This is a genomic window from Paenibacillus sp. Lou8.1, from assembly GCF_024213565.1.
Taxonomy (GTDB): Bacteria; Bacillota; Bacilli; order Paenibacillales; family Paenibacillaceae; genus Paenibacillus; species Paenibacillus polymyxa_B.
The window spans coordinates 57,672-173,014 of record NZ_JANAVN010000007.1 but is presented as its reverse complement, the minus strand read 5'-3'; the positions used below and the strand labels follow the sequence as shown (position 1 = coordinate 173,014).

The following is a 115,343-nucleotide window of genomic DNA, read 5'->3' as shown; positions in this document are numbered from 1 at the left end:
TCAGTGTTCTGCTGAAAATGACAGCACTTGGTGTGGGAGGTATGGTTGCTTCCGTATTGGGACTCGTGGTCTGGCAAGGATTCAGTATTTTTGTCGGCAGTATTCAAGCGTTCGTCTTCACCATTCTGACGTTTGTATACATTTCGCAGTCCATTGACACGCATGAAGAAGAGCATTAGACAAGCTTGTTTTCCGGTTTTTAGTTAAGTTCAGGAGTACGCTTCGCTCTTAACTGCAAATACATGTACAATACAAATACACATCACTAAGGAGGATTTTTAAAATGGGAGTTTGGGCATATATCGCAGCTGCAATCGCAGTAGGTTTGGGCGCTTTGGGCGCAGGTATTGGTAACGGTCTGATCGTAAGTAAAACAGTTGAAGGTATCGCTCGTCAGCCTGAAGCAAAAGCAACGTTGCAAACGGTAATGTTTATCGGTGTAGGTCTGGTCGAAGCCCTGCCAATCATCGGGGTCGTTCTGGCATTCATTTTCTACGCAGGTGCTTAATTGAATGGAAGCAAGGTTTGGCGGGGAAGGCACAGCCATCCGCGCCTTCTTTGTTCGTTTGAACATGAAAGATCCAGAACCGACGTTCACCGGAAAGGAGTGACTTCAATTGAGTTTTAATTGGACAAGTATCGTTTTCACTATCATTGCATTTTTGATCTTGTACTGGTTACTGACGCGTTATGCATTCGGCCCTCTCTTTTCCGTTATGGAGAAGCGCCGTCAGCTTGTATTGCAGCAAATGAATGAAGCGGCACAGACGCGTGAACAGGCTGCTGCTTATGTTGAGGAGCAAAAGCAGGCTCTCCAGCAGGCACGTAAGGAAGCGTACGACATTATTGAGCAGTCAAAACAAACAGGTAACAAGCAAGCGGAGCAAATTATTGTTCAGGCTAAAGACGAAGCTGTCCGCCTGAAAGACGAAGCTGTTCGTGAAATCACAAGCGAGCGTAATAAGGCGGTTGCCGAACTGCGCAGCGAAGTGGGTAAAGCTTCGGTACAAATTGCTTCCAAACTGATTCAAAAGGAAATCAAGGAAGACCAAGTCCAAGGAGAGCTTGTCGACCAATACCTTAAAGAGGTAGGAGGCAAAGCATGAGCCGGGATACGGTAGTTGCCAAACGGTATGCGAAAGCTTTGTTTGAAGTGGCAGAGCAAGAACAGACCATTATGGAAACCGAGCAGGAGCTACGTGCTTTTGTAGAGGCTGTATCGGGGGATGCTGAAATCCGTAAATTCATTAATTCTCCTAACATTACGGAAACGGTCAAGCTTCAAGTTCTAGCTAACAGTTTTGAAGGCAAGTTGTCTGCCTCGCTAATTAACACGATCAAGCTGTTGATTCAGCGTAGTAGAGCAGATTTGTTCGAATCTCTCCTTGCCGGATACCTCGATATTCAGGAATATAAGCTGGGACTTGCTCATGCAAAGGTTTATTCGACTTATGCTTTAAGTGATCAGGAAAAAACAGCGGTAGCCGAGCAATTCGGAGCCCGTGAACATAAAACAATCCGTGTGGAAAATATAGTGGACCCGAGTCTGCTGGGCGGATTGAAAGTGGTTATCGGCGATACACTGTACGACGGCAGTCTGGCCGGCAAGCTGGATCGTCTCGAGAAATCCTTTAACAGACGAGTATAGAAGATAGGGGTGAACACACTTGAGTATCAAACCTGAGGAAATCAGTTCATTGATTAAAAGTCAGATTGAACAATATAAAAATGATATCGAGGTCGTTGAAGTCGGCACTGTTGTTGAAGTCGGCGACGGTATTGCCCGCGTCTACGGACTGGAAAAAGTTATGGCCGGTGAATTGGTTGAATTCGACACTGGCGTATTGGGCTTGGCGCTCAACGTGGAAGAAAGTAATGTCGGTGTTGTTATTTTGGGTCAATTCTCCGACATTCGTGAAGGCGGTCAAGTAAAACGTACAGGTCAGATCATGCAGGTCCCTGTAGGGGAAGCACTGATCGGACGTGTAGTTAACCCACTGGGACAACCGGTAGACGGTAAAGGACCGATTGCTACAACAGAATTCCGTCCGGTTGAAAGTCAGGCTCCAGGTGTTATGGCCCGTAAATCGGTACATGAGCCTATGCAGACGGGGATTAAAGCTATTGATGCGATGGTTCCGATTGGTCGTGGTCAACGTGAGTTGATCATCGGTGACCGTCAAACAGGTAAAACTTCTATCGCAATCGATGCAATTTTGAACCAAAAAGGCAATGGCATGAAATGTATTTATGTCGCTATTGGTCAAAAACAATCCACGGTAGCTCAAGTTGTTGAAACATTGCGTCGTCACGGTGCGTTGGAATACACGATTGTCGTTACGGCATCTGCTTCCGAACCATCACCGTTGCTGTACATTGCTCCTTACTCTGGCTGCGCCATGGGTGAGTATTTCATGTACAAAGGCGAGCATGTCCTTGTTGTTTATGATGACTTGACTAAACAAGCGTCTGCTTACCGGGAACTGTCCCTGTTGCTGCGTCGTCCACCGGGTCGTGAAGCTTATCCGGGTGACGTTTTCTATCTTCACTCTCGCTTGCTGGAACGTGCAGCGAAGCTGAATGATGAGTTGGGCGGCGGATCACTTACCGCATTGCCGTTCATCGAGACACAGGCTTCCGACGTTTCTGCATATATCCCAACTAACGTTATTTCCATCACGGATGGACAGATCTTCCTGGAAGCTGACTTGTTCTATGCAGGGCAACGTCCAGCGATCAACGTAGGTATTTCCGTATCTCGTGTAGGTGGTTCTGCTCAGATTAAAGCAATGAAAAAGGTAGCAGGTTCCCTGCGTCTGGATCTTGCTCAATATCGTGAGCTTCAAGCGTTCTCCCAATTCGGGTCCGACTTGGATAAATCCACAAAAGCCCGTCTGGATCGCGGCGCACGCATGATGGAAATTCTGAAACAGGGTGTTAACCAACCGCTTGCTGTAGAGCAACAAGTAGTGAGCTTGTATACTGCTGTAAAAGGCTTCCTTGATGATATCCCTGTAGCGGATGTAAAACGTTTTGAAAAAGACTTCCTGTCTTTCATGGTGTCTGACCATCAGGACGTGCTTCAATCTATCCGCGACACGAAAGACTTGGTGGCTGATAACGAAGCGGCTTTGAAGGCGGCTATCGAGAAATTCAAAAAATCATTCGCCACGTCGGTTTAATACATTGGAATTTGCCTGTTTATGATGAAAGATGTCCTAAGGAAGCGTGCCCTCCGGGTTTTGGCTTCCTTGGCATGTTTTACCTTCAATAACAGGCCCTTTAACATATGTCCGACTGGATTTGAATCTTACGAAGTGCTTGGATTTGGCCCAAGCTAAGGGATTGCTTACGAAGTTAGCTTTGGCTTTGCCGAAGCTTGAAGGTGGTGAAATCATGGCAAAAGGTATGCGCGAGATTAAACGTCAGATTAAAAGTGTGCAGAGTACGAAACAGATCACGAAAGCGATGGAAATGGTCGCTGCATCCAAGCTGAGAAAAGCTCAGGAGAAAGCGGAGTCGGCTCGTCCTTACTCGGAAAAGCTTAAGGAAGTTGTGAGTAGCATTGCTTCTGGAGCGAATAACATCAAGCATCCAATGCTGGAAACGCGTCCGGTTAAAAAGACTGCTTATCTCATCATTACATCAGATCGTGGTCTGGCTGGTGGTTATAACGCCAATATTTTGCGACAGGTTACGCAGACGATTGCTGAACGTCACCATTCACAGGATGAATTTGTGATTTTCATCATTGGGCGAAAAGGGCGGGATTATTTCAGACGTCGTGAATTCCCTATCGCTGAATCGGTAACAGATCTGTCAGATACACCTGCTTTTGCAGATATCAAAACAATTGCAAGCAAGGCTGTACAAGGCTTTGAACTTAAAGAATTTGATGAGCTTTATCTATGCTATAACCGCTTTGTCAACGCATTGACTCAAATTCCAACAGTTGACCGTCTGTTACCAATGGCAACACCGGATTCAGCTACAGCTTCATCCTCAATTAACTATGAGTATGAGCCTTCACCAGAAGGAGTGCTGGAAGTATTGCTGCCGCGTTACGCGGAAACGCTCATTTACGGCGCTTTGCTGGATGGTAAAGCTAGTGAACTGGGAGCGAAGATGACGGCGATGGGATCTGCTACGAAGAATGCTTCCAAGTTAATTGGTGAGCTTTCCTTGACCTATAACCGTGCTCGTCAAGCGGCTATTACCCAGGAAATTACGGAGATCGTTGCAGGGGCAAGCGCTCAGTCTTAATCAGGCTTGTTGCGACTGTTTTATAGCATGTCTACACTATTATGATAAATTGCGGGCGCAAAACAAATCAGAGTGGTTTGGATTTGCGGCTGTGCAAGCTTGTAGGAGGGAAACCAAAAGATGAACAAAGGACGCGTAGTGAGCATCATGGGTCCGGTTGTTGACGTTGAGTTCGAACGTGGACAGCTTCCGGAAATCCTGAATGCCATTCATATTGGGACTGTGCTGGAGAGCGGAGTCAAAATTGACCTGACGCTCGAAGCTTCAAAACATCTAGGTGACAACCGTGTGCGTTGTATTGCCATGTCTTCCACAGATGGTCTGGTTCGTGGAGCTGAAGCCATAGATCTGGGAGCGCCTATTTCAGTACCTGTCGGCGAAGCTACTCTTGGACGCGTATTTAACGTACTTGGAACGCCAATTGATAATGGTGCTGATATGAGTGAAACGGCTAGAAATCCGATTCACCGTCAAGCTCCTTCTTTCGATGAGCTGACAACTCAAGCAGAGATGCTCGAAACAGGTATTAAAGTTATCGACTTGCTAGCTCCTTATGCCAAAGGTGGTAAAGTCGGATTGTTTGGTGGTGCTGGTGTAGGTAAAACCGTAACCATTCAAGAATTGATTAACAATATCGCTCAGGAGCATGGTGGTATTTCTGTATTTGCGGGTGTAGGTGAACGCACACGTGAAGGAAATGACTTGTATCATGAAATGAGAGATTCCGGCGTTATCAACAAAACAGCGATGGTGTTCGGACAAATGAACGAGCCTCCGGGTGCACGTTTGCGTGTAGCTCTCACAGGTCTGACGATGGCGGAATACTTCCGTGACCAAGAAGGCCGTGACGTGTTGCTCTTTATTGATAACATTTTCCGCTTTACTCAAGCGGGTTCTGAGGTTTCAGCCCTGTTGGGACGTATGCCTTCAGCAGTAGGTTACCAGCCTACGCTGGCTACTGAGATGGGTCAATTGCAAGAACGGATTACTTCTACTAAAAAAGGTTCTGTTACTTCCATTCAGGCGATCTATGTGCCTGCGGATGACTACACTGACCCGGCTCCTGCTACGACGTTTGCCCATTTGGATGCTACAACGAATCTGGAACGTAAAATTTCCGAAATGGGTATTTATCCGGCGGTTGATCCACTCGCATCAAGCTCCCGTATTTTGGCTCCAGACGTTGTGGGTGAAGAGCATTACAATGTAGCGCAAGGGGTAAAACAAATTTTGGCCCGCTACAATGAGCTTCAGGATATCATTGCGATCCTGGGTATGGACGAGCTGAGTGAAGAAGATAAAATGTTGGTAGCACGTGCACGTAAAATCCAGCGTTTCCTTTCTCAACCTTTCCACGTTGCCGAAGCATTTAACGGCTTCCCAGGTAAATATGTGCCAGTTAAAGAAACTGTACGAAGCTTCAAAGAAATTTTGGAAGGCAAGTATGACCATCTTCCAGAAGCGGCTTTCCTTTTTGTAGGAGCCATCGAAGAAGCAGTTGAAAAAGCTAAAACGTTGTAAACAACAGGCAAAGAATAGCCGAGCCTTACGAAGTGAGCTGTCTGCGGACAGCTTCCAGGAGGGATTCAAGTGAGCACGTATTTACTAGAGATTGTGACGCCGGAGCGCCTGGTCTATACAGAACAGGTAAACAGCATCAGTGTTCGCGGCTCGGAAGGCGATCTTGGGATTTTACCCGGACACCTTCCCTTGGTCACTCCCTTGAAGATTGCACCGATACGCATTAAAATCGGTGGTCAAACCGAAGTGATCGCGGTCAATGGGGGCTTTCTTGAAGTCCGCAAGGATAAAGTGGTCATTTTGGCTGAGAGTGCGGAACGTTCCGAAGAAATTGATGTGGAGCGTGCCCGTGCGGCAAGGGAGCGGGCAGAACTGCGGCTCCAGAGCAAACAGGAACAGATAGATCACCATCGGGCGGAAGTAGCTCTGCAACGGGCGCTTAACCGTTTAAATGCTACAAGCATCAGAACCAATAAGAATTAATATTGGATTTTAAGTGGAATTTTAAAAGGGTTCGGCATAGTATACGGATGGAACGACAAGGAGACCACTTCATAACTTCTGCCAAAGAATGTCCGGTAGAAGGTGAGGGAGAACCTTGCTTCCTTCGATCACTGTGATCGGGCCCTTTTTTAGCTGTTATTACCAAATGTACAGTCCTATTTCTTGCCCGGTTGCTAGGTATTTAGTACCTTTTAAATTCACGAAACAGAAGTGATTAATCACATTTTGTCGAAATAAATGTCCTAAAAGCAGAAATAGCACTGGCATATTAGGCGTTCGCCGAGTATTATAAAGAAGTCTGTGACGCAGATGGGAGGAATTATGGTTGAACGGGAAACAGCAATTGGCTGAACAGCTAAGTCAATCGGCGAGTATGACCGCGCTGATCTCCATGATCGTGTCGCTTATCTGTATAGCGTTAGCTTGGTGGGCTTTACAGAGCTTAAAGCTGGATTTGTTAATTCGGCAACCCAAAGGACCGCAGGGCAGATTGCTGCACTTGTTTCTTGCTATAATCTTGGGACAGTTGGTTTCTGGGTTCCTGTTGAGCTACATCTCTTGGAGCCAGATGCTCTAGAATTTGTTTTAACATGAAGTAGGCGGGTTATATGACCTTATGACTGTGTCTCTGCGGGAATTGTCGAATAACATCGCGTCATATTGTTAACAATGGTAAACAAAAGAACCATACATGTATAGCTGGCTGAATCAGTTAGAGTACAATGGTCATCAAGTACAAAAAACGCTTGTATACTTGTTTTAATCAGTGGTATGATGGCAGTTAGGGTATTAGTTAAACCTTGTTTTTTATGTAATGAAAAAGCAAGGCATGAAAATAGCGGAATATGTTCTTTTTTTCCAGAATGGAAAAGGGAAATGACGCGCGGAGGGAACCATAGATGAGCAAATTTATCGTCCGCGGTGGCAACAGATTGACCGGGAGTGTCAAAGTCAGCGGAGCCAAAAACTCAGTTCTGCCGATCATCGCCGCTTCTCTGCTAGGAGAAGAAGGAGAAAGTGTTATTATTGATGCACCTCCTCTAGACGATGTGATGACCATTAACAAAGTGCTGGAGTCCTTAGGAGCAGGCGTTACATACCAAGATGAGGTCATTCGTGTTGACGCGCGGAAGATAATTTCCTGTGAAGCCCCTTACGAGTGGGTTAGGAAAATGCGCGCATCATTCTTGGTTATGGGACCGCTGCTTACACGTTTGGGACGTACAAGAATCTCGCTTCCAGGGGGATGTGCAATCGGAACGCGACCAATTGATCAGCATTTAAAGGGGTTTGAGGCATTGGGCGCGGAGATTAGCCTGGGCCAAGGTTTTATTGAAGCTAAAAGTAACGGGCGTCTGCGTGGAGCTAAAGTTTATTTGGATGTAGCCAGCGTAGGAGCAACCGAGAATATTATGATGGCCGCTACTCTTGCTGAGGGCGTAACTACCATCGAGAATGCTGCTAAGGAACCTGAGATTGTTGATCTCGCAAATTTCCTGAATGGAATGGGTGCCAAAGTACGCGGTGCGGGCACGGGCGTTATTCGTATTGAAGGCGTCGAGAAGCTGCATGGTGTAAAACATACCGTCATTCCCGACCGGGTAGAAGCAGGTACTTATATGGTTGCTGCTGCGATCACAGGCGGGAACGTATATGTAGAAGGCGCAATATCCGATCATTTGGGACCGGTTATTTCCAAGATGGAAGAAATGGGTGTAACCATTCAACCTGATGAGAACGGAATTCGTGTCATTGCAGATAAGCCGTTAAAGGCTGTTGATGTTAAAACATTGCCTTATCCTGGTTTTCCTACCGATATGCAGTCTCAGATGATGGCACTTCAACTTGCCGCTGAAGGAACGAGCATTATTACGGAAACCGTGTTTGAAAATCGTTTCATGCATGTGGATGAATTTCATCTCATGAATGCCGAAATTAAGGTCGAAGGTCGTTCCGCCATTGTAACTGGTAATGCTAAGCTGACAGGTGCGAAAGTAACCTCTACAGATTTGCGTGCAGGTGCTGCGTTAATTCTGACCGGACTCATTGCGGAAGGTACAACGGAGGTATCCGGCGTACATCACATCGATCGCGGTTACGTTCATTTGGCTGAGAAGCTGACTGGATTGGGAGCGGACATTTACAGAGTGACCGTGGAAGAGTCCAAACTGGATCATTCACCCAGTACAGAGCGCGTAATGCCGGAAGAGACGTCGGGGAATCTGTTTAAGAAAATCCAGCCTTCCCTCGCCTAAGCCTTAACGTATGTAGCTTCATGTTGCATAAGTATATTCTTGAACAATAAGGAACCAAGTCCGAGAGGGCTTGGTTTTTTGTTGTTTACAGTCAGTCTTTTTCGTTCTTTCAGTTCTCTTAAAATGGTTCTATCAAAGTGGACGACTTCATATGATTGAAAATATCTGCTGGAGTATATCTGTACTTCCAGCCGGACACTTAGCCCTTTGATGGAGGTTTCAGCCTATGAAAGATTCACAGGTTCGCATCCGTATACCCATTCATCATCCTAAGGAACATTGCCAGACTTCACTTGCGGAGGAACGCTCTGGCTCTATAGCTACTTCGTTACAGAAAAATAAGCTTATGCAACAGCAGCCGGACACAAGAGGTACATTGCCGACTGGCGTCAAGCTCAATCGGCGTACAACAGCCGTGCCTTCCGCTGTGAACTCCGTTGATACGGCTCTGCCTATCGCTGGAGCAACGGCCCATGACACACGCGCTGCAACCCCGCTGCAAGTGACGCTGCCGCACCTGCGTCCATCCGCCGGGCGTACCCCGCGCTGGGGCAGCAGACGCCCATGGCTGCCATTCGCTGCCATGGCAGGGGTGCTGGTGCTTGCCATGGCTGTGCCCGCGCTAATGGCGTGGCCTCGCCAGACGGCGCAGCTGTTGCCGCCGAGCAGTCGCACGGCAGCGCCAGCCGCGCCTAGCGTGACGGCAAAGGGCGAGACGCCCGTCACGCGCTTGCCGGGCGTTCCGCCGATACCGGCGGTGCCGGCTGCTCCAGCGCGCAGCGTGCTGGTGGCGGCAGAGCCGGACGTGCGCGTGTACGTCACGTCTACCGGTCGCACGGAGACGTTACCGCTGGAGCAATACATTGTCGGCGTAGTAGCCGCCGAAATGCCGTCCAGCTTCGAGGGCGAGGCACTAAAAGCACAGGCTATTGCCGCGCGTACCTTCATTGCCCGACGTTTGCTTGCTGATGACACTAGCGGTGCGCCGGCGGGAGCAGATGTGACGGATACTGTTAAACATCAGGCTTATATCTCCAAAGCCAAACTTACTAGAGAATGGGGGCGTTCTGGTAAATCCGCAGAGCTGGCTAAAATTCAGCAGGCCGTACGCGACACCAAGGATACCATCATGGTATATGAGGGTAAGCCCATTACCGCTTCTTTTTTTTCTACTAGCAACGGCTATACCGAAAATTCAGAGGATGTATGGGCGAAGCCAGTACCCTATTTACGAAGTGTGTCAAGTCCATGGGACAAGCAGTTGGCCCCGCGTTATACAGATACCGTCACACTGAGCCGTCAGAGTGTGTTCGATAGATTGGGATTGAGTCGTACTGCAATTGCCGCCTCTACTGGAGGAGGAAGTATGCCAGAGATTCGTATACTCTCCAAGACGGAAGGACATCGCATCAAGAAGATTGAGGTTGGTGGCTCAATCTTTACAGGGCCGGAAATCCGTAACAAACTGGGGTTACGTTCGGCTGAGTTTACGTGGAAGGCTGAAGGGGATCGGATTGCTATAACAACCTATGGTTATGGTCACGGTGTTGGTATGAGTCAGTGGGGAGCCAATGGAATGGCCAAGGAAGGTCATACTGCCACTCAAATTCTCCTTCACTATTATACTGGCATTTCTTTTGCGCAAGCCTCTCGTATTCTAAGTTAGTAAATATTTCGAAACTTTGAAGTATAAAAGAGTTGCACCCGGTAACACTGGTTACTGAGGTGATGAGCAAATGAATGAACAAAATAAAAACCAGAACCAAAACCATGAAGAAACACCCAAAACCTTTCAGGGTGGAAGAGCTTCACGGCCGTCTTCGTGGAAAAAGCTGTTGTCCAAAAGGTGGGCATACCCGGCAGCCTACATTGCCGCAGCAGCCATTATACTAACCTTAGTGTGGGTCTATCAGGATGCCAGCCAGAAGTCTTTCAAACCTGACCCAGCTAGTCCATCGGTACAAAGCACAAGTGCAGTGAATACCGATGTTAACGGACAACAGCCAGAAAGCGTGGAAGTAGTTGCCCAGTCGGAAAATATCGCATGGCCAGTGGCAGAAGCTGGCGCAGTACAGGTCGTAAAGCCGTTCTTTGATGAGAACGCAACAGCTGATGAGCAGGCGGCAGCTATGGTAGAGTACGATAAAACATTTACCGCTAACACTGGAATTGATCTTTCCCGGGCCGACGATCAGGCGTTTGAAGTGAGAGCCGCCCTGAGTGGCAAAGTATCTCGTGTAGAACAACATCCGCTGGTAGGTAATGTCGTAGAAATCACGCATGATAATAATCTCAAAACGGTGTACCAAAGCTTGAGTGATCTGAAAGTAAAAGAAGGCGATCAAGTGAAACAAAACGATGTGATTGCTTTAGCGGGTCGTAACGAGCTTGAGAAGGATTTGAAAACACATCTGCATTTTGAAGTGTATCAGGATGACAAGCCGGTGAATCCAGCAGGTCTGCTTCCTAAAAAATAAATTTGGTCATGGCTTTGCATGCAAAGCGGGGAATCCATATTCCCTGCTTTTTTCTTTTGTAGTTTTTGTGCATAAGGTAAACATAAGCTGCTTTTGCCAAATAAATAGGCCTTCCGAAGCATGTCTTCCCGCCAAACCGCGAATATATAGGCACGCTCCTCATATAATGTACCAAACTATCCACAGTAGGGAGGCGGGAGCGTGCACGATTACATCAAGGAACGGACCATCAAAATCGGTCGCTGTATCGTGGAAACAAGGAATACGGTCCGTACGATTGCCAAGGAATTTGGTGTCTCCAAGAGCACGGTGCATAAAGATCTGACCGAACGGCTGCCTGAAATCAACCCGGATCTTGCCGATCAGGTGAAGCACATTCTCGAATACCATAAATCCATCCGCCATCTGAGGGGAGGAGAAGCGACGAAAATTAAGTACAAAAAAACGAGTGGCAAACGAAGGGAGATCCTCGTTTCCGGTAAGTCCTAAAAATATATACTGAATTGGCTGGCAAAGCCATTGAATCAACCCCCTGAAGTATGATATGTTAAAAGATGGTACAAGACGAAAAATGACATGTAACCGTAGGTTTATACATATATTTGCCGCTTCTTGTCGAATCTTAGCTTTTAAAATATCACTTTGGGGGCCTTTTTAATATGTTCAGTAATGATATCGGTATCGACCTCGGTACGGCCAACGTGCTTATCCACGTCAAAGGGAAGGGGGTTGTTCTTGACGAACCTTCCGTTGTCGCGATAGAAAGCGATACAAAAAGAGTTCTGGCTGTCGGAGAGGAAGCGCGCCGTATGGTGGGACGTACTCCTGGTAATATCATAGCCATCCGTCCATTACGTGATGGTGTCATCGCCGATTTTGAAGTAACAGAAGCGATGTTAAAATATTTTATCAATCGGGTAGGGGGAAAAAGCTGGTACAGCCACCCTCGTATTCTAATTTGTGCGCCGACGAACATTACCTCAGTGGAGCAAAAAGCGATTCGTGAAGCGGCGGAGCGTAGCGGGGCCAAGGAAGTATTTTTGGAGGAAGAACCAAAAGCGGCTGCCATCGGGGCAGGAATGGATATTTTTGAGCCTAGCGGCAACATGGTAGTGGATATTGGTGGCGGAACGACTGACGTTGCAGTCCTCTCTATGGGGGATGTCGTAACAGCTTCTTCCATTAAAATGGCAGGGGACAAATTTGATACAGCCATCATGAAATATGTAAAAACGAAGTACAAGCTTTTGATCGGGGAACGTACGGCTGAGGATATCAAGATTGCTATCGGAACCGTGCATCCGAGCGGACGGCGTGCAGAAATGGACATCCGTGGACGGGATATGGTATCCGGATTGCCCAAAACGTTAAGTATTTCTGCGGATGAAGTGCAGGATGCGCTTAGAGATCCTGTGTCGGCGATTGTTGCTGCGGCCAAGTTTGTATTGGAGCAGACCCCACCGGAACTGTCAGCTGATATTATTGACCGTGGTGTTATTTTGACTGGTGGCGGTGCCTTGCTTAGTGGATTGGACGAGCTGCTTGCTGAAGAGCTGCGTGTTCCGGTACTGGTTGCCGAAGATCCGATGCATTGTGTCGTTAAAGGTACAGGAATTATGCTGGATAATTTAGATCATGTGGTTAAGAAAAAGTTCTAATCTGCCGATAGTGACTATAAGAGACTCGTGTGCGGTCAGACAGGTTGCCTAGCATTTGGGCTTTCGTGCCTCCGCGCGAGCATATGATTTTAGCAGAGTATAGGATTGGGGTGCACGATACATGTTGAGAGGTTTATATACTGCGGCCGCCGGATTGATGACACAACAACGACGCCATGACACCGTGACGCAAAATATTGCTAATATGAATACGACGGGATACAAACAGGAGAACAGTGTTCAGCGTTCTTTCCCCGAAATGCTTATTTCCATGACGGGTGGTAACCCTGATAACCCGGACCGTACGGTCGGCAAGCTCAATACTGGCGTTTTTGCTGAGGAAAGCCTCTCCCCTTACATTCAGGGAGCATTAAAGGACAGTGGACAAGCGACGGATTTCGCGATACAGTCCAATATTAATGTGAACGACCCAGCTACTGGTCAACCTATGGCTTTTGATCAGTCAGGGAAATTCATCAATGCTAACGGTGAAGTCACCTACCGTCCAGAAGCGTTTTTTACGGTGCGGGACAGTAATGGTAACGTTCGTTATACACGTGATGGACATTTTCAAGTAAATGGAGCAGGAGCATTGCTTTCATCGACTGGCTCAGCGGTGCTGGATACGAATGGAAAGCCAATTCAATTGACGGGGGCTGTCTCAGCGCTTAAAGTAAATGAGCGGGGCGAATTGGTAGATAGCCAGTCCAACCAGACGTTAGGGACGACGCTCGGTATTAGTGTCATTGATCGTCCGTACCAGCTCGTTCGTGAGGGCAATGGAAATTTCCGCCTGAATGATACGGACGGTGCTACAGCTAGAATGATGACCGCTAATGACGCTGTATCCGTTCGTCAAGGTTATCTGGAGGTATCTAATGTAGATGCTTCACAGTCGATGGTGGATATGATGGCTGCGTTAAGAGCGTATGAGGCGAATCAGAAGGTAATTCAATTTTATGATAAAAGCTTGGACAAGGCCGTTAATGAAGTAGGCCGTGTATAACAGGGGGTAAGTGATGAACAACTCCATGATTGGCGCAATGGTATCTATGGCCAGTGTGCAGCAGCGTTTGGATTTAATTGCCGATAATATTGCTAATATCAATACAGTTGGTTATAAGAGTAAACAGGGTTCCTTTGAAGATGTATTGGCCAATGTGCAGCAACAGCCTTCAACGTATCTCCAAAATGGACGAGCCATGCCGCTCGGCTATAATTTGGGCTATGGAGTTAAAACGGCCGCAATCATGAAAAATATGGAACAAGGTCCGCTCAAGGAGACGGGACTTCCTACCGATCTGGCGATTCAAGGTAATGCCATGTTTGAAGTCCAGGGAAATGGGCAAAAAGCTTGGACCCGTGACGGTAGCTTTCATTTTGTTCCTGATCCGAATGATAGTGCGACGATGATGTTGACCACTGCCGAAGGTTACTCCGTGCTAGATAACAATGATGTTCCTGTGACTGCTCCAGCGGGTTCCAAGGTGGCTATTAACTCGGATGGCGAATTGCTGATTCGTGCTAATGGAATTGGGGACCCGACAGTTGGTCAGAGAATCAAGCTAATGGATGTACAGCGTCCAGAAGGACTGGAACAGCGGGATGATAACCTGTTCGTGTTGTTGAATGGTGTAACAGAGGCAAATGTATTCGGAGCTGCAGGTGTGGCAGGTGCTGTTCCAGCGGACGTATCTGTGCGTTCCGGTTATCTTGAGGAATCTAATGTGGATTTAGCGGGCGAAATGACGGATATGATGCAAGTTCAGCGGATGTATCAAATGGCGGCACGGGCACTAACTTCTAGCGATACGATGATGAACCTGGCCAATAATCTGAGGGCATAAGGATTTGGTGATGAAAGAAGAACAATCTGATTCCCGTCCGGTGCCTGAAAAGACGAAGTCCCGCTGGCGTACTGCTCGTTATTTCATAGTTCCGTTGCTGCTCCTGTTATCGCTGTTAGGCGGCTTAATTGCAGGATATGTAATTGTAGGTAAGCAAGGGCTGTCAGGCGTGTTCGAGTGGAAAACCTGGCAGCATGTCATTGATCTTATATTTGCGCCTTAGTTTACTTTAAAAGAGTGGGGTGGCGGGAAAAGACCGCTCCGCGTGCAGATTGTTCTTCCGATTGCTGTTATCCCCAGATTCCTTTTGGTTTTAAAACATTGGAGGTTTGAATCCGGGGATAAAGGCAAACGCTGCGCTTCTTCAGAACAATTCTGCCCGCTCCGCTGCTACCCGCCATCAGGGTCACTTTTATTAAAATAAACCACCCGCAATTTGTGTGGATAGTATATAACAAAACCCTGTGCCAGTGGCGCAGGGTTTTGTTATGCTTTTAAGGGAGGGGCCTCCAGCGTAGCACGCATGGATTGTGGCCAATGAAGGCCATCGCAGAGGCCTTCGGTTTTGTTTCACCCTTCACGACAAGCGAGCATTATTGAAGCGAGCTTTCTTTTTGAGCCAAAAGTAACTCGGCGGAGGGGTTTATTTGAATCTGGAGAAGCGATAGCGTTCGCCTTTGCCCCTAAATTTTAACCTTGCAGGTTTTATAAAATGAAAAAATTTAGGGGCAACAGCGATCGGAAGATCAAATAAATCACGTAGCCCTTCCCCCCTTGGCTCAATTGAATCTCCGCTTCACCCCATAATAGGAGCACCCAATATGGTACTTCCGCGTAATTTTCTTTTTGCATCTGATAACTGTATAATGATGGGGAAGTTTATAACACTGCGGGGTAAAACCAAGCACGGGCAAAAGGGCTTCTTCGCGCCTCAGGTTGCATAACCGGCGGAAAAAGCCCCTTATCTCAACCTCCACTTCTGCAGTAGGTGAAGGATATCTAACATTGTTGCCGTTATGAGCTGTTTTTATGCAGCGTAAGCGGGGTAATATTATGCTTGCAGTAACTCATGACTGATATAGAGTCAAACCTGCAAGCGGGAGGAGTTATTAAGGTAAATGGACAAATTGCAATTGGATGTTAATCAAATTCAGGAGATTATCCCACATCGAGCGCCATTTTTATTGGTGGATCGTATTATTGAGCTGGAGGAAGGGAAAAGAGCAGTAGGCATTAAAAATGTAACGATGAATGAGCCTCATTTCATTGGACATTTTCCGGGGTATCCTGTTATGCCTGGTGTGTTGATCACCGAAGCACTGGCTCAAGTTGGGGCTGTTGCATTACTGCATCTAGAGAGCAATCGTGGCAAAATCGGGTTCTTGGCAGGGTTGGATGGTTTCCGTTTCCGTGGGCAGGTGGTTCCTGGGGATACGCTGACGCTTGAAGTGGAAATCACTCGTTCCAAAGGCGCATTTGGCAAAGGGAAAGCTACGGCTAAAGTAGGCGATACGGTAGTAGCTGAGGGCGAAATTATGTTTGCTTTATCTGACCCTCCCCAATAAATAAAGCTCTGCCGACATAAGCACGACGTCTGAACCGAGTGCATGTGTACATAGAAATCCTGTTTTGACAACCCAAAAATGGAGAGGGGAAATTCCGTATGACGCAGTTGAGTAAAAAAGCACTAGAAGGCATTGAGAGCTGGCTGCAAGACCCTTATATTGATGAAGAGACCAAACAGGAGTTGCGCGCATTGGAAGGCAACGAGCAGGAACTGGAGGATCGCTTTTACAAAGAGCTGGAATTTGGTACAGGCGGTCTGCGTGGAGTGATCGGGGCAGGAAGTAACCGGATGAACCGTTACGTCATTGGACGTGCGACTCAAGGGCTGGCTCGCTATATTTTAGAACAGCATGCTGGTAAAGAAGGCAAGCCTTCGGTTGTCATTGCACATGATTCGCGTCATTTTTCACCAGAATTTGCTCTGGATGCAGCTTTGGTGCTGGCGGGCAATGGTATCGTAGCTAAGTTGTTCCCTTCCTTGCGTCCAACGCCACAGCTTTCGTTTAGTGTACGTCATTTGGGAGCCAGTGGAGGGATTGTTGTGACAGCGAGTCACAATCCTCCTGAGTATAATGGATACAAGGTATACAACGATGAAGGGGGTCAGCTTGTTCCAGATCAGGCTGAACAGGTAATTGGTTATATCCGCGAGGTTCCTTCGTTTGCCGACATTCGCAGTCTGACACGTGAGGAAGCAGAGGCACAGGGATTGTTGGTTTGGCTTGGAGAAGAGGAAGATGAAGCGTTTGTAGATACGGTAGCCAGTGTGAGTGTGAACCGTGAGCTGATTGCAGCCGGACCAGGCAAAAACTTCAAAGTTGTGTTTACACCTCTCCATGGAACTGGAAATGTACCGGTTCGCCGTGTGCTGGAGAAAATCGGTTTTGAACAGGTGCATATTGTGCCTGAGCAAGAGTTGCCAGATGCTGAATTTTCGACTGTCAAGTCGCCAAACCCAGAAGAACGTGATGCGTTTAAGCTGGCGATTGCGCTGGGTGAGAACATTGGTGCAGATCTGTTGATCGGAACAGACCCTGATGCTGACCGTATGGGTGCAGTTGTGAAAAACCGTGATGGCGAATATGTGGTATTGTCCGGTAATCAGTCTGGCGCGATCATGGTTTACTACTTGTTGAATCAACTGAAAGAAACAGGCAAGCTTCCGAATAATGGGGCTGTTATCAAAACCATCGTAACCAGCGAAATGGGTGCAGTCATTGCCGAACATTTTGGAGCAACCGTGTTTAACACGCTAACTGGCTTCAAGTATATTGGCGAGAAAATGAACCAATTTGACCAAACTGGCGAGTACGCCTACCTGTTTGGCTATGAAGAGAGCTATGGTTATTTGGCAGGGAATTATGCTCGCGATAAGGATGCTGTCTTGGCGGCTATGCTGATCGCTGAAGCTGCTGCTTATTACAGCACACAAGGTAAGACGCTTTATGATGTTTTGCAAGAGCTGTACGAGCAGTTTGGCTACTTCCTTGAGAAGCTGGAGTCTCGTACCCTTAAGGGTAAGGATGGAGTGGCACAAATTCAGGGCAAAATGACCGATTGGCGTAGCAACGCGCCTCAAGAGATTGCAGGCGTGAAGGTAGACAAGGTACTGGACTACTCACAAGGTCTGGACGGACTTCCACAGGAAAATGTACTCAAATTCTTACTGGAGGACGGTTCGTGGTTTTGCCTGCGCCCTTCGGGCACAGAGCCGAAAATCAAAGTATACTTTGCGGTACGCGGTTCCTCGCTGGCAGACGCGGAGCAAAGAATCAGCCATCTGGTCGATGCTGTTATGGCTCGCGTAGACGCTTGAGAAAAATCCCTTTATAATAGAATAGGTTAAGGTAATTGGATAAGATATAGTAATCGGTGACCTCTCACGGCAAAGGGCAGTACGCCGTGGAGGTCATTTCTGTATTGCAGAATAACCTGGAAGAGGCTTTGGGAAAATAGGCTTATTCCGGCAACGGAGGATTTTGCAAAATTCAATGAGTGACCTACCAAAAGGCTGAGTATGGCGAGGTGGGCAGCATTGAATTTTGCAAAATCCCGAATATTAAGGAGGTTCTTTGGTGTATCAGAAATGGCAGTATTGGAATACGGCTTCTCGAAAATGGTTATGGGTTTTGGTGGCTGTCGGCTTGCTGGCTTCCATTCCAGTCATCGCCGATCGTGTGAAGACAGAATCCTCGAGTAAAAAAGTAGAGATTGTATTCGATTATCGGGATTTGACAGAGGCAGCCTCGTATCAGGCTCACCCGCAGGACTATCTGAATGAGCAACTTGACCGCTTACAGCAAGCGGGTGTGAACAGCATGGCGATGTATGAAAGTACGTTGGATGATTTCCGTAAAGCGGGTCGCGTCGTAACCTATACGACTCAGAACGTTGCCGATATGGAAAAACGGCTTTCACCTGCAAATGAGAATTTTACGTATATTGTTTTCGCTGATAAAGAAAATGCCGAGGCATTAAAGCCGTTAATTTTACGTACGTTTACAAGCCTGGACATCAATGTAAAACCTTGGACTTATCAGGGACAGGAAGGGTTAGTTGTGGAAACATCTCCAGAGGATGCGTATCTCAAGCCCATGCAGCCTGACCCGATTGCGATGAAGCAGCTTCGGAGCAAAGGATTTTTTATTGTTCCACGGATGAGCGACAGTCTTCCTTACAACCAGGAGTTGACGGAAGAGATGCTTGCTTCCTTTCAGCAAAATGGTGTAAAACGCATTTTGTTTGAAGGTGATTCAGTCAAAGGCTTCACCGATAACGAGAAAGAGCATAGCTTAGCGGCATTTGCTAAATTGCTGAACAAATACGATATTGGCCTAGCTGCTATCGAAAACTTAAAAAAACCGCAAGCAGGCTTCAATAAGCTCGCTTACGATATCCACTATAACGTTGTGCGTTTATACTCATTGAGCGATAAAGATTCAACGCTCGATGTTGAAACGTTGGCCGATCGTTTTGCATTGGCCACCAAGGACCGTAATATTCGCATGTTGTATCTGAATACCGCGCCTAGCCGTAGTATTGCTGAAGCCAAGGTGAAGGATTCGGTAGATAACCTAATCCACAGCTTGGACAAGCCGGGTAACGCTGTACAACGGATGGAGAAAAAGGGGTTTGAACTCGGACAGGCTGAACCGTTCCAAGTCGTGGATTCGTCCATTCAGCGCTATCTGAAAATGATTGTCTTACTAGGTGCACTGGCATTCTTCTCCATTATGATGTCCTATTTCGTCCCGGCATTGACTTTGCTGGCATTTGCACTTGGCTTGGTAGGTTCAGCAGGACTTTATGTTTTGAACTCTAGCTTGATGGAGCAAGGCCTGGCCCTACTCGCAGCGATTAGCGGACCTACGGTTGCAATGATCATCGCTGTGCGTACGATTAGAATTAAACGTGAACAGGGTGCTGAACTTTCTGTAGGTCAGCGTTTGATTCAAACGTTTATACTGTACGTGCAGACGGCGATTTTGTCGCTGGCTGCGGTGCCTTTCGTTATTGCGCTGTTGAACAGTATTGCCTACAGCCTTGTGCTGAATCAATTTAGAGGTGTAAGCTTGCTTCACATTCTGCCGATCTTCTTGGCAGCGATATATATTTTCTTTTATCGTGGCGTTTCTATACGGGAGGAAATTTCCAAGCTGCTACGTACGCCGATTACTGTATTGTGGGTTATCGCACTGGCTGTTATCGCAGCCGCAGGTTATTACTATTTGACTCGTACCGGAAATGCGGGTACGGTGTCGAACACGGAGTTGGTCTTCCGGAACTTCCTTGAAAATGCGTTTGGTGTACGTCCGCGCAATAAGGAATTTTTGATGGCTCACCCACTGTTTATTGCAGGGGCATTCCTGGCTTTGAAATATCGCAAAGCAATCTATTTGCTGATTATAGCTGCTATTGGTCAAGCCTCTATGGTGGATACCTTTGCTCACATTCACTCTCCAGCGGCATTGTCGCTTAGTCGCGGGCTGTTAGGATTGGGCTTGGGCCTGGTGCTGGGAATCATCGCAATTGTCGTGTGGCAAGTGCTGGAAGGGTGTTGGAAGAAATGGTCACCACAGCTCAAACGATAATCATCTCGGGTTATTACGGCTTTAACAATAGTGGAGATGAGGCGGTGCTTAAGTCGATTTTGACAGCTTTAGAGGAGGAGAGTCGTCAGGCGGGGATTACAATCAAGCCTGTTGTTCTGTCTTCTGACCCCGCTTGGACACAGAAAATGTACGGAGTAGAAGCTGTACCACGGATGAGTCTGGGGGAAGTTCGTAGAGCGATTAAAAACAGCGATGGGCTAATAAGTGGCGGCGGGAGTTTGCTCCAGGATGCAACAAGCCCTAAAAGTATTCCGTATTATCTGGCGATTCTGAAACTGGCCCAATGGGCTGGAAAACCGACGTTTGTATATGCTCAGGGCATTGGTCCGGTACAACGGAAGATATTTTATCCTATGATCCGTTCTGTGTTTCAGCGCTGTGAATATGTTTCTGTAAGAGATGAGCAGTCTGCCGCACTACTGGGTACTATGAAACTAAAGAACCCGGTTGTCGAAGTTGTTCCTGATCCGGTAATGGGGCTTCCATTGCCCTCGGGTTCCGAGCTGCATAAAGCACCAACTGAAACGGATAAGGATAAACTTCCGATCGTTGGTGTATCTGTACGTTACTGGGATAAGGAGCGTCGCGATTTAACGGCTATTGCGGACGGCTTGAAAAAATTAGCTGCTGAGCGCCGTGTACACTTACGCTTTTTACCTTTCCATCTGCCTGATGACGAGCAGGCTTCAAGGATGGTAATGGATTTGTTGGGGGATATTAGGGGGACAGGAAGCCTTGTCAGCATGTGCGATCAAGTCACCGATCCTCAACAGATGCTTTTGGAAGTCAGTCGTTGCAGTTTGATGATCGGGATGCGATTACACAGCTTGATCTATGCAGCATCCCACCAGGTGCCTCCGTTGGGGATATCCTACGATCCCAAAATTGATCATTTCCTCAGCCGTGTCGGTAGCCAGCCTGTAGGCACTACAGAGGCACTGGATGGACAAAAGCTGGCTAATGAGTCTATGCGGTTGCTGGATCAGCGAAGTCAATGGATCGAGAGCCAGGGAGCGGCCATTGCTTTGTTAAAAAGTGAGGCTCGCTTACCGGCACAGCATATCGTTAATTACTTGTGTCGCAAAGGATGATGGATACAGTGACAGTTGATAAGGTTACGAATGTGCCTACCGTCCCGATTTTCGGTGTTCCGGTATCAAGGCTTAATATGAAAGATACATTAAATGTATTAATTCAAGCAGTGGAGTCTCGCCGGCCCCATCAAGTGATCACTGCCAATCCGATTATGGTAATGGCTGCATTGGAAGATCCAGTGTACATGGACGTGATGAAACAGGCAGAGTTGATTGTTCCAGATGGGACTGGCGTGGTCTGGGCTGCAAACTATGTAGGACATCCTGTACCTGAGCGGGTAGCGGGCTTTGACTTGTTACATGAATTACTTGCAGCTGGAGAAAACTATCATTGGAAGGTTTATTTACTGGGATCAACATCTGAGGTGATTCAAGCGACCGCAAAGCGGGTACATGAGCTTTATCCCCGGATTACGGTTTGTGGCAAGCGTGATGGCTTTTTTGGACCTAAAGAGGATGAAGCGGTGATTGCAGCCATTCGTGAAGCAAATCCCGATTTGTTGTTTGTAGCACGTGGAGCGGACACACAGGAACCCTGGATTGGTAAATATAAGGAACAACTGGGTGTACCGGTGATGATGGGGGTTGGCGGTAGCTTCGATGTTATATCAGGCAGAACCAAACGCGCACCTAAATTGTTCCAAAAGCTACGGGCTGAATGGTTATATAGACTCCTCAAAGAGCCAAGCCGATACAAAAGAATGCTTGCGCTGCCGAAATTCGCCGCGAAAGTGATGCGCGAAAAAGAAAACGTCACAAAAGTGTGATAAATAGCTTGAATCTGCCTTCAAAACCCGCTAATTTGCCAGAATATGAAGCTTGGTATTTATTTTTGATCAGAGTATAATTCAATGCGGTTACATCTGAAAAGGGATTGCTTTAAAATTGGGGGTCGAATGATCAAATGTTATTGATCTATATTATTGGGTTCATCATGGCACTGGGACTTGCGCTGTTACTGACACCGCTCGTCAAGAAATTCGCTGTGAAGGTTGGAGCCGTCGATGTACCGAATGCCCGAAAAGTACATACCCGAATTATGCCGCGTCTTGGCGGACTGGGGATTTTCTTGGCATTTCTGTTGTCCTTATTGGCGGTGTTACCTTTTGTGCCTGACGGAATGCTGTCCTCTCGGGATATTAACTTTATCGCAGCCTTTCTGATTGGCGGTACGCTGATTACACTGATTGGTGCTCTCGATGATCGTTTTGATCTCAATGCAAAATTGAAATTTTTGGCTCAAATTGCCGTTGCGTGTATGGTCGTGTTTGCTTTTGATATTCGTGTAGATTTTGTAAATGTACCTTTTCAGGATGCATACTCATCTTTGGAAAGCTGGATTTCCATTCCGCTTACGATTTTCTGGATCGTAGGTGTGACGAATGCCATTAATTTGATTGACGGTCTGGATGGACTGGCTGCAGGTGTCTCAGGAATTGCGATTGGGACTATCTTTGTGATGTCGGTACTGATGGGCAATTACATGGTAGCTATGCTTTGTCTTGTGCTGCTGGGCAGTATTATCGGATTCTTATTTTTTAACTTTCATCCTGCGAAAATATTCATGGGTGATACAGGGTCATTATTTTTAGGTTTCTGTCTGGCCATGCTATCCATGCTTGGTTTTAAGCAAATTGCTATCGTATCTTTTATTACGCCATTGATTATTATCGGTGTACCTTTGTCAGATACATTCTTTGCTATCATTCGTCGAAAGTTGCAGAAAAAACCGATTTTCTCTCCGGATAAAGGTCATTTGCATCACTGCTTACGCGAACTAGGTTTCAGTCACAGACAGACGGTGTTGATTATCTACGGTATTGCTGCGTTTTTCGGTGTATTGGCCGTGATTCAATCGTCTGCTGCGCTTAATGAAGCGAACTGGGTCACCTTTGTCGTGATTTGTATTATGATGTTCTTCCTACAGATTGGTGCAGAGGTTATTGGTCTTGTTGGCAAAACCAAACGCCCAGTTATTAACACACTGATTCGGTTGCTGGCTAAGCCAGATTCCCAAACGCGTTCGAAATTATAATTTTAATTTAAAAGTAAGCCTTCAAGCTTGGCGGTATACCGCGGGTTTGAAGGCTTTTTTGATGTTTTCTGTAAAAAAACTCCCTCCTTTTTTGAGAATTTACTAATTTTTTGTATGTTTACTACCGATAAAAAAAGTATTGAATGATTACGTACCCCAAGGTGCGACAGAATCAAAGGAGGACAATGATTTGAAACGATTGCTATCCATGTTGCTGACGGTTGGTCTCATCATTGGCTTGGTGCCGGCGGCCCTGGTAGGTACGGCTCATGCTGCGACGGGAACTTATTTTATTTTTCCAAGTGAAAAATATGATGTGGATTCGGCTAGAATGGTAAACACTGACCGAGTTACAGTTAACGGTACGATTAACGGAGTGAACGGAAGTACTATATCTTATAGTGTATTCCAACTCTCTAAAAATGGAACAAACCTTAACGTGGTTAACAAGAACGAGAGTCAAAAAGGCGGAATTACAGTCAGTGGCTCTACGCTTAAAGTTACAGACATTAAACTGTTTCCTGGTTTGAACCGGATTACATTTCAAAGTAGCCAAAATTCGGCTGATATGAAGGACTCCATTTACATTGAGTATCAGGATGGGCCTAAGCTTTATGATCTATCTGCTACGTTGAATGGTGAAACCGAGCAGTTGCTTGAGAATCAGACAGCGGTGCTGACAGACGCACGCAATAGCGGTACGGATGATGTGAAAGTAGTCATTCAAGGTACGGCTCCTAATGCTGACAGTGTAACGCTCACGTCTGCAAAAAGCAGTAATACGTATACAGTTAACTCTTACACTGGCTATAAACTAACGGGTAGTGTTGTACTGAGTCCGGGTAAAAATATAGTGACCATTAAAGTGAATAACGGAACTCAGGCTCTTACAGTTACACGTGAAATTACGATTTATACGGGTAAACCGGAATTTTCTGATTTGACCCTGAATAAGGATGGGAATGTTTCTGCTGATTTGACCACTTCGCCTGACTTTACCGTATCGTCTACAAGTGGTGTGGTTTTAAAAGGTAATGTTTTGGTGCCAGGCGGTGCAACTGATCCAGGAGTGGCCACAATCAATGCACGTTTTACCGATGTGAGTAACAATGGTAGTGCTGTGGGTAGTGCGACTGGGGTTGATGCCACAATTGATACTGCAAATGTAGTTACATCAAATGGTTATAAAGTATATCCATTTCAGGTGACTGTACCTTCGGAAGCTGTACTTGATCACTTGACCAGAGCATCCCTGGGCATAACTTATACGGATAGCAGTACACCACCGGCTCCATCGGCTGTCCAATTTACATTGCGCAGCAGCACTCAGCCGTATATTGATGATGTTAACTATCTTCCTGATTTTAATACTCAATTGTTGAACAGAACTAAAGGAAGTGGGTCTGATCAGGCAGCTGCCCTAGATGAAGCTATGAAATTAACAGGTAGCTCTATGAAGAACAAGACTACAGATGCTGCATCTGTACCTGTAGGTATGGAGTTTATCGTTGTTAATGGTGCACCTACTTCGATTAGTGAGCTTTCCGGAGTAACGGTTCATACTGTAGGGTCGCAAGATGTAATTCGGACAATCAATGGTAAGTCAACACAAGTGAAGAAAATCGTTGCTTATGTAGACACTTTGCCTAAAGAAGGACAAAACGTACTGAATTTTTACCTGAATGGCGACTCGACCAAATTAATTAAAGCAACGGTGAATCTGTTACAGGGTCCGTTCATGAAATACGATACGATTTATGATGGGCAACAAATTCCGTTGAATACATCCAGCTCAAACTTGAATACCTATAAATTGACTCAACTGGGCAACTTTAAAGGTAAATTGCTTGATGTGAGCAATGCAGCAGATATTCATTACACTGGAAGTAACCGAAATGTATTCCTGTATATTAATAATGTATTGGTTGATTTGGATGGTTCAGGAGCGGACTTCAAGCTTGCTGCTTCCTCGGACACAGCCGCAGCCAATGCCTTGGCGAACGGGAATAATGAAATCAAGTTTGTATACAAGCCAGGTATTGAGTACAGCAATACGGTAAAAGTAAACTTTACACAGACGAATATTCCAGTGATCCCTGTTCCCAACACACAAGGAATCATCCCTTTTACACCAGTTAGCGGCTTGAGCAATACGCCGAAATATAGCGAAATTGCTCCGAAATCAAAAGATGCTAATTTCACCAAAGTGGATGACACCAACTACAATACATCTCTGAAAAATATCAATGTATTTGGTACTTTCAGTATTGCTGATTTGGGTAAAGCAGATCAGGTAAATGGTTCGTTAAGTGATATTGCTAATAAAGATCAATATATTTTGGAGATTAAGGGATCGGATGATAGTGAAGTCAACTGGACGTTGAGTAACGAGTTTTTCTCAGCAGAAGATGCTAAGACAACATACAATTCCGGTTCTACTACAGATAAATTTACTAATAAAGATTTAAAAGACCTGCTTGTGTACTACCATCCGGACAAAAAGTATTTCAGCTTTGTGTTGAAAAACCAAACTATTTCGCAAGATGGAACACCAGTAGCTTATAACATTACCTTGTACAATAGCGGCAAGGGCGGACCATTTGCTACTTTCCGACTGCAAGTATCCGGTCAGTCCACATCTTTTGATATTTTGCGTCCACTCCCTGAAAAGAGAATCGTGAATCAAAACTTTGTGCAAGTTGTTGTAAATGCAGGTAATGCAGATAGTGTTACGGTAGGTAAAGAAACAGCAGTTCAAGAGGGTTTCGACTCTGATTATGATGGCACCATTGATTATCCATCAACTTACAAAGCCATCGTTACAGGTCTAAAAGCCAACAAAGATAATAAAATTGATGTAGTGGTTACTGTAGGCAAAGAAAAACTGAAACAGACCATTACTGTTAAATATGTGCCTACTAATATCCCTGGCGAGCAGTACATGGAAGCAATGAAAACATCGCACAAAGTGTTCGATGGTAATCTTACACTTGCTTTTGCAAAGGGAACGAGTCTGATTCGTCGGGACTACGATCAACCGCAACAGTTCAAAAACCAGGTTTTCTCTGGTCACAATTTGTACTTTGCAATAGCAAATAGCGAAGATGGTGTGGTTGACCGTCATGAATTTGAAACTGAAAAAGCATTGTCCGATATGCAGAGCTTGATTGCAGATGGAAGTAGATACTTCAACAGAGATTTTCCGGCCCGCTTTAATATGTCGAGTCCGGTATTCTGGATTGATCCAGGTACAGCAGATGACATTAAAACGGATGATTACGATCCGGTAACTTATGGTGCTGATCCTTATCAATTGGCTAACAAGTCGCAAAATGACAGTAGCAAGATCAAAAACTTCTACTGGCGCGACCCATCTAACGAGTTAGTACCATCCAAGCGTGCTACATTGACGCTGACGTATGATAGCAGTATTGCTCAGGATGCAGGGAAACAAATGACAGTGTTCTATTTCGATTCTGATCTTAAAGATTGGCAGAACATTGGTGGTGTGGTGGATCCGAAAAAACATACCATTAAGGTACCGTTTGATCGTTTTGGCTACTATGTAGTTGCTAAGGTTGGAGAAACGTATAGTGATGTCATTAAGCACAAATACGCTAGAGATTACATTGAGGCTATCTTGGCCAAAGGTGTCATGAACCCAATGGATCCAATTAATAGCTTTGGACCTGACAGCTACATTAAAAGAGGCGAATTCACGTCTATGATTGTCAAAGGTCTGCAAATTCCGCTTAATTTCAGTGGAGCGAAGCATTTCGACGACGTGTCTATTCCAAATACGATATCAGCAGATGCTCTATACGATTATCGTTATATTGAAACAGCTGCGCGTGCCGGTATTGTCAAAGGTTCACAACCAAGAATCTTTATGCCGGAAGATGTAATCACGCGTCAAGATGCAGCAGTCATTATTGCCAAGGCATTGAATTTGAAGCTGGAAACAGATCATGACAAGATCATGAAGAACCTGTCTAAGACCTTTAAAGATGCGGACAAGATTGATTACTATGCGCAAGCATCTATATTGGCTATCGCCAAGAAAGGCTTTATCACAGGGTCACCTGTGGATGCAAGTGATCTGAAAAAAGGATATATGTTTAATCCTACTTCCTTGACCTTGCGCGGAGATGCAGCGATTATTGTAGCTAAAGTTATGGCTGATAAAAAACTGCTTCCTAAAATCTAATCAACAAAACACCTGAATTTATTAAACATCCCTCCATGCGAAATGGTAATTCCCTTTCATATACATGAGAGGGATGTTTTTTATAAATCAGCTATTTGACTGGGATTAAGGGCCTATGCCATAATATCAATGAGATGAAAACATTGGCTAAGCATTACAACGTTTTTTATTTTCGATTCACATTAAACGTATGTAATTAACTGTTTTTTTTAAGTGTTTATCTCAAAATGTGTTTATTATTTTTTTATATGTTTTTTTTGCACATTTATCTGAAACTTTACGCCTATTTCATCGTAGTAGAGGATGTGTGTGCTTAAATATTACATAGAGAAGTGAGTGGGGAGTGATGAGATGTCTCAGTTTTCAATACGCCGTCCTGTAACAGTATTTATGTTAATTGTTGCTTTGTTAATCGGGGGCGGTATTTTTGCGTTAAGGCTTCCTGTCGAGTATATGCCGGATATGAAGCTGCCTTACGCTGCAGTGGTGACTAGTATTCCAAATGCAACGCCTACTGAGGTTGAGGAATTGGTTACTAAACCTATTGAAAAGAGTCTGGCTTCTATTGAGAACGTGGATACAATCACGTCCGAGTCTTCAGAAGGATCATCTATGGTCATGATTCAATTTAACTGGGGAGTAGATATGAACCAGGCCACCCTCGACATGAGGGATAAAGTTGATACAATTAGAGGTTCTCTTCCAGATTCAGCAAATTCGCCGCGTGTCCTTAAAGTGGATCTCAATGCAACACCAGTTATTACCCTCGCTTTTACAGGAGACCAGGATATTAACAAGTTGAAGCCTATTGCTGAAGATATTATCGAGCCACGGCTTGAAAGAATTGCGGGAGTAGCCGGAGCCAACATGTCAGGCGGTCAAGAACGGCTCGTTAAGATCACAGTAGATCAGGCTAAGCTTCAAAGCTATGGCATTACGCTGGATCAAATCCGACAAGCGCTATCGGCTAATAATGTTGCTGGCTCTGCTGGTTCTGTATATCGTGGTAATACACAAATCCAACTTCGCGTTCAAGGTGAATATAAGGCTGTTTCAGAAATGGGCGAAACACCAATCCCTGCAGGCAAGGGAAGTGTGAAATTAAAAGATATCGCAACGGTTGAAGACTCCGTGGAGGAAGTCACCACCATTTCTACCTTTAATGGAAAGCCGAGTATTAATATATCTGTAACGAAAGCTACGGGAGGAAATACTCTTTCAATCGCCAATTCTGTGAAGGAAAGTTTAGAGTCGATACGGAAGGATCTGCCCCCGGGAACTCAACTGGAGATGGTAACTGATGCTTCCAAACCCATTAGCGATTCCGTACACTCACTAATAGAGCATGCTATATTGGGGCTTATTATTGCAGCCATTGTGTTGCTGTTATTTTTGAATAGTATACGTTCTACTATTATCGCTGCGATCGTTATCCCAATTTCTTTCGTAGCAACGTTTATGATGATGTATTTTACCGGACAAACCATTAATATTATTTCACTGAGTGGTTTGCTTCTGGGGTTAGGATCCTTTGTCGACTTTGCCGTTGTTATTATTGAGAACATTTTTAGACAGCGACATGAAGGGAAAAGTATGCTACAAGGGGCTATTGATGGTTCCAAGCAAGTGGGCAATGCGGTTATGGCATCTGCACTTGCACAGATTGTAGTATTTTTACCAGTTGTTTTTGTTGACGGAATTGCAGGAGTTATGTTTAAACCGTTGGCATTAACAGTTATCTTTTCTCATATAGCAGCCTTGCTGGTATCCCTTATGATTGTGCCAATGCTCGGCTCACGTTGGATGCCTACAGTACCGGATGAATCCATATATTCTTCAGGTACTTATAAAGGTATTAACCCTATTGTGTGGTTTAATATCGGATTTGAAAAATTTAAGGGTGGCTATCGACGTGTACTGAAGTGGGGCATTAATCATAGAAAATCTGTTTTAATCATTACGTTATTAATGTTTGTGGCAGCTGGTGCTCTGATTCCTATGGTTAAGGCTGAATTTATTCCAGAATCTGACACTGGGGAATTCTCAGTTACAGTGAAACTTCCTAACGGAACAATTCTGGAGGAAACTGAAAGAGTTGTTCAAGGTATAGAAAAAGAAATTCTGAAAGTACCTGATCTGGACAAAATGACAGTGACTGTTGGTTCTGGTGGTCTTTCTGGGTATTCAGGGGCGGCTCCATCCAATTCAGCAGAACTAAGTGTAACGCTGAAGGATGGGCATCAGCCAACAGATACTGTAGTTGAGGGCCTTCGCAAAAAATTCGATAGCATTCCGGATGCAGAGATTACATTGGCGTCTGCAACGGGTCTTTCGAGTGGAAAGGCTGTTAACATTAATCTGAAAGGCGACGATATGGACGTCCTGCGAGAGCTCTCGGACAATCTCGTTGCTGGTGTAAAGAACATACCGGGAACGGTCAATGTAAAAAGTTCTTTGAATGCGGTTCGAGAAGAATATGAGATTACCGTTAATCGAGAACTTGCTAGTCAATATGGTTTATCTGCAACCCAAGTTCTATCTGCTGTGAACACTTCCTTTAATGGATCTGTTGCAACAAGCTATCGCACAGGCGATGATCAAATCGACGTTAAAATATCTTTGCCAGAGCAGGATCGCCATGACTGGTCCTATTTGAATGCATTACGTATCACCACTTCACAAGGGATTGATGTACCTTTATCTTCAGTAGCAAGTATTGATAAACGTGCTGTACCGGATAGTGTCACTCGTGAAGATCAGACGCGTCAAGTACAGATTACTGCTGACATTGATGGATCAGGGGACATTCTAACCGTCAATCAAAAAATAGAAGCTCTTCTTAAAAATACCCACTTCCCAGAAGGCTATAGTGCAGATACGGGTGGCGGGGCAAATGAGCAAATGTTGGAGTCTTTTATGAACTTGGCGATAGCTATTCTGCTATCTGTAGTTCTGATTTATATGGTTATGGCAGGACAGTTTGAATCGTTGCTTACCCCGTTTGTTATTATGTTTTCGATTCCACCTACGTTAATTGGTGTTCTTATCGGTTTAGTGGTAACGGGAGCGAGCCTAAGTGTTTCAGCTTTTACCGGTTACATCATGCTCGTTGGTTTGGTCGTCAACAATGCTATTGTTATGATTGATTTCATTATTCAGCTTCGAAAAGAAGGTGAAGATCGAGATGAAGCTATTATTCATGGAGCGTCTGAGCGGTTGCGTCCGATTTTGATGACCACGCTGGCTACTGTACTAGCTTTGCTCCCAATGGCATTCGCTACAGGAGAGGGTAACGAAACACAAGCGCCGATGGCTGTTGTTGTTGTATTCGGGTTATCCTTCGCAGCTGTTATTACATTGATTCTTATTCCGGTAGTCTACGTCATCATGGATAATATGATACAAAAACGTAAGAATCGGAAATTAAAAAGACAAGCGAAGAGAGAATTAAAAAAAGAAGCGAAACTACAAAAAAGTGTTCATATATAAGGTGAGGTGGAGAAACATAATGAATAAAAAAAGTGCTCTGATTGCTACAACTTTGCTTTTATCAGTTGCATTAGCGGGTTGCGGTGGGGGCGAGGCCCCTGCTGCACCAGCTTCAGTGCAGAAGGCAATCCCAGTTCAAGTGGCAAAAGTGACTAAAGGTAGCATTAAGGATTCAACAGGGATTATTGGAAGCTTTACTCCCAAAGAGACAGCTCAGGTATCTCCAAAAATTAGTGGTAAGATTCAAAATATTAACCTTACAGTGGGGCAAAAGGTAAGCAAAGGCGACACATTGTTTACTATAGACCAAAAGGATATCCAGGACTCGATTAAGCAATCTCAGGAATCGTACCAGGTTGCCCTGGCCAATTTAAAGCAGGCAGAGTCAGGTGCAGCGCAATCGGTGCAGCAGGCAGAATCCAGCGTGGATCAAGCCAAAAGTGCGCTTGTCCAGCAAGACAACACCATCACTCAAGCTCAGACCAGTCTGATAGATGCTCAGAGTTCCGTGCGTGATGCCCAAAATACGCTCAATCGCAACCAACAGCTGTTTAGTGCGGGTGCTCTTTCTCAATCCGAGTTAGAGCAGTCTCAAATAGCGCATAGAAGGGCTTTAACTGCGGTGGAGAATGCACAGATCACACTTCATAATGCACAAACGTCTAAGGAAAGTGCGCAAACAACATATAATAATGCTCAAAAATCATTACGTCTTGCCCAACAGAAAACGGGCATTGACGTAGCTCGTGCTTCTGTCAATCAGGCTAAGTCCAGTTTAGACACAGCTCGTAGTCAATTAGTGGATGCTGTAGTCAAAGCTCCAATTTCCGGCACGATATCGGTAGTAACAGGAACCCAGGGGCAAATGGTTAGTGCACAATCTGCGGTTGCTACAATAGCGAATACCAATCCTATTATTGCTAAAGTTAACGTTTCTGAATCTGAGCTTCTTAAGTTGCAGGTGGGTTCATCTGTGACTGTAGGTGTGGACTCCTTAGACAAGCGAATTGAGGCCAGAGTATCGGCCGTCAATCCGGTAATGGATAATGATCTCAAGGCATATCCTGTCGAGATTTCGGTTCCTAATGGTTCAGGTGAATTAAAATCAGGGATGGTTGTAACTGTATACATGAAATCAGAAGCTCCTAAAAATATTTTGGTATCGCAGGATGCCATTACGGAGCAGGCAGGGAAGAAGTATGCTTATGTAGTGGAGGGAACTGTTGCTAAGCGGGTAGAAGTGCAAACAGGCCAGGAAAGTGCCAAACAGGTTGAGGTAACCAAGGGGCTTGCTGAAGGACAAAATGTTGTCGTTAAGGGCGTTAGTCTGCTTACGGATGGCGCGAAGATTAATGTAGTGAAGTAATTTGTCTCGGTTATATATACCGTAAATCACTGTTTCTCCGTCATTCCTACTACTTAAAGTGTATTAGAGTATTAGATTTCAAGAGAATCTATAGACTTTATGTGCTTTATATATTCTATGGATAATTCTTAACGAATATACTCCATTAAAGACCGACTTAAATGTACGAAAATAATCCTTGTACATTTAAGGTGGAGAAGGTAAAAGTTGTAGGATGACGGAGGAACAGGTTCAATAGTATAATTATGACTGTGGAAAGCGGAATACATAATCAAAAAAATAAAAAAAATTTTTTTGAAACGGACGCAACTTTTTGAACCCATGCTACGTCTAATTGGGTGAGTATGAAACAAAGGGGTACAAAAGCGTAAAGACAAAATTCGCTAAAAAAAATCTTTACTGCATTGTTATCACATTGTATAATACTGGAGTACGTCATAAATGGACGCTTTCTTTCAACTAGATTCCAAGCTTCTGTGATATTGTCACAGATATCATTTTATAAGGGTTCTCATAAAGCTCGGAAAGGAGGTGTAACGACTGATGAGTGACAAGATCCGACAAAAAGACAAAAATAATATTTCTGGTTATATTCAAGGAGGAGAAAAAAAGGTTATGACAAAGTTTAATAAAAAAATGATTAACGTGCTGGCAACAGCAACATTGGTTGCTGGTGTAGCAGCTCCAATCGCAGCATTGACTGCACCAACTGCAATCCATGCATCTTCCAGCTATACTTCCAGTAATACACCTAGTATTGGTTCAGGCCAAACTACAAATTCTACTCTGGGTAGAGTTAAAGTTGACGTGAGCCAAGCTTCCGTTGGTAAAGGTGATTCTTTCACTGTTTCATTGCCTAAAGGCTTTGAATTCGGTAAAGATCCTGGAATTGTTACTTCTGCTTCTGATGCTACTTATGGCTTGGGTGTTTACATTGATCCAGGTGATAACGACGAAAATGCTGCTGCTCGTGCTGAAACTGGATATGTACCTGGTGAAGGTGTGTCTGTAGAAAAGCTGACTAATAACTCTGCAAGAGTGACCTTCAACTTCACTAACTCTAAAGATAGCGTTAATCTGTACATGAACTTTGGTAAAATCAATGTAAACGGACCTAGCAATGGACCTGTGAAAGTTACTATTTCTGCACCTTCTGCAAGTGGTTTTACTAGCGGTGAAGCAACAATTGCAAACGTAGTATCTTCCGGTCAGATAGCTTTGTCGGCACTTGATACTGTTTCTAGCGAAGAAAACTTTACTGCAACATTGAAAGTTAAAGAACAAACAGCTGGTTCTTTGGGTAATAACAACATTAAGTTGAAATTGCCTAGTGGTTTCAAATGGGATTCCGCTCCTAAAAGCCCAGCCACTATTTTGTTTACTTCTAAGACAGACAAAGCAATTAAGCCATCAGATGTGAATTATTCTGTTGATGGCGATACACTTACTTTATCTTTGAAAACAGTAAGTGATGCCGAAACTTCTTTCCAATTGCCTGTAGGATTCTATGTTGACGATGAAAACAGTGCAAAAGAAGGCGACGTTACTGTTAGCATCTCTGGTAACGCAACGACTGACGTTAGCTCCCTTGTAGTTGGTAGCTATGGTCAAATCGGTGGTGGCGTTTCCGTTGCTACTCCATCAACAATTCTTGCTGGTCACGACGAGCAAAAAGTTGGCGATATCGTAATTAAAGAAACTGTTGCTGGTTCTTTCGTAAAAGGACGTACTGTAACTTTGCGTCTGCCTGAAGGTGCTCGTTGGCAGTCAACTTTTGAAAGTAATAACCCAGGAAGCAACTTCTCCGGTTCTATGGAGAACACTAATGGTTTGGGTGGAGCAGAGGTTTCCTATACTGACTCTGACAAACGTACTTTGAAATTGACTTTCAACAACGCTAACAGCACAACTGATGCTGGTAGTTTGAAATTGAAAAACGTTGAAGTTGCTACGCAACCAGGTTTCTCCGGCGATCTGAACGTTGATGTTGCTGGTAGCCAAGGTCTGAGCGGTACTGTTAAGGTTGCTACTGTGAAACAAGCAGTTACTCTGGCTGCTGCTTCCAAACCAACCCTGACAATCGGTCTGGGCGATCAACAAGTTGGCGATATCACAATCACTGAAGCTGCTAAAGAAGCTTTCGTTAAGAAAGACGGTAGCCGTGAAGTAATCTTGGAATTGCCAACAGGCGTACGTTTTGCTTCTACTCCAGAAGTAAAAGTTACAGCTGGTGACGTTAAAGTGAAGAGCGTATCTACTGATACTTACGGAGAAAGCAACAAAGGCCGTCTGAGCTTCTACATCGACAGCGAATCTGCTACTCCAAGTACAATCACAATCTCGGCTCCTAAGCTGACTGTTGACCGTACTGTAGCTCAAGGCGACATCGTTGCTAAGCTGAAAGGTAGCGCAGTTTCTTACACTGCATACAAAGGCGCAACTGACAACACTCAAAACTGGAAAGACAACAACACTGCAGCTGCTGAAGTAGCAATCGCAACTGTTGGAACTCCAGCTCCAGGTGCTACTAAAACTAAAGCTGTCTTCACACTGGGAAGCACTTCCTACACTGTGAACGGCGAAAGTAAAACTTCTGATGTAGCTGCTTATGCTGAAAACGGACGCACTTACTTGCCAGTACGTTATGCAGCTGAAGCTTTGGGTGTATCCCCACAAAACATCCTGTTTGACAAAGCAACTTCCACAGTTACCCTGATTAAAGGTGACCGCGTTGCTCAAATCAAACTGAACACAAACCTGTTGACTATTAACGGTTCTGTGGTTCGTATGGACGTTAAAGCTGTAACTAACAAAAACCGTACTGTACTGCCTATCTTCTGGGTGAGCAGAGCGCTGGATGCATCCATCAACTATGATGCAACTGCTAAAACAGTAACTGTTGAAAACAACAACTAATTTAAGAGCAACTCTTTTGAGTTAACTGAATTAGATTAGAAGAGGGTTCCTTTTGGAGCCCTTTTCTTTTATTAGTCTTATTGACAAAGGAGAGAAATTATGAAACGTTTTGGAGTGGCAGTACTGTCCACATTGGTTCTTTCTTCTGCGTTCGCCAGTCTTGCAGGAGCTCAAGCAGGTGATATAAAGGTTATTATTAACGGTGTAACACAGCAATATACCCAGTCCCCAGTTGTTAGTCAAAATACAACCTTGGTGCCTCTCCGTGGTGTTTTTGAAAGCTTGGGTGCGAAAGTCGATTGGGACAGCAAAGCTAAAAAAGTAACTGCTTCTAAAAATGAAGATACATTGGCTTTGAATGTTGGTTCCAAGCTTGCTTATAAAAATAGTAATCCTGTACAACTCGATGCAGCAACTCAAATTCAAAAGGGTCAAGTACTCGTTCCTTTACGTTTTGTGAGCCAATCATTAGGCGCCAAAGTAAATTGGGATCAGGCTACACGAACAGTGACCATTTCCAATCAAGCTAATGGTAGTACTACTGACGACCAAACCAATAGTTTGTCTAGTAAGCCTCTAGCAACTCCTGTGACCCGAGTTACTTATGATACCTACTATAATGATTCTTTGACCTATAATGATGCCGTTAAATTGGCTGTAGCTGATAGTACTTCAGTAAAAACAGCGGCAACGAATATCGATCAGGCTGGAAAAATCATGAAAGAAGCAGGCAAGAATATTGACTTTGTTCCAGCAGAAGCAGGTGATGAAGGTCAAGATAAGGCTTTTAAAGGTTATGCTCAAACGAACCTTAATTATGAGGCTGCTAAAAAGAACTTGGATATGACCAAAGAAGGCATTGAGTACAATGTGAAGGATCTTTACAATAAGCTTCTTCAAAAGCAGAATGCCGTTAAACTGGCTGCATTGAATATTGAAGATGCTGAGCGCAAGCTGAAAGTTGCACAAATTAAAAGAGATAACCAAATGTCAAGTGATTATGAGGTTACGCAGGCAACTAATCAGTTGACTCAAAATCAAGCTGCTTTAGAGAAGGCAAAAAAAGATCTAGATAGTGCATATGTATCTTTGAACCAAGTGATTGGCTACAAACCGGAGCAACGTTATGAATTAAAGGATAAACCTGTATATTCGGAGTTTAAAGATAATGTGGAAACTAAAGTAAGCCAAGTACTTACCAGCAGCACGGCTATTTGGCTGAGTGAGCAAAAAGTGGATTTGGCTGAATTAAGCTTGAAGCTCTACAATTTTAGTACGCCAGGTAATACACCTTACGAAGCCGAACAGCTTAATGTTGAGAAAGCTCAGTATGCAACAGAGGGTACAAAGAGACAACTCGAAGAAGCAGTAAGAACAATCTATAACAACATCAAAGCATTGGAAAGCCAATATTCACAGATTCAAGCTGGCTTGGTGAGTGCTAGAAGTGCGGCAGATATGGCTAAGAAGCAATTTGATGTTGGGTTGGCTACAGAGCTTCAGGTTTATGAAGCTAATTTGAAAGTCACTACTGCTGAGCAACAGGCCGAAGATATAGTTTCAAATATTGATACTTTGAAGTTGGCTTTTGATAAGCCTTGGGCTATGCAGGGTTCTTCTGGAGCTAGCGCACAATAATTAAAACTTAACTATACTTGCTATAACCTGCTGTAGGAGGACTTCATGAAATCACGCTATAAAGTATCGTTGGCTGCTGTTTTACTTGGAGGAGGAATTGTTACTGGTTCCTTAATGAACAATTCAGTTAATGGTGCCTCCAGTTCTGGACAACCTGGCACAGCTGATGATCCAGTCGTAACCAAAAGCTATGTTGATCAAAAAATTGCTCAGGCCATCAAAGGTGGGGGAACTGCAAGCAGTACTAGTAGTAAAGCAACTAGCTCGACTACTCCAGCAACAAACGCTACTTCTAACCCATCGGCGTCAGGAACTTCTGGTGCAGGAAAAACTTCCACACCAGAGCAGACAGAGGCTTTAAAGGTAGTTGATGTAAAGCCTGGTCAAAAACTGATTGCCAAAGCAGGCTCGGAACTTATTTTACGTAATGGTTATGCTGTTGTGTATAGTATGGATGCCAGTGGTGCTATTGATATTACTTCTGGAACGGAAATTGTCCATAATCAGACTGTCGAAAAAAATCATTTATTATCCTTTCCTAGAGAAGGAAGAGGTATTCAAGTAAAAGAAGGTCAGAAGTTTGGTCTGGTCGTTATGGTACGAGGCGGTTACACTGTTCAGTAAACTGTTTTTGTATATAAGCTGCTTCCGGTGGCCCTTTTTCTTAAATACTGCTTGGGATAGCAAATTGTTCTTGGCTAAATTGAACCTAATCGCTGCACACTAACTCCATGAAAGACAATATGTTTAGTGGAGGGTGTATACGATGGCGTCAAGAGGTCAAAGACGATTAATTCCCGAAAGCCGTGCCAGGTTAGATGATTTGAAGTATGAGATCGCTGCTGAGTTTGGGCTACCAGTTTATAATCCTCAATATACTCATATACATCCCAATGCTGACAGTGAATTTGCTGCAGAATTGGGGGAGTTTGCGGGAGGCCAAAATGTAGCATGGCGTGATTTGACTTCAAGACAGAACGGTTCAGTTGGTGGTGAAATTACTAAGCGACTGATACAATCTGCTGAACGTAGCTTATCTGAATTTGGTACATTGTAAATAGCAATAATTTCTACAGTTTTTGATCATATAGTAGCGTATAAACTGGGGTTATTTACATGTGAATCGAAAATGATTTGCATGTAAACTTACCTCAATTTCGAAGGTTGTAATTAGGCTGCATGAATTGACACCTTGTTTTAAATAGGATATCATGGCATTTGAGGCTTGTACGCAACCTTTTCCTACCGGAAAAGGTTCATTTTTTATTAATAAGGTAACAAGATATCTCCCGCCATTTGTTGGCTTGAAGGTATCTGAATAATGCCATTGCCATGTCAGGATTTTTTAATAAATCCTCATGTATTTTAATTGTGGGAGGTTGAAATTCATGTCTGTAAAAGGCCGCCATTTGTTCACGTCCGAGTCTGTAACAGAAGGCCATCCGGATAAAATCTGTGATCAGATATCCGATGCTGTATTGGACGCCTTTCTGGCTAATGACCCTAATGCACGGGTAGCATGTGAAGTATCGGTAGCTACTGGTCTCGTTCTCGTCATTGGTGAAATCAGCTCTAAATCGGAATACGTGGATATTCCATCCATTGTACGTAATACGATTAAGGAAATTGGCTATACACGTGCGAAATACGGTTTCGATTATAATACTTGCGCTGTATTGACTTCTTTGAATGAACAGTCGCCGGACATTGCTCAAGGGGTTAATGCTGCCTTGGAAAGCCGTGATCCTGCTGAAGTAGATAAAGAAACGGAAAACATTGGGGCTGGGGATCAAGGTTTGATGTTTGGTTTTGCTACGAACGAGACACCTGAGTTGATGCCTTTGCCTATCGCTATGTCTCACCGTATTGCACGACGCTTGTCTGAAGTGCGTAAGGATGGAACACTGAATTACCTTCGTCCAGACGGTAAAACTCAAGTAACGGTAGAGTATGAAAATGGTAAACCTGTTCGTATTGATGCTATTGTGGTTTCTACGCAGCATGCGGAAGATACTACTTTGGAGCAAATTCAAGCAGACATCAAAGAAAAAGTTATTTTGCCAGTTGTTCCTGCCGAATTACTGGATGAGCAAACCAAATATTACATTAATCCGACAGGACGCTTTGTTATCGGTGGTCCTCAAGGAGATGCAGGTCTGACAGGCCGTAAAATTATTGTGGATACGTATGGTGGTTATGCGCGTCACGGCGGGGGAGCATTCTCCGGTAAAGATCCGACCAAGGTGGACCGTTCCGCTGCTTACGCTGCTCGTTATGTAGCGAAAAACCTCGTGGCAGCTGGATTGGCAGACAAAGTGGAAATTCAGCTTGCTTATGCCATTGGTGTAGCTACGCCTGTTTCGATTAACGTCGATACATACGGTACGGGTAAAGTAAGCGATGAGAAGCTAGTTGAATTGATCCGAAATAACTTTGATCTGCGCCCAACAGGCATCATTCGCATGTTGGATCTGCGTCGTCCAATTTATAAGCAAACTGCTGCCTACGGTCACTTTGGCCGTACAGATTTGGATGTACCATGGGAGAGCGTAGATAAAGCAGAAATTCTAAAAGAACAAGCGGGGCTGTAATTCCTCGTATATTATCAAAATAAAAGCAATAACCCAAAAAGACTGTTTCATGCTTTGCATGAACAGTCTTTTTTTGATGTGTTTCGCTGTTAAGTTGAATTTGCACCTAAGTACCGAATACTGAGTGACTACTCGGATATCGGAGCATGGTCCAATAAATTTTTAAGTAAACGACAAACCTTTTGCAGTTCCTTGTACTGCTCCAAATACGCAAAAAGGGCTTTGAGGAGGCCTTTTTGCGGGTTCGATTTCAGAGCCTCTTCCTTTAAATGAGTGTAGATTTGCTGACACTCCTGTTTCTCCTCTGAACTCCACGAAGACAGCAGTATACTGTCTTCCAAGGAGTGGAGAAGGCTGTTAATTTGACGGCCTTGGTCAAAGGGATTACTTAGAGCACTTTCAGGTAACCAGCCTTGCTTGCTCCAGAATAAATGTGGAGCTGAATCAGCATTGTTCAGGCTGGTTGCCAAGGAACTGGATAAGAAGATAATAAACTGTGTTAGATGTTCAATCGTTTCATCATCCATCCGATCGGCAAAGAAGCGAATATATTCAAACACAATGCTTTTAAGTACAAAGGTCATATCCCATGCATGATCTTCAATGCTCGGTCCAAAAATATCAATCAGGCAGTCGCGAACCCATCTGTACAATTTGTATTCATGATTCTCGAATGCGTAATTGAGTTGTTCATTCTGAAAAATAAGCATGGAAGGCTCAGGAAGATCCATCATGAGATACACTTTGTTTTCAACGAGATTTTTCAAGTAAAGTACAATAAAACCGTGCAGTTTATCGTGCTTAGAAAGATTAGGTTTGCTGTAGAGAGCCCGGATGTCTTGTTCAATGTTATTTTCCAGAATGATACACATTTCTAGAGGGAGTTCTTCTTTTCCTTGAAAATATTTATAGAAGGATGCTTTCGCCATCCCACTTTCTTTGGCTATTTCTTCAACAGATGTTGAATAATAGCCTTTTCTGGAGAACAGCCGAATGGCCGCCTGTAAAATATCATTTTTTTTACTTTCCATACATACTTCCCCCTAGGGACCGGCCAACTCGACAGCATCGAATTCACTTCATACATCACAAAGGTTGGTCACGTGTGATAACTGTGTGCTGCTGTTTTTTGAGTTGACGGCGCATCTTGTACTTGGCCATGATCATATACAAGGACGGCACGACAAACAAGGTTAACAAGGTCGAGAATAACAAACCGAAAATGACGGTAAACGCCAGTGGCTTAAAGAGCAGGCTTCCCAATAGTGCTAATGGAATCATACCTACAATAGCTGCCAAAGATGTCAATAAAATCGGTCTGAAGCGAGCAGCAGCCGCCTGTATTACGGCTTCCTTTAATTCCATTCCTTCATGTCGTGCATCCTCGATAAATTCAATTAACACAATCCCATTCCGCACAACAATGCCCGCGAGTGCAATAATTCCCATGATGCTCATAAAACCAATAGGCATACCGGTCAAGAAAATACCAATAATCCCGCCGGCTGCTGCCAGGTACACGGTCGTCATAATAATAATAGGAATGGAGAGAGAATAAAATTGCATAGTAATCAAGAGTAAAATGAGCAAGACTACAACGATCGCCAGCTGTCCTAAGTCCTTGAATATGGTCGATTGGTCAGAGGTTTCCCCACCAACCTCCCATTTGTAGCCTTCTGGGAACTTCATTTGTGCCAGCTTACTTTCAACATCAATCATCGCTTCGCTTGCAGTTCGTCCGTTCAAATCGGCTTCCACCGTAATCGTCCGCTCCATATTGTAATGCTTGATTTGCTGAATAGCAAATGACGGCTTAATCTGGACAAGCTGGTTTAATGGAATTTGCTTACCAGCTGCATTAACTACACTTAATTGTTGGAAAAGCTTACTTGGCTCCTCGTCGCTGTGATTCAAATACATTTTAATATCTACCAGACTGTTTCCAGTATCAAATTGGCTGACTTGGGCTCCTTCTTTTAATAGAAGCAGGGTGCGAGTCAAATCTGTGTAGCTTACCAGGTACTGATCCATCGCTTGTTTGTTGACCTCAAGCTCCAATGCATATCGTTCAATTCCTATATCATCCACGATGCCTGTTGTGCCTTCTACTGTCGCGATCTGCTCCTTTGCCTTCTGGGCAAGGGTTTGCAGTTCATTCAGATCCTGACCTGAGATACGAATAGAAACGGGCTTACCCACTGGAATCCCGAGACGAGGAACATACATCGTAACTGTAACTCCAGGGTAGGATTTCTTAACATGTTGTTCCCAAGCATCAACTGTCGTATTGAGATCGAATACGTTTTCTTTGCCGACGACAGCAATCTGCCCCACCGTTTCGTTATAACTAATATTTCCACCCGAACTATTAATGTCACTAAAAAGTTGTGGGGCAGTCCCTCCAGCGCTGTAGACGACCTTGGAAGTTTCAGGTTGCTTTTTCACCCAGCCTGCAAGGTCTTTAACGACCTGGTCGGTTTCCGCAATTGAAGTGCCTACAGGCATTTTTACATTTAGTGCAACATGAGGATCTTCCGACTCAGGAAAAAGTTCAACTGAGGTAAAGGGAACTAATCCATAGGCGGCTGTTCCAAGCATGAGTCCGACCATGGCTGTCAACAAGGGACGCTGAATGACCTTAGGCATCAGTTTTTGTGAATAGAGCTTGTTTAAAGAATGAATCTGCTGGCCGAGCAAGCCTGCTGGTTTAGACTTACCCTGAGGGTGACGAGCCTGTCTGCGCTTCTCATACCATTCTCGAAAAATAGGGATGATGGTGAGCGACATGATCATAGAGGCAAGCATGGTCAGGGAGACAATAGCAGGAATAGGTTTAATAAAGGCACCTACATTTCCAGGAAGAAACAACAATGGCGCGAAAGCTGAGATGGTAGCCAGAGTTGCAACCAAAATAGAAAGCATGACCTCTTTGGTACCTTTTACAGCTGCGACTGAGGGTGATTCTCCTAATTCCGTAAGTCTACGCTCAATATTATCATTTACAACTACGGCATCATCCACGAGTATGCCGAGTACGATGATCAGACCGACAACGGAAATCTGATTTAGAGTGATGCCGAACATAGGCAAAAAGATAATGGCAATCGAAACCGAAATAGGAATGGCCAGTGCAACAAATGCAGAGGTGAGCAAATTCAGCCCCAACATACAAACGAGAATAACGGCCGCAATCGCAAGAATCGTTTCACGCTTTAAGTCGTCAAAGATATGGCTTACCTGATCCTTTTGTGCAAAAAGAGTTTGAAAGTGAACACCTGCGGGAAGTGTTTTCTCCAGTTCTTTGAGCTTGGTATTGACCTTTTCGCTCATAGAAGGGATGTCTGTGCCTGTTTCTGCTCCAATACTTAGCGTAATGGCCGGTTTACCCTCTACATAGGCAAAGTATTCTGTATTAGGATGTGCCAGCTCCGTTGTGCCGACATCTCTCAAATATACAGGATTACCTTCTTTGGTGCGTGTCAAAAGGACCTGATTCAATTCATCAGCTTTTTCGGTTTCGCGAACAATAAGTTGATAGGTACGTCCGTTGTATTCAATATTACCAGTAGGAACCCGATCAATTTGAGACTGGATCGCTTGAGCTACTTGTTCCCATGACAGCTGGTATTGCTGAAGCTTCTGGTTGTCAATATGAACACGTACTTCTTGATCAGGGAGACCATTGAATTTGACGCTAGATACGCCAGAAATGGTGTTGAGCTGATCTTTCCAAGTTGTTGTTAAATCATTTAGTTTATACAGTGGTGCGGAAGAGTCAGCTGTTAGGGCATAGGAGCCGATAAAAGAGCTGGTTAGCTTGTCATTTACAACAGGCACTTCAGCACCTTGAGGAAGATCAGCTTGTGCATCCTGCACTTTTTTACGCATATTATCCCAAACCGTTTGAGGATCAACTCCGTTTTTGGATTCGATTAAAATAGAGGAGAATCCGTTACCAGAAGTCGAACTAATCGTTTTAACACCTTCAACTTCCTTAATGCGTTTCTCCAGCTCTTTAGTTACGGTTTGTTCTACTTTTTGTGGTGAAGCACCAGGGTAGACTGTTGTTACCATAGCATTTTGTATGGTGACATCCGGCATTTCCTGCTGTGGTAACTGGAAAAAGCCGAAGATTCCGACCAAAATCAGCATGACAAAAAACAGCAATGTAATTTTTCGTTTTTTTACGATGTACTCAATCATGGGCGTCCGCCTTCCTCCGACTGAATCGCATTTCCATCAAACAGGTTTTCTGCCCCTTTAACGATAATACGTTCGCCTTCACGAAGTCCCGATACGATTTGCAACTGATTATCTACAACCTGATTACCAAGCTCCACAGGGGTTTTAACAGCTTTTCCTTGAATGTCTTTGAAAATAAAAGGCTTGCTTCCCGTGTTAATGACTGCTTCGGCAGGAACGAGAATCCCATTTTTGTCGGTCACCTGTTGAGCAGCTTTAATGACCTGACCTGGTAACCAGTCTCGCTGTGGATTGTTTATAACAATCTCTACGTTAACCCTTCCCGTGTCGGTGCTGGTCGAAGGATAGACGTTAGACACCGTACCTTGACGAGTCTCTTCATAGAGCGCCACTTCTACTTGTTGACCCTTTTTCCAATCCTTAATTTCACTATCTGGTACAGGAAGCAGTACTTTGAGGCGGTCGATGGAGCCTATGCGATAGACGGCTTGCCCTGACGCGACCAAATCACCTGTATTCACGATTTTGTCTAAGATTACACCGTTCACAGGAGAGATTAGACGTGTACGTGAAAGTGCAAGTTCTGCCTGCCCCTTGGCAACAAGGGCTTTTTCGTAGTTGGCATGGGCTTGTTTTTGGGAAGCTGCAGCCTGTTCACTGGCCGCAAGGGCTTTGCTTTTACCTGCAAGCGCATCTTGAAAGGAAGCTTGGGCGGATTGATGATCTTCGGCTGTGGCTCCTTCCAGCAAAAGGGACAGGGATTCCTTGGCTTGTTCTAGGTCTTTCAGGGCTGCGGTAGCATTCAGGCGAGCATTTTCATTATCTGATGCGGTAGCAGCGCCTGCCTCAAATAGCTTCTGTGTACGCTCGCTATCCGTCTTGGCCTTGTTATAAGCGCTTTGTGCCTTATCTACAGTAGCTTGCGCTTGTTGTTTCTCTTGAGCACGTGCGCCTTTATTGACCTTGTTAACATTCGCGCGAGCTCCTGTAATGCCGGCATCGGCGGATTGAATCGCGGAGGTAGCAGCCTGTAAATTAGCCTGTGCGTTATCAATACCAGCCTGTGCCTCCAAGATGGAGGCTGTCGCCTGTGCCACTTGAAGCTTGTAGTCAGCGTCATCCAGACTAGCAATAACGGCGCCTTTCTGTACAGCAGTACCGACAGTGAGATATGCACTGGCTACAGTGCCCCCATTTTGGAAAGCCAGTGTGTTCTCCTCATAAGCCTGAAGAGTGCCTGACAAGTTATAGGCCGTATGAAGTGGCGTGGATTTGACGATTGCGGTGCGCACAACGGTTGGCTGTGCAGATGAACCTAGAGCGGCATCTTTTTTTTCTGTAGAACATCCGGTCATTGCGATGCTCAGGGATAAAGTGAATATGATGATGGCCCGTTGTTTATTCATGATTATCAATCCTTCCGATAGGGTCATAATTGGAGTTGTAAACTAATCAGTATTATTTGAACTAATAAGTTCAAATGTATTATAGTGCGCCGATATTGCATTCGTCAATTCATCGTTTTAGATTTTATGAATTAGTTGACGGGATTTTCGTAACTTTTGCCTATATAATAAGTCTATTAACATAAGAGGATTTTTTTGTTTATTGATAGAGTACACGTGCGGAATAAAACCGTTTGAATACACTGGAGATGGGAGCTATTATCCAAATGTTTTTAAGTAATAAGAAACAGAGTGAAGTGAAAGTAAATGGCAGAGGAATTGCTAAAAGATGGGCTGTGTTAACACTGGCAGGGGTATTATGGGTCGGTCCGGTTGCTGGAACTGGGGCTCTAATCCCCTTGAATGGTTGGATGTCTGCTCCAATCGCAAGTGCAGCCTCTGGTTCAACTGTAAAATTGGGCGAAGAGATCATTACTTCGGGTGCAACATTATTGAAATATCGTTTTAAAGGGTCCAAAGGAACAGCGCTGGCTGATATCATTCGAGTGGACTTACAAAATCCGTACGTCAAGCTGGATGTCATGACGGGGAAGAATGGACAGTTTACGACCCGTCAGAGTACAGGTGGCATGGCAAAAGAGACCGGGGCGGTTGCTGGTGTAAACGGAGATTATTTTAATACCTCCAGCGAGGGAGCGCCGATCGGTGGACAAGTATCCAAGGGTGTGTTGATGTCTACTCCGTCTGATTTAACGGGTATGTATGCCTTTGCTGTAACCAAGGATGGTTCTCCCATGGTGGAGCAGTTTACTTTTGAAGGTACAGTAAAAGCTGGAGATGGGTCGTCCTTCTCTTTGGCGGGGATGAACAAGGCTTCGTATTCGCCTGAGACGAGTGGGGGCGGCTATAGCCACTCTAATGCTATGTATATTTATACATCTGCTTGGAAAGCGATTGAGCGGCCCAAAAACAGTTCGACAACGCCCACCGAGATATTGGTACAAAATGGTGTGGTTACACAAGTCTCCGACAATGCTACATTGAATATGACCGTTCCGCAGGATGGCTATATTTTACGTACTCATGGTAAAGCTGCTGATTATGCCAAAGCGCATCTGACCGTGGGACAGACGGTAGAAACAAGTTATCACCTTCGTGTTAAATCGACAGGGAGCGAAGTAGATCCTTCTAACCTTCAAATGATGATTGGTGGACATACCATATTAGTAAATGACGGTCAGAAAACCTCTTTTTCTCGGAGCACAACAAGCATAGGCGGGACGCGTGCGCGTACAGCTCTGGGATATTCTCGTGACAAGCGTTACGCTTATGTCATTGCTGTTGAGAAGAATGGGAACAGCGTCGGTGTATCCCTGAGCGAGTTGCAAACGCTGATGAAAGATATTGGCGTCTGGAAGGGTATGAACCTTGACGGGGGCGGCTCTACCACCATGGTGACTCGTGATTTGGGAGATACGACAGCGGGGCTTACGTTCAATACAGAGTATGGCACAGAGCAACGTAGTATTGTAAATGGAGTGGGGGTATATACCAATGCTCCTAAAGGAACGCTCAAAGGCTTCACCATCAAGGGCAATAAAACGTTGCTGATTGGTCAGACCGGAAGCTATTCCTTCAAAGGTTATGACAATTACTACAATCCATTCGATACCTCGAAAGTACAAGTGACGTGGAAATCCAGCAATCCGGCTGTTGTGTCAGTGAGCGGCGGCGCTGTGAAGGGAGCCAAACCGGGAACTGCTACTTTAACGGCATCCAGTGGCTCAGCCAGCGCTACAACCAAGGTCACGGTGCTTGGAGCAGATGAAATTTCATCACTTACCGCTGGTACTGGAAGTGGCTCGCTTACCGCTGGAGCTAAAATCGCTGTACCGGTAACGGCAAAGACAAAAGATGGACAGAGTGTCAGCATTACCTCAGATGCGCTCAAATGGGATTTCATCGGCTTTAAGGGAAGTGTCAAGGACAATCAGCTTACGGTAAATACAGTGGATGCAGGTGTGAAAACGGGCTATGCCATCGGTCGCTATGATGGTTTCAGCGCTGTCGTCTTCCTATCTGCTGGCGGAGCAAGTACAAACAACTGGGAGAACTTCGAAAATGTTTCGTATCCGGTTGATTTTACTTCGAATGTGGAAGGTGTTACCGGCACAGCGGCTGTTGTACAAGGAGATGGCGACCATGCCAATTCCAAAGTACTGGAGCTGAACTACGATATGACGAACGGCAGTGGTAAAATGTATGCTTACGCTCAATTGAACGGCATATCCGGGAAAACGCTTGAACAGGCGGCTACTTCCATCTCGATTGATGTCAGAGGGGATAAGAGTCTGAACTGGCTGCGTGCGGAGCTAGAGGATGCCCAAGGCAAAACAGCATATATTGATCTCGCTAAAGTGATCGACTGGAACGGTTGGAAAACCATTAACGCAGATATGAGCGGTTTGAATATTTCGTATCCGGCGAAGCTGAAGCGTCTTTATGTGGTCAATGTGGCGGAGGGTCAGGACGAGCGTGCTAAAACAGGTAATATTGCTTTTGATAATATTTCTTTTAATACACCGGGAACGGTCGGTACAGAAGGACTCAAAAAAGGAACAGCTCAAATGACGATTGGACAAAAATCAATGACGGTGAACGGAACGCCGACCACGATTGATGCCACACCGATGACTCGCGATGGTTCAACGTATGTTCCGATCAAGTATGTACTGGACGCATTTGGCGGACAAGCCAAATGGAATGCGGGCGATCAGCGGATCACCATTATGCGCGGCGGTGTGCTGATGGATTTGACCGTAGGGAAAAAAGAAGTTGTTCTGAACGGGAAGCGTCAAAGCACTGATGTTGCACCCATTGTGCTAGGAGGTAGGACTTTAGTCCCATTAAGACTCGTGTCTGAGCAGTTAGGAATGACTGTAAAATGGGAACAAGAAACGAAGACCATCACCCTCCAGTCATGATATGGTATGATATATACTTGAAATGCTAGGATTGGAGTAGAACATTTGTGGACTTTCAAGCCGATATCATAGACCGAGTCATTAAAAATGCCATCCAGGTGATGGAGAACAGCAAATATCAGATGTTCGAAATATTGGACACGGCCCGGACCGAGCTGGTCACGTTAAATCAGGAGCTCCAGAGCGTCTTGAAGGAAACAGCAGAAACGATCGAAAAGGTGGACCAGCTGGAAATGAACTATCGGCGGTCCCGCATTCGGTTGACTGAGGTCAGCCGCGACTTCGTTCGCTATTCGGAAGAGGATATCAAGCAGGCTTATGAGAAGGCAACACAGCTTCAACTCGATGTGATGATTTTCCGCGAGAAGGAAATGTATCTCAAAGCCAGAAGAGATGATCTTCAAAAGCGGGCCAAAAGTGTCGAGGCTTCTGTCGAGCGCGCCGAAACCATCGGTTCGCAGATGGGGGTCGTGCTGGAATATTTGTCGGGTGAATTGGGGCAAGTGACGCGGATCATCGAATCGGCCAAAAACCGGCAGTTTATTGGTCTGAAAATTATTTTGGCTCAGGAAGAGGAGCGCAAACGTATATCCCGTGAAATTCACGATGGACCTGCGCAGCTCCTTGCGCATCTAGTGCTTAGGACGGAAATTGTGGAAAGAATGATCGCCAAGCAGGAATTTAAGATGGTTCAGGACGAAATAGTAGACTTGAAGAAACAGGTTCGCTCCAGTCTTGAGGAAATGCGAAAGGTCATTTTCAATTTGCGTCCTATGGCCCTGGATGACCTGGGACTTATTCCGACGCTCCGGAAATATGTGCAGGATTTTGAAGAAAAAACGAAAATTAGATCGCTTTTTGAAACAAGGGGCAAGGAACACCGTCTCTCTTCCGCGATGGAAGCAGCCATTTACCGTCTGATCCAGGAAGCTTTGACCAACGCTGCCAAGCATGCTTATCCTACCTATGTGCTTGTTGAGATTACCTATCAGGCGCAGCTTGTAAAAATCGTGGTGCAGGATAATGGTTTGGGCTTTAAGCCAGAGCTTTTTCAGCAAAAAAGCAAAGATCATGGGCATTTTGGTCTGATTGGTATGCGGGAAAGGGTTGAACTGCTCGAGGGGAGAATGGAGATCGAATCAGCTGAGAATCAAGGCACCAAGATAGTGATTCATATCCCAACCAACGTGGAAAAGGGAAAGGAGTAACAACATGGAAAATCAGGAAATTAGCAATGCACCCATTAAAGTTCTCTTAGCGGACGATCATCAGTTGTTCCGTGAAGGACTTAAACGTATTTTGAATATGGAGGACGACATTGAGGTCATCGGAGAATGTGGCGATGGTATTCAAGTGTTGGAATTCTGTAACGTAGAGAAACCAGATATTGTTCTGATGGACATTAATATGCCAATTGAAAATGGTGTAGAGGCAACCGAAAAACTGCGTGAGATGTTCCCGGATGTTAAAGTTATCATATTATCCATTCATGATGATGAAAGCTATGTATTCGAGACGTTGCGCAAGGGAGCCAATGGTTATCTGTTAAAAGATATGGAGGCTGAGTCCCTCATTAATGCAATTCGTTCGGTTCATGAAGGATATGCGTTTATCCATCCGAAGGTAACGGGTAAGCTCATTCAGCAGCTTCGCCGGATGACCTACCTGAATGAAACAGGGGCTATGGCTGAAGGTCATACGAAGGAAGCCGGCGTGAAGTTTGTCGCAGGTGAAAATAATCCATTGACCCGTCGTGAAGCTGAAGTGCTGCGTCTGATGGCTGAGGGTAAGAGCAACAAGATGATCGGTGAATATTTATTCATTAGTGAGAAAACGGTCAAAAACCATGTCAGCAGCATTCTGCAAAAAATGGAAGTTGATGACCGTACACAAGCAGTTATTAACTCAATTAAATATGGATGGGTTACGCTGTAAAGTGTAGTCTTTCCATGCATTAGACGATGCAGATGCTAATAGATATGAATGCTGTACCGCCCTTCTTTGGGAGCGATATGTCCGCTCATACGGAAACCCAGTACATAACCGTGACACCTCTTCCTGTTATACGGCATATATTGTCGCTATAGGAGGAGGTGGAACCCTCGTGACGGCTCACTTGGTTTGGATATTGCTTATATACGGTGTGGGAGCCGCAGTCGTTCATCTTATGTATATACGACAGGCGGTTCAGGCTTATCACAATGGTGAAGATTCACGCACAATATCTCCAGGTCATCGCGCGACTCGCTATATTGTGATTACGTCCAATGACGGAGATCGTGTGGAATGGGTGATGCGTTCGCTGAACATACTTGCCTGGCTACACCGGAGGCCGCTACATGTGACGGTACTGGATGATGAATCTATGGACGATACGCTACCGATTCTGACACGGCTACTACGCTATAGTCATATGGATGTTTCAGTCATTTCAAGTCGTTTTTCACCGGGGAACCCGGTCTTACCGAAGTCAGGCGGTGAAAAGCAGGTTGTTATTGATCTTAGAACGGTCAAGTCGTTGGCGGACGCCCCATTTGTTCCTTAGCAATAGGGGATTGTGGACATCGTGGTTAAAATCGGATATAAATGTTTTAAAACAGTTGTATAGGCAAGACGACAGGGATTTCGTTGAGATCTACTTGATGTGAAGCACACTTCAGGCTACTAGCCATAGGAGTGTGCTTTTTTGCTGTTCTCTGGGGTAACAAGAACCGCAAAAATCATGAATGGGAGGAGCAGGGGAAGGTGAAGATCGCAGTATATGTAGTGAGGTATAAAGGGAATTGGACTCTCCGATTATCTGTGGATATTCGAGTAGATATGACATGGTGGATGAATCAAGATGAGGGACAGGAGAATGTTGTCGAAAGATGGGTGGTATTAGGAGATGAGCTTCCCTTGTCCTGGGGGACAAAGTTGTGCGAAACATTTAAGGAATTGGCAGATATGGAGCGATGGGGAAAAGGGCAGTGGTGGGCCTATATTCTCGCACAGCTAAAAAGTGAGCTGGCTCTTGAGCCTTTTGATGGAGAAAGAATTTTATCTGGAGGAGTAGAAAATATATGCATTTGGGATCATGTACAAGGGTGGACTTCCTGCACAAAAGGTGGGGATGAGGGACGGGAAACAGACGGAGTTTTACGTTCTATTCAAAAAAGGAGTCTCATCACGGGAATTGATGGATTGGATAGGGAGTGTTTAACACGACAAGCGAATGAACTGGCTAATTTGTTGTCAGGACGCCAGTTACTCGTTCCGGAAGTCGAAGCGCTGCTGGCAGAGGCAGCGCCAGGTTTGGAGCATGCTTGGCGATCCGCTGCACAACTTGCATATCTGCAAGGCCGACTCAGCTTTGCTGCTGGCCTCGCTCCAGCACCACGTACGCGCTGGTCTGCCGCGCGTACGCATGAACTTCGCTGCAATCGTTGTGGCAGCGGGGGAGTGGGGGTAGTGCACCGCACGAGCTGCGCATCGTGCGGACGTAAGGCGTGCGCTTACTGCGAGACATGTCTCGCACTGGGGCGCAGCCGTGAATGCTCGCTGCTGTTGCGCGGTGCAGCGAAACCCGCCCTGCCGTGCACAGCAGGCAGGGCCCTGGAGACGGAACTCGACCGCTGGGGGCTGAGCCCTGCACAACGTGCCGCCGCCGAAGCTGCGCTGCGCTTTTTGGCCGCACCGCACGGCGAAGTGCGGGGACGTTTTCGCCCGGAAGGCCGTGGGCTCCGGGCGTTGTTCCGGCGCGATAAGGTTGCGCGCCGGGGATCAGATGCTGCCGCTTCGCATGGCAGCACCCTTGCCCGCAGCAGGCAACCTTCGCCAAAACCTGGCGAAGGTGCGAGGCATAACGCTGATCGGCAGGTGCCTGATACCACGGTAGAACGTTTTCTGCTCTGGGCTGTAACAGGCGCAGGCAAGACGGAAATGATGTTTCCGCTATTGCAATATGTGTTGGACCACGGAGGAACGGCACTTGTGGCAACACCACGCCGTGATGTGGTACTGGAGTTAGCGCCTCGATTGGCCATTGCTTTTCCCGATGTGAGCATGGTGACGCTCTACGGGGGAAGCGCAGAACGGTGGCAAAGGGGACAGCTTACACTAGCAACGACACATCAGCTATTGCGTTATCGTCAAGCCTTTGATTTGGTTGTGATTGATGAGATAGACGCGTTCCCTTATCACAATGATCCTATGCTTGCCTTTGCTGCACGAGCAGTATGTAAGCCGAAGGGAAAGTTTATCTATTTATCTGCTACACCACCGCAATCCTTGCAGAAAGAGGCTGCACGCGGTCTACTGCCACACGCCAAGGTTCCCGTTCGTTTTCATCGTTACCCTCTACCTGTCCCATTTCGTCTGGGGACTGCTTCAGTGCAACATTGGCTGCAAAAAGGTCGGCTTCCCCTATCCTTTATTCAACGCCTACGCGTATCCATACAACGTGGGGCACAGGTTTTCCTGTTTGTGACACGAATCTCACATATTCAGGGACTTGTGAAGCTGCTGATTAAACAATTACCTGATGTACCTATTGCAGGCACCTCCTCACAGGATGAAGAAAGAACCGCTAAAGTGCGCTTATTTCGAGCTACTGAAATACGTGTTCTGGTTACAACGACTATTTTGGAGCGAGGGGTAACTGTTCCACGGAGTGATGTGTACGTATTAGACGCGGACAGCAGTCTTTTTGATGAAGCCTCTCTTGTCCAAATGGCGGGTCGTGCAGGAAGGTCCAAGGATGACCCATGTGGAGGTGTTATTTTTACATCCCCCCAATGGACTCGAGGTCAAAAGAGAGCAATTAGACAGATTAAACGTATGAATGCACTGGCTCGGAAAAGAGGATACCTGAAGGAGGCGAAGCACTAAATGCATTAAATAAAAAAAGTTTTTTTGGAAATGTGAAACCTGAAACAATGTCGGTACGTAAACTACCAAGAAAGGTGCATTCTGGTATGAGGATGATTCCAACAACCCGTCTATTTTTGAATTGGCTATTCCATCGCCAGTCCCAAACATGTATGGCTTGCGGCACTCTCACAGGGCGTTTTTCCGAATTCCCCGGAATTTGTACTTCTTGTTCGCTTCAAATTCCTTGGGTTTACGATATTCGTTGTGTTTATTGTGGACGTCCGACGTCATGCCCGGATTGCGTAAGGCATGACCGATTAGTACGTTACTATGTGTGCAATCGGAGTGCAACCAGCTATACACCGATGATGAGAGAATGGATTGGGCAGTTCAAATATCGTGGAAATGAAAAGTATGGTTCCTTGCTGGGCGAGATCATGAATCGAGCCTATCAGGCGATGAGGTATGAGTTTGCAGGCAATAAACATTCTCGTTTCAAGCAATCTTTGTGGAGTGTGGATGTAGTGACCTGTGTCCCGGTAAGTGAGAAGAGGCTGACAGAGCGAGGCTTCAATCAGGCTCAGATCTTGGCAGAAGAGATTGCTAGGCGGAATAAGCTCCCCTTCCTATCTTTACTTGCTCGTCCACAAGATACAGGCAAACAAAGCTTTAAATCCAAAAAGGAACGCATGAACACCATGAATAATGCGTTTTCTATCCACCCCAATATGACAAATTTGCTGAAGTCTTTTATTTTAAAAGCTGAATCTCAATGTGTTACGAGGAATAAGCTTTCCGTTACCGTTTTGCTTGTAGATGATATTTATACAACGGGAAGCACCTTGCAGGCGTGTGCACGTGTTTTGAGAGAAAAGGCATTAGAGCAAGGAATACATTTGACTATTTTTTGCCTGACCTTAGCAAGATCATAAGTCTAAATATCTAGTATTTTCCATGAAATTTTGCTTGAAACTATGAAAAAGAGGTTATAACTCTCTTGAAAGAAGGATTAAATGATGGAGTAAAAGCCTTTTAAGCCGTACAATCAGCAGGATTTGACAACGAGCTAGAGAGAGGTATATAATAAAAAATATAGAGACAAACAAAAAGTAAGGAAGTGAGGGATGAAAACAGAATATTTCAATTTAGAGGTTGATTTTTTTGGAAAAGAGGAGTACAATTTCTATCTGTTGATAGCTAACATGATTGGTAATAAGTGATTAGCTAATGACTAAAGAGCGGACATTGGGAGTGTCTCGCTCAGTAGTAAAGCAGTTAATTAAAATTTAAAGTTAAAAAGAGGAGAGAAAAAATCATGAAAAACGCAATGAAAAAAGTAGCAGTATCTAGCATGCTGGCAGTTAGTTTAGGTGCAGTATCTTTGTTGAGTCCACTTGCAACAGGTCAAGTAATGGCAAAATCGAACTCTGACCAAAATAAGGATCGTTATGAGGAGCAACTGATCATTCAACAACAAGAAGCAGCACAAAAAGCATTTGAAGAAAAAGTTTTTGGAACTGTAACTCCTAAAGATGCAGCAACTACAACACCAGCTCAACCAACTACTGAGAACAACAACCAAACAACAACTACAAAACCAGCAACAACTACAACTGAAACACCAGCAACAACTGTAAAAACTATCACTGTAAATGTTCAAGAGGGCGACACATTGGCTTCTATTGCTGAAAAATACGGTGTAACTGTTGAAGAACTGGTTAAAATCAACAACCTGGTTAAAGTAGGCCAAGAACTGCAAGTACCGCAGGCAAACACAAATAAATAAATATCATTATAAATGTATAATGAAGTGTGTTTTTTAAACCAAGCGTTTGACTATAGTATACGGGAAGGCCTCTATTAAAACAATGCTTTTTTGAATAATTATTTGTGAAATAGCTTGTTTTTTTGGGCTGCAAATTTTTACTGATGCATCTAGCTTGGTTTCAGATAGGTTATAAGTTGAGATGATGTTAGGTCCATGAGATTTATGAATACCCACACTCCATGTGCGGAGCATTCGTATGGGCGCCGTTCCCCCGGATTTACAGGATTTCCTTGATGTCATTCGGGGCACAGGTGAACATGAATTCTTCTGAGGATTGTTTCGCCCGGTTTTTCCCTCATCTTGATAATTTCTACATTTACTCATATTCATATATAGCTATTTTAATTGTATAATGAAGCGCTATTCCCGAAAATAACTGGAATGGCGCTTATTTTATTTTCTATCTAAAGTACGGTGTAATGTTTGACGATAAATAGATACATGCACTAGGCTGAGCTATTAGCCTTCATGGGCTTTCTTTATTTTTATGTCATTGCATATTGCTGCATATAAATATAGATAAACTATTACTAATGGATCATTCTCTCTTATACTTTTAAATATGATAACTTATAAGATGTGCAATTGTGTAAAACCTGAAAATCTTTTTTTTGAAATATTTGCTAGACGAGGCTCTTCATTATAAGTTAATGTAAGGATAAAAGTAATTAAAGATCGGAAATTGGAAAGGGGCGCTACAGAGGATGAATTTGGATAACTGTCCTCGCTGTGGAAAGCTGTTTATTAAGAACGTCAGGGGAATCTGTCAGAACTGTATTAAAGAAATTGAAATTGAATACGAACGCTGTGTCAAACATATACGTGAAAATAAGGGCATTCATATGCATGAGCTTTCAGAGGCTACTGAGGTATCTGTAAAGCAAATCACGACATTTATACGTGAGGGACGTATTTCCATTGCTAATGCGCCCAATATGACGTATCCTTGCGAGGTATGCGGGATACCGATTCGTGAAGGGCATATGTGCGATTCTTGTCGAACACGTCTGACTAAAGACCTGCATCAGGCTGTACGCGAAAGTAGTAATCAGGATCAAAGTAATAATATGGGCTCAGGTACCTACAGCGCGATTGATAAACTTCGTGGAAAGTAGTACAGGGGAATTAAAAACGCATTCAGCTATTCAAAAAGTTTCAAATACCGCCGATAATCTTTATAGAGCTTATCGGTTTTTTTATTTTTAGAAACCATGCACAAAATAAAGAAGTGAGGCATAATACGAACCATGTTCGACGCTATGTCGTCTGATACATTCTGACCATATCAAATAACTAAGGAAGGTGGAAGTTATGAAAATTAACGAGACCAACCGCATCGGAGCTATTAATCCATATCAGCGAAATATTGAAACAGGACGTCAAGAGGAGCTTAAGAAGTCCCGCCGCAAGGATGAGGTTTCGATTTCTCCGGAAGCAATGGAAATGCTGAACCGCAGCAGTGATGCAGACCGTGTTAAGAAAATTCAGGAGCTTAAGCAGCAAGTAGCTTCTGGAACCTATCGTGTGGATGCCGATAAAATTGCAGAGAAGCTGTTACCTTACTTCAAGCAGTCTTCTGAAAGCTAGGTGAAGGAATATGCCTTTAGAGCGATTGATTGATGTGCTGGAGCAGCTTAGAGAGGCTCACGAGCAGTTGATTGCATTAGGAAATCAAAAAAAAGAAGCACTGATATCAAATAAGGTAGATCAGCTCATTCTAGTCATGAACCAGGAATCGAAGATGTCCAGACACATTGAACAGTTGGATGAGCGACGCCTGCAGGCAGCATATGAATTTTTGCAGGAACGTGGTATTAAGTCTAAGTTGAATCTCAATATTACGGAGTTGTCTCGTCTTGTGTTTGATGTAGAAGACAAACAGCGCCTCCTTCAAATTCAGAAAAATCTAGCGGATACGCTTGTAGAATTGAAAAAATTAAATGAGTTGAATCAACAGCTTATACAACAGGCGCTTTCCTATATTGATTTTTCTATTGAGAGTATGTCATATTATGCGGAATCTGAAGCGGTTTATCAGCGTCCAGCTGACAAAGGCACCTCTACTGTACGAGCGGGACTATTTGATACACGCGCCTAATTGAAGGAGGAAAATATGGTCTCAACATTTCATGGTATAGAAACAGCGAAAAGAAGCTTAAACACACAAACGGCAGCACTTAATACAACCGGACACAATATCTCAAATGCCAACACAGCTGGTTACTCCAGACAAGTGGTTAGTATGAAGGCCTCGGATTCTATGGAAGCCTACGGTTTGAATCGTTCCGTTGTACGAGGTCAAATGGGCACAGGAGTTGAATTCACTGCTATTGAGCGCGTCCGTCAGACGTTTCTGGACGATCAGTATCGTAACGAAAACTCCTCTTTAGGTGGATGGAGTATCCGCTACGATACTTTGAATAAGCTCGAAACGATTATGAATGAGCCTTCTGACACAGGTATGCGCAAAGTAATGGATAATTTCTGGAATGCTTGGTCGGATCTAAGTCAAGATCCTCAGGACGTAACTAACCGTAAAATTGTAAAAGAGACTACGTTGGCTCTGACGGATGCGTTGAATCAGACAAGCAAGCAGCTTGACGCGCTAGATTCCGATTTAACCAATAATATTACTTTGAAGACAACAGAGATGAATTCCCTATTACAATCTGTAGCTGATTTAAACGGGAACATTACCAAGTTGGAATCATTGGGAGATAATCCAAATGATTTGAGAGATCAGCGAGATTATGCGATCGATAAATTGTCTAAACTGGCTAATGTGCAGGTTACTCAACTGGATGACGGATACCAGGTAACAGTAGCGGGACAAATAGCCGTAACTGGTAGTGCGGTTACACCATTAACCGCAGATGGTCTTCAGGCTGCTTTCACAGGTGGCACCTTGACTGGCGGTGAAGTTTACGGAATGGTATTATCACGTGACAGATATGTTACGGATTATAAAAATCAGATAAACCAATTAGCGAACACATTGGCCAACGGAAATATTGAAGTTACCCTTCCTAAAGGAACTGTGCTTCCTGAAGGAACGGTATTGAATACGGGGCCGAACAATACAGCGGTTACTTACTCTAATGCTAATAATAACCGGACTTTAACAAGCGATTTGAAAGTTACTGTCCAGGGTATCAATGGACTTCACCAGTTGGGTTATACAATTAGTGGGACAACTCCTACAAAAGGGGACGCTTTTTTCACCTCTAAAGATGGAGCAGCGATCACAGCAGGTAATATTACCCTAAATCCCGACATACAAAGTGATCCTAATAAAATTGCGACCTCATTACGGGTAGATGGAACAGGAACGACAGATGAGAAAGTAGTGCTCGGTAATAATGCGTTAGCTATGGCTATGGCTAACTTAAAAAATGTGAAATTCGATTTTGGGACTGCTCTATCAACTCCGACGTCGGTGGATGATTATTTTAGCTCTATTGTTGGACAACTTGGAGTACAGACTCAGGAGGCGGAACGTCAGTCACAGAACGCACAACTTTTGACAGAACAAGTGGATTTAAGTAGACAGTCTGTCAGCGGGGTGTCCCTGGATGAAGAGATGTCCAGCATGATCAAGTTTCAGCATGCTTATAGTGCAGCTTCTCGTTTTATGACGACATTCGATCAATTGCTAGACAAGCTGATTAATAGTACAGGCCGTGTAGGGCTCTAATTTAGATTAGTAGGAGGTAGTGTATGGCGATTCGAGTAACCTCGGGGATGATGAGTATGCAGACGCTCAGTAACCTGAATCGTAATTATAACAATATGAGTAAAATGGAAAATCAGATTACAACTGGTCGCAAACTCAATAAACCCTCAGATGATCCAGTGGGTGTGACTTATGCCCTTCGCTACAGAGCTGAGTTGGCTTCTAATGAGCAGTATTCCAGTAATGCTGATGCGGCCGTAAGCTGGTTAGATTTCACAGATTCTACTATGCAGCAGGCTGGAGATGTCATGAAGCGGTTAAAAGAGCTGACGGTTCAAGCTTCAAGTGAAACTGTCCCCCAATCCGGATTGGATGCAATTAAGTTGGAAGTGGATCAGCTTAAGGAACAAATGACCAATATCGGAAATAGCCAAATTCGTGGTAAATATATCTTTAACGGTCAAAAATATGACCAGGCCCCTTACGAACTGTCCGGCACGGTTACTAGTTATGATCAAATTGATGTGGATCAAGGAGCTGTGAATTATGCAATTGGAGATCAATCTACATTTCGGGTGAATACTTCTGGAAGTGAGTTTTTTGGAGCGTCAACGGATACGGATAACGTTTTTAAAATTATGGATAACTTGAGTGCGGCCTTGGCTAGTGGTAGTTATAGTGCTATTGCAGCTCAGTCCACAAATGTTGAATCTCGTTTCATAAAAATGCAGGCTAGTCAGTCTGAAGTTGGGGCGCGCACAAACCGTGTAGAACTGGTTCAATCCCGTCTTGACGACCGGAATCTAAATTTGACGACCCTGCAATCCAAAACTGAGGATGCTGATATTGCAAGCTTGATGATTCAGGCTACCTCTGCCCAAACTATTTATGAGGCAGCCTTGAAATCATCTGCCCAGATCATGCAACCTTCTTTAATGGATTTTATGCGTTAATCTTTAGAATCTTTGATATTTGTATTGTAGAGCTATGGATGGAAATCCGTAGCTCTTTTGTTGATTTTTAAGGAGGATAAAAAATGACCCCGAAATCTGAATTAGATAAAAAAAGATGGCTTAATGAAGAATTAGTTTTTGCTTTTCCTAAGGGACTACCTGGTTTTGAGCATTTACGCGAATATAAGCTACAAGAGCATAATGAGTTATTCAGTATTTTGAGCGCTGTAGAAGAGGAGACGGTCACCTTTATTACGGTCAATCCATTTGATTTTGTACCTGATTATGAGTTTGAACTATCCAGTGATGCGCTTGCAGATATCGGTATAATAGATCGAGAGCAGATTGCAGTTCGCTGTATTGTGACTTGGCATAGTAATAAGGAGAAGATAACAGTCAATTTACTAGCACCTTTAATTTTCAATGTGGAGAAGTCTATTGGCAAACAGATTGTTTTACAAAATACCGATTATACTACAAGAAGTGCATTGTGGCAGAAGTTAAGACATAAAGAGCAGGGTGGTGAATCCTGATGCTTGTTTTATCTCGAAAAAAAGGTGAGTCTGTTGTTATCCATAATGATATTGTAATAACCGTGCTTTCCGTTGAAGGAGATAATGTAAAGATAGGTATATCAGCACCCAAAGATATAGATATTTATCGCAAAGAGATTTTTGATGCAATCCAGCATAACAATCAAAACGCAGTTATGGACCTTGAAGCTCTTAAGAATGCCATGTTGGAAATGGGGGAGGGGAGTAATACTTAGTAAAGAAATGAACATGGACAGCTGAATTGGATTATTACTAAAGAAAATTTTTAGAATGCTATAAACAATTCTGTGGGAAAGGTCGATATAAAATATAGAACGGTAATTCTTCAGGGCGGCCGACCTGTGAAGACGTTCATACCACAAGGATGTGGGCATTAAACCATTTCAGGGAGGAAATTTACAATGATTATCAACCACAATATTCCGGCATTGAATACACACCGTAACATGGGTCTGAACACAAATGCAGCAAGTAAAAACATGGAGAAACTGTCTTCCGGTCTGCGTATCAACCGTGCTGCCGATGACGCTGCTGGCTTGTCCATCTCCGAATCCATGCGCGGTCAAATTCGTGGTCTGGAGCAAGCTCAACGTAATGCTCAAGATGGTATCTCTTTTGTGCAAACAGCTGAGGGTGCAATGAATGAAGTATCTTCCATGCTGACTCGTATGAAAGAACTGAACGTTCAAAAAGCGAGCGGAACTTACAGTACTAACGATAAAGATAATATTGGTCAAGAGTTGGATCAACTGGGTGCCCAAATTGACGAAATTATGACTAAAACTACCTTCAATGGTATCACTATTACTGCTGGAGCAAGCATTACTGTTAATGATAAAGCTTCAAGTACTATTGCTATTGCTTCTATTACAACTACATCGTTCACTAGTTTGAGTTCTGCAACAACACTCGCTAGTGTAGAAGATTCAATTAAAGCCGTTTCGACAGAACGCGCTAAGTTGGGGGCTGTCCAAAACCGTCTGGAGTACACTTCCAACAACATTGGCACTACAGTAGAGAACCTGACTGCTGCTGAATCCCGTATCCGTGATACAGATATGGCCAAAGAAATGGTTGCTTTGTCCAAAAACAACATCTTGCTGCAAGCTTCCCAATCGATGCTGGCACAAGCAAACTCCGCTCCACAAGGTATTTTGTCTGTACTTCGTTAATCTATACTTTTTCCTTAGAAGAGACCTTGATTTTCAAGGTCTCTTTTTTGTTATTCACTTCATAATTAGCGCTTATTTTCCGATATAAAGAGTATTAAAACTAAAAACGTTCTTGATGATGCTTCAACACGATAAGGAGGGTAAGTTGTGGATAATAGTATTTCTGGTCTTGGCCCAATACCAGGACAGGCGAAATCTATCTCGCCCAAGGGTATCGCAGATGAACCATCAATTATAGCTATAAATCAGCAATATGTTAACCAATCAGTCGAAAAGTTGTCTGGTGAAGAAGAAAATGTACTTCAGCAATTAGAAAAGGCGATTAGAGCTGTACAGGGGCCTGAAAAAAAGTTTGAAATTTCTATTCACAAGGAGACCCACGCAATTATGATTAAGGTCTTTGATAAACAGACGGGTGATTTAATTCGGGAAGTGCCTCGCGAAAAACTTCTTGATGTAGCGGCGAATTTTATGGAGATGAATGGGCTTATTATTGATGAAAAGGCTTAATATTCAGGAGGATTAGTTATGACAATGAGAATTAGCGGTTTGGCATCAGGTATGGATATTGATTCAATGGTCAAAAAGTTTATGACTACAGAGAGTATTCCATTGAACAAACTCAATCAGCAAAAACAACTGACCGAGTGGAAACGTGACGGATATCGTCAAGTAAGTACAAAATTAGTTACTTTTAATGAAAAATTAACAAATTTCAGTTTGAGTAGCGCTATCGATTCGAAAAAGGCAACCGTTACAGGAGCTTCTAATGTGCTCACTGCAACAGCAACAGGAGCATCTGTGAATTCTGTATTAAATATTAAAGTCACTAATTTGGCATCTGCTTCTAATGTTGTATCTTCTGGAGGGACGGTAGCAGCCACTTCTGGTACAACAAAGCTATCAGATATTTATACAGGTACTGAAACTAGTATAAATGTGGGAGCAGATACTATAAATTTTACTGCGGACGATACAATTGACTCACTGATTTCAAAAATTAACGGAAGTACAAAAGCGGGGGTGACCGCTGTATATGATGCCTCATCTGGCAAGATTTCGTTGACTAACAAGGAGACAGGAAATAAAGATATTACATTAAGTGGAGAACTTCTTGAACAAAGCTTCGGACTTAAAACAGCTAATGTAGTAAAAGGAGTAAATGCGATTGTTGAAATTAATGGTCTGACAACAGAGCAGACATCCAATCGTTTCACAGTTAATGGTGTGGAAATCAGTTTGAATGGAACTACTCCGACAGGACAGTCAACACAAATTGAAGTTTCACAGGATGTTGACGCATTGGTAAACACAATAAAATCATTTGTTGAGGCGTATAATGATACACTTTCAACATTAAACCAAAAAACAAGTGAAGAACGTTATCGTAAATATTTACCGTTGACTAGTGATCAGAGAAAGGACATGAAGGAAGATGAGATTACACTCTGGGAAAGTAAAGCTAAGAGTGGTATGCTCAAAAATGATTCCATCGTAGATAAAACGCTTAGTGATATGAGGTCAGCGATTATTACAGACGTAGTTCTACCGAATGGTGAAAAAATAAATTTGACTCAGATCGGAATTACAACTGGTAGCTATAGTGAAAAAGGAAAACTGTACGTAGATGAGAAGAAGTTGCGTGCGGTTTTGGAAACCACTCCTGAAAAGGTAACTGCTTTATTCGGGCAGACGGATAATTCCTCTTCAACGAACTATACAAGTTCGGATGGTATATTCAGCCGACTGAAGAAGACCAACCAAGGAGCTCTGCAAAGTCTGGCGGATAAGGCTGGAACGTCGAAAGTCAGTTCTGATTTAACGGCAGCTTTCCAGCCGAAGAGTCAAATAGGAGACCAGTTATCAGATTATGATAAGCGGATCGATGCTCTACAAGACAGGCTTACAATGATAGAAACCCGTTATTATCAACAATTCACTGCTATGGAAACGGCTATGAATAAATACAATAGCACGTCCTCCAGTCTTTCAAGTATGTTTAGTTAATACCAATCTTTTTAAAGGAGAGATCCAGGATTGATTAATTCACCCTACCAAAAGTATCAACAAGCCCAATTGCAAACAGCTTCACCAGGACAATTGTTGCTAATGCTGTATGATGGAGCGATCCGTTTTATACGGGCGGGAATTAAGGGCATAGAGGAAACAAATCATGAAAAAGCCAATATGAACTTGTGTAAAGCACAGGCCGTTATCAATGAACTTATTGCCGCTCTAAATCATGACTTTCCGATTTCCTCTACCCTTTATCAAGTGTATGAATACATGCTTTATCAACTCATCAATGCCAACTTGAAAAAGAATGTAGTACCTGCGGAAGAAGTCATTTCTCATTTAACAGAATTAAGAGGCGCTTGGGATATAGCTATAAAATCACTAAATCATAATGTAGAGTCGATTGAATGATTGCTGTTCAGGAATATGTAACCCAACTGGAAAGTGTCACAATAGAGCTTATAGAGCGAATTCATCAAGTTAGTTACACAGAATTAAGCCAGTATTCAGATCAAAGAGAAAAAATTTCCCGTAAAATCATTTCTAATCAACAAAGCCTTACTGAAGCAGACAAAAAACGAATTCAGCAACTTACTCGTTTCGATGAAGTTATTCTTTCCAAGATGGAGAGTTTTAAAACGGAAGCTAGTGAGTGGCTTGCAAAAAAAGGAACTATTCAAGGTCAACAGGCAGCATACAATGCTAAATATACACCTGATAGTTTGTTTTTTGACAAAAGGAATTAATTAATAATGGGAAAAGAATAGGGTTGATAAAAAGATGAAGCAGCTTAGTGTGTGTATGATTGTAAAGGATGAGGAAGCCTTGCTTCCTCGATGCCTTGACAGTGTGCGAAATATTGCTGATGAGATCATTATTGTGGATACAGGCTCGTCGGATCGGACCAAAGAGATAGCTCAAGAATACACAGATCTCATTTTCGATTATGAATGGTGTAATGATTTTGCAGCCGCGCGTAATGAATCCATTCGTTTTGCTACTGGCAAGTGGATTTTAGTGTTAGATGCAGATGAATATCTATCTGCTGATGATGAAACCAAGTGGTTGAATTTTATAGCCCAACAAACTTCTAAGCCTGGTGTAGGGTATACGCTTACTGTAGTAAATTACTCAGGCTCGTCGGAAAGAATGGATCAAATATCGACGGCTCCCGTTACTCGTTTGTTCCCTAATTTCATGGGGATACAGTTTTACCGCCCCATTCATGAACAATTGTGTGTAGGTGAGCAGAATGGAAGAGTATACACACAAATGACAGATCTTTGTATATACCATACAGGTTATCAGGAGGAGACTATAGTAAAGAAAAATAAGCACAACCGTAATATGGAAATATTTGAGAAAATGCAACATCAAAAAGACATGAGTGCTTATGACTGGTTTACTTTGGGGAATCAATACAGGTTTACAAATGATATTGTTAATGCAATGGAGGCCTATGAAAAGTCTTTTGAAGGGGCAGATGAAACAAGTGCTTGGTATCCATATTGCTTAATTGCGCTTATCTCCCTATATATCGAAAATGACAAACTAAAAGACTCTTGGTTTTTGACGGAAGAAAAATTATCTAATTTCAGATCTTATCCAGAGTACTTTACTATAAAAGGAGCACATTACGAATCCTTTGGTTTTTATGAAAAAGCAATTGAGTGTTATAAAAAGGCTATTGAAAAAGCTGATCGCAAGGCTCGGTCTGCGGCAACTGCCTGGCTTGTAAATCCTGCTTACGGGTATGATGTTCCAGTAAATCAATTAATAAAATTAAGTTTTCGGTTATGTCGTAATGAAGAGGCTGTATATTGGCTTGGAAAAAAGCTCCTCAGGGATAAAAAGAACGTGAGTGTATTATTTAGCTTACTTGAATGGTTAAGCCTAAACGACAATGAACAATCCATAAAAAAGTTTTTAGATGCGAATTATAACACTCAGGAAATGTCACATTGTCTTATTCTTTTCAAAGTATTCCTTGCTTTAGGAAATAATCGTATGGTGAACTATTATTTTGACCTACTCAGTGACGAAGTAACATTAACAGATCGAGATCAGCTTAGGTATGCTCTGATAAATAAGAATAAAGAATTGTGGGCGGAATCTGTTCGGAATTTATCTTCAGATATAAAAAAAGATTTATTTTTACAACGTCAGTTAATAATTGGTTGTATGATTTTTAAACCAAAAGACAAGTTGGAGTTTTTCAAATCATCTGATTACAGTAGTGACAACACGTTGTTAAATGTATTGTACAACTTCGTGGAGAAAAAAGAAATAGTAAGTGATGATGTTGTTGAAAACTATTCGACTGAGTTGTTTTTATTAGCTAAAGACTTATTTTTGCTTGGCTATTATGAGGAATTTGATAATTTAGTAAAATATACTGATCATCCTAAGCTGATTAATGTCATAGGAAACTATTTCTTTAGCGTAAACCAAATGCAAGACGCAATGAATTACTATTCTTTGTTATTGTCACGTCAACAACTAGATGATAGAAGTTATGAAAATCTTGCTTTTTATCATGAGGCACAAGGTTATAGGGAAGATGCCTTAGAATTTTTTGCTGAGAGTTTAAAGCTATCACCAGAAAAAAAACATTTGTATTATCCAATTATTCGTATATCAGAACCAGAGGGGAGAAAGTCTTACTTTAATGAATTAGTTGATAATTACCCTTACGTCTCTGGTATATCCTTCCTTATGGAGATGTGCAATAACTAAAAAATAGTATTGGAGTAAACTATGAAAACCAGCATAATCATTTTAACATATAACAAGCTAGAGTACACAAAACGATGTATTGAAAGTATACGGCAATACACCCATGAAAATGCATATGAAATCATTGTAGTTGATAATGCTTCTCAGGATGATACGGCCGAATGGTTAGCACAGCAAACAGATCTTGTAACGATCTTAAATAAGGAAAACTGTGGGTTTCCGGAAGGATGCAATCAAGGAATGGAGGTCGCTACGGGTACTGAAATCCTTCTTCTCAATAACGATACAATAGTGACTCAGAATTGGCTCTCAAATCTTCTAAAAGCATTATATAGCTCGGATGAGATTGGAGCAGTTGGATGTGTTACAAACAATTCTTCCTATTTTCAAGAAATTGATGTTCCATATAACAATATCGATGACATGCATTTGTTTGCCAAAGATTATAATATCTCCAATCCGTTATCTTGGGAAGAGCGCTTGAAATTAGTTGGTTTTTGTATGCTTATCAAAAAAAGTGTCGTTGAGAAAATAGGTTTGCTTGATGAAAGGTTCTCACCAGGGAATTATGAAGATGACGATTATTCCATTCGCATGCGAAAAAATAATTATAAGTTATTACTATGCAAGGATACATTTATTCATCATTATGGCAGTACTTCATTTAAAGAGAACGAAGCTTATTTTAATGAACTTTTGAAAAATAATGCTAAGAAATTCGAAGAAAAATGGGGATTTGATCCTATTTATTCGCAACATAAGAGAGATATCCTTATTAATCTTATCGATGCCGATGCGTCTTCTCAAATAACTGTACTTGAGGTTGGATGTGCCTGTGGAGGAACTCTGCTCGGAATCAAGAATAAATTTAAAAATAGTGTGCTCTATGGTATAGAGCTTAACGAAAATTCAGCTAGTATAGCTTCTCTAGTTGCTGATGTCATTCCACACAATGTAGAGAACGGAGATCTGCCATACCCACAAAGAAGTTTTGATTACATCATTTTTGGGGATGTGCTGGAACATCTATATGACCCTTGGAAGACACTTGAAAATATGCATCGATTGTTGAAGCCTGGTGGAAAAATATTGGCAAGCATACCCAATATAATGCATTATAGTGTTATAAATGAATTGTTGGATGGAAAATGGAAGTATGCTGATGCTGGGATTTTGGATCGTACACATGTGAGATTTTTTACATTAGCATCTATACAAGAAATGTTTATCGATAGCGGGTTTGTTAATCTGGATTTCTTAGGAGTCACGTTGCCAAGAGATAGTACTACAGTGAAAGGGATCGAAAGATTATCTAAAGTTGCCCCAAATGAAATCTTAAATCAATTTGAAGTTTACCAATATATTATTTCTGCTTGTAACAATCAGCTTCTAGGTATTATGAATGATATCAAGAATGGTCATATTAATAAGCAAGAGATATTTGAAGTTACATCTTCCCAGACTAATGATGAAATATTAAGAAATGTTAAATTCCTATCTAGTGTAGAGGATAAAGTAGAGGTTCTGAATACGATCGGAGTCATTCACTTTGAGCAGGGAGAAATTGCAAAAGTCCTTCCTTTATTTGATGAAGCACTTTCGCTTGATGAGACTCATTTAGAGGTTATATATAACATTGCTTACTTCCTTCATCATATAGGAGAAGAAGAATTATCTGAAGAGTACATGCTCAAGCTTAAAAGCCTTGATTTTACGTGGTATCAGAAACTCATGGAAGTACTAGTTTGAGCTAAATCTGACATAAGGACAATTTTATGAAACCTACAGTCTCTTTGGTTATGATTGTGAAAAATGAGGAAGCAGTACTCAAACGCTGTTTGGATAGCGCAGTAGAAAATGTTGATGAAATAGTAATTGTAGATACTGGCTCAACGGATCGTACCAAACTAATTGCAGCTGATTATACAGCGAAAATATTCGATTACCAATGGAATCATAATTTTGCGGATGCTCGTAATTTTGCATTGGAACAGTCTACAACAGACTGGTGTATGGTTTTGGATGCAGATGAGTTCATCATCAATAAATGTAAGGATATTATTAACGCTTTTATAGCGAATGGCCCCCAAATAGGAAGGGTTAAACATACAAGCAAGTTTACTTCTAAAGACGGGCTGAATTATGAACATTGTTTTATTTCTAGAATATTCCCATCATATTGTCGATATGTTGGGAATGTTCACGAACAGATCCAGTCCGATTTGCCCAGAGTAAAATTAAATGTAGAGATTATGCATGATGGATATATGGAAACTCAGAAACATGATAGAAATATTCCATTACTGCAAAAAGCAATTGAAGAGCATCCTGATATTTCTTATTACTATTATCAAATTGCTAAAGAATATCGTGGGTTGGGGGACTCTAAGAAAGAATTCAATAATCTTAAGAATGCATATAAGTTAATGGATCATAAAGAGACTATTTCGACCAGTATTATAGTCAACTATATGTATGCTATTATCTCTTCCGGGAACCTTAAGGAAGGTCTAGCAGTTTTTAATCATGAGGAAAAATTTATGGGGCATTCTTCCGATTTCTATTTTGTCTCTGCCCTATTTTTTTTGGAATTAATGATTAGCGATCCCCAAAAATACCAAAGTATTCTGCCTAATATTGAACAATTATATAAAAAAGCACTAGAAATAGGTGATACGGGCGAAGAAGGAAATGTAAGAGGGACTGGAAGTTTCGCAGCTCATCATAATTTAGGGGTTCTTTATGAATCAACAGGTAATATTCAGAGAGCTATTGAGCATTACAAAGCAGCGGTTGTATACAACTATCAACCTTCTTTAATCAGATTACATGAATTATGCTGAGTATAAGACTCTTTTGAAAAAGGTGTTTCCATAAAAGCGATTTCTGCGCGAATAATTAGATATAGATTCAAACCAGAGGAAATTGAGCAGTTAGTAAAAATGGCGTGGTGGGATTGGCCCATTTATAAAAAGCTAACTGGAATCTGTTGCTCAATAATGATATTTCTGAATTTATAGAAAGACATACAACTTAGATGGATATGAATAGTGAAGCGAAATTACTAATTCAGAATAATATATCTGTTGTTAAGTGGGAATTGTAAAGCAGCACATGCAATCGCTAAAACAGGAAGCCCAAAATTGGCTTGTCCAAAGAAATAAAGCCAAATCGCAACGTAATGCTTATGAAACTAACTATACGCCTGATAGTTTTCTGATGGATCGTAGGAAATAATTTTAAAAAGCTCTCGTCCAACACGTTTTATTGTGTGGATGAGAGCTTTTTTTACATTTGTAAAGCCACTAATTGAGTTTAAATGAAAAAAAGACCTATACAAAAAAATCTATCAATTTATTGTTTCAGGCACTAAAATATAGTTTAAAACATGATTAGTAAGTCTACTTTAGTTCAAGTTCTAATAGTTCAAGGAACAAAGTTGTTGACTATTTACCCATTGTATTATATATGGAATAACTATACATGAAAACATTATCAATTCCAATTGACAATGGATAACTTTGGGTGGTATAGTCGGAAATGTGGGCGAGAGCTTCACTTCATTTGATGACGAAGGGAATGTTAGTGCATGCAAGGTAAAGTAAAATGGTTTAACGCAGAAAAAGGTTATGGTTTCATTGAAACATCTGACGGCGGCGACGTATTTGTACATTTTTCCGCAATTCAAACAGAAGGCTTCAAAACACTTGAAGAAGGACAAGACGTGGAGTTCGACATTGTCGAAGGCGCACGTGGACCACAAGCCGCTAACGTAACCAAATTATAATCATCCCCGGCATAGCCGACCTACATAATTGGTAAGATGGTTAGCAATGGATAACGCGCTAGCAACTGCCCTGGAATATATTCCAGGGCTTTTTTATGTTTTCTAATTACATAAAAAGCCCCTTACCCAGTGGTAAGGAGCTTAACACAATAGAACATTTACTCTAGAGAACCGTCAAAGTCAGCCATCTCCACAAAAATGGTATTGGAGGAGGCAGATTGTTTCTCTACGCTTCCGTCTGGATAACGGAATTGATAGCGCAGGATAACCTGGGCGATCAGATACGCGCGGAGCGCAGATTCGATGTCGAAAGAGAATACGATGACTGCTTTGTGGTTTGGATCAAGCCGACCTAACGGAATACCTTGGAGCAGGTTAGGATGCGGAAGTGGCACAGAATTCACGGTGACCGTTCGTAGCAAAATGAAATCTTCGGCTGCAAATGGTGCAGTGAGCAAGAGCTCTTCCAGTGGGGTATTTCCGATGTTTTCCACATGGACGGTAAAGGACAGGGTATCTTCTTGGCCGACACGCAAAGCGCTGGAGCTAAGCGTAAGTTTAGGGATGGCTGCAATAACGGTCACGCCGACGGTGTTGGTCTGGGAGGTTTCCTGAATGGTCTCTCCTCCACTACGACGTGAGGTATATTCGATGGTGGCCTGGTTGCTGAATGTTCCATCTGCAGGTGCTTCACGGATTTGTGCCTGTAATGTAAGGGTGAGCGTCTCCCCTGGTGCAATATCCGGGAGCGTGATACCTGCAGCGAGATTAGCGCCTGGCTGTGCTTTTTCTTGAATAGTCAGGCTGTTGGGTACATAAATGAGTCCATGCGGCAACGGGTCTGTGAACAGCGGATACTGCGCTGTGATCCCCCCTTTGTTAGTAATCTGTATGGTGAAGGTGAGTGTGTCGCCTACAGAGGCATCCGTGGTACTCACCTTTTTAACTAATTCGAGCAGTGGGAATACAACTGGGATCGTAACGGTATTGGTATTCAATGTCCCCGATACGACTCTTCCTCCAGGTAACGTAAACGAGTAGGCAAAGGCAGCTTGATTTACGATGTAGCCGGATGGAGGCGTCTCTAATACGGTCACTTGATAAGTCAGTGTCAATGACTGTCCGGGTTCCACAGACCCAAGGCTAACACCGACAGCAGAATCGACTCCCGACAGTGACTGACCGTTCAACTGTATGCTGTCAGGAATCAATAGAGTTACGGCAGGAATGAAATGTTGCAGTGTAACTTCGGATGTTACGTTGCCAAAGTTGTTGAGCAGTACCGTATAAGTAAGGCTTTCTCCTGCGATGGCCTCCGTATTTTCCGTAGAGATACTTGCGGCAAGCTGTGGATCAAAAACAGTTATAGTCACGGTGTTGCTGGTAACCTCGCTCGCACCATCACTGCCAGCATATTGAAGCCGTACGCTATTGTTTAGACGTCCTCCGAGAAGCAGAGACTGAACGTTCACGCTGTAGGATACATCCATTGTCTGTCCCGCCTGTAAGCTGCCGATAAATAATGGTTCACCCGGCTTGCTAGCAGCAGGTGGAGAACCGTTAATTCTCAAGCTATCCGGGTTTATGCTGGTTCCACTCGGTACGTAATCGGCTAATACTACATCGGTAATGACCGAGCCTCCATCGTTAACAAGAGTCAGCTGATAAGGTACAGCATCCCCTAATGCGACAGTAGACACTGTTGTGCGTAGCACGGCTGACAAGGCTCCTTTAGCAGTGGGGGCTACTTTAACCGAGACAGAAGGTGAAGCAGTTACCAGATTCGTGCTTCGTCCGTCCGGCAGCTGGTAGGAGTAAGCCAGCGAAGCTTGATTCACCAGTGTGCCAGACTCGGAGGCACGAATGACAAGCGCGGAGAAGACGGTAGTCGTTTTTTCTCCTGGTGCGATGGTACCTAGGGCAATGCCTTGCCCTGGACTGACTCCATATTGAGGGATTCCATTAACCGAAACAGAGCCAGGAACAAAAGAAAGCTCCGATGGCAATGAGTCCGTTAACAAGCCAAACGCACCGATATTTCCCGTATTTTCTGTGACGATAGAATAGGTGATGCTTTGGCCTGGCTGTACGCTCTCCGTGCTGGCTGTTTTCGTCAGTTTCACCACAGGCTGAAGTAAGGCAATGGTGACAGCATTGGACAAAACGGCACTCGCTTCTTCACCATTTGAGAGTAACAAGCGTGCCTGATTCGTACGTGGTCCTGGCTGTTCTGTCGCTGTGATACGGACATCAAAGGATATGACAGTCTTGGTATTCGCTTCTAACGGTGGCAAAGGTATGCCAGTGCCGGGATCGCTTTCTGCCACCGCAGATCCATTAATCTGAACTGAACCTGTAATAAACTCGATGTCCTCTGGCAAAGTGTCCAGCAAACGGGCATCTTGCACGGTATTCGTATCCTCGTTGAGGATCACGAGTTCATACGTCAAGGTATCGCCAGTAGTGGCGAAAGGTGAGCTTACGCTTTTACTTAATGTGATGTTTAGCGGTGACACGGCTACCTCAACAATGTTGGATAAATGGAAACCGCCTGCTTCTCGCCCATCTGGTGCATTAAAGCGATAGTCTACCTCAGCCTGATCGACTAGTAGTACGGTTGCAGGGATGGAGGATACCAGCACTTGGAAAGTGACGGTTGCCGATTGTCCTGGTGGTATGGCTGGAGTCGGGATGCCAGAAACCGGGCTTGCACCGGGAGCTGCAATGCCGTTAATCGAGACTGTGTTGGGAAGGAATACAGAGCCGTCTGGAATATTGTCACTTACAGTAGTCGAGGCTGCAATGTTACCCGTGTTGGATACGACAATCGTGTAAGTGATGATGTCTCCGACTGTGGCATTATTGGTATTGCTTGTTTTGACTGCTGTCAGGATCGGCTGGAAGACCGAAATGGTTATCACATTAGATGTTGAGCTGCCAGTAAATACTCCGCTGGTAAAGCTAACGGATGCCTGATTAGTTAATTGTGCCGGTGTTGGCAAGAAGTCGACTCGAACCTGGAACGTAACGGTAGTAACAGCTCCTGGAGCGAGCGTACCGATGGCAATGCCAAAGCCAGGGTTTCCATCAGGGAAGGAAGTTCCGTTTATGGTAACACTGCCATTCACAAAGGAGCTTCCCGCCGCAATCATATCTGAAACCACTATATTACTGGCTGTACTGATCCCATTGTTGGAGACAGCCAGTGTGTAGGTAATGATATCGCCAATAATGGCGTCGGTAGCTGTCGTTCCTTTGACGATGCTAACGTCTGGTGAGGATACAGAGATACTAACTGAATTGGATACCGCAGATCCAGATACAGTTCTGCCATCTGGTGGTTGGAAAGTGAATGAGCCTGATGCCTGATCGACCAGTACCTGTGGATTAGGCAGAGTATTGATAACGGTTTGGAACGTTACGGATACCGTTCCGCCTGGCAACACGGATCCAACTGGAACGCCAGTTTCGATGGACAATCCAGGTTGTGGACTGCCAGCAATGCTGACACTGTTGGCAAGGAAAGTCGATCCGGCCGGGATGTTATCGCTGATGGTAAGCGCTGCTGCAATATTGCCGCTATTCACGGCCGTAATCGTGTAGGTCAGTGTATCGCCGACGGAGGCGTTAAGAGTGCTGGATGCCTTAGTAATTGCAATTAACGGTTGGAACACAGGTACGATGAATGGATCGGAAAAGGCAGTGCCAGTGAACGTTCCGCTAGTAAATGTGACGGCTGCAATATCTGTGAGCAGTGGTGGCTGCGGCAAAGACTGGACAGTCGTTTGGAAACTGACGACGAATGTATTTCCAGGTGCGACGTTTCCAATGGCAATTCCAGCAACCGGAGAGGCATTAGGGAAGGCTACTCCGTCGATTAGGACACTGCCCGGAACGAAGGAGGTACCTGCAGGAATTGTATCGGTTACAACAGTATCTGTGACTGAATCCACACCGCTATTCGTGATGCTCAGTGTATATCTGATCGTATCTCCGACTACAGCGGCTGCCAGACTGGATGTTTTCGTCACCTGAATATTAGGTGCAGACACAGCAACATTGACTGTATTGGATGTGACGGAATCACTCAGCACCCTACCATCTGGCGGTGAGTACGTAAAGTTTGCTTGCCCTTGGTCGGTCAATACAGGCGGAGTTGGCAGAGACGAGATGATAGTTTGGAAGCTCACTGTAATACTGCCTGAAGGGGCCAGTGATCCGAGCGTTATGCCTGTAACTGGCGAAGCTCCTGGTACAAGGATGCCGTTAACGACTACGCTGTTAGGCAGTAGTTCAGAACCTGCGGGAATGTTATCCGACAGCACAGGTATAACGGCAATATTTCCGGTATTGGTGAGCGTCAGGGTATAGACCAATGTTGACCCGATCTGTGTATTAACGGTATTCACGGTTTTGGTCAGGCCGATGATCGGCTGATAAACGGGCAAGGTGACCGGATCGGATTGCGAAGACGAGGTCAACGCGCCTGAAGTAAAGCTGACGGTCGCTTGATTGGTTATTTGCGGCGGCTGCGGCAGATTAACGACGGAGACCTGGAATGTAACTGCTGCCGAACCCCCTACTGCAATGGTGCCTACAGGGATACCGGAGCTTGGCGACGCAGCAGGCACCGAAGTTCCATTCACGGTTACGCTACCCGGAACAAAGCTGGTACCGGGTGGCAGTGGATCAGATACAACGGCATTGGCGACTTGACTGATTCCGTTATTCGTAGCAATCACAGTATACGTAATGGTATCTCCGACTACGGCATCTGTAGCGGAGGCTGTTTTGATAACGTCCACATCTGGCGAAGAGACCGAGACGGTCACAGACGGAGATACTGCACTTCCAGTCAGGACACGACCATCTGGAGGTTGATAGCTGTAAGCTGCGGTCGCCTGATTGACCAATGTACCTGATGCGGGCAGTGAGGTAATGACTGCCTGAAAGGTCAGAGTGACAGTCGTAGCTGCACCTATGATACCTAATGGAATCCCAACACTTGGATCTGAACCAGGTGCGGCGGTACCATTGATCACTACACTATTAGGTATAAAAGCAGCCCCTGCCGGAATGGGATCACTAAGCACGGTATCTGCGCCGATGTTTCCAGAGTTCGTAACGGAGAATGTATAGGTTACAGTATCACCAACCGTAGCTCTTCCCGTTCCCGCGCTTTTAGTTACAGTGACGATCGGTTGATACACAGGGATGGTAACGGGATTGGATACCGAAAATCCGTTAAATACACCTGAAGTAAAGCTGACGGTCGCTTCATTGGTAATGGACGCTGGCGAAGGCAGTGATTGTACGTTAAGCAAAAAGCGAATGGTGGCTCCGCCCCCAGCTCCAAGCGTTCCGACAGGAATGCCGTTTTGCGGATTGGCTGTAACAACAGGTGTACCATTGATTGTAACGCTGCCCGGGACAAAGGCAGTTCCAAAAGGAATAGTATCCGTGACGATTACGTTAGTAACAGGATCGAGTCCATTATTAAACGCAGTTATGACATAGGGGATAGAATCACCCACGACAGCGACAGCCACATCAGCTGCCTTCGTGGCGGTAACATTCGGTGATGAGATCGGAATGGATACAGGTAGGGCTGCACCATTTCCGGTCAGCATTCGTCCATCTGGTAACTGGAACGTGTAGTTCACAGTGGCCTGGTTGGTTAGTATGGAGCCAGGTGGTACTGATATGACCACGGCGCTAAACGAGACGGTTACCGTCGCACCTGGGGCAACTGAACCGATATTAATGCCTGTAATCGGGTCTGCTCCGGGAATGGGCGAACCGTTGACCAGTACGCTATTTTGATTCAGACTAAGCGAGCTGGATAACAGATCAAGCACGACCGTTTCTGCGGGCGCGTTGCCGGTATTGGTTACAGGGATGAAAAAGCCAAGTGTATTCCCTACGGTTGCACGATCTGCACTGAGGGTATTGGTCACATTCAAGATTGGCTGAAATACAGGCAGACTGACCTGATTCGAGGCGGATTGACCTGCGAAAGCCCCGGAATTAAAAGAGACCGTTGCCTGATCCGTTGACAAACCTGACGCTGGCAAGGATGTTACCGTGGTCTGGAAGGTGACCGTTACTGAGCCGGCAGCAGGGACAGTGCCTACGGATACGCCTGTGGCGATGTTGGCTCCCGGTATAGTGACACCATTGACTTGTACGGAGTTAGGTATAAAAGTAGTGCCATCAGCAATCGGGTCGATAAAGACAGTTCCCGTCACGGGTGTAATGCCGCTATTTACTGCATTAATGGTATACGTAATGGTATCGCCGAAGGCAACAGAAGTCTGATTGACCGTTTTGGTCACGGTGACATTCGGATTGGATACGGGAATGAACACCGGATTCGATTGTGCGCTCCCATTTAATGTGCGGCCGTCAGGTGGCTGGAAGGTGAATGTGGCCGAACCTTGATTTAATAGACCCAAACCAGTAGGGACAGCGTTAATGACCACTTGAAAGGTAAGGGCGACAGAAGCCCCTGCTGCAATGTTTCCGACCACTACCCCTGATTGAGGATTGGCTCCAGCAACAGGCAGACCGTTCACGGTGACGCTATTCGGTATAAAGGAGGAGCCTGATGGAATGGCATCGGTGAAGGTGGCGGTCGCTGCTAGATTACCTGTATTTTGGGCGGTGAGTGTATAGACTACGGTGTCGCCTACCGTTGCTTGACTCGTATTTGCGATTTTAACAAGACTGATAATAGGCTGGTAAACAGGGACGACAACTGTGTTAGAGAGTGATGTGAAGTTCAGTGTACCGCTGGTAAAAGAAACTGTAGCCTGATCACTCAGCTGAGGGGGGGCAGGCAGGCTGTTGACAGACACGGAAAAGGTGACGGTTGTTGACGCTCCAGCAGCGATGGAACCGATTGGTATCCCCGTTAAGGGGCTGGCTGACGGCAATGTCGTTCCATTTACAATAACCGAGCCAGGAACAAAAGTGGAGCCCGACGAGATCGTATCGTTTACCCGAACATCCGTCACGGTTTGGACTCCGCTATTGGTAGCTGTAATGGTATAAGTTATTGTATCACCGGGAACTGCGTCAGCTACCGAAGCACTTTTGCTTACCTGCACATTGGGTGATGATACAGGAATTGTGACAATATTGGACGAAACATTGCCGTTAACAATCCGGCCATCAGGCGGTTGAAAGGAAAAGCTGATATTCGCCTGGTCGGTGAGTTGGGGAGGTAAAGGCACGGAAGTAATCACCACCTGAAAAGTTGTTTGAGTCACGGCTCCAGGTGCAATGGAGCCAATAGACAGACCTGTTTCGGGACTGGCACCGGGAATAGGAACACCGTTGACAACCACACTGTTCGGTACCAGTGCTGAGCCTGCGGGAATATTGTCTGTCAATGTGGCAGCAGCTGCAATATTACCGCTGTTGGTTACTGCCACAGAGTACGTTACGATGTTCCCGACTGTGGCTGATATAGGCTCGGCGGTTTTGCTTACGCTTAATACCGGAGCGTTCAAAGCCACTGTCACCGGGTTAGATACGGATACGCCTGAAAAAGCACCGCTGGTGTAGCTGACACGCGATTGATTGGTGAGCTGCGGCGGACTTGGCAATGGAGAGGATACCATTGCTCTGAAAGTGATCGTAGCTCCCCCTCCAGCGGCAATGCTCCCAATTACGATACCTAAAGACGGATCTCCACTGGCTATTGTGGAGCCATTCAGCGTTACGCTACCCGCAGTGAATTGAGAGCCGGCCGGTATAGGATCGGAAACGACCACATTGCTCACGGTCTGGATTCCGTTGTTGAGTACGGTCAGGGTGTATAACACCGAATCACCCGGAATGGCGGTGGAACGGTCTGTAGTCTTCGAAATGGACACATTCGGCGCTGACAGAGGAATGGATAATACGTTGGACGATGTGCTATCTGTTCGCACTCGCCCATCGGGCAACGTAAAGGAAATGGCGGCGGTGGCCTGGTCTGTCAGTTGGGATGGTGTTGGAAGAGAAGCCACTACAGTTTGGAATGTCAATGTGATAGGGCTTTGCGGCGACACGGTTCCGATGAAAATACCTGCTGCTGGACTGGCTCCGGGCTGACTAACACCATTGATTACCACGCTGTTCTCCATAAATGTGGACCCGGCAGGAATAGCATCTGTCAGCGTTACAGAAGCGTTATAGTTGCCGCTGTTCGTGACCAACAATGTGTACAGAATCGTGTCGCCTATCGTAGCTGCTGTTGTATTTGCAGATTTGGCCACACTGATGCGAGGCTGATAAACCGGCACAGAGACGGTATTTGTCTGGGATGTTCCGGTAAAAGCACCGCTGGTGAAGCTGACACTGGCTGTGTTTTGCAGCGGCTGTACGGACGGAACGGCATTGACCAGCACAGCATAGGACACCTGTACGGATGCGCCTGCGCCAATGGTGCCGACTGGAATGCCACTTCTTGGGTCGGCTGTGCTCACAGGTGAACCACCGACGGTTACGCTCCCGGGTACAAATGACACGCTGCCGGGGAGTGGATCGGTGATCACGGTGTTTGTGATGGGGTCAATTCCGTTATTTACGGCGTTCACGCTGTAGGTCAGCGTTTCGCCAACACTAACGGATGTGAATCCCGCAGACTTGGTTACTGCTACGTTGGGAAGCGAAATCGATACGGAAACAATATTGGAAAGAAGCGAGCCCGAGAGGGTTCTTCCGTCTTGCAACTGATATGAATATTGGAGCAGGCCCTGATCGTTTAACCCACCCCCGGGTGGTAGGGAATCCACTGTCGTCCGGAATGAGACTGTAATTTGTGCACCAGGGCTTACGGTGCCCACTGAAATTCCCGTATTAGGATTGGCGCCTGGCACTGAGGACCCGCCGACAATGACGCTTCCGGGAATAAAGGTGGAGCCTGTCGGTACAGTTTCCGTCAAGGTTGTGTTTAATACGGCTGTTCCGGTATTAGCGATGAGAAATGAATAAGTAATCGTCCCGCCAACGCTGGCACGGTTGGAGCTTGCGCTTTTAGTAATCGTCGGCGCTGCAATAACGACTGGTATGGTTACAAGATTGGATAAAGATGATCCGGTAAAGGCCCCGGAAGTGAAGCTGACAGTTGCACGATTGTTGATCTGTGCAGGAGAAGGCAGAGAATTAATAGCTGCCCGAAATACAACCGTAACCGATGCGCCTGGAGCTAAAGTGCCGATCGGAATGCCGTTCACAGGTGTAGCAGTCGCAGAAACAGTTCCGTTCACGGTGACGCTACCAGGTACAAAGGCAACTCCGCTTGGCAGCGGATCGGTAACGACTACATTGGTCACATTGGCGATTCCGTTGTTTGTGGCGGTTATGGTAAATTGAACAGTCTCTCCGACTGCGGCTGCTGCCAGGGAAGAGGCTTTTGTCACGGTCACATTTGGTGAGGATACGGGAATGGTGAGCGTGTTGGACGTCCCGCTTCCGTTCAATACACGTCCGTCAGGCGGTGTAAAGGTATACGTGTAAGCCGCCTGATCGGTCAGCTTACCAGAGGCGGGGACCACGTTGACGAGGGTCTGGAAGGTCACGGGTATAGTAGCACCTGTATTAATCGTTCCTACTGAAAAACCAGTAGCGGGATTGGCAGCAGGCACGGAAGAGCCACCAATGGTCACACTGCCCGGTATGAAGGATGATCCGGCGGGAATGCTCTCCGAAAAGCTGAGATTTGCAGCAATGCTGCCTGTGTTGTATACCTGAAACGTGTACGTAATCGTATCTCCAACTGTAGCAGCCGTTGTATTGGCACTTTTAACCATACTGATGACGGGCTGGTAAATCGGTGTACTGGCAGTGTTGGACGGAACGTTGCCAGATATGACAGGCCCTCCAGGCACGGTTTGAAAGGAAAAGGATGCCGATGCCTGATTGCCCAGTTGGGTGTTTGCTGGCAATGAAGTGACGATTGCACGGAATGTAATGGTTACCGTGGAAGCAGGAGCTACACTGCCCACTGTGATACCTGTAGCGGGATTGGCTGTTGGCTGCGCTGTGCCCGCGACAACAACACTGCCGGGTACGAAGGTAGCCCCGGCTGGTATGGTATCGGTAAGCACTGTGTTGGAAGCACTGACGAGCCCCGTATTCGAAATGTTAACCGTATAGGTAACTGTATCGCCAATAACCAAGCCTGTAGAGCTGGCAGTTTTGGTCAGGGTCACCAGCGGAGCATTGATATCAATTTGAATGGCATTGGCATTTACAGTGTAAATGTCGCCATTTGTTGTCAGCTGGAGGACGCCTGTGGTTTGGCTGTTGAGCAGCGTGGAGGAAATATCGACATTGGTAATGTCCCAGCCTTGCCTTCCGCCCGTCACCTGCGTTCCAGGTGCCCCATTCACGGCATTAGTTGTACCGAAGGTCCCGGTCATGACCAATGTACCGTCGTCTCCGTTTATTTGAGAAGCGAAAAAATTAGTTGAAAAATTATTAGGCCCAGACAACGCAGTCAAACTGGATGTGGTAGGTCCAAACAACGCACGGTCACCAGTGATGTCCACGTCACCCTCTTGGGCGCTAATCAGCGCCCTACCGCGCAAAGTCCCCTGTACGGGCGTGGCAAAGCCACTCACCACCACATTAACCGAGCCTGTAGCGGTACTGACCCCTTCACCACCAACGCGTAGCGACAGGTTACGGAAGGGCAGAGATGGGTTATTGTACACCACAGCCAGCGTCCAGCCGGCATGGTTGGTGTTGGTGGAATCGGGAACCGTGATGGTGCCCGTCACATTTCCGACCGTGTATGCCCCTGCACCGCCTTGAATGACCAGATTTGTGACATTCGCTGTTCTCACATAGGTACTGAGACTGGTGACGTTGACTGATGTTGCAGATTCAGGACTGACCGTAGTAGATAAAGCAGGTGTCTGAAATGTGACCGGGTTGTTGGTGCTGGACAATACATTGGTACTGCCGTTGGCATAACTTCCTCCCCAAATAAGCTCAGCGTACAGCACCGTACTGCCCGCAGGGAGCACAAGGAATGCTGTCGATGAGTTACTGGTAAAGGCAGAAGTCGTGCCAAATGGATACGTGCCGAAGCGAGAGGCTGTATTGGTTGTGATGAACGCGCCAATGCTGGTCGTTGTTCCCGGCACTCCTACCGAATTAGAGCGTGCCAGCCCAAGTGTATTCCCTATAAAGGTGACAGCCCCCGTCTGGTTCGTTACGTAACGCTGAATAAAAGCCATGGATTAGCTTCCTACTTTCCATCTCTTCCAAATCCGTTATCTTGGGATCTCCGTATAGGAAGAGCCAGCTAGGCTGGGTGTAATAATCCTTTCGTATAAATTGTCTGGGTTGTAACCAGGCCTTGCATACCGCACAAGTCCATGTACCTGTTCAGCGGGAAAGGGACACCCCCTTTTTCGATAAAAATCGCTTAGCATGAAGCCCAAAATAGTTGTTTGTCAGGACGTCAGCGGAGCAATATTCGTATATGCACTCATTATTCACATATGTATGCAAGTCGATTTTAAACATACCTGTTTTCAAAGAATGACGTTATCGGGAGCGTTTTAGCGAAAAAAGAAGAATTTTGTAAAATAGCTTCGGAATGTTGGTCTCTTTTTTTACTTGGCGTTAACATATGTGCTATACTGAAGGGGCAAAGGAGGCGTGCCCTATGAACTTAACAGTACGAGGTCAACAGATCGAGGTTACCGACGCTTTGAAGGACTACGTTGATAAGAAATTCAGCAGACTTGAAAAGTATTTCGATGCACCCCCGACGTCTGATGGAAGTGTAACGTTAAGCACAACCAGAGATTTGCACACTGTAGAAGTAACCATTCCTTTGCCGGGGCTTGTACTCCGTGCCGAAGACGAGAGCGATGACATGTATGCATCCATTGATGCCGTGGTAGACAAGCTTGAGCGGCAAATTCGCAAGCACAAAACCAAGCTAAACCGAAAATTCCGTCAGGAAGGTAGTTTGAAAACCCTTTTTGCGGAAGATCCGGCAGGTGGCGTGGCTGTTGCTGAAGATGAGGATGTAGAACTGGATGAGCTGGAAGTCGTCCGCACCAAGCGTTTCTTATTGAAACCTATGGATGTGGAAGAAGCTATTCTTCAAATGAACATGGTTGGACATAATTTCTTTGTATTTTCCAATATTGACAACGAAGAAGTTAACGTAGTTTACAAGCGCAATGATGGTAAATACGGTCTGATCGAACGGGAATAGCCTGTGAAGTAGGGACTTTTCACATTTTAAAATGAATAGAACGATTTCGATTGAAGCATGCTTCATGGATATTAGGAAAATGAAAACAACACGAGCCTTATCCTTGCGAACCTGGCGGGATAAGGCTCTTTTATATGTTTTTTTGTAAATGTAAGGAAAATTCAACTTGGATAAGTGTAACCAAGTTGTGTATTTCGTGCGTCAATTGTTTTGGTATCTTTAACCGGATGCAAATCTGGAGGCTGCTTGTGTTGCGGCATGTCCTACAAACTGTTACAATTTATGCAAAGAACATCGCACGATGGGCTGGTACAGCCGGGCCTGTCAAACATATCGGGAATCAATTTCATCATGGACCCTTTCTTATTGTGAAATTGATTCTATTAATTGTTTTGCGTGAAAGGGGTAAACCATGCTAGGAATTGTTAAGAAAATCTTCGGAGATACCAATGAACGTGATGTCAAGCGTTTAATGAAGACGGTTGAACTGATCAATAAGATAGAGCCGGATTTCGAAAAGCTCTCGGATGAGGAGTTGCAAGCGAAGACGGAGGAATTTAAAGCTCGGGTCGAACAAGGGACTACGGCTGAAGAAATTTTGCCGGAAGCTTTTGCAACTGTTCGTGAAGCGTCCAAACGGGTGCTGGGTAAACGTCATTATGACGTACAGTTGCTCGGCGGTATTGCGCTGCATGAAGGTAAAATTGCCGAAATGAAAACCGGTGAAGGTAAAACACTGGTAGGAACACTGCCGGTTTATTTGAATGCTCTGTTGGGCAAAGGCGTGCACGTGGTTACGGTCAATGACTATTTGGCGCAACGTGACAGCGGAGAAATGGGACAGATTTATAACTTCCTGGGAATGTCCGTAGGCCTGAATTTGGCCAATATGGATCATGCCGCCAAGCAGGAAGCGTATGCTTGTGATATCACGTACGGTACAAACAACGAGTTCGGGTTCGATTATCTACGCGATAATATGGTGCTTTACAAAGAGCAGATGGTTCAACGTCCGTTGTACTTCTGTATCATTGATGAGGTCGATTCCATTCTCGTCGATGAAGCTCGTACACCATTGATTATTTCAGGACAAGCTCAGAAATCGACAGAGCTGTATTTCGCGGCCGACCGGTTTGTGAAGAGCCTGAATGTTGAAGAAGATTACACGCTGGATATTAAGGTGAAGTCGGTTGCTTTGACCGAAAACGGCGTATCCAAAGCTGAAAATTTCTTTGGTCTCGAAAACTTGTACGATCAGGAAAGTGTTACAATCAATCATCACATTGTACAGGCATTGAAGGCTAATGCTATTATGCGTTTGGATGTGGATTATGTCGTAGCTGACGGTGAAGTTCTGATTGTCGATGAGTTTACAGGTCGTCTGATGGCTGGCCGCCGTTATAGTGATGGTTTGCATCAAGCCATTGAAGCGAAGGAAAACATCATTGTACAAAATGAAAGTATGACGCTGGCGACGATTACATTCCAAAACTATTTCCGTATGTACCGCAAATTGGCAGGGATGACGGGTACAGCGAAAACAGAAGAAGAAGAATTCAAAAAAATATATGGTCTGGAAGTACTCCAAATTCCAACGAATCGGCCTAACCAGCGTGTAGATATGCCTGACGTTGTATACAAGAGCGTAAAAGGCAAATTCCATGCAGTGGTAGATGAAATCCTGGAGCGCAATAAAAAGAACCAACCGATATTGGTAGGTACGGTTTCTATTGAAAACTCGGAGCTTCTTTCTGAAATGCTGAAACGCAAAGGCGTTCGTCACAAAGTGCTTAACGCCAAGTATCATGCTGAGGAAGCTGAGATTATTTCCCGTGCAGGTGAAGCTGGCGCAGTTACCATCGCTACCAACATGGCTGGACGCGGTACTGACATCGTACTGGGCGAAGGCGTATCAGAACTGGGTGGTTTGCACATCATCGGTACAGAACGTCATGAATCCCGTCGTATTGATAATCAGCTTCGCGGACGTGCAGGACGTCAGGGTGATCCGGGTTCCACACAGTTTTACTTATCGCTGGGCGATGAGTTAATGAAGCGTTTTGGTGCGGACAACGTACTGAATATGATGGAGCGTTTGGGCTTCGAGGAAGACCAACCTATCGAGAGCCGTATGATTACACGTGCTATCGAATCAGCTCAAAAACGTGTCGAAGGCAACAACTTTGATCAACGTAAAGTCGTTCTCCAGTATGATGATGTAATGAACCAGCAGCGTGCTATTATTTACAAGCAACGCCGTGAGGTGCTGGAATCAGAGAACATCAAGGAAATTGTGTTTGACATGATCAAGCCTGTCATTGAGCGCGTCGTGGAAGCTCATTGCGGCGATGACATTCCTGAAAACTGGGAACTTGAAGAAGTAGCAGAGTATGTAAACAACAACCTGCTTGAGGAAAATACACTTACGCGTGACGACCTGTGGGGGAAAGAAAAAGAGGAGATCGTGGATATGATCTTCGAAAAAGTGACCAACAGATACCACAGCCGTGAAGAAATGATTGGCGAAGATATGGTACGCGAGTTCGAGAAAGTTATCGTACTGCGTGCAGTCGATAGCAAATGGATGGACCATATTGATGCTATGGATCAATTGCGTCAAGGTATTCACTTGCGTGCTTACGGCGGTACCGATCCGCTGCGCGAATATCAATTTGAAGGCTTCGAAATGTTCCATGCTATGATTGCTAGCATCCAAGAGGAAGTAGCGACATACATCATGAAAGCACAAATTGAATCCAATCAAGAGCGTCAAGCTGTCATCGACGAAGACAAAATCTCGACGAGTGGTGAACCCGCGGCTCCTAAAAAGAAATCCGCTCCTTCGCGTCCGCGTAGAAAATAACGGATTGAAATTAAGGGAGAGATCTTGAGATACACTATTCCCTGCAGTGCATATAATGGCAGGCGGCAGTTCAACCACTGACCGTCGGCCATTTTGTGCCATACAGGGGTGAGATTGATGTGTTCAACTTATAGCTCTCTGTTGGAGGATCAGTTTGAATATTGGTGAATGGCTAGATTGCTCTCAATTCTTTTAAAACAATTATGACAAGCAAGCAGGTATCTGCTTGTTTGTCAGTTAATTGAGCAGTTAATCTGGCTCACATAACCAGAGCCAGTTATTTAAAAAGCAGTTTGACTTTACGGTGTTTACGGCGGTCGGTAGCGAAGCGGAGGATTTGAATCTGGAGAAGCGTCAGCGATCGTAAGATCAAATCATTCGCGTAGCGTCTCCTCACCCAGCCGTAACTCACAACGCTCCACTCCCCCTAACCATATATTAAAAGGAGAATGACATCATGATTGATCCAAGTGTAAAGCATGATTTGCGAGAAATAGGCAAGAAACTAACAAACCTTAGGGGGTCTCTTTGACTTAGATCTCAAACAGGAAATGATCGCAAACTTTGAAGTAAAGATGGCTGCACCTGACTTTTGGGATGATAATGATAAGGCTCAAGGTGTAATTGCAGAAATGAATGCTGTTAAGTCATCAGTAGACAGCTATGAACAGCTTCGTCAGGAATATGAAGACGCTGGTATGATGGCTGAGTTGGCTGATGAGGAAGGCGATGAAACACTGGCTGGAGAGATCGAGAACAGTGTCACTTCTCTGCTGAGCAAGCTTCAGGAGTTTGAATTGCAATTGCTTTTGAATCAGCCGTATGACAAACTTAATGCCATTCTAGAGTTGCATCCGGGAGCAGGCGGAACTGAGTCCCAAGACTGGGGGCAAATGTTGCTACGGATGTATACACGCTGGGCTGAAAAACGGGGCTTTAAGGTAGAGACCCTGGATTATCTAGCGGGTGATGAAGCAGGGATTAAGAGTGTAACACTATTGATTAAAGGCTATAATGCCTACGGCTATCTGAAAGCGGAGAAAGGCGTGCATCGGCTGGTTCGTATCTCTCCATTTGATTCCTCCGGCCGTCGGCATACATCGTTCGTATCCTGTGATGTGGTGCCGGAAATTGCGGATGATGTGGACATTGAAATCCGCACGGAAGATCTTAAAATTGATACGTACCGGGCCAGTGGTGCGGGCGGTCAGCATATTAATACGACCGATTCAGCCGTTCGGATTACGCATTTACCTTCCGGTATTGTCGTGACCTGTCAGAATGAACGTTCCCAGATCAAGAACCGAGAGCGTGCCATGACGATGCTCCGTTCCAAGCTCTACGAGCGTAAGATCGAAGAGCAACGTCAGCAATTGGACGAAATCCGCGGAGAACAGTCCGATATTGCATGGGGAAGCCAAATTCGCTCCTACGTGTTCCATCCATACAGCATGGTTAAGGATCACCGTACTAGCGTGGAGACTGGCAACGTAGGAGCTGTCATGGATGGCGATCTCGATCCATTCATCGATGGTTACCTGCGCAGCCAAATTAAGCTGGACGCAGAATAATAGCCTGTACGTTTTCCTACAGTCCGCAGACCATGTGCCTGCGGACTGTAGGAATTTTTGTGTAACGGTATTTTTTAACTAAAGGAGAACACGAATGATGTTTCAATTGAATCCTCCCGCTGCCCGCCGAAGACGACGCAAGCCTCTGATTGCCGCCAGCGGACCCGCACGCAACGTGACCGATATTTTACTGATTATACTCGGCTCTTTCATTACAGCGCTGACCTTTAACATGTTCTTGCTCCCAAACCGGATTGCATCCGGGGGTGTATCGGGCTTGTCAATCTTGGGCGAGGACCTGTTTGGCCTGGAACCAGCCTATACGCAGTGGGGAATGAATATTCCGTTATTTATAGCAGGGGTCCTGCTGTTAGGGAAAAAATACGGTTTACGTTCTCTGCTGGGAAGTATTATGCTCCCGCTGTTCGTTTATGTGACGAAGGACTGGGCAGTACCGACAACAAATCCGTTGCTGGCTTCGCTATATGGTGGAATCGGAGTAGGATTGGGTTTAGGTACCGTGTTTCGGGGCAGGGGCTCGACGGGTGGACTGGCTATTTTGGCGCAGATTATTCAAAAGTATACGGGTTTTAGTCTTTCTCTCTGTGTCATGTTGATGGATGGCACGGTGATTACACTGGCTGGTTTCACCCTCTCGCCGGAACGGGCGCTGTATGCATTGATCGGCTTGTTTGTAACGGGCAAGGTCATTGATGCCGTGGAAATGGGACTGAGCTACTCCAAAGTGGCTTACATCATATCCAATCAGAAAGAAACGATCACGCAGGCTATTTTGCAGGATTTGGACCGGGGATTGACAGAGCTGGCGGGACGGGGCGGCTACACGAACGAAGAACGTCCTGTGCTTATGGTTGTAGTCGGACAAAACGAGGTAACTCGCCTTAAAACGCTCGTCCGCTTGGTAGACCCAGAAGCCTTTGTGATTATTAGTAATACTCGTGAGGTATTGGGTGAAGGGTTTAAGAAGGAAAGCTGAAACCAAGAGGGCCTTCTGGAGGCATGCTCTTAACTGAATCCATGCAGGAGAGCCCACTACATTAGTGGGCTCTTCTCTCTTCAGAATGGCTTTACTAGATTCTTTTTACTAATCGTTCAAGCCAATTTGCCGTTTGTCCTTGATTGAAATACGAGGTTGGCGTCCCTTTTACGCCTGTTTTCACCATGAATAGACCGCCTGCTAAGGGTTGATCGGCACTATTATCATCTTGAGCAGTCGTAATATATAACTCATCCAGATGTTCACCGCCAAAAGCGCACGAAGTCACACAATTGACGGGGAGTGACACCTCAGCAATCACTTCTCCATGAGCAGGATGGATACGGGAGACCCGTTTACCGCCCCATCTCGCGATCCACAACATGCCCTCTGCATCGATTGTCATGCCATCTGGATACCCTTCACTTTCATCCAATCTAGCCACCAGTTGCTTATTCCTAATCGTGCCTTGTGCCACATCGTAATCGAAGGAGACGACCTCCAATGTTGGAGTATCAATGTAATACATTGTACGATGATCTGCGCTCCAGGCTAATCCATTAGATATGGAGGCTTTATCAATCAGTAAGGAGACATGACCTTTTGTGCTCAAGCTATACAGTGCCCCTTGCGCGTGTTCGTCATTTAGGCTCATTGTTCCTGCTAAAAAACGCCCTGCAGGATCGCATTTTCCATCATTAAAACGATTACCTGGTCTACCTTCCTCTGGATCATGAATCAATACTTTGGCCCCTGTCTCAATATCCAAACAATATAGACCGCTAATCAGCGCTACGATCACTTTATTTTTGAGATAAGGTACAACTGCACCAATATGTTCACCAACATCTATTGTACGATCTGTGCACGTAGAAGGATCATAGATATGCAATTGAAAGCCTTCAATATCGACCCAAAATAAACGCTGAAACCGCTGATCCCAGCTGGGACCCTCGCCTAACTTTGCTTTTGCATCTATAACGATATTTGCTGTATATGTTTCGATGTGTAGCACTCCTAACGTTTTGGTTTATTTTCGACCCAATTATCCGCTTCAGCGGCTCCTCTGCGCAGATTCACTAGATGCAGCCCATGTGATTTGCTCTTGTGTGTAGTGCTGCGTGTACTCCCTTCATGTTCAACAAGCTCATATAGTGCAGCAAATGACCAATCGGGATGAATACCAATATGTGAAATAATTTAAAGGGAATATCCCCCTTTTCTTTATGCAAAACGGCAGACTGTATTCAAGAGGCCCTCTGTCTATTTTTTATTTCCTTTATTATAGCCTGTACTGCCTGCCCGTCAAAAGAATAGGTAAGAGCGCATATTTTAAATTTGGAGGAATAACATGACATGAGGTGTTGTATTTATATGAATAGAGTCGTATAATAATACATATTTCATAGGAACGGAATGGAGGAAGGTCTGTGAGCAGCAAGTTAAAAGTGGCAATTGTCGGTTCCACCGGGTATGGCGGTGTGGAGCTGATTCGTTTTCTGGTTCATCATCCGCAAGTAGAGATTGTATCTGTTATTTCTTCATCCAGCGCGGGTGTCCCAATCAGTGACGGGTTTCCACATCTGACGGACATTGTGGTGCAGGATTTGGACGGTGTCGAAGTCCACGAAATTGCTGCCAAGGCCGATCTGGTTTTCACTGCTACGCCATCGGGCGTTAGTACTAAGTTAGTGCCGCAGCTTCTTAATGCCGGACTGAAGGTCATTGACCTTTCCGGGGACTTCAGGCTTCGAAGCGGGGAAACGTATGAAGCATGGTATAAAAAGCCTGCGGCTTCACCCGAGTATCTCAAGCAAGCAGTATACGGACTCAGTGAGGTGTATACAGAAAAGCTGGCGGGCGTTTCTTTTATTTCTAATCCAGGCTGTTATCCGACCGCAACATTGCTGGGCATTATTCCTGCGCTGAAAGCGGATTGGATTGACCATCGGTCGCTGATTGTAGATGCCAAATCCGGGGTATCCGGCTCAGGTAGGGGCACAAGCCTCGTTTCGCATTATGCGGAAATGAACGAGAATTTTAAGGCTTATAAGGTGAATAAGCACCAGCACATCCCTGAGATCGAACAGGTACTGGGTGATATTAAGGGCGAGGACGTTACGATTACGTTTACGACACAGCTTGTTCCCATGACCCGAGGAATTATGAGTACAATTTATGTCACGCTGAAGGGTGACCATACAAATCAGGATCTTATCGGGTTATACCGGGATTATTATAAAGGGCATCCTTTTGTCCGTGTACGTGGCGAAGGTATATGGCCAGCAACGAAGGAAGTATTGGGTTCGAATTACTGCGACATCGGTTTTGCAGCAGATGCTCGAACCGGGCGCCTTACGATTATTTCCGTCATTGATAATGTTGTGAAGGGTGCCGCCGGACAGGCGATTCAGAATTTAAATTTGATGATGGGATGGGAGGAGAACCTCGGGCTGGGCTTCATACCGGTATATCCGTAAGTAGCAAGTAACCGCAACATGGATACGGAAACGTCAGCGAGCGGAATTTCGAATACAGGCAGCTGTCATTCATCGAATATGTTGCGAACGAGGGCACATAATTATGGGCAAAGTAGAGTTTACAGTAGTAAACGGAGGCAACATCGTAACTCCGCGTGGCTTTACAGCCGGGGGATTACACTGCGGACTGAAAAATTCGAACCGCAACGATATGGGCGCGATTCGTTGCGAGGTAGAAGCGACAGCTGCTGCGGTGTACACCACCAATGTGTTTCAGGCTGCACCGCTGAAGGTGACCCGCGAGAGCTTGGCAGATGGCCGATTGCAGGCAGTAGTGGTGAACAGCGGGAACGCCAACGCCTGCACGGGACAACAAGGAGAGCAGGATGCCTACGCTATGCGTTCGGCTGCGGCTCATGAACTGGGTGTTGCTGAGAGCAATGTAGCCGTCGCCTCGACGGGCGTGATCGGCGAGCATTTGAAAATGGATTGTGTACTTGGCGGTATATCCTCCTTACCTGACCGTATGAACGGGGCAAACGATGGAGCAGAGCAATTTACGCAAGCCATTCTGACAACGGATTTAGTTAAAAAGGAAGCGTGTGTGGCGGTTGAAGTGGACGGTGTGACCGTACACATCGCTGGGGCGGCCAAGGGCTCGGGCATGATACATCCGAATATGGCAACAATGCTCGCTTTTATGACCTGTGATGCAGCGATCGGACAGACGGCGCTTCATCAACTATTAAAGCAGGCAACGGATACCAGCTTTAATATGATTACGGTGGATGGGGATACGAGCACGAACGATATGCTAATCGCCATGGCGAGCGGACTGGCTGGCAATCGTGAGCTGAACGTTGGGCATCCCGATTGGGACGCTTTTGCCGAGGCGTTCACCTATATCTGCCGAGAGCTGGCGAAGGCAATTGCTCGCGATGGAGAGGGTGCTACGAGGCTAGTAGAGGTGTCTGTAAGCGGAGCGGTAAGCGATGCGTCCGCTCAAGCGATAGCTAAGACGGTGGTTGGGTCCAGTCTGGTCAAGTCAGCCGTCTTCGGAGCAGATGCGAATTGGGGACGGATTATTGCGGCCGTAGGGCGTGCTGGAGAGCCCGTTAATCCAGATACGGTAGATATTCGCTTGGGTGATATTGTTGTGCTAAGCCAATCGAGTCCGGTCGCTTTTGACGAAGAAGAGGCGCTAGCCTATTTGAGGGGAGATACGGTGCAAATTATTGTTGATTTGCATCACGGGAACGGAACGGCTACAGCATGGGGCTGTGACTTAACCTATGATTATGTGCGGATAAACGCTGCTTATCGGACATAGAGACCAGAATAAAATACGGATTGAATAAGGATTGTAGATAATAGAAGCAACGAGCGGATAGAAGTCCAGTATCATTTGAAAATTGCACGGATATGCAGAGAAGAAAAGGAGAGATGATATGCAATCGGCAGTGGAACACGCGGATCAAGCGAATCATGCGGGAGTGGCACGTCGTAATTTTGTGATGAAATGCGGAGGAAGTACGCTGGCTGCGTTACCTGATTCCTTTTTTGAAGATTTGGCGCGTTTGCAGTCGGAAGGTCTTCAACCTGTCATTGTACATGGCGGTGGCCCTGCGATTTCCGACAACTTGGCGAAGCTGGGGATCGAAACAGAGTTTATTCATGGATTACGCAAAACGACCGAACCTGTGCTGGATGTCGTGGAAATGGTACTGGCAGGCAGCATTAACAAGCAGATTGTACGTAGAATAGGGATGCATGGGGGCCGAGCGTTGGGGTTGTCGGGCAGTGATGGCTATTTAATCGAAGCCAAGCCTGTGTCGAACGCCGCTGAGGTCGGTTGGGTCGGAGAGGTAACATCCGTTCAAGCCTCGATTATTACAGGTGTACTGGATATGGACTATATGCCTGTTATTGCACCCATCGGGATTGATCGATCTGGTCAGCGTTACAACATTAATGCGGATACAGCGGCGGGTGCGGTAGCCTCTCATCTGGGGGTCAGTCGGATGATCGTCGTTACAGATGTACCAGGCATATTGAAGAAGTATGGCGGAGAAAAGAAAGTGCTGGACTCTATCACCGTACAGGAGATTGAGGATATGATCAGCACAGGTGAAATATATGGTGGTATGATCCCGAAAGTGAGAGCGGCTATTGCCTGTATCCACGGCAAAGTGAAGGAAGTCGTCATTGTGAACGGTAGCGAACCGCAGGTACTAAGCCGTGTGCTGGGCGGAGAATCGATTGGAACACGCATCGTGCGTATGCAGTAATTACAATATATAGCTCGACCTATATAACCAAACGATAAAGGAGCGTGAACATAATGAGTAAGGAACCGAATACGCTGGTGAGCGAGGAAATGCCAAGTACGGATGGAAGCGGAGTGCAAATGGAAAAGGTTTCGGCAAAAGCACAGACAGAAAGCTCCCTTTTTCCAACCTACGCAAGATACCCGCTTACACTGGTGAAAGGACAAGGGAGCTGGCTGTGGGACGATCAGGGCAAGCGTTATCTGGATTTCATGTCAGGCATTGCCGTTACCAATCTCGGCCATGCGCCTCAAGCAGTAGCTGAACGATTGAAAAAACAGATCGATGAATTGTGGCATGTATCCAATCTGTTTCATATTCCGGGGCAAGAACGGGCTGCTGCCTTGCTGACAGCAAATAGCAGCGCAGATGCCGTGTTTTTCTGCAACAGCGGGGCCGAAGCGAACGAAGCTGCAATTAAGCTGGCGCGTCGTTACCACCAGAAGGTAAAGCAGACCGGTCGCTACGAAATCATTACGTTCACGCAATCCTTTCACGGACGGACGCTGGCAACCTTGACCGCTACGGGTCAGGACAAAGTAAAAGAGGGTTTTTTACCGCTTCCTGCTGGGTTCAAAAGTGTTCCGCTTCATGATCAGACGGCGCTTGAAGCAGCCATTAGTGAGCACACGGCGGCAATTATGCTGGAAATGGTGCAGGCTGAAGGCGGTATGTATCCGGTAGACCCTGCTTTCGTAGACGTGATTACAAAGCTGTGCCGTGAGCATGGTTTGCTGCTGATCATTGACGAGGTGCAAACAGGTATGGGACGGACGGGCAAACTGTTTTCCTTTGAGCATTATGGCATAGAGCCGGATATCTTTACATTGGCGAAAGGACTGGGCAGTGGTTTCTCTGTGGGTGCGATGCTAGGCAAAGGATATTTGCGTGAAGCGTTCACAGCGGGCAGTCATGGTTCTACCTTTGGAGGTACGCCACTTGCTATGGCAGCGGTTCAAGCTACTATTGAAACGATTATTGATGACAAGCTACCAGAACGTGCAGCTGAGATGGGAGATTACCTTTTCCATAGTCTGCAAAAGCAGCTTGGAGATAGCCCTTTTGTAAAGGATATCCGTGGAAAAGGTCTGATGGTTGGTATTGAGTGTGCGGAACCGGTAGCGGAGCTTGTTTTGGCAGGACAGAAGAAGGGCATTCTGTTCATTACAGCAGGACCAAACGTGATTCGTCTGTTGCCTAACTTGTATGTAACGAAAGACGAAATAGATCAGGCTGTAACCTTGATTGCTGAATTGTTTCGGGAGCATGTGGCTTAGTGTAAAGGCCAAATTATCATAGACTAGAGTGTAAAAGGAGACGATAGCATGAGCCAGAGCGGCGCACTGCAGCAGATGAATTTGAAAGGACGGGACTTCCTGGAGCTGGACGATTACTCTCCAGAGGAAATCCAGTATTTAATTGATCTCGCCATTGAAATTAAGCGTAAGCACAAAAACGGGGAAACTTATCAGCCGCTAAAAGGGAAAACGCTCGGACTGATTTTCGAAAAATCCTCTACACGTACACGGGTATCTTTCGAAGTCGGTATGTATCAATTGGGCGGGCATGCCCTTTTCCTCAGCAAAAATGACATTCAACTGGGACGCGGCGAACCGATTAGCGACATGGCTCAAGTCATGTCACGTTATCTGGATGGCATTATGATTCGTACCTTTGGACACGATAATGTGGTAGAGTTGGCACGTTATGCGTCCGTTCCTGTGATTAATGGATTGAGTGATTTGGCGCATCCATGCCAAGTACTAGCCGATTATCAAACCTTGTATGAGCAAAAGGGTAAGCTAAAAGGGCTCAAATTGGCTTACATCGGAGACGGTAACAATATGGCTCATTCCCTCTTAATTGGGGGAGCAAAGCTTGGAGTGCATGTGTCCATTGCAAGCCCAGTTGGATACGAGCCGGACCCGAGTGTGGTCGCAGCTTCCCGTGAAATTGCCAAACAGACAGGGAGTGAGATCGTTATAACCCAGAGTCCGCAGGAAGCAGTGCAAGATGCGGATGCGATCTACACAGATGTGTGGGCGAGCATGGGGTTTGAGGAAGAGCAGAAGGAGCGGGAGCTTGCTTTTGCCGACTTTCAGGTGAATGAGGAGCTGGTCAAGCTGGCGAAGCCGGATTATTTATTCCTGCATTGTCTCCCTGCGCATCGTGGGGAAGAAGTAAGCGCAGGCGTAATCGATGGTCCGAATTCGGTCATCTTTGATGAAGCAGAGAATCGTCTGCATGCGCAAAAAGCACTGTTAGTTGCTTTAATGGCATAAGATTTAAGATTGATAGGTATTGATAGGTAAAGAAGATAAAGGCTAGAAGCATTCGGGGAGGACTTCAACAATGGCAAAAGAAAAAATCGTACTCGCATATTCCGGCGGTCTGGATACGTCGGTCATTCTGAAATGGCTCAAAGAAACTTATGATGCTGAAATCATCGCATTCACCGCAGATATCGGTCAAAAGGAAGAACTGGACGGTTTGGAGGAAAAAGCACTCGCTACAGGGGCTTCCAAAGTGTACATTGATGATCTGCGTGATGAATTCGCCAAGGATTTTATCTATCCGATGTTTCAGGCGGGTGCTTTATATGAAGGACAATATTTGCTCGGAACGAGTATTGCACGTCCATTGATCGCTAAGCGGATGGTCGATATTGCGATTGCCGAGGGAGCAACAGCCATTGCTCACGGGGCAACAGGCAAAGGTAACGATCAGGTACGCTTCGAGCTGAACGCGGCGGCGTTGACGCCGGATATCAAGGTGATCGCACCTTGGCGGCTGGAAGAGTTCCGCAATCAGTTCCCGGGCCGTGCAGAAATGATTGCCTATGCGGAAAAACACGACATTCCGGTAACTGCTTCTGCAGCCAAGCCATACTCCATGGACCGTAATCTGCTGCATATCAGCTATGAAAGCGGCGTGCTGGAGGACCCTTGGTTTGATCCAAGTGCTCCTGAAAATAAAGGAATGTTCTTGCTCAGCAACGCGCCTGAGGACGCTCTTGATGAAGCAGAATATTTGGAGTTGGAATTTGAAGCAGGTAACTGTGTCGCTTTGAACGGAGAACAGCTAAGTCCATTGCAAGTGATGGAAAAACTGAATGAGCTCGGCGGCAAGCATGGTATCGGACGTGTGGATATGGTAGAGAACCGTTTTGTCGGCATGAAAAGTCGGGGAGTCTATGAGACTCCGGGCGGTACGATCCTGTTCACAGCTCACCGCAAAATGGAATCCATCACGATGGATCGCGAGGTTATGAATCTGCGTGATAGTCTGATTACCCGTTATGCTACCTTGGTTTATAACGGTTTCTGGTTCGCACCGGAACGTGTCGCTTTGCAGGCCCTGGTTCATGAGAGTCAGAAAAATGTCAGTGGTACCGTGCGTGTGAAGCTGTACAAAGGCAACGTTATCGGTGCAGGCGTTAAAAGCCCGGTTAGCTTGTACAACCCGGACATTGCAACCATGGAAGCCGACCCGACACAAGCCTACGATCAAGGCGATGCAACAGGCTTTATCCGCTTGAATGCTCTGCGTTTGAAGGTCAACGCGGGCGTAACACAAAATCATAAATAATAATGTAACCTAAAAAAATGTACGGAATGCGGGCCGTTCTTGTCCAAACGACGAGGGCGGCTTGTATTGCAGAGAGGGGATCATGCAATGAGTAAGCTATGGGGCGGACGCTTTACGAAGCAAACGAATAAGCTGGTAGAGGAATATACGGCTTCTATCGGGTTTGATCAGGCATTGGCGGAAGAAGATATTCAAGGCAGTTTGGCTCATGTGGCCATGCTGGGGAAATGCGGAATTATTCCGCAGGAGGATGCAGACACGATCAAGGAAGGACTGCACACGGTCCTGGAGCGTATCCGCCGTGGGGAAATTGAATTTTCCGTTTCGGATGAGGATATTCACATGAATATCGAAAAAAATTTAATCGAGGCCATTGGTCCGGTCGGAGGTAAGTTGCACACTGGGCGCAGTCGTAACGATCAGGTAGCAACGGATATGCACTTGTATTTGCGAGGACGTGTGGTATCGCTGGTGGGTATGCTGCATGACGTACAAGCTGCATTAATCGGCCAGGCAAAGGATAATCTGAACACGATTGTACCTGGATATACACACTTGCAGCGTGCGCAGCCTATTTTATTTGCACATCATCTGCTGGCGTATGTGTCTATGCTGGAGCGTGATATTGACCGACTCAAAGACAGCTATAAGCGGATTAACGTGTTGCCGCTCGGTGCTGGCGCTTTGGCCGGGACCACTTTTCCGATCGACCGTCACTTTGTAGCCGAGCAGCTGGGATTTGATGGTGTATATGAAAATAGCCTTGATGCCGTCAGCGACCGAGATTTTATCGTAGAGTTCCTGGCTGGCGCCTCGCTGATTATGACGCATTTGTCTCGTCTGAGCGAAGAATTGGTGCTATGGAGCAGCACGGAGTTTGGTTTTGTCGAGCTGGATGATGCTTTTTGCACAGGCAGCAGCATTATGCCACAGAAGAAAAACCCGGACGTACCGGAGCTGGTACGTGGTAAAACCGGACGTGTCTATGGAAACCTCGTCGGCTTGTTGACTGTATTGAAATCCTTGCCGCTGGCATACAACAAGGATATGCAGGAGGACAAGGAAGGGATGTTCGATACCGTTGCCACGCTGGAAGGAGCCTTGCAACTGTTCGCACCGATGATCGCCACGATGAAGGTGAACAAGGATCGTATGCGTCAAGCGGTCAATCAGGATTTTTCCAACGCAACGGATATTGCGGACTTCCTGGTCGGCAAAGGGCTTCCATTCCGTCAGGCGCATGAGGTCATTGGCAAAACCGTACTGTATTGCATCCAGCATGGAAAATACTTGCTTGATCTGACACTGGACGAATTCCAGCAGTTTTCGGATCTGTTTGACGAATGTATCTATGAGGTACTTCAACCAGAAGCGGTAGTGAATGCACGGAATGTATATGGTGGAACCGCTACCGGGCAGGTACAGGCAGCTATTGGGCGCAGTGAACAGCTCCTGGCGAATACATCAACATGGTTTGAAGGGCACAAGCCGAAAAATTAATCAGTAAAGAAAGATATTATTCTCTTGCATAGCAGCGGGATGCTGTGTAAAATCAAATTTTAAGGAATTAGCAATCTAAGTTTCAAAGGCACCGTTCGCGGTGTCTTTTGTGTTTTTTGGGGCATTAATTCATAGTTCCAAATACCTATTAATACACTGGTGTGAAAGTTTCTAGAATTTACATTTTTGTATACTACACCTATGATGATTATGGTAGAATAGCACTAAGTTTTTCATCGAATTACCAATTCAATAGGACAAGAACTATATTCAATAAATAAATGTCAAGTTACTAGGGGCTCTTTTGATCAGGCGAATTTCATAAATGTGTAAATGAAGGGCTTGAATGAGAACATAGGTATGTCCTGGTTTTTTAGGAGAACGATAAGTAAAAGCTCTAAAGTAGCGACGTAGCTGAAGGCAGAGTCGGGATGATCCAGGGAGGTATTATGAGAACTAAAAGGACAGCGCGTCAGTTAAAGAGCGCTTGGATCGGTTATCGCGCTTCTGAAGCCGATCAACTGATATCTTCATTGCATGAGGAACGGGTGCAAGCGGAGGAGTTACTGCGTGAGGAGCGGGAACTTTTCCACGCGGCGCTGGAACGGAAAAAGCAGCGGGATGCGGAGTTAAAGCAGCTGCTTGCGGATGCGCTTGCGGAAGAGCGGCGCTGGATTGAAAGGGCGGGAATTCATGGGCGACAAGCTTAGGTGGCAGGTTGGAGGAGTTTCAATTCGCCAAACCAAGAGAAGAATAAAAGAAGAGCGTCAGCGAATCGAACAACTGCAACAACAGCTAGAGGCTCAGCGGTCAGAGCAGGCCCCGGTGCTGTACAAGCTTGATTTTCATATCGAAGAGTTGGAACGGCGACTTCAGGATACAGAACTTCGTATCCAGGCGATACAGAACGCCAATGATACAGCAGCAGCTGTGGAACAATTGCTGGATGAAGGGTTACAGGATGGACAAGTGCAGGAGGCTCAAGTCCAATATGCATCTGGGCAGGAACAGGTAGCGGCAGGAACCGCTGTGGGCGCTGCTTCCAGTATCTCTAGTACGGAAGGCGAAGAGGCCGCAAGAGGAACGCAGAGCGGACGAAACGGCAAGGCCCGTCTGGGGGATCAACTGGTGGAGAACGGGATGATCACCCGCGATCAGCTGACAGATGCCATCCGCAACCAGAAGCGCTACGGTGGCAGGCTGGGCGATATTCTTGTAGAAATGGGCTTCATTACGGCTGAGCAGCTCCAGGAACAGGTTGACGGCGACGAGTCCAAGGAGCGCTTAGGCGATATGCTGGTTCGTTCCGGTTATATATTACCGGAACAACTGGAGCGCGCACTGGAGTTCCAGGCGAAGAGCGGCGGACTACTGGGAGACATCTTGCTGTCATTGCAAATGCTGGAACCTGCCGATCTGTACCGCGCGATTGCTACACAAAACCGAATCGGGCGTATTGGTGAGGAGCTCGCGCTGGATGCGGCGTACAAACTACCCGAGCAAGTGGCAATGGCTTATGGCGTGGTCGTCATCCATCAATATATGAACCGTTATATTGTGGCGGTCAGCGATCCACTGCCAGAAGAGCGACGCTTGAAGCTGGAGGAAATTTTGGGTATGCCGGTAGAGCAGGTGCTTGCTACGAAGGAAGAGATGGAGCAGCTCTGGGGTAAAATCTACGGTGAAGAAATGATGCAGGAGAGCACGACCGGGCTATTGGAAAAAGAACCACACAATTCAGCACGGACGACCTTTACAAAGGGACAGCTCTGGGTGTTCGCGGCCATGGGTATGATTACACTGCTCGGTCTCCTCTGGAACAGTTGGAAAACGGTGTTGATCATCAATATGATGATTCAGCTGTTTTATTTTGCCATGACGCTATTTAAATTTGGCATCATTTATCTCGGTTCCCGGCGTGGGGCGCAGCTTCGTTTTACGAAGGAAGAGGTTGACGCCATGGATGAAAAGAAACTGCCGATCTATACCATTCTTGTACCTATGTATAAGGAAGCGGGCGTGCTTCCGATGTTATTGCGGAATTTGGAGCAACTGGATTATCCAAAGTCCAAGCTGGATGTGCGGCTGCTGATTGAAGAGGACGACATAGAGACGATTGAGCTACTTCGGGAAATGAAGCTACCGGCCTATTACACGACACTAGTCGTTCCAGACGGTTTGCCGAAAACCAAGCCGAAGGCATGTAATTACGGACTTATTCGGGCACGTGGCGAGTTTGTCGTGATTTACGATGCTGAGGATCGTCCCGACGCTGATCAGCTTAAAAAGGTCATTGCAGCGTTCGATTCACTCCCTGAGCATTATGCGTGTATTCAGGCGAAGCTCAACTATTTTAATAGTACACAAAATCTGCTGACCCGCTGGTTCACTCAAGAATACAGTATGTGGTTCGAGTTACTGCTACCGGGTATTATGCAGTTAGATACCCCAATTCCGTTAGGCGGCACATCCAATCATTTTCGGGTATCTGTATTAAAAGATATTAATGCGTGGGACCCCTACAATGTAACCGAGGATGCCGATCTGGGCATACGTCTGTATAAAGGCGGCTACAAAACGGCTATTGTCGATTCCCGCACATGGGAGGAAGCTAACAGCCGCGTGGGCAACTGGATTCGTCAGCGGTCACGCTGGATCAAGGGGTATATGCAGACATGGCTGGTTCATATGCGCAATCCGGTTAAGCTGGTGCGCGAAGTGGGCTGGAAAGGCTTTTTCGGCTTTCAGGTGATGATTCTGGCAACTCCGATGTTGCCGTTGCTGAATCCGATTTTTTGGGGGTTGCTTATTTTATGGTTTGGCTGGGAGTTGTCCTTTATTCCCAAGCTATTCCCGGGTTATGTGTATTACCTGGCCAGCGCGGAGTTTTATATCGGTAACTTTCTGTTCGTATTCAGTAATGTGGCCGGAATGTATTGGGTCATCGGGGAACTGGAAGAGCGCGGTGAACGAACATTTTCATACGCGATGGTCAAATACGGGCTACTCTCGCCGTTATATTGGGTACTTATGAGTATAGCTGCGGTGAAAGCCGCTTGGCAGCTCATTACCAAGCCGTTCTATTGGGAGAAGACCACGCATGGTCTGACCGATATGCACGACTTGGATGATACCCCGGCACAGTCCTCCTGAATATGAAGAAAGAAGGAGCAAGAATGGAGACAAAAACACCTTTTTTATCCGTCGTCATTCCCATGTACAATGAAAGCTCGCATCTCGAGCGTTCACTTAAGGTAATTGATGGGGTATTGTCTGTTGTCACCTCACGCTATGAGCTCATCATAGTAGATGATGGTTCCAAAGACGATACGTGGCTTAAGCTGTCCGAATTGTCCCGTCGTATGCCCTCTTTGCTCGCGCTCCGGCTGAGTCGGAATTTCGGTAAGGAGCTGGCGTTGTGCGCAGGTCTGGAAAATGCCTCTGGCGATGCGATTATTGTCATGGACGGTGATTTGCAGCATCCTCCTGAAATGATTGGAGAAATGGTACGTTTATGGCAAAATGAAGGTTATGATTTGGTCGAATGTGTGAAAGAATTTCGGGGAGAAGAGTCGGTGGGCAAAAAGCTCGGTGCTTCATTGTTCTACGCGACCCTGAACCGCTTGACAGGCTTTAATCTCAAGGATGCTTCCGATTATAAGCTACTGGATCGACGAGTGGTGGATGCCTGGATGGCGATGCCAGAGCGGATGCCGTTTTTCCGCGGGATGACAGCCTGGCTAGGTTTCCGTAAAACCCAGATCTCATTCCGGGTGGCTCCACGCGAAGAGGGGCCAAGCCGCTGGAGTCCGTTAGGGCTGATTCGACTGGCAGCAGAAGCGATCGTTTCATTCTCGACAGTACCGTTGCGGGTAGTAAGTCTGATGGGCCTCATTTTTATGCTGATTTCAGTCGTATTGGGGATTCAGACCTTAATGCGCAAATTAACGGGTGACGCTGTGACCGGTTTTACCACTGTGATTTTGCTGCTCTTGATTATTGGCAGTGTACTCATGCTGTCGATTGGAGTGGTAGGAGAATATATTGCCGCCATATATCACGAAGTCAAAGCTAGGCCTCGCTATCTGATAGCAGATAAACGGGCGAATGCTGACCGATTGTGGGTGGACAGGGAGTTTAATCAACATGATCAGACGTTCATATCTAAAGTATCCAATCATTAAATACGGTATTGTGGGGTTGCTGGGTACAGGTATCCATGTGGGTGTGCTTGTGCTGCTGGTGGAGTTGTTTACGGTACCAGCAGTAATGGCTACTACAATCGGATTCGTGGTTACATTGCTCGTTTCGTATGTGCTGAACCGAAACTGGACGTTCGAGCCTACCGGCGAGGGAAGCCGCACCCAGTTTCTTAAATATTTATTGGTCTGTACCTGTGGCTTGCTCTTAAATGCCGCTCTGATGTACGTGACCATTCACTGGATCGGTTGGTCGTATCTGATCGGTGAAGTACTAACTACCATCATCGTGCCTGTTCATAATTATTTCTGGAACCGCTACTGGATCTTCTCCGTTCCGCAACAGCGTCAGAAAGAGGTTTCATGATTTTAAGAAAACACGGAAAATTTCTATCATTGTTTGCTTGTATTACTGCTCTTGAACTGGCCGTGGGTGTGTATTTTGCATGGCACCTTGGTTATATGCATACCGATGCGCTCAGTCGAGTGGCTAACGCATTTTATGTGCTATACAGTCGTGACCCACACTTGGGTGCTATCGGGTTTGTATGGAATCCCCTGCCCAGTTTGATGGAACTGATTGTGCTGTTGTTTTATCCTTTATTTCCAGTACTCGCTTCCCACGGGCTGGCGGCAGTGATTGTGAGCAGCCTGTTTGCAGGGGCGAGCGCGGCATTATTGTATGCGACGGGCAAACAGTTGGGGCTTCACGGTGCAACCAGCTTGCTGATTGCGCTATTATTTTCACTGAATCCATTTATGTTTCTGTTTGGCTTCAACGGCTTAAGTGACTCGCCATATATCTTTTTCATCCTGTTGACAGTGAGTCGATTTTGTATGTGGTTGAAGGATCGCAAGGCGGCGAATTTGATCGTATCCGGTTTTGCGCTTGCACTGGCTTTTTGGGTACGCTATGAAGCGGTTCCGCTTGGCGTTGCGATGGCTTTGGGTGTATTGCTGACGATCTTTTTTCTGCATAGGTGGCGTACAAACAGAGAGATGGTTAGAACGGAATTGTCTTTAAAAGAGCGCCTGTACAAGGTGGAAGCGACATGGCTTCTATTGTTGTTGCCACTTGTTTTTTCCGGTCTGCTGTGGCTCTTTTTTAACTGGATTATCATGGGCGATCCGCTTTACTTTTTACGCTCGCAATATTCCAATTCCACACAATCAGCGGCTTTGTTAGAGGATCAACGCTTTGTGGCCATGTTTGCCCACCCTGTGCTGATGCTAAAGTTTATCGGGCAACGAACCTTATGGTATGCTGCTCCGTTGATTGCCATTTTGCTCATACGTTTGTTGGACAAACGTCTGTTGAGTTGGAGCACGCTTACGCTATTAGCAATCTTTTTATCGGTGCCTGGACTTCAGCTTTTGCTGATGCTCAAGCACTCTTCTTTTGGGTGGTTCCGATATTTTATGTATGTGTTCCCGATTACGGTTGCCTGGTTGCCGTATGAGCTAAGTTTATTGAAGGGGAAAATGAGGGGGATCGGAATCTCTCTGGTAACAGCAGGAATGTTGGTAACAGCAGGCTTGTTATCCTACGCACTGACGAACCCCGCGATTGCAGCAGATGAACACAGCTATTTGACGCATAGTGGTAATGAAAGCTACGAACGTCAAATTATTGAGCGGAAAATAGCGCCGTGGCTGGATGAGCATTATGGTTCATCTCTCATTTTGACAGATTCTTATGCCGCCTATCCGATCATTTTGAGCAGCAAAATCCCGAAGAAGTTTATGATTACGAGTGATTTTGATTTTGGGGAATCTTTAATGGATCTGCCTGCTTCCAAGGTGGATTATGTCTTGGTCACGCGCTTGGTGGATGGGGTACCGCTGGATCAGGTAAATCGGAACTATCCTGATTTGTTCGAAAAGGGAGCGTCGTGGGCCTCACTGGTACATGACTTTGACGGGCAGTGGCGACTGTACAAAATAAAGCATGAAGAATCGAAATAATTATTATATTTTAGTGCATCGTAGCGGAGGGAAGAATACAGCTGTAGGGTGTGAGTGGGCTACAGCTGTATCGCCGCAAGAAGTTTGAGGGGGAACGAGAGGAATGTCCTTTCGCAAATGGTCTGCAAGCAGATGGATGGCTATAGGTCTGTTTGTATTTATACTTGCATTGGAGCTGTCTGCGGGCATCTATTTTAGCTATGTTCTGGGATATATGCACACAGATGCACTCAGTCGCGTAGCTAATGCATTTTATGTGTTGTACAGCCGCGACCCGCATCTGGGCGCAATCGGATTTATCTGGAATCCACTACCCAGTCTTCTGGAAATGGTGATTCTACTGCTGTATCCAATCTTTCCGGCATTAGCCACCTATGGATTGGCTGCTGTCATTCTTAGTGCTACCTTTTCCGCTTTGACCGCTATGCTGCTGTATCGGGCGGGGGTCAGAACAGGGCTTAGCTCAGGTATGAGCATCTTGCTGGCACTGTTGTATGCACTGAATCCGTTTATTTTACTGTTTGGTGCCAATGGGCTGAGCGATTCGCTATACATATATTTCATTATGATGACGGTGATTGAGTTTGCATTGTGGCTCAAGGATCGCATGACGGCAAGCCTGATTGTTTCTGGATTAGCGCTTGCCATGGCGTTCTGGACTCGTTATGAAGCGGTTCCTCTGGGCGTGGCAATGGCGGGTGGAGTGGTATTGGCGATCCTGTTTCTACATCGAAACATGGGCAGACGTGAGCTGGCCTTGCGAGAAAAACTGCACAAGGTCGAGGCAACTTGGTTACTGCTTCTGCTCCCGGTGGTCTTTTCCGGGCTGTTGTGGATTTTCTTCAACTATCTCATTATGGGGAATGCTTTTTACTTCCTGAATTCGGAGTATTCGAACACAGCTCAATCGGCAGAGCTGCTGAATGATGATAAGTTTGTAGAGATTTTCTCCAATCCGCTGGTGGCCTTGAAATTTATTGCTTCCAAAACACTCTGGTATTCGGTACCGTTGTTTGCTATTCTGTTCATTCGTCTGTTGAGTGGGCGCTTGTTCCGATGGGGAACACTGATTATTTTGCTGCTGTTCCTGTCAGTGCCGGGGTTGCAATTTTTACTCATGATGAAGCAATCTTCGTATGGGTGGTTTCGTTATTTTATGTACGTGTTCCCAATTACTGTAGCTTGGTTGCCCTATGAGCTGAGCCAGCTTCAGGGACGATGGCGGAGGGCAGCCTTTGGCCTGGTATCCGTCAGTCTGCTGCTTACCGCTGGATTACTTTCCTATGCGTTGACTCGCCCGGATATTGCACCGGATGAGAACAGCTTTCTCACACGAACGGGTAATGTGAACTATGTGAGACAGGAGTCAGATCGTAAGATTGCCGTCTGGTTGGATGAGCATCTGCCGAAGTCTACCATTATGACCGATTCGGCTTCAGCCTACACCATGATTGTCTACAGCCAATATCCCAAACGCTTCCTGATCACCAGTGATTATTCGTTCAATAAGGCATTAAGTTATCCGCAGGATAACCATGTGGATTATATCCTTGTACCTAAGATCATGTCAGGCATGCCACTGAGTAAAATCAATATGGTATATCCAAATTTATATGAAAAAGGCGCTCCATGGGTCCAGCTTGAACGTGAGTTTAACGGTGAGTGGCGCTTGTACAAGGTGCTACCCAAGTCACTAACTAAAGCCTCTCCCTCGACGGAGACCACGACAAATCCGTAATGTGCAAAAAAATCCCCGAGCCTATCCCTTCGCCATGGTGCGATGAGGGAAGCTGCGGGGATTTTTTTAAACTGTTTAGTGCTCTTTGAGTGGTAGCCACGCCAGTACATCCTGAATTTTCGCGTCCCAGTATCCCCATTCATGAGCCCCAGGACCTTCTTCGTAGGTCAGCGGAACTCCGGTAGTATTACATGTTTCACGGAAAGTCTGATTTCCCTTATATAGGAAATCCTCCGTGCCGCAGCATTGGTAAAGCCGGGGAAGCGAGGTCCCCAAGGCAGCATGACGTTGTAACAGTTCCAGCAAGTCGTGATCCGTTCCACGTATTTCATCTGGACCAAAAATGTTAAGCCATTCCGCTGGACTCATCGCATTTTGCATAGGATCGGTGCGTGATGCGTGTAAATCCATGACTCCCGAAAGGCTCGCAGCGGCTGCAAAACGCTCTGGATGCTGTAGTGCCAGTTTGAAAGCACCATATCCACCCATAGAAAGCCCGGCTACAAAATTGTCTTCACGCTTGTCGGACAGAGGAAAGAATGAACGTGCCAAAGACGGCAATTCTTCACTGATAAAGGTCCAATAAGCCGCTCCTTGCTCCATATTCGTATAGAAACTTCGATGTACCTGGGGCATGACGACAGCTAGGCCCAATGAGGCGACATAGCGTTCAATGGAGGTTCGACGCAACCAGGTTGAATCATCGTCCGACAGGCCATGCAGCAAATATAATGTCGGATGTGGCCCGGTTCCTTGCTTGCCCTCCAGTCCGATTTGCGAACGGGTTGCCTGAGGAAGAATAACATTCATGGATGTGCTCAGACCTAGAACTTCCGAATAAAACTGACATTGAATAAGAGCCATAAGAAGACCTCTTTCCTAGGGTTTTGTGACCTCATTGCGGTGTTCCAGCATATGACCGATTATTCATTCAGTATACCTTAGCCTGTCTAAATATACATATCCAAGCGAATGACTAGGTATTAAGTCCCGTTTCTTATTTATCCTACATTAGGTGGGGGTATGGTTATATGGGACGATTTTTTTAATTTGGGGGTTATTTGGGTTTGATTTCTGGTAAAGTGTTTAAAAAAGAATGATGAATCCAATCAGAGGAGGAATTTATAGCATGGGAAAAAAGTTAAGAAACACAGTTACAGGTGTATTGAGTACAGGTCTTATTCTTAGCGCATTCAGCGCAGCGGCAGCTGCTCCCCAAACTACAAGTGGACATTGGGCGGGAGACCAGGTGCAACGCTGGTCAGCCACAGGGCAATTGGACGGGGCGGTAAAACCAGATGCGGCGATCACACGTGCCGAATTTATTGTTCTTTTGAATCGCAGCTTGGGAACGTTCACACAGGAAACTCCAGCAGTGACAGATGTAACATATGCGGGTGGTGTGAAAGTAAACGGTAATGGAAGCAGAACGTTCACAGATGTTCCAGCTTCGCACTGGGCATACAACGAGCTGACAAGTGCCGTGAATGCAGGCTACATAAGCGGCTATGCAGATAACAAGCTCAAACCAAATGGTAAGGTAACACGTCAAGAGGCTGCGGCTATCGTAGGCAAAGCTATTGGACTGACTGCGGGTAACGCAGCAGATGTTACTAAATTCATTGACTCCGACAAAATTGGGTCTTGGGCGAAGAAAAGTGTAGCGGCAGCTGCGGAGCAAAAAATCATCAACGGTTATCCGGATGGTAAATTCCAGCCACTGAAGTCGCTGACTCGTGCAGAGGCGATTGCTATTCTGGACGCTGCTTCCGGTTACAACCTGAGCTCTGTCGATAATCTGACGACGACTCCTGGTGGAACGGTGACGGACTCCACATACAGCAACGTGACAGATTCCACTTATGGTAACACGTCAACTACTTCTGGCAGCGAAACAGGAGATAGCAGCACAAGTACCAGCACAGATAGCACGACTACGGACAACTCTACAACAATAGATACCAACACAGATACAGACACAACTACGGATACGACTACAGATAGCACTACAGACACAGCTACTACTGACGCAGTTGCAACTACGGAAGCTCTGAAAGTCAACAATGTGTATGATGGAGAAGGTACAATTACGGGGACAGCTAAAGCAGGTTCCACAGTAACCGCCTATTCCAACGAACTGCCTATCGGTAGTGCAGTAGCCAAAAATGATGGTACATTTAGTATCAGTGTGCTTACTCAAAAAGCAACGGTTAGGCTGGTAATCAAAGCTAAAGATGCAGATGGTAACGAAAGTGAGCCTGTAGAAATTTCTGTTTTGGGTAAACGCAGCGAGTAATTTATAGCTAAAATCCCCCTTTCACTCTGTCTGGAACAAGTCCAGCCGACAGTGGAAGGGGGATTTTTCGTTTATTCGCTTATACCGTCCTCGACAATAGATTTCTCGGGTTCACGTGTTTGTGGCTCAGACGATGTGCCACCGCCATAACTAGCTATAATGCGTTGCTGCGCTCGATACGTATCGCGGCTGATTCGGGTGCGATCTACAGTTTTTCCGTCTACCTTTTTTACCCGGAATGTTTCTACCACATACCCTTCTTTGCCTTGCCGAAGTACTTGATAGAAGCCGTGGGAAAGTGAGTCATTACGGAGTCTCTTCTCCGGTATGGGAAGTACGCGAACTGTATGGGATTCCAGTTCATACGAAACATTGGACGGAAATGTACCAAAAAATTTAACAGTAAGCGTTCGGTTTTGGACAGCCGCACGAAGCAGTAAATGCTTGCCTGTATTGTTTCTAAAACGAAAATTAATGGACCCTGTAGCAAAAGTCGCATCCTGACCTTTGGGCAGGTAGCTAACCGGCAAGGAATGGTTGCGGCGCTCAACAATGTCCAAACCGACTCGCAGCGCTGCATTATACACCGTGCTGGATACCTGACAAATCCCGCCGCCTATGCCGGACTCCAACTGACCGTTGACGATCACTGGAGCTTCACGAAAGCCATGAGTGCGCTCAGCCTTGGCAATCAATTGACCGTAGTCGAATATGTCGCCTGGCTTAAGAATTAGACCATCAACGGTGCTTGCCGCTGAATTAACGTTATACACGCGTCCTTCCGAGCTACTGCCGAGACTGGTGGAGAATTGGACGATTTTGCGCTCAATCCCTTCGTTCCGTAGACTGTCCACCGAAATGTTCGGTTCCAGCTGACGGAAAGGTAATTCCACTCGTACGGGCTCTTCCGAATCGGTAAAATCCTTGGGCAGCGCCTTATCTAGTGCGGCGTCCAATCTGGGCCAATCCAGGCGTCGGGCAGAGCGCCCTGGAATATAACGAACCTGATCATTCCCGTCAATCTGACGCACAGCATTGATAGGCATGCCGTATCGTTGCTCCTCCCAATCGACTCCGAATCGGGCCCTTAATATCTCCTCCTGTCGGAAAGATGTGATAGACCATTCTTTTTCGAAGCTAAAACGTGTCTGCACACGAGTCCATAGATGCTCCGAGCTGAGTGCCTTCACGGCATTCCGAAATGCCTCCGCTTTATAATGAATTCCTGCTTCCCCGAGTGTAAGTTTTATATCCTGTGCACTGCTGTCACTGTCCGTCAGAAGCAGTGGGCGTTGCTTCAATGCATCCAATTTTTTATCCACCAGCCGAAGAGCGGCTGTGTGATCCATGCTTCCTACGTTCATTCCTCCGACCCTCACTCCCTCCGGCAGCGTTTGTCTGTCGGCGTACAGATGAAGTCCTCCCCACAACATGGCCAGCGCCAGAACACCAGACCATATCCAAATGACAGATAAATGAATTTTTTTCATAATGCAGATGTCTCCTGTCTGATAAGCTTGATAGCGATTCGTGTGCCATAATATTCATATATATGTGCCAAAAGCAGAAAACTTTCGGTACTATTTAGGTAACAAATTTGTTACAATGATAAACGGTATGATGAAATAGAGAAGTTTTTAAAGGAAATGCATGGAATATGTCGAATGGATATTAGGTTATGCGTAATATGATTAAGCAGCGGGAAGTGATCGAGTGATTGAAATGCAGGATGTGTGGAAGACCTATACTAACGGAACCCACGCACTTCAAGGAGTATCGGTCAGAATTGACCGTAATGAATTTGTATACGTAGTCGGCCCGTCTGGAGCGGGGAAATCGACTTTTATGAAGCTTATTTATAGAGAAGAAGTACCTACCAAGGGGCAAATTTCAGTCAATGGTTTTAATATCGGGAAGCTCAAGCAGCGTAAAATTCCCTACGTTCGTCGTAACATCGGAGTCATTTTTCAGGATTTCCGGCTTTTGCCGCGTTTGACGGCTTATGAGAATGTGGCTTTTGCTATGGAAGTTATTGAAGCTCCCAAGAAGCTGATTCGCAAACGGGTACCAGAAGTGCTTGAACTGGTTGGCTTGAAAACAAAAATGAATCGTGAGCCTGCTCAGCTTTCCGGTGGGGAGCAACAGCGTGTAGCAATTGCACGGGCGATCGTGAACAATCCTTCAGTGATCATTGCCGATGAACCTACGGGTAATCTGGACCCCGAAACATCGTGGGAGATCATGCAGTTGCTGGACGAAATTAATTTTCGGGGCACGACTATTGTAATGGCGACCCACAATAAGGACATCGTGAACTCCATGCGTAAACGTGTCATTGCCATTGAAAATGGCAACATCGTAAGGGATCAGGTAAGAGGGGAGTACGGATATGACTTTTAACACCTTCTTACGTCATGTGCGGGAAGGTTTCAAAAACATATTCCGCAATGGCTGGATGTCCGTGGCATCTGTCACCTCGATTATTGTGTCATTACTTATATTGGGCGTATTTATCATGCTGGTGCTCAACGTCAATTCCCTGGCTGATCAGGCAGATAGTCAGGTGGAGGTTAACGTATTTCTGGAGCTAAATGTAGAGCAGAACATGCGTGAAACGCTGCAAAAGGAAATTGCGGCGATGCCGGAAATCAGCAAAACGACCTTTGTGACTAAAGCTCAGGGTTTGGAGGAGCTGCGCAAAGATTTGGGAGACAGCGGCAAGGAGCTGCTGGAGGGTTTTGACAAGGACAGCAATCCACTCCCGGACAAAATTGTGGTAGAGGTAATTGAACCAACAACGGTTCCATTTGTGGCCGAAAAGATTGAGAAGCTGAATACGTTGCATCCTGAGAAGCCGATTTTAAAGGTTCGTTATGGTAAAGGCACCGTAGAGACGCTCTTTACGATTACGAAGCTCATTCGTAATGTAGGCTTTATATTCGTCGCCGGACTGGCGATCATGTCCATGTTCCTCATCTCGAATACGATTCGCGTGACCATATTGGCACGACGCAGAGAGATTGGCATTATGAAGCTGGTCGGTGCAACCAACTTTTTTATACGCTGGCCGTTTTTTATCGAAGGCGCGCTTATTGGTCTCATTGGTTCCCTTATTACTGTAGGTATTTTATTTACTGGCTATCAGCGTTTGCTGACTGCCGTTCAGGGCGATATAGCTCTGAATATGTTGAAGCTAATGCCACTTGAAGGCATTTGGATTCAGTTGAGTGCATTGCTGATTATTTTGGGGATGCTGGTCGGAATTGTTGGCAGTACCCTGTCCATGCGCAAGTTCTTAAAAGTATAAAGAAGCGTTGGCTGGACGTCGTGTTCGATATCAATTAGAACGGGGAAGCCCGGTGTTATTTTGCGATAAAGGATGGGGAGTGCAAGTTGAAAAAAACAGGATCTGTGTTGGCCGCTACCTTGGTAGCCGCATTGCTAATCCAGCCTTCTGACGGATATGCCAAAAGCATGAGTGAAATCAATTCGCAGCTGAACCAATTGGAAAAGCAGGCCCAATCTGCCAAGCAACAACAGGAAAAGGCTGCTCAAGATAAACAGTATGCCCAACATTACAAAAATAAAACCGTGCAAAACCTGAAAATTGTGCTTGCTCAGATTAACAGCGTCAGTGATCAGCTGACTCGTGTTGCGGTTCAGATTGATCAAACGGAAGATAATCTGCGTGCGACTAAAAAAGATTTAGCCGAGGCCATTGATCGTATCCAGTCACGGGAAAAAATGCTGGAAACCCGTGTGCGCTTGATGTATACGGATGGAACCGTCTCATATATGGACGTGCTTATGTCTTCGTCCAGTTTTAGTGACTTTCTCAGCCGGGTAGATTCCCTGAAAACGATCGTGGAGCAGGATCAAATCCTGTTGGACGAGCATAAAAAGGACAAGGCATTGGTCGTAAGCAAGAAGAAACAGCTGGACACGGAATATAAAAATGCCAAGAAGCTGTATGCGCTCAAGCAGGACGCCAAAGCAGAACTGAATTCGAAAGAGAAAGAGAAGCAAAGACTGATTTCCAATTACGATCATGATATAGCTGAGTCAGATGAAATCAGCGAAGAGCAAAATGACATGCTGGTAGCACTCGCTAACAAACGTGTGGGTCTGGTGCAGGAGAAGAACAAGCTTAGAGCGGAGCAGGCTGCCAAAGCCGCACGCGCTAGAGCGGCTGCACGTGCGGCTGAAGCCAAACGATATGCATCTTCATCCTCAGGTGCCGCCTCGAATTCCAGCCATGCGGCAGCCAGCACGTATACAGGCGGAACGGGCACATTGGCTTCGCCTGTATCCCATTACCGACTTTCATCTACTTTTGGCATGCGGGTACATCCGATTACTGGCAAGCTTAAAGGCCACACAGGTGTTGATATGGCGGCTCCGCAGGGAACCGATATTCATGCAGCCGAAGATGGTGTTGTCATTGTTGCCGAATGGTGGAGTGGCTATGGAAACACAGTTGTGATTGACCATGGAGACGGACTATGGACCCTATACGGACACATTCGCAATGGCGGTACGGTGGTTCATACGGGGCAGACTGTGAAACGTGGTCAAAAAATTGCAGAAGTTGGTTCGACGGGCAATTCCACAGGACCTCACTGTCATTTTGAGGTGCGCGAAAATAACAAACCTGTAAATCCGATGAACTATTTATAGTAGATAAGGTAAGCCCTATTTATAGCCATTACGGTTGTAGATAGGGCTTTGCTGTAATGGTTAATATCCGATGAAGAACATGTGCATTGAGACACAGAGTAGGATACAATTAACATATTCCGTACAAGCTAGACGTATACTTCGTGGATGGACATGCGTTGTAAGGCAATAGGATACAAGATAATGAGAAGGCGGTGGACGATTAGATGTTGAAAAAAAGTACAGCGATACTCTTGATGGTGATCGGGCTGCTTGGCGGCAGTCTGCTCACTTTTGCCTATACTGGAACGACTACAGTAGGGAACAGCGCTCTGGGCGAAGGACTGCTGGCGAGTGTGACAGGTAGCAGTTCTACCTCCAGAAGTGATATCCGCAAAATTGAGACGGCGATGGACTTGATTCAGGGACAATATTATCAGGATGTGGATCGTACCAAGCTGGTGGATGGCGCCATCAATGGTATGATGGAGTCGCTCGGTGACCCGTATTCCTCTTATATGGGTAAAGAAACCGCACAACAATTCGAGCAATCCATAGAAGGTTCTTTTACCGGGATCGGAGCTGAAGTAGCAGCGGAAAACGGGAAAGTAGTTGTAGTCACGCCAATTAAAGGCTCCCCGGCAGAGAAGGCAGGATTACGCTCTAAGGATATTATTTTGTCTGTTAATGGTGAAACACTGGACGGATTGGATCTAAACAAGGCTGTTTCCAAAATCCGTGGACCTAAAGGCAGTCAGGCGAAAGTCAAAATTCAGCGCAGTGGCTCTCCTGATCCGCTCGAATACACGATTACCCGTGACAACATTGATATGGAAACTGTAACGGCTCATATGGAAAGCGACGGTGTAGGCGTCATCACGATCACCCAGTTCTCCTTGAATACAGCAGAACGTTTCAAGGAAGAGTTAGCGAAGCTCGAAAAACAAGGGCTTAAAGGGCTCGTCATTGACGTGCGTAATAATCCGGGCGGCGTGCTTTCCGTAGTCATTGATATTGCACAGCAATTTGTACCTTCTGGCAAAACGATTGTACAAGTGGAAGACAAGAATCAGAAGCGTGAAGAAGAAAAATCCAAAGGTTCACGCAAAAATTATCCTGTGACTTTGCTAATGAATAAAGGTAGCGCAAGTGCATCCGAAATTCTGGCAGGTGCTCTCCAGCAATCAGCGGGTGCCGTGTTGATCGGGGAAAATTCCTTTGGTAAAGGTACTGTACAAACCAGCTATGACAAGCAAATGGGTGACGGTAGCCTGCTCAAAATCACGATTGCCAAATGGTTAACGCCAAATGGAACGTGGATTCATAAAAAAGGGATTAAGCCGAATATTGCGGTGGAACAGCCTGAATACTTCACAGCAGCACCGCTGAACAAGGAAAAGTCCCTGAAATACAATATGAATAGCAGTGATGTGAAAAATGCACAAATCATTCTACAAGGCTTGGGTTACAACCCAGGTCGCGAGGATGGCTATTTTGACAAAGTAACTGAAAGCTCTGTTATTGCTTTTCAAAAACAAGCGAAGCTGACGGCTAGCGGCATCATTGATGCGAAGACAGCAGCAGCGATGGAAGCCAAGTTGATTGAGAAAATTCGTGATCCGAAAAATGATAATCAACTCAAGCAGGGGATTGAAGAGATTCGGAAGGAAATGAAGACAAGCGTAGCGAAATAATAGTGAGGCTACAACAAGGGGGCTGGAAACAGCCTCCTTTTATATTGGGATTTATTTGCAGTCTGTCGGTTTGTCTTCCCTACGTTGGCAATTTCATATAGAATAAATGGATATGAAATGTACGTGATCCGCTATACAGCGGGCCAGGGGCATAAGGAGTGTGAATGGACTTGGAATGGGCATTACAATGGGGATGGAGCGTCTTAAATGCTTGCTTGTACCTGCTTTTGCAGCCGTTTTATTATATCTCAATACTCATTGTAGCACTTGGTTATCGTCGGCAAATGCTGCTGGAGCGCAAGCTATTTCATACCAAAATGCATAGCTGGGCTTCAGAGACCTGGCGTGTCGTATGGAGTGGTTTGCTTGCTGGAATGGCGCTATCCGCTCTGGGAATGTTCGTCAGCGTGCATCTGAACTCGGCTTCCATCGTGTGCCTGTGGGTAGCGACATTACTGCTCATGCTGGTACGCGTCCGTTACCTGTGTCTCGCTTATTCGGTAGGTCTGCTAGGTGTGGTTCAATTTTTCCTAAACGTGGCCAGTGGCTGGCAACCTGGAGGAGCGCTCGGAACATCAGTAGTAGCTATCCGCGGGTTGGATATTCCAGCACTGTTGGTGTTGGTCGCCGTGCTGCATGTGGCTGAGGCGCTGTTGGTTCGCTGGCAAGGGGGGAAGGCGGCCACTCCGCTGTTTGTCGAGGGCAAACGGGGAAGATTGGTTGGCGGCTATCGTATGGAAGACCTCTGGCCCATTCCGTTGTTGTTGCTGGTACCGACTCAGGGAGGATTTACGCTTCCCTGGACACCTTTGTTCGGCGGCGATGCCGGAACCGGGTATATGCTGGCAGCCTTGCCAGTCCTGATGGGCTTCAGCAGCGTGACGCTAGGCCAGCTACCACGACAGAAGGCGGTACTTACTTCGAACCGTTTGCTCCTGTACAGTGTGGCTTTACTTCTGCTGAGCTTGCTGGCTGCATGGTGGAGTCCGCTGATATTGTTAGCAGCGTTATTCTCCTTTCTGGCTCATGAGGCGCTGATCTGGTATGGTAATATAGAGGAAAGTCGCCTTAGCCCGATGTTTGTCCATCCGGAGCAAGGGATGCGTGTTCTCGCTGTGCTGCCAGACAGTCCGGCGACAGCCATGGGCATACTGCCGGGCGAGGCCATTTACCGCGTGAATGGGATTGTTGTGAATACCCGTGCCGAGTTACACCAGGCCTTGCGGATCAACTCTGCTTTTTGTAAGCTGGAGGTACGCAATCTTCAGGGCGAGAGCAAGTTTGTGCAGCGAGGCATGTACGATGGCGATCATCACCAGCTAGGGGTTGTGCTTGCACCTGATGCAGACGCGAGCTGGGCCGTATCCATACAGCCAGCCTCCATCTACCGGATTGTTGCCATGCACATAGGCGCACGCCAACGTAAAGCTGGACAGGCATCGCAGGCAGAGAAGGCACATTTGGATACCATGGACAAATAGATGTTACAACAAGAGGGTAGTCATTATTTGATTAGAGTCGAATAAGGCTACGCTCTT

Annotated in this window: 84 protein-coding genes (1 of these 84 only partly in view); 77 read left to right on the top strand and 7 right to left on the bottom strand. The window is 45.5% G+C overall.

Features of this window, described 5'->3' with window-relative positions; all coding sequences use genetic code 11:
• From atpB to metK, 31 genes are all read left to right on the top strand, one after another.
• Window positions 1–179, top strand: partial view of a F0F1 ATP synthase subunit A gene (gene atpB / locus NLX78_RS12050; protein ID WP_069290543.1) — the 3' end only. It extends 646 nt beyond the left edge of the window; 179 of the gene's 825 nt are visible here — the last part of the coding sequence; its start codon lies off the left edge, out of view; the stop codon is at window positions 177–179.
• Window positions 180–283: 104 nt separating this feature from the next.
• On the top strand, window positions 284–508 hold the full coding sequence (gene atpE / locus NLX78_RS12045) for a F0F1 ATP synthase subunit C (RefSeq protein WP_007432750.1): 225 nt from the start codon (window positions 284–286) through the stop codon (window positions 506–508).
• Window positions 509–617: 109 nt separating this feature from the next.
• Window positions 618–1,106 (top strand): F0F1 ATP synthase subunit B, encoded by a 489-nt coding sequence (atpF, locus tag NLX78_RS12040; RefSeq protein ID WP_069290542.1) that lies wholly within the window; start codon window positions 618–620, stop codon window positions 1,104–1,106.
• Window positions 1,103–1,648: a F0F1 ATP synthase subunit delta gene (locus NLX78_RS12035; protein ID WP_061832042.1), complete on the top strand. Its 546-nt coding sequence runs from the start codon at window positions 1,103–1,105 to the stop codon at window positions 1,646–1,648. Before atpF ends, NLX78_RS12035 begins: the two co-directional genes overlap by 4 nt.
• A 19-nt stretch (window positions 1,649–1,667) precedes the next feature.
• A complete protein-coding gene (gene atpA / locus NLX78_RS12030) occupies window positions 1,668–3,182 on the top strand; it encodes a F0F1 ATP synthase subunit alpha (protein WP_013312325.1) in 1,515 nt (504 codons plus the stop codon).
• A 214-nt stretch (window positions 3,183–3,396) separates the two neighbouring features.
• Window positions 3,397–4,263: an ATP synthase F1 subunit gamma gene (gene atpG, locus NLX78_RS12025; RefSeq protein WP_254350583.1), complete on the top strand. Its 867-nt coding sequence runs from the start codon at window positions 3,397–3,399 to the stop codon at window positions 4,261–4,263.
• A 120-nt stretch (window positions 4,264–4,383) separates the two neighbouring features.
• The gene (atpD, locus tag NLX78_RS12020) at window positions 4,384–5,784 is read left to right on the top strand and encodes a F0F1 ATP synthase subunit beta (protein WP_013312323.1); all 1,401 of its coding nucleotides are present in this window, start codon (window positions 4,384–4,386) and stop codon (window positions 5,782–5,784) included.
• A 69-nt stretch (window positions 5,785–5,853) separates the two neighbouring features.
• A complete protein-coding gene (locus tag NLX78_RS12015; protein WP_013312322.1) occupies window positions 5,854–6,267 on the top strand; it encodes a F0F1 ATP synthase subunit epsilon in 414 nt (137 codons plus the stop codon).
• A 346-nt stretch (window positions 6,268–6,613) separates the two neighbouring features.
• Window positions 6,614–6,865, top strand: coding sequence for a DUF1146 family protein (locus tag NLX78_RS12010; RefSeq protein WP_013373430.1), 252 nt, complete (start codon window positions 6,614–6,616; stop codon window positions 6,863–6,865).
• Between the two features lie 322 nt (window positions 6,866–7,187).
• Window positions 7,188–8,543 carry a UDP-N-acetylglucosamine 1-carboxyvinyltransferase gene (gene murA / locus NLX78_RS12005; RefSeq protein ID WP_013312320.1) on the top strand — a complete coding sequence of 452 codons (1,356 nt, stop codon included), beginning with the start codon at window positions 7,188–7,190 and terminating at the stop codon, window positions 8,541–8,543.
• 226 nt (window positions 8,544–8,769) lie between these two features.
• Entirely contained in the window at window positions 8,770–10,209 is a 1,440-nt protein-coding gene (gene spoIID, locus NLX78_RS12000; protein WP_254350512.1) for a stage II sporulation protein D, read from the top strand.
• Window positions 10,210–10,279: 70 nt separating this feature from the next.
• Window positions 10,280–11,020 (top strand): M23 family metallopeptidase, encoded by a 741-nt coding sequence (locus NLX78_RS11995; protein ID WP_254350511.1) that lies wholly within the window; start codon window positions 10,280–10,282, stop codon window positions 11,018–11,020.
• 201 nt (window positions 11,021–11,221) lie between these two features.
• A complete protein-coding gene (spoIIID, locus tag NLX78_RS11990) occupies window positions 11,222–11,509 on the top strand; it encodes a sporulation transcriptional regulator SpoIIID (RefSeq protein ID WP_007432737.1) in 288 nt (95 codons plus the stop codon).
• Between the two features lie 170 nt (window positions 11,510–11,679).
• Entirely contained in the window at window positions 11,680–12,678 is a 999-nt protein-coding gene (gene mreB, locus NLX78_RS11985) for a rod shape-determining protein (protein ID WP_023990703.1), read from the top strand.
• A 121-nt stretch (window positions 12,679–12,799) separates the two neighbouring features.
• The gene (locus NLX78_RS11980; protein WP_254350510.1) at window positions 12,800–13,684 is read left to right on the top strand and encodes a flagellar hook-basal body protein; all 885 of its coding nucleotides are present in this window, start codon (window positions 12,800–12,802) and stop codon (window positions 13,682–13,684) included.
• A 13-nt stretch (window positions 13,685–13,697) separates the two neighbouring features.
• Window positions 13,698–14,525 (top strand): flagellar hook-basal body protein, encoded by an 828-nt coding sequence (locus NLX78_RS11975; RefSeq protein ID WP_235306515.1) that lies wholly within the window; start codon window positions 13,698–13,700, stop codon window positions 14,523–14,525.
• Between the two features lie 10 nt (window positions 14,526–14,535).
• Window positions 14,536–14,748 (top strand): DNA-directed RNA polymerase subunit beta, encoded by a 213-nt coding sequence (locus tag NLX78_RS11970; RefSeq protein ID WP_061831651.1) that lies wholly within the window; start codon window positions 14,536–14,538, stop codon window positions 14,746–14,748.
• 895 nt (window positions 14,749–15,643) lie between these two features.
• Window positions 15,644–16,090, top strand: a complete 447-nt coding sequence (fabZ, locus tag NLX78_RS11965; RefSeq protein WP_013312312.1) for a 3-hydroxyacyl-ACP dehydratase FabZ — start codon at window positions 15,644–15,646, stop codon at window positions 16,088–16,090.
• A gap of 98 nt (window positions 16,091–16,188) precedes the next feature.
• The gene (locus tag NLX78_RS11960; protein WP_254328253.1) at window positions 16,189–17,907 is read left to right on the top strand and encodes a phospho-sugar mutase; all 1,719 of its coding nucleotides are present in this window, start codon (window positions 16,189–16,191) and stop codon (window positions 17,905–17,907) included.
• A gap of 259 nt (window positions 17,908–18,166) precedes the next feature.
• A complete protein-coding gene (locus NLX78_RS11955) occupies window positions 18,167–20,182 on the top strand; it encodes a DUF5693 family protein (RefSeq protein WP_254350509.1) in 2,016 nt (671 codons plus the stop codon).
• On the top strand, window positions 20,158–21,294 hold the full coding sequence (gene csaB / locus NLX78_RS11950; RefSeq protein WP_254350582.1) for a polysaccharide pyruvyl transferase CsaB: 1,137 nt from the start codon (window positions 20,158–20,160) through the stop codon (window positions 21,292–21,294). Before NLX78_RS11955 ends, csaB begins: the two co-directional genes overlap by 25 nt.
• Before the next feature lie 8 nt (window positions 21,295–21,302).
• A complete protein-coding gene (locus NLX78_RS11945) occupies window positions 21,303–22,064 on the top strand; it encodes a WecB/TagA/CpsF family glycosyltransferase (RefSeq protein ID WP_165177723.1) in 762 nt (253 codons plus the stop codon).
• A gap of 137 nt (window positions 22,065–22,201) precedes the next feature.
• Window positions 22,202–23,332, top strand: coding sequence for a glycosyltransferase family 4 protein (locus NLX78_RS11940; RefSeq protein ID WP_013312307.1), 1,131 nt, complete (start codon window positions 22,202–22,204; stop codon window positions 23,330–23,332).
• 190 nt (window positions 23,333–23,522) lie between these two features.
• Window positions 23,523–27,539 (top strand): S-layer homology domain-containing protein, encoded by a 4,017-nt coding sequence (locus tag NLX78_RS11935; protein WP_254350508.1) that lies wholly within the window; start codon window positions 23,523–23,525, stop codon window positions 27,537–27,539.
• A 351-nt stretch (window positions 27,540–27,890) separates the two neighbouring features.
• Window positions 27,891–31,028 (top strand): efflux RND transporter permease subunit, encoded by a 3,138-nt coding sequence (locus tag NLX78_RS11930; RefSeq protein WP_254350581.1) that lies wholly within the window; start codon window positions 27,891–27,893, stop codon window positions 31,026–31,028.
• 19 nt (window positions 31,029–31,047) lie between these two features.
• Window positions 31,048–32,394 (top strand): efflux RND transporter periplasmic adaptor subunit, encoded by a 1,347-nt coding sequence (locus NLX78_RS11925; protein WP_254350507.1) that lies wholly within the window; start codon window positions 31,048–31,050, stop codon window positions 32,392–32,394.
• Between the two features lie 543 nt (window positions 32,395–32,937).
• Window positions 32,938–35,310 (top strand): copper amine oxidase N-terminal domain-containing protein, encoded by a 2,373-nt coding sequence (locus NLX78_RS11920; RefSeq protein WP_254350506.1) that lies wholly within the window; start codon window positions 32,938–32,940, stop codon window positions 35,308–35,310.
• 99 nt (window positions 35,311–35,409) lie between these two features.
• Window positions 35,410–36,948: a stalk domain-containing protein gene (locus NLX78_RS11915; RefSeq protein ID WP_254350505.1), complete on the top strand. Its 1,539-nt coding sequence runs from the start codon at window positions 35,410–35,412 to the stop codon at window positions 36,946–36,948.
• Between the two features lie 45 nt (window positions 36,949–36,993).
• Window positions 36,994–37,572 carry a hypothetical protein gene (locus NLX78_RS11910; RefSeq protein WP_235306506.1) on the top strand — a complete coding sequence of 193 codons (579 nt, stop codon included), beginning with the start codon at window positions 36,994–36,996 and terminating at the stop codon, window positions 37,570–37,572.
• A gap of 142 nt (window positions 37,573–37,714) precedes the next feature.
• Window positions 37,715–38,005 (top strand): alpha/beta-type small acid-soluble spore protein, encoded by a 291-nt coding sequence (locus NLX78_RS11905; protein ID WP_061831635.1) that lies wholly within the window; start codon window positions 37,715–37,717, stop codon window positions 38,003–38,005.
• Window positions 38,006–38,336: 331 nt separating this feature from the next.
• Entirely contained in the window at window positions 38,337–39,539 is a 1,203-nt protein-coding gene (metK, locus tag NLX78_RS11900) for a methionine adenosyltransferase (protein WP_013312298.1), read from the top strand.
• A 128-nt stretch (window positions 39,540–39,667) separates the two neighbouring features.
• Here metK and NLX78_RS11895 read toward each other — a convergent pair whose 3' ends face one another.
• The 3 genes from NLX78_RS11895 to NLX78_RS11885 are packed head-to-tail and all read right to left on the bottom strand — an operon-like array spanning window position 39,668 to window position 45,148.
• Window positions 39,668–40,570, bottom strand: coding sequence for a TetR/AcrR family transcriptional regulator (locus tag NLX78_RS11895; protein WP_235306505.1), 903 nt, complete (start codon window positions 40,568–40,570; stop codon window positions 39,668–39,670).
• A gap of 55 nt (window positions 40,571–40,625) precedes the next feature.
• Window positions 40,626–43,742, bottom strand: a complete 3,117-nt coding sequence (locus NLX78_RS11890) for an efflux RND transporter permease subunit (protein WP_254350504.1) — start codon at window positions 43,740–43,742, stop codon at window positions 40,626–40,628.
• Window positions 43,739–45,148 (bottom strand): efflux RND transporter periplasmic adaptor subunit, encoded by a 1,410-nt coding sequence (locus NLX78_RS11885; protein WP_254326128.1) that lies wholly within the window; start codon window positions 45,146–45,148, stop codon window positions 43,739–43,741. Before NLX78_RS11885 ends, NLX78_RS11890 begins: the two co-directional genes overlap by 4 nt.
• Window positions 45,149–45,414: 266 nt before the next feature.
• On the opposite strand from NLX78_RS11885, the gene NLX78_RS11880 reads away from it, so the two are divergent.
• From NLX78_RS11880 to NLX78_RS11770, 23 genes are all read left to right on the top strand, one after another.
• Window positions 45,415–48,132 (top strand): stalk domain-containing protein, encoded by a 2,718-nt coding sequence (locus NLX78_RS11880; protein ID WP_254350503.1) that lies wholly within the window; start codon window positions 45,415–45,417, stop codon window positions 48,130–48,132.
• A gap of 47 nt (window positions 48,133–48,179) precedes the next feature.
• A complete protein-coding gene (locus tag NLX78_RS11875; protein ID WP_013312293.1) occupies window positions 48,180–49,340 on the top strand; it encodes a sensor histidine kinase in 1,161 nt (386 codons plus the stop codon).
• A gap of 4 nt (window positions 49,341–49,344) precedes the next feature.
• Window positions 49,345–50,067 carry a response regulator gene (locus NLX78_RS11870; RefSeq protein WP_007432713.1) on the top strand — a complete coding sequence of 241 codons (723 nt, stop codon included), beginning with the start codon at window positions 49,345–49,347 and terminating at the stop codon, window positions 50,065–50,067.
• Between the two features lie 169 nt (window positions 50,068–50,236).
• Window positions 50,237–50,677, top strand: a complete 441-nt coding sequence (locus tag NLX78_RS11865; RefSeq protein ID WP_250266809.1) for a hypothetical protein — start codon at window positions 50,237–50,239, stop codon at window positions 50,675–50,677.
• A 200-nt stretch (window positions 50,678–50,877) separates the two neighbouring features.
• Window positions 50,878–53,001: a helicase-related protein gene (locus tag NLX78_RS11860; protein WP_254350502.1), complete on the top strand. Its 2,124-nt coding sequence runs from the start codon at window positions 50,878–50,880 to the stop codon at window positions 52,999–53,001.
• 347 nt (window positions 53,002–53,348) lie between these two features.
• Window positions 53,349–53,915, top strand: coding sequence for a ComF family protein (locus tag NLX78_RS11855; RefSeq protein ID WP_254350501.1), 567 nt, complete (start codon window positions 53,349–53,351; stop codon window positions 53,913–53,915).
• A gap of 383 nt (window positions 53,916–54,298) precedes the next feature.
• Window positions 54,299–54,769, top strand: coding sequence for a LysM peptidoglycan-binding domain-containing protein (locus NLX78_RS11850; RefSeq protein ID WP_254350500.1), 471 nt, complete (start codon window positions 54,299–54,301; stop codon window positions 54,767–54,769).
• A gap of 746 nt (window positions 54,770–55,515) precedes the next feature.
• Window positions 55,516–55,926: a TIGR03826 family flagellar region protein gene (locus NLX78_RS11845; RefSeq protein ID WP_044648603.1), complete on the top strand. Its 411-nt coding sequence runs from the start codon at window positions 55,516–55,518 to the stop codon at window positions 55,924–55,926.
• Between the two features lie 196 nt (window positions 55,927–56,122).
• On the top strand, window positions 56,123–56,398 hold the full coding sequence (gene flgM / locus NLX78_RS11840; RefSeq protein ID WP_039271505.1) for a flagellar biosynthesis anti-sigma factor FlgM: 276 nt from the start codon (window positions 56,123–56,125) through the stop codon (window positions 56,396–56,398).
• Between the two features lie 10 nt (window positions 56,399–56,408).
• Window positions 56,409–56,909: a flagellar protein FlgN gene (locus tag NLX78_RS11835; RefSeq protein WP_254350499.1), complete on the top strand. Its 501-nt coding sequence runs from the start codon at window positions 56,409–56,411 to the stop codon at window positions 56,907–56,909.
• Window positions 56,910–56,924: 15 nt separating this feature from the next.
• Window positions 56,925–58,505: a flagellar hook-associated protein FlgK gene (gene flgK / locus NLX78_RS11830; protein ID WP_254350498.1), complete on the top strand. Its 1,581-nt coding sequence runs from the start codon at window positions 56,925–56,927 to the stop codon at window positions 58,503–58,505.
• Window positions 58,506–58,528: 23 nt separating this feature from the next.
• The gene (flgL, locus tag NLX78_RS11825; protein ID WP_254350497.1) at window positions 58,529–59,437 is read left to right on the top strand and encodes a flagellar hook-associated protein FlgL; all 909 of its coding nucleotides are present in this window, start codon (window positions 58,529–58,531) and stop codon (window positions 59,435–59,437) included.
• An 83-nt stretch (window positions 59,438–59,520) separates the two neighbouring features.
• Complete coding sequence (locus NLX78_RS11820) at window positions 59,521–59,970, top strand: flagellar assembly protein FliW (protein WP_254350496.1); 450 nt, start codon at window positions 59,521–59,523, stop codon at window positions 59,968–59,970.
• The gene (gene csrA, locus NLX78_RS11815) at window positions 59,970–60,206 is read left to right on the top strand and encodes a carbon storage regulator CsrA (RefSeq protein ID WP_254350495.1); all 237 of its coding nucleotides are present in this window, start codon (window positions 59,970–59,972) and stop codon (window positions 60,204–60,206) included. Before NLX78_RS11820 ends, csrA begins: the two co-directional genes overlap by 1 nt.
• A gap of 186 nt (window positions 60,207–60,392) precedes the next feature.
• Window positions 60,393–61,163: a flagellin N-terminal helical domain-containing protein gene (locus tag NLX78_RS11810; protein ID WP_126666405.1), complete on the top strand. Its 771-nt coding sequence runs from the start codon at window positions 60,393–60,395 to the stop codon at window positions 61,161–61,163.
• A 147-nt stretch (window positions 61,164–61,310) separates the two neighbouring features.
• Entirely contained in the window at window positions 61,311–61,673 is a 363-nt protein-coding gene (locus NLX78_RS11805; RefSeq protein ID WP_254350494.1) for a flagellar protein FlaG, read from the top strand.
• A gap of 18 nt (window positions 61,674–61,691) precedes the next feature.
• A complete protein-coding gene (fliD, locus tag NLX78_RS11800) occupies window positions 61,692–63,170 on the top strand; it encodes a flagellar filament capping protein FliD (protein ID WP_254350493.1) in 1,479 nt (492 codons plus the stop codon).
• 30 nt (window positions 63,171–63,200) lie between these two features.
• Window positions 63,201–63,590: a flagellar export chaperone FliS gene (gene fliS / locus NLX78_RS11795; RefSeq protein WP_254350492.1), complete on the top strand. Its 390-nt coding sequence runs from the start codon at window positions 63,201–63,203 to the stop codon at window positions 63,588–63,590.
• Window positions 63,587–63,925, top strand: coding sequence for a hypothetical protein (locus tag NLX78_RS11790; RefSeq protein ID WP_254350491.1), 339 nt, complete (start codon window positions 63,587–63,589; stop codon window positions 63,923–63,925). The genes fliS and NLX78_RS11790 overlap by 4 nt, the downstream gene beginning before the upstream one ends.
• Window positions 63,926–63,980: 55 nt before the next feature.
• Window positions 63,981–65,915, top strand: coding sequence for a glycosyltransferase family 2 protein (locus NLX78_RS11785; RefSeq protein WP_254350490.1), 1,935 nt, complete (start codon window positions 63,981–63,983; stop codon window positions 65,913–65,915).
• A gap of 21 nt (window positions 65,916–65,936) precedes the next feature.
• Window positions 65,937–67,664: a glycosyltransferase gene (locus tag NLX78_RS11780; RefSeq protein WP_254350489.1), complete on the top strand. Its 1,728-nt coding sequence runs from the start codon at window positions 65,937–65,939 to the stop codon at window positions 67,662–67,664.
• 26 nt (window positions 67,665–67,690) lie between these two features.
• Window positions 67,691–68,758 carry a tetratricopeptide repeat-containing glycosyltransferase family 2 protein gene (locus NLX78_RS11775; RefSeq protein WP_254350488.1) on the top strand — a complete coding sequence of 356 codons (1,068 nt, stop codon included), beginning with the start codon at window positions 67,691–67,693 and terminating at the stop codon, window positions 68,756–68,758.
• A 746-nt stretch (window positions 68,759–69,504) separates the two neighbouring features.
• Window positions 69,505–69,702, top strand: coding sequence for a cold shock domain-containing protein (locus tag NLX78_RS11770; RefSeq protein WP_013312263.1), 198 nt, complete (start codon window positions 69,505–69,507; stop codon window positions 69,700–69,702).
• A 158-nt stretch (window positions 69,703–69,860) separates the two neighbouring features.
• Here the strand turns inward: NLX78_RS11770 and NLX78_RS11765 are convergent, their stop codons facing one another.
• Window positions 69,861–80,936 (bottom strand): DUF7507 domain-containing protein, encoded by an 11,076-nt coding sequence (locus NLX78_RS11765; RefSeq protein WP_254350487.1) that lies wholly within the window; start codon window positions 80,934–80,936, stop codon window positions 69,861–69,863.
• 434 nt (window positions 80,937–81,370) lie between these two features.
• Between NLX78_RS11765 and hpf the strand changes: the two genes are divergently transcribed.
• The 4 genes from hpf (at window position 81,371) to NLX78_RS11745 (ending at window position 87,362) form a co-directional block, all read left to right on the top strand.
• Entirely contained in the window at window positions 81,371–81,931 is a 561-nt protein-coding gene (gene hpf, locus NLX78_RS11760) for a ribosome hibernation-promoting factor, HPF/YfiA family (RefSeq protein ID WP_254350486.1), read from the top strand.
• A gap of 412 nt (window positions 81,932–82,343) precedes the next feature.
• Window positions 82,344–84,794, top strand: a complete 2,451-nt coding sequence (gene secA / locus NLX78_RS11755) for a preprotein translocase subunit SecA (RefSeq protein ID WP_069290528.1) — start codon at window positions 82,344–82,346, stop codon at window positions 84,792–84,794.
• 457 nt (window positions 84,795–85,251) lie between these two features.
• Window positions 85,252–86,365 (top strand): peptide chain release factor 2 gene (gene prfB, locus NLX78_RS11750; RefSeq protein WP_155765234.1). Its coding sequence is split into 2 segments (ribosomal slippage): window positions 85,252–85,323 and window positions 85,325–86,365, totalling 1,113 coding nucleotides; the frame shifts between segments, so codons are not numbered across the junction.
• Window positions 86,366–86,462: 97 nt separating this feature from the next.
• On the top strand, window positions 86,463–87,362 hold the full coding sequence (locus NLX78_RS11745) for a YitT family protein (protein WP_254350580.1): 900 nt from the start codon (window positions 86,463–86,465) through the stop codon (window positions 87,360–87,362).
• 94 nt (window positions 87,363–87,456) lie between these two features.
• Here NLX78_RS11745 and NLX78_RS11740 read toward each other — a convergent pair whose 3' ends face one another.
• Window positions 87,457–88,377 carry an SMP-30/gluconolactonase/LRE family protein gene (locus NLX78_RS11740; RefSeq protein WP_254350485.1) on the bottom strand — a complete coding sequence of 307 codons (921 nt, stop codon included), beginning with the start codon at window positions 88,375–88,377 and terminating at the stop codon, window positions 87,457–87,459.
• A 415-nt stretch (window positions 88,378–88,792) separates the two neighbouring features.
• Between NLX78_RS11740 and argC the strand changes: the two genes are divergently transcribed.
• From argC to NLX78_RS11675, 13 genes are all read left to right on the top strand, one after another.
• On the top strand, window positions 88,793–89,842 hold the full coding sequence (argC, locus tag NLX78_RS11735; protein WP_254350484.1) for an N-acetyl-gamma-glutamyl-phosphate reductase: 1,050 nt from the start codon (window positions 88,793–88,795) through the stop codon (window positions 89,840–89,842).
• A 103-nt stretch (window positions 89,843–89,945) separates the two neighbouring features.
• Window positions 89,946–91,172, top strand: a complete 1,227-nt coding sequence (gene argJ, locus NLX78_RS11730; protein WP_254350483.1) for a bifunctional glutamate N-acetyltransferase/amino-acid acetyltransferase ArgJ — start codon at window positions 89,946–89,948, stop codon at window positions 91,170–91,172.
• A 118-nt stretch (window positions 91,173–91,290) separates the two neighbouring features.
• Entirely contained in the window at window positions 91,291–92,130 is an 840-nt protein-coding gene (gene argB, locus NLX78_RS11725) for an acetylglutamate kinase (protein ID WP_061829941.1), read from the top strand.
• Window positions 92,131–92,183: 53 nt separating this feature from the next.
• Complete coding sequence (locus tag NLX78_RS11720) at window positions 92,184–93,446, top strand: acetylornithine transaminase (protein ID WP_254350482.1); 1,263 nt, start codon at window positions 92,184–92,186, stop codon at window positions 93,444–93,446.
• Window positions 93,447–93,494: 48 nt separating this feature from the next.
• Window positions 93,495–94,451, top strand: coding sequence for an ornithine carbamoyltransferase (argF, locus tag NLX78_RS11715; protein WP_103047454.1), 957 nt, complete (start codon window positions 93,495–93,497; stop codon window positions 94,449–94,451).
• 70 nt (window positions 94,452–94,521) lie between these two features.
• A complete protein-coding gene (locus NLX78_RS11710; RefSeq protein WP_254350481.1) occupies window positions 94,522–95,757 on the top strand; it encodes an argininosuccinate synthase in 1,236 nt (411 codons plus the stop codon).
• Window positions 95,758–95,844: 87 nt separating this feature from the next.
• Window positions 95,845–97,257, top strand: a complete 1,413-nt coding sequence (gene argH, locus NLX78_RS11705) for an argininosuccinate lyase (RefSeq protein WP_254350480.1) — start codon at window positions 95,845–95,847, stop codon at window positions 97,255–97,257.
• A gap of 449 nt (window positions 97,258–97,706) precedes the next feature.
• Window positions 97,707–97,967: a hypothetical protein gene (locus tag NLX78_RS11700; RefSeq protein ID WP_061829972.1), complete on the top strand. Its 261-nt coding sequence runs from the start codon at window positions 97,707–97,709 to the stop codon at window positions 97,965–97,967.
• On the top strand, window positions 97,951–100,410 hold the full coding sequence (locus tag NLX78_RS11695) for a cyclic di-GMP-binding domain-containing protein, MshE-related (protein ID WP_254350579.1): 2,460 nt from the start codon (window positions 97,951–97,953) through the stop codon (window positions 100,408–100,410). The genes NLX78_RS11700 and NLX78_RS11695 overlap by 17 nt, the downstream gene beginning before the upstream one ends.
• A 23-nt stretch (window positions 100,411–100,433) precedes the next feature.
• The gene (locus tag NLX78_RS11690; protein WP_025721702.1) at window positions 100,434–101,441 is read left to right on the top strand and encodes a glycosyltransferase family 2 protein; all 1,008 of its coding nucleotides are present in this window, start codon (window positions 100,434–100,436) and stop codon (window positions 101,439–101,441) included.
• Window positions 101,404–101,823 carry a GtrA family protein gene (locus tag NLX78_RS11685; RefSeq protein WP_029514556.1) on the top strand — a complete coding sequence of 140 codons (420 nt, stop codon included), beginning with the start codon at window positions 101,404–101,406 and terminating at the stop codon, window positions 101,821–101,823. The genes NLX78_RS11690 and NLX78_RS11685 overlap by 38 nt, the downstream gene beginning before the upstream one ends.
• Window positions 101,820–103,421 carry an ArnT family glycosyltransferase gene (locus NLX78_RS11680; RefSeq protein WP_254350479.1) on the top strand — a complete coding sequence of 534 codons (1,602 nt, stop codon included), beginning with the start codon at window positions 101,820–101,822 and terminating at the stop codon, window positions 103,419–103,421. The genes NLX78_RS11685 and NLX78_RS11680 overlap by 4 nt, the downstream gene beginning before the upstream one ends.
• 103 nt (window positions 103,422–103,524) lie before the next feature.
• Window positions 103,525–105,159, top strand: a complete 1,635-nt coding sequence (locus NLX78_RS11675) for a glycosyltransferase family 39 protein (RefSeq protein ID WP_250260293.1) — start codon at window positions 103,525–103,527, stop codon at window positions 105,157–105,159.
• A gap of 75 nt (window positions 105,160–105,234) precedes the next feature.
• On the opposite strand, the gene NLX78_RS11670 is transcribed toward NLX78_RS11675, so the two are convergent.
• Complete coding sequence (locus NLX78_RS11670; protein WP_250266788.1) at window positions 105,235–106,023, bottom strand: alpha/beta hydrolase; 789 nt, start codon at window positions 106,021–106,023, stop codon at window positions 105,235–105,237.
• 265 nt (window positions 106,024–106,288) lie between these two features.
• On the opposite strand from NLX78_RS11670, the gene NLX78_RS11665 reads away from it, so the two are divergent.
• Window positions 106,289–107,455, top strand: a complete 1,167-nt coding sequence (locus tag NLX78_RS11665; protein WP_254350478.1) for an S-layer homology domain-containing protein — start codon at window positions 106,289–106,291, stop codon at window positions 107,453–107,455.
• A gap of 71 nt (window positions 107,456–107,526) precedes the next feature.
• On the opposite strand, the gene NLX78_RS11660 is transcribed toward NLX78_RS11665, so the two are convergent.
• Window positions 107,527–108,945: a VanW family protein gene (locus tag NLX78_RS11660; RefSeq protein WP_254350477.1), complete on the bottom strand. Its 1,419-nt coding sequence runs from the start codon at window positions 108,943–108,945 to the stop codon at window positions 107,527–107,529.
• A gap of 223 nt (window positions 108,946–109,168) precedes the next feature.
• Between NLX78_RS11660 and ftsE the strand changes: the two genes are divergently transcribed.
• From ftsE to NLX78_RS11635, 5 genes are all read left to right on the top strand, one after another.
• A complete protein-coding gene (gene ftsE / locus NLX78_RS11655; protein WP_023990620.1) occupies window positions 109,169–109,855 on the top strand; it encodes a cell division ATP-binding protein FtsE in 687 nt (228 codons plus the stop codon).
• Entirely contained in the window at window positions 109,845–110,762 is a 918-nt protein-coding gene (gene ftsX / locus NLX78_RS11650; RefSeq protein ID WP_013312238.1) for a permease-like cell division protein FtsX, read from the top strand. Before ftsE ends, ftsX begins: the two co-directional genes overlap by 11 nt.
• A gap of 86 nt (window positions 110,763–110,848) precedes the next feature.
• Window positions 110,849–112,132, top strand: coding sequence for a M23 family metallopeptidase (locus NLX78_RS11645; protein ID WP_023990619.1), 1,284 nt, complete (start codon window positions 110,849–110,851; stop codon window positions 112,130–112,132).
• 206 nt (window positions 112,133–112,338) lie between these two features.
• A complete protein-coding gene (locus NLX78_RS11640) occupies window positions 112,339–113,805 on the top strand; it encodes a S41 family peptidase (RefSeq protein WP_061829953.1) in 1,467 nt (488 codons plus the stop codon).
• A 164-nt stretch (window positions 113,806–113,969) separates the two neighbouring features.
• Window positions 113,970–115,286, top strand: a complete 1,317-nt coding sequence (locus NLX78_RS11635; RefSeq protein ID WP_254350476.1) for a PDZ domain-containing protein — start codon at window positions 113,970–113,972, stop codon at window positions 115,284–115,286.
• Window positions 115,287–115,343 lie beyond the last annotated feature (57 nt).

Bases quoted from the DNA above. Each gene is read 5' to 3' on its own strand.
- NLX78_RS11720 (WP_254350482.1), top strand. From the start codon at position 92,184: ATGAGTAAGGAACCGAATACGCTGGTGAGCGAGGAAATGCCAAGTACG.
- NLX78_RS11680 (WP_254350479.1), top strand. From the start codon at position 101,820: ATGATTTTAAGAAAACACGGAAAATTTCTATCATTGTTTGCTTGTATT.
- NLX78_RS11770 (WP_013312263.1), top strand. From the start codon at position 69,505: ATGCAAGGTAAAGTAAAATGGTTTAACGCAGAAAAAGGTTATGGTTTC.
- NLX78_RS11975 (WP_235306515.1), top strand. From the start codon at position 13,698: ATGAACAACTCCATGATTGGCGCAATGGTATCTATGGCCAGTGTGCAG.
- NLX78_RS11870 (WP_007432713.1), top strand. From the start codon at position 49,345: ATGGAAAATCAGGAAATTAGCAATGCACCCATTAAAGTTCTCTTAGCG.
- ftsX (WP_013312238.1), top strand. From the start codon at position 109,845: ATGACTTTTAACACCTTCTTACGTCATGTGCGGGAAGGTTTCAAAAAC.
- mreB (WP_023990703.1), top strand. From the start codon at position 11,680: ATGTTCAGTAATGATATCGGTATCGACCTCGGTACGGCCAACGTGCTT.
- NLX78_RS11880 (WP_254350503.1), top strand. From the start codon at position 45,415: ATGTTTTTAAGTAATAAGAAACAGAGTGAAGTGAAAGTAAATGGCAGA.
- NLX78_RS11850 (WP_254350500.1), top strand. From the start codon at position 54,299: ATGAAAAACGCAATGAAAAAAGTAGCAGTATCTAGCATGCTGGCAGTT.
- NLX78_RS11660 (WP_254350477.1), bottom strand. From the start codon at position 108,945: ATGAAAAAAATTCATTTATCTGTCATTTGGATATGGTCTGGTGTTCTG.
- secA (WP_069290528.1), top strand. From the start codon at position 82,344: ATGCTAGGAATTGTTAAGAAAATCTTCGGAGATACCAATGAACGTGAT.
- NLX78_RS11895 (WP_235306505.1), bottom strand. From the start codon at position 40,570: ATGGAAAGTAAAAAAAATGATATTTTACAGGCGGCCATTCGGCTGTTC.
- NLX78_RS11925 (WP_254350507.1), top strand. From the start codon at position 31,048: ATGAATAAAAAAAGTGCTCTGATTGCTACAACTTTGCTTTTATCAGTT.
- NLX78_RS11765 (WP_254350487.1), bottom strand. From the start codon at position 80,936: ATGGCTTTTATTCAGCGTTACGTAACGAACCAGACGGGGGCTGTCACC.
- NLX78_RS11910 (WP_235306506.1), top strand. From the start codon at position 36,994: ATGAAATCACGCTATAAAGTATCGTTGGCTGCTGTTTTACTTGGAGGA.
- spoIID (WP_254350512.1), top strand. From the start codon at position 8,770: ATGAAAGATTCACAGGTTCGCATCCGTATACCCATTCATCATCCTAAG.
- NLX78_RS11835 (WP_254350499.1), top strand. From the start codon at position 56,409: ATGCCTTTAGAGCGATTGATTGATGTGCTGGAGCAGCTTAGAGAGGCT.
- argF (WP_103047454.1), top strand. From the start codon at position 93,495: ATGAGCCAGAGCGGCGCACTGCAGCAGATGAATTTGAAAGGACGGGAC.
- murA (WP_013312320.1), top strand. From the start codon at position 7,188: ATGAGCAAATTTATCGTCCGCGGTGGCAACAGATTGACCGGGAGTGTC.
- flgL (WP_254350497.1), top strand. From the start codon at position 58,529: ATGGCGATTCGAGTAACCTCGGGGATGATGAGTATGCAGACGCTCAGT.
- NLX78_RS11635 (WP_254350476.1), top strand. From the start codon at position 113,970: ATGGACTTGGAATGGGCATTACAATGGGGATGGAGCGTCTTAAATGCT.
- fliD (WP_254350493.1), top strand. From the start codon at position 61,692: ATGACAATGAGAATTAGCGGTTTGGCATCAGGTATGGATATTGATTCA.
- NLX78_RS11675 (WP_250260293.1), top strand. From the start codon at position 103,525: ATGTCCTTTCGCAAATGGTCTGCAAGCAGATGGATGGCTATAGGTCTG.
- NLX78_RS11695 (WP_254350579.1), top strand. From the start codon at position 97,951: ATGGGCGACAAGCTTAGGTGGCAGGTTGGAGGAGTTTCAATTCGCCAA.
- NLX78_RS11685 (WP_029514556.1), top strand. From the start codon at position 101,404: ATGATCAGACGTTCATATCTAAAGTATCCAATCATTAAATACGGTATT.
- NLX78_RS11960 (WP_254328253.1), top strand. From the start codon at position 16,189: ATGACGCAGTTGAGTAAAAAAGCACTAGAAGGCATTGAGAGCTGGCTG.
- NLX78_RS11790 (WP_254350491.1), top strand. From the start codon at position 63,587: ATGATTGCTGTTCAGGAATATGTAACCCAACTGGAAAGTGTCACAATA.
- NLX78_RS11810 (WP_126666405.1), top strand. From the start codon at position 60,393: ATGATTATCAACCACAATATTCCGGCATTGAATACACACCGTAACATG.
- NLX78_RS11940 (WP_013312307.1), top strand. From the start codon at position 22,202: ATGTTATTGATCTATATTATTGGGTTCATCATGGCACTGGGACTTGCG.
- atpG (WP_254350583.1), top strand. From the start codon at position 3,397: ATGGCAAAAGGTATGCGCGAGATTAAACGTCAGATTAAAAGTGTGCAG.
- NLX78_RS11920 (WP_254350506.1), top strand. From the start codon at position 32,938: ATGAGTGACAAGATCCGACAAAAAGACAAAAATAATATTTCTGGTTAT.
- NLX78_RS11785 (WP_254350490.1), top strand. From the start codon at position 63,981: ATGATTGTAAAGGATGAGGAAGCCTTGCTTCCTCGATGCCTTGACAGT.
- NLX78_RS11915 (WP_254350505.1), top strand. From the start codon at position 35,410: ATGAAACGTTTTGGAGTGGCAGTACTGTCCACATTGGTTCTTTCTTCT.
- csaB (WP_254350582.1), top strand. From the start codon at position 20,158: ATGGTCACCACAGCTCAAACGATAATCATCTCGGGTTATTACGGCTTT.
- NLX78_RS11775 (WP_254350488.1), top strand. From the start codon at position 67,691: ATGAAACCTACAGTCTCTTTGGTTATGATTGTGAAAAATGAGGAAGCA.
- argJ (WP_254350483.1), top strand. From the start codon at position 89,946: ATGGGCAAAGTAGAGTTTACAGTAGTAAACGGAGGCAACATCGTAACT.
- NLX78_RS11855 (WP_254350501.1), top strand. From the start codon at position 53,349: ATGATGAGAGAATGGATTGGGCAGTTCAAATATCGTGGAAATGAAAAG.
- argB (WP_061829941.1), top strand. From the start codon at position 91,291: ATGCAATCGGCAGTGGAACACGCGGATCAAGCGAATCATGCGGGAGTG.
- NLX78_RS11670 (WP_250266788.1), bottom strand. From the start codon at position 106,023: ATGGCTCTTATTCAATGTCAGTTTTATTCGGAAGTTCTAGGTCTGAGC.
- NLX78_RS11845 (WP_044648603.1), top strand. From the start codon at position 55,516: ATGAATTTGGATAACTGTCCTCGCTGTGGAAAGCTGTTTATTAAGAAC.
- NLX78_RS11970 (WP_061831651.1), top strand. From the start codon at position 14,536: ATGAAAGAAGAACAATCTGATTCCCGTCCGGTGCCTGAAAAGACGAAG.
- csrA (WP_254350495.1), top strand. From the start codon at position 59,970: ATGCTTGTTTTATCTCGAAAAAAAGGTGAGTCTGTTGTTATCCATAAT.
- flgK (WP_254350498.1), top strand. From the start codon at position 56,925: ATGGTCTCAACATTTCATGGTATAGAAACAGCGAAAAGAAGCTTAAAC.
- NLX78_RS12035 (WP_061832042.1), top strand. From the start codon at position 1,103: ATGAGCCGGGATACGGTAGTTGCCAAACGGTATGCGAAAGCTTTGTTT.
- argH (WP_254350480.1), top strand. From the start codon at position 95,845: ATGAGTAAGCTATGGGGCGGACGCTTTACGAAGCAAACGAATAAGCTG.
- NLX78_RS11700 (WP_061829972.1), top strand. From the start codon at position 97,707: ATGAGAACTAAAAGGACAGCGCGTCAGTTAAAGAGCGCTTGGATCGGT.
- NLX78_RS11905 (WP_061831635.1), top strand. From the start codon at position 37,715: ATGGCGTCAAGAGGTCAAAGACGATTAATTCCCGAAAGCCGTGCCAGG.
- metK (WP_013312298.1), top strand. From the start codon at position 38,337: ATGTCTGTAAAAGGCCGCCATTTGTTCACGTCCGAGTCTGTAACAGAA.
- atpD (WP_013312323.1), top strand. From the start codon at position 4,384: ATGAACAAAGGACGCGTAGTGAGCATCATGGGTCCGGTTGTTGACGTT.
- NLX78_RS11930 (WP_254350581.1), top strand. From the start codon at position 27,891: ATGTCTCAGTTTTCAATACGCCGTCCTGTAACAGTATTTATGTTAATT.
- NLX78_RS11885 (WP_254326128.1), bottom strand. From the start codon at position 45,148: ATGAATAAACAACGGGCCATCATCATATTCACTTTATCCCTGAGCATC.
- fabZ (WP_013312312.1), top strand. From the start codon at position 15,644: ATGGACAAATTGCAATTGGATGTTAATCAAATTCAGGAGATTATCCCA.
- NLX78_RS11890 (WP_254350504.1), bottom strand. From the start codon at position 43,742: ATGATTGAGTACATCGTAAAAAAACGAAAAATTACATTGCTGTTTTTT.
- NLX78_RS11690 (WP_025721702.1), top strand. From the start codon at position 100,434: ATGGAGACAAAAACACCTTTTTTATCCGTCGTCATTCCCATGTACAAT.
- NLX78_RS11780 (WP_254350489.1), top strand. From the start codon at position 65,937: ATGAAAACCAGCATAATCATTTTAACATATAACAAGCTAGAGTACACA.
- atpE (WP_007432750.1), top strand. From the start codon at position 284: ATGGGAGTTTGGGCATATATCGCAGCTGCAATCGCAGTAGGTTTGGGC.
- NLX78_RS11820 (WP_254350496.1), top strand. From the start codon at position 59,521: ATGACCCCGAAATCTGAATTAGATAAAAAAAGATGGCTTAATGAAGAA.
- NLX78_RS11745 (WP_254350580.1), top strand. From the start codon at position 86,463: ATGTTTCAATTGAATCCTCCCGCTGCCCGCCGAAGACGACGCAAGCCT.
- NLX78_RS11640 (WP_061829953.1), top strand. From the start codon at position 112,339: ATGTTGAAAAAAAGTACAGCGATACTCTTGATGGTGATCGGGCTGCTT.
- NLX78_RS11665 (WP_254350478.1), top strand. From the start codon at position 106,289: ATGGGAAAAAAGTTAAGAAACACAGTTACAGGTGTATTGAGTACAGGT.
- hpf (WP_254350486.1), top strand. From the start codon at position 81,371: ATGAACTTAACAGTACGAGGTCAACAGATCGAGGTTACCGACGCTTTG.
- NLX78_RS11995 (WP_254350511.1), top strand. From the start codon at position 10,280: ATGAATGAACAAAATAAAAACCAGAACCAAAACCATGAAGAAACACCC.
- NLX78_RS11980 (WP_254350510.1), top strand. From the start codon at position 12,800: ATGTTGAGAGGTTTATATACTGCGGCCGCCGGATTGATGACACAACAA.
- flgM (WP_039271505.1), top strand. From the start codon at position 56,123: ATGAAAATTAACGAGACCAACCGCATCGGAGCTATTAATCCATATCAG.
- NLX78_RS11710 (WP_254350481.1), top strand. From the start codon at position 94,522: ATGGCAAAAGAAAAAATCGTACTCGCATATTCCGGCGGTCTGGATACG.